The 115,343-nt window shown below is 57.7% G+C and carries 97 protein-coding genes, 1 tRNA gene and 4 pseudogenes (1 of these 102 running past the window's edge); 48 read left to right on the forward strand and 54 right to left on the reverse strand.

Features of this window, described 5'->3' with window-relative positions:
• Positions 1 to 239 precede the first annotated feature (239 nt).
• Together ABLU73_RS15175 and ABLU73_RS15180 are read right to left on the reverse strand one after the other, a co-directional pair.
• A complete protein-coding gene (locus ABLU73_RS15175; protein WP_032455806.1) occupies positions 240 to 1,178 on the reverse strand; it encodes a DMT family transporter in 939 nt (312 codons plus the stop codon).
• 163 nt (positions 1,179 to 1,341) lie between these two features.
• Positions 1,342 to 1,515 (reverse strand): general stress protein, encoded by a 174-nt coding sequence (locus ABLU73_RS15180; protein WP_002898708.1) that lies wholly within the window; start codon positions 1,513 to 1,515, stop codon positions 1,342 to 1,344.
• Positions 1,516 to 1,602: 87 nt separating this feature from the next.
• Between ABLU73_RS15180 and ABLU73_RS15185 the strand changes: the two genes are divergently transcribed.
• The 3 genes from ABLU73_RS15185 (at position 1,603) to ABLU73_RS15195 (ending at position 2,796) form a co-directional block, all read left to right on the forward strand.
• The gene (locus ABLU73_RS15185) at positions 1,603 to 1,824 is read left to right on the forward strand and encodes a hypothetical protein (protein ID WP_004204497.1); all 222 of its coding nucleotides are present in this window, start codon (positions 1,603 to 1,605) and stop codon (positions 1,822 to 1,824) included.
• Positions 1,825 to 1,951: 127 nt separating this feature from the next.
• Positions 1,952 to 2,548: an NAD(P)H:quinone oxidoreductase gene (gene wrbA / locus ABLU73_RS15190; protein WP_002898704.1), complete on the forward strand. Its 597-nt coding sequence runs from the start codon at positions 1,952 to 1,954 to the stop codon at positions 2,546 to 2,548.
• Between the two features lie 20 nt (positions 2,549 to 2,568).
• Entirely contained in the window at positions 2,569 to 2,796 is a 228-nt protein-coding gene (locus ABLU73_RS15195; protein WP_008805934.1) for a YccJ family protein, read from the forward strand.
• A 65-nt stretch (positions 2,797 to 2,861) separates the two neighbouring features.
• Here ABLU73_RS15195 and agp read toward each other — a convergent pair whose 3' ends face one another.
• A complete protein-coding gene (gene agp / locus ABLU73_RS15200; RefSeq protein WP_264923438.1) occupies positions 2,862 to 4,109 on the reverse strand; it encodes a bifunctional glucose-1-phosphatase/inositol phosphatase in 1,248 nt (415 codons plus the stop codon).
• Between the two features lie 152 nt (positions 4,110 to 4,261).
• Here agp and ABLU73_RS15205 point away from each other — a divergent pair, with 152 nt between their 5' ends.
• Together ABLU73_RS15205 and ABLU73_RS15210 are read left to right on the forward strand one after the other, a co-directional pair.
• Positions 4,262 to 4,711, forward strand: a complete 450-nt coding sequence (locus tag ABLU73_RS15205; RefSeq protein ID WP_128335636.1) for a helix-turn-helix domain-containing protein — start codon at positions 4,262 to 4,264, stop codon at positions 4,709 to 4,711.
• Between the two features lie 115 nt (positions 4,712 to 4,826).
• Positions 4,827 to 5,615, forward strand: coding sequence for an SDR family oxidoreductase (locus tag ABLU73_RS15210; protein WP_264923439.1), 789 nt, complete (start codon positions 4,827 to 4,829; stop codon positions 5,613 to 5,615).
• Between the two features lie 19 nt (positions 5,616 to 5,634).
• On the opposite strand, the gene ABLU73_RS15215 is transcribed toward ABLU73_RS15210, so the two are convergent.
• Positions 5,635 to 5,856 (reverse strand): hypothetical protein, encoded by a 222-nt coding sequence (locus tag ABLU73_RS15215; RefSeq protein WP_004201478.1) that lies wholly within the window; start codon positions 5,854 to 5,856, stop codon positions 5,635 to 5,637.
• A 256-nt stretch (positions 5,857 to 6,112) separates the two neighbouring features.
• Between ABLU73_RS15215 and ABLU73_RS15220 the strand changes: the two genes are divergently transcribed.
• Complete coding sequence (locus tag ABLU73_RS15220) at positions 6,113 to 6,235, forward strand: small membrane protein (protein WP_002898600.1); 123 nt, start codon at positions 6,113 to 6,115, stop codon at positions 6,233 to 6,235.
• A gap of 118 nt (positions 6,236 to 6,353) precedes the next feature.
• Here ABLU73_RS15220 and ABLU73_RS15225 read toward each other — a convergent pair whose 3' ends face one another.
• Both ABLU73_RS15225 and ABLU73_RS15230 read right to left on the reverse strand, forming a co-directional pair.
• Positions 6,354 to 7,745 carry an APC family permease gene (locus ABLU73_RS15225; protein ID WP_004201476.1) on the reverse strand — a complete coding sequence of 464 codons (1,392 nt, stop codon included), beginning with the start codon at positions 7,743 to 7,745 and terminating at the stop codon, positions 6,354 to 6,356.
• Positions 7,746 to 8,098: 353 nt separating this feature from the next.
• Positions 8,099 to 9,520 (reverse strand): glutamine synthetase family protein, encoded by a 1,422-nt coding sequence (locus ABLU73_RS15230; RefSeq protein ID WP_002898595.1) that lies wholly within the window; start codon positions 9,518 to 9,520, stop codon positions 8,099 to 8,101.
• Positions 9,521 to 9,745: 225 nt separating this feature from the next.
• On the opposite strand from ABLU73_RS15230, the gene puuD reads away from it, so the two are divergent.
• From puuD to ABLU73_RS15250, 4 genes are all read left to right on the forward strand, one after another.
• Positions 9,746 to 10,498 (forward strand): gamma-glutamyl-gamma-aminobutyrate hydrolase, encoded by a 753-nt coding sequence (puuD, locus tag ABLU73_RS15235; RefSeq protein WP_025999163.1) that lies wholly within the window; start codon positions 9,746 to 9,748, stop codon positions 10,496 to 10,498.
• Between the two features lie 25 nt (positions 10,499 to 10,523).
• Positions 10,524 to 11,081 (forward strand): HTH-type transcriptional regulator PuuR, encoded by a 558-nt coding sequence (gene puuR, locus ABLU73_RS15240; protein ID WP_002898590.1) that lies wholly within the window; start codon positions 10,524 to 10,526, stop codon positions 11,079 to 11,081.
• A gap of 321 nt (positions 11,082 to 11,402) precedes the next feature.
• Positions 11,403 to 12,890 carry an aldehyde dehydrogenase PuuC gene (gene puuC / locus ABLU73_RS15245; RefSeq protein ID WP_048294461.1) on the forward strand — a complete coding sequence of 496 codons (1,488 nt, stop codon included), beginning with the start codon at positions 11,403 to 11,405 and terminating at the stop codon, positions 12,888 to 12,890.
• A gap of 2 nt (positions 12,891 to 12,892) precedes the next feature.
• A complete protein-coding gene (locus ABLU73_RS15250; RefSeq protein WP_017899482.1) occupies positions 12,893 to 14,173 on the forward strand; it encodes an FAD-binding oxidoreductase in 1,281 nt (426 codons plus the stop codon).
• Here the strand turns inward: ABLU73_RS15250 and ABLU73_RS15255 are convergent.
• Positions 14,170 to 15,132 carry a LysR substrate-binding domain-containing protein gene (locus ABLU73_RS15255; protein ID WP_264923440.1) on the reverse strand — a complete coding sequence of 321 codons (963 nt, stop codon included), beginning with the start codon at positions 15,130 to 15,132 and terminating at the stop codon, positions 14,170 to 14,172. The two genes, ABLU73_RS15250 and ABLU73_RS15255, sit on opposite strands and share 4 nt — an antisense overlap.
• An 82-nt stretch (positions 15,133 to 15,214) precedes the next feature.
• Between ABLU73_RS15255 and ABLU73_RS15260 the strand changes: the two genes are divergently transcribed.
• From ABLU73_RS15260 to ABLU73_RS15280, 5 genes are all read left to right on the forward strand, one after another.
• Entirely contained in the window at positions 15,215 to 16,300 is a 1,086-nt protein-coding gene (locus ABLU73_RS15260; RefSeq protein ID WP_012542279.1) for a tartrate dehydrogenase, read from the forward strand.
• A 522-nt stretch (positions 16,301 to 16,822) separates the two neighbouring features.
• Positions 16,823 to 18,430: a BCCT family transporter gene (locus ABLU73_RS15265; protein WP_004201469.1), complete on the forward strand. Its 1,608-nt coding sequence runs from the start codon at positions 16,823 to 16,825 to the stop codon at positions 18,428 to 18,430.
• Positions 18,431 to 18,466: 36 nt separating this feature from the next.
• Positions 18,467 to 19,591, forward strand: a complete 1,125-nt coding sequence (gene yeaW / locus ABLU73_RS15270) for a carnitine monooxygenase, oxygenase subunit YeaW (RefSeq protein ID WP_004201468.1) — start codon at positions 18,467 to 18,469, stop codon at positions 19,589 to 19,591.
• 18 nt (positions 19,592 to 19,609) lie between these two features.
• Entirely contained in the window at positions 19,610 to 21,058 is a 1,449-nt protein-coding gene (locus ABLU73_RS15275; RefSeq protein ID WP_004201467.1) for an NAD-dependent succinate-semialdehyde dehydrogenase, read from the forward strand.
• Positions 21,059 to 21,114: 56 nt separating this feature from the next.
• Positions 21,115 to 22,080 carry a PDR/VanB family oxidoreductase gene (locus ABLU73_RS15280; protein ID WP_114505850.1) on the forward strand — a complete coding sequence of 322 codons (966 nt, stop codon included), beginning with the start codon at positions 21,115 to 21,117 and terminating at the stop codon, positions 22,078 to 22,080.
• A 37-nt stretch (positions 22,081 to 22,117) separates the two neighbouring features.
• Here the strand turns inward: ABLU73_RS15280 and ptsP are convergent, their stop codons facing one another.
• A complete protein-coding gene (gene ptsP / locus ABLU73_RS15285; RefSeq protein WP_264923441.1) occupies positions 22,118 to 24,619 on the reverse strand; it encodes a phosphoenolpyruvate--protein phosphotransferase in 2,502 nt (833 codons plus the stop codon).
• Between the two features lie 309 nt (positions 24,620 to 24,928).
• Here ptsP and ABLU73_RS15290 point away from each other — a divergent pair, with 309 nt between their 5' ends.
• From ABLU73_RS15290 to ABLU73_RS15310, 5 genes and pseudogenes are all read left to right on the forward strand, one after another.
• Positions 24,929 to 26,005 (forward strand): PTS fructose transporter subunit EIIC, encoded by a 1,077-nt coding sequence (locus ABLU73_RS15290; protein WP_023317881.1) that lies wholly within the window; start codon positions 24,929 to 24,931, stop codon positions 26,003 to 26,005.
• A 20-nt stretch (positions 26,006 to 26,025) separates the two neighbouring features.
• Positions 26,026 to 26,346 carry a PTS fructose-like transporter subunit IIB gene (locus tag ABLU73_RS15295; RefSeq protein ID WP_004201463.1) on the forward strand — a complete coding sequence of 107 codons (321 nt, stop codon included), beginning with the start codon at positions 26,026 to 26,028 and terminating at the stop codon, positions 26,344 to 26,346.
• Between the two features lie 50 nt (positions 26,347 to 26,396).
• Positions 26,397 to 28,694, forward strand: a pseudogene (locus ABLU73_RS15300) (formate C-acetyltransferase).
• The gene (locus ABLU73_RS15305; RefSeq protein WP_004201461.1) at positions 28,660 to 29,535 is read left to right on the forward strand and encodes a [formate-C-acetyltransferase]-activating enzyme; all 876 of its coding nucleotides are present in this window, start codon (positions 28,660 to 28,662) and stop codon (positions 29,533 to 29,535) included. Before ABLU73_RS15300 ends, ABLU73_RS15305 begins: the two are co-directional and overlap by 35 nt.
• Before the next feature lie 15 nt (positions 29,536 to 29,550).
• Positions 29,551 to 29,892, forward strand: coding sequence for a PTS fructose-like transporter subunit IIB (locus ABLU73_RS15310; protein ID WP_004201460.1), 342 nt, complete (start codon positions 29,551 to 29,553; stop codon positions 29,890 to 29,892).
• Positions 29,893 to 29,905: 13 nt separating this feature from the next.
• Here ABLU73_RS15310 and ABLU73_RS15315 read toward each other — a convergent pair whose 3' ends face one another.
• Positions 29,906 to 30,673: a phytanoyl-CoA dioxygenase family protein gene (locus tag ABLU73_RS15315; protein WP_017899475.1), complete on the reverse strand. Its 768-nt coding sequence runs from the start codon at positions 30,671 to 30,673 to the stop codon at positions 29,906 to 29,908.
• Positions 30,674 to 30,934: 261 nt separating this feature from the next.
• Between ABLU73_RS15315 and ABLU73_RS15320 the strand changes: the two genes are divergently transcribed.
• Complete coding sequence (locus tag ABLU73_RS15320; protein ID WP_032455802.1) at positions 30,935 to 31,768, forward strand: AraC family transcriptional regulator; 834 nt, start codon at positions 30,935 to 30,937, stop codon at positions 31,766 to 31,768.
• A 17-nt stretch (positions 31,769 to 31,785) separates the two neighbouring features.
• Here ABLU73_RS15320 and ABLU73_RS15325 read toward each other — a convergent pair whose 3' ends face one another.
• From ABLU73_RS15325 to ABLU73_RS15340, 4 genes are all read right to left on the reverse strand, one after another.
• Entirely contained in the window at positions 31,786 to 32,685 is a 900-nt protein-coding gene (locus ABLU73_RS15325; RefSeq protein ID WP_053810582.1) for a GGDEF domain-containing protein, read from the reverse strand.
• Between the two features lie 244 nt (positions 32,686 to 32,929).
• The gene (locus tag ABLU73_RS15330) at positions 32,930 to 33,958 is read right to left on the reverse strand and encodes an ABC transporter ATP-binding protein (protein WP_136023079.1); all 1,029 of its coding nucleotides are present in this window, start codon (positions 33,956 to 33,958) and stop codon (positions 32,930 to 32,932) included.
• A 1-nt stretch (position 33,959) separates the two neighbouring features.
• Positions 33,960 to 35,534, reverse strand: coding sequence for an iron ABC transporter permease (locus ABLU73_RS15335; RefSeq protein WP_023317876.1), 1,575 nt, complete (start codon positions 35,532 to 35,534; stop codon positions 33,960 to 33,962).
• A gap of 21 nt (positions 35,535 to 35,555) precedes the next feature.
• Entirely contained in the window at positions 35,556 to 36,572 is a 1,017-nt protein-coding gene (locus tag ABLU73_RS15340) for an iron ABC transporter substrate-binding protein (protein WP_348850266.1), read from the reverse strand.
• 400 nt (positions 36,573 to 36,972) lie between these two features.
• Between ABLU73_RS15340 and ABLU73_RS15345 the strand changes: the two are divergent.
• Positions 36,973 to 37,587, forward strand: a pseudogene (locus ABLU73_RS15345) (CSS-motif domain-containing protein); the annotation flags it as partial.
• 159 nt (positions 37,588 to 37,746) lie between these two features.
• Positions 37,747 to 38,508: pseudogene (locus ABLU73_RS15350) on the forward strand (cyclic diguanylate phosphodiesterase); the annotation flags it as partial.
• Positions 38,509 to 38,551: 43 nt separating this feature from the next.
• Here ABLU73_RS15350 and ABLU73_RS15355 read toward each other — a convergent pair.
• The 4 genes from ABLU73_RS15355 to ABLU73_RS15370 form a co-directional block, all read right to left on the reverse strand.
• A complete protein-coding gene (locus ABLU73_RS15355; RefSeq protein ID WP_004201450.1) occupies positions 38,552 to 38,893 on the reverse strand; it encodes an STAS domain-containing protein in 342 nt (113 codons plus the stop codon).
• Positions 38,894 to 38,957: 64 nt separating this feature from the next.
• Positions 38,958 to 41,384 carry a glycogen/starch/alpha-glucan phosphorylase gene (locus ABLU73_RS15360; protein WP_043521071.1) on the reverse strand — a complete coding sequence of 809 codons (2,427 nt, stop codon included), beginning with the start codon at positions 41,382 to 41,384 and terminating at the stop codon, positions 38,958 to 38,960.
• Between the two features lie 301 nt (positions 41,385 to 41,685).
• Positions 41,686 to 41,773 (reverse strand) — tRNA-Ser (locus ABLU73_RS15365).
• 119 nt (positions 41,774 to 41,892) lie between these two features.
• Positions 41,893 to 43,545 (reverse strand): ABC transporter substrate-binding protein, encoded by a 1,653-nt coding sequence (locus ABLU73_RS15370; protein ID WP_064183037.1) that lies wholly within the window; start codon positions 43,543 to 43,545, stop codon positions 41,893 to 41,895.
• A 268-nt stretch (positions 43,546 to 43,813) separates the two neighbouring features.
• On the opposite strand from ABLU73_RS15370, the gene yccA reads away from it, so the two are divergent.
• Positions 43,814 to 44,473: an FtsH protease modulator YccA gene (gene yccA / locus ABLU73_RS15375; RefSeq protein WP_002898458.1), complete on the forward strand. Its 660-nt coding sequence runs from the start codon at positions 43,814 to 43,816 to the stop codon at positions 44,471 to 44,473.
• Between the two features lie 87 nt (positions 44,474 to 44,560).
• Positions 44,561 to 44,890, forward strand: coding sequence for a sulfurtransferase TusE (tusE, locus tag ABLU73_RS15380; RefSeq protein WP_004201447.1), 330 nt, complete (start codon positions 44,561 to 44,563; stop codon positions 44,888 to 44,890).
• On the opposite strand, the gene yccX is transcribed toward tusE, so the two are convergent.
• The 3 genes from yccX to ABLU73_RS15395 are packed head-to-tail and all read right to left on the reverse strand — an operon-like array spanning position 44,887 to position 46,577.
• Positions 44,887 to 45,168: an acylphosphatase gene (gene yccX / locus ABLU73_RS15385; RefSeq protein ID WP_004201446.1), complete on the reverse strand. Its 282-nt coding sequence runs from the start codon at positions 45,166 to 45,168 to the stop codon at positions 44,887 to 44,889. The two genes, tusE and yccX, sit on opposite strands and share 4 nt — an antisense overlap.
• 48 nt (positions 45,169 to 45,216) lie before the next feature.
• Positions 45,217 to 46,005: an AraC family transcriptional regulator gene (locus tag ABLU73_RS15390; protein WP_004201445.1), complete on the reverse strand. Its 789-nt coding sequence runs from the start codon at positions 46,003 to 46,005 to the stop codon at positions 45,217 to 45,219.
• A gap of 17 nt (positions 46,006 to 46,022) precedes the next feature.
• A complete protein-coding gene (locus ABLU73_RS15395; RefSeq protein ID WP_017899466.1) occupies positions 46,023 to 46,577 on the reverse strand; it encodes a YbhB/YbcL family Raf kinase inhibitor-like protein in 555 nt (184 codons plus the stop codon).
• 190 nt (positions 46,578 to 46,767) lie between these two features.
• Between ABLU73_RS15395 and rlmI the strand changes: the two genes are divergently transcribed.
• Both rlmI and hspQ read left to right on the forward strand, forming a co-directional pair.
• On the forward strand, positions 46,768 to 47,970 hold the full coding sequence (gene rlmI / locus ABLU73_RS15400; RefSeq protein WP_017899465.1) for a 23S rRNA (cytosine(1962)-C(5))-methyltransferase RlmI: 1,203 nt from the start codon (positions 46,768 to 46,770) through the stop codon (positions 47,968 to 47,970).
• 59 nt (positions 47,971 to 48,029) lie between these two features.
• The gene (gene hspQ, locus ABLU73_RS15405; protein WP_017899464.1) at positions 48,030 to 48,347 is read left to right on the forward strand and encodes a heat shock protein HspQ; all 318 of its coding nucleotides are present in this window, start codon (positions 48,030 to 48,032) and stop codon (positions 48,345 to 48,347) included.
• A gap of 28 nt (positions 48,348 to 48,375) precedes the next feature.
• On the opposite strand, the gene ABLU73_RS15410 is transcribed toward hspQ, so the two are convergent.
• Positions 48,376 to 48,789 carry a CoA-binding protein gene (locus ABLU73_RS15410; protein WP_264923444.1) on the reverse strand — a complete coding sequence of 138 codons (414 nt, stop codon included), beginning with the start codon at positions 48,787 to 48,789 and terminating at the stop codon, positions 48,376 to 48,378.
• Positions 48,790 to 48,943: 154 nt separating this feature from the next.
• Between ABLU73_RS15410 and mgsA the strand changes: the two genes are divergently transcribed.
• On the forward strand, positions 48,944 to 49,402 hold the full coding sequence (gene mgsA / locus ABLU73_RS15415; RefSeq protein WP_004201439.1) for a methylglyoxal synthase: 459 nt from the start codon (positions 48,944 to 48,946) through the stop codon (positions 49,400 to 49,402).
• A gap of 11 nt (positions 49,403 to 49,413) precedes the next feature.
• Here the strand turns inward: mgsA and helD are convergent, their stop codons facing one another.
• Complete coding sequence (gene helD, locus ABLU73_RS15420) at positions 49,414 to 51,468, reverse strand: DNA helicase IV (RefSeq protein ID WP_043521075.1); 2,055 nt, start codon at positions 51,466 to 51,468, stop codon at positions 49,414 to 49,416.
• A 124-nt stretch (positions 51,469 to 51,592) separates the two neighbouring features.
• Between helD and ABLU73_RS15425 the strand changes: the two genes are divergently transcribed.
• Together ABLU73_RS15425 and yccS are read left to right on the forward strand one after the other, a co-directional pair.
• On the forward strand, positions 51,593 to 52,039 hold the full coding sequence (locus ABLU73_RS15425) for a YccF domain-containing protein (RefSeq protein WP_004201437.1): 447 nt from the start codon (positions 51,593 to 51,595) through the stop codon (positions 52,037 to 52,039).
• A 17-nt stretch (positions 52,040 to 52,056) separates the two neighbouring features.
• Positions 52,057 to 54,192 carry a YccS family putative transporter gene (gene yccS / locus ABLU73_RS15430; RefSeq protein WP_004201435.1) on the forward strand — a complete coding sequence of 712 codons (2,136 nt, stop codon included), beginning with the start codon at positions 52,057 to 52,059 and terminating at the stop codon, positions 54,190 to 54,192.
• A 10-nt stretch (positions 54,193 to 54,202) separates the two neighbouring features.
• Here yccS and ABLU73_RS15435 read toward each other — a convergent pair whose 3' ends face one another.
• Together ABLU73_RS15435 and ABLU73_RS15440 are read right to left on the reverse strand one after the other, a co-directional pair.
• Positions 54,203 to 54,799 (reverse strand): TfoX/Sxy family DNA transformation protein, encoded by a 597-nt coding sequence (locus tag ABLU73_RS15435; protein WP_004201433.1) that lies wholly within the window; start codon positions 54,797 to 54,799, stop codon positions 54,203 to 54,205.
• 17 nt (positions 54,800 to 54,816) lie between these two features.
• Entirely contained in the window at positions 54,817 to 55,122 is a 306-nt protein-coding gene (locus ABLU73_RS15440; protein WP_153351982.1) for a hypothetical protein, read from the reverse strand.
• Between the two features lie 25 nt (positions 55,123 to 55,147).
• Here ABLU73_RS15440 and sulA point away from each other — a divergent pair, with 25 nt between their 5' ends.
• On the forward strand, positions 55,148 to 55,657 hold the full coding sequence (sulA, locus tag ABLU73_RS15445) for an SOS-induced cell division inhibitor SulA (RefSeq protein WP_017899460.1): 510 nt from the start codon (positions 55,148 to 55,150) through the stop codon (positions 55,655 to 55,657).
• A 352-nt stretch (positions 55,658 to 56,009) separates the two neighbouring features.
• Positions 56,010 to 57,080 (forward strand): porin OmpA, encoded by a 1,071-nt coding sequence (gene ompA / locus ABLU73_RS15450; protein ID WP_002898408.1) that lies wholly within the window; start codon positions 56,010 to 56,012, stop codon positions 57,078 to 57,080.
• A gap of 202 nt (positions 57,081 to 57,282) precedes the next feature.
• On the opposite strand, the gene matP is transcribed toward ompA, so the two are convergent.
• Complete coding sequence (gene matP / locus ABLU73_RS15455; protein WP_002898404.1) at positions 57,283 to 57,735, reverse strand: macrodomain Ter protein MatP; 453 nt, start codon at positions 57,733 to 57,735, stop codon at positions 57,283 to 57,285.
• A 185-nt stretch (positions 57,736 to 57,920) separates the two neighbouring features.
• Between matP and ABLU73_RS15460 the strand changes: the two genes are divergently transcribed.
• Positions 57,921 to 59,678, forward strand: a complete 1,758-nt coding sequence (locus tag ABLU73_RS15460; RefSeq protein WP_264923445.1) for a Lon protease family protein — start codon at positions 57,921 to 57,923, stop codon at positions 59,676 to 59,678.
• A 69-nt stretch (positions 59,679 to 59,747) separates the two neighbouring features.
• Positions 59,748 to 60,266 (forward strand): bifunctional 3-hydroxydecanoyl-ACP dehydratase/trans-2-decenoyl-ACP isomerase, encoded by a 519-nt coding sequence (gene fabA, locus ABLU73_RS15465; protein ID WP_004201428.1) that lies wholly within the window; start codon positions 59,748 to 59,750, stop codon positions 60,264 to 60,266.
• A gap of 68 nt (positions 60,267 to 60,334) precedes the next feature.
• On the opposite strand, the gene rmf is transcribed toward fabA, so the two are convergent.
• From rmf to rlmKL, 6 genes are all read right to left on the reverse strand, one after another.
• The gene (rmf, locus tag ABLU73_RS15470; RefSeq protein ID WP_002898396.1) at positions 60,335 to 60,502 is read right to left on the reverse strand and encodes a ribosome modulation factor; all 168 of its coding nucleotides are present in this window, start codon (positions 60,500 to 60,502) and stop codon (positions 60,335 to 60,337) included.
• A gap of 252 nt (positions 60,503 to 60,754) precedes the next feature.
• Positions 60,755 to 61,318: a membrane integrity-associated transporter subunit PqiC gene (pqiC, locus tag ABLU73_RS15475; RefSeq protein WP_004201425.1), complete on the reverse strand. Its 564-nt coding sequence runs from the start codon at positions 61,316 to 61,318 to the stop codon at positions 60,755 to 60,757.
• A complete protein-coding gene (gene pqiB / locus ABLU73_RS15480) occupies positions 61,318 to 62,955 on the reverse strand; it encodes an intermembrane transport protein PqiB (RefSeq protein ID WP_004201423.1) in 1,638 nt (545 codons plus the stop codon). The genes pqiC and pqiB overlap by 1 nt, the downstream gene beginning before the upstream one ends.
• Entirely contained in the window at positions 62,945 to 64,213 is a 1,269-nt protein-coding gene (pqiA, locus tag ABLU73_RS15485) for a membrane integrity-associated transporter subunit PqiA (RefSeq protein ID WP_004201422.1), read from the reverse strand. The genes pqiB and pqiA overlap by 11 nt, the downstream gene beginning before the upstream one ends.
• Before the next feature lie 14 nt (positions 64,214 to 64,227).
• A complete protein-coding gene (locus ABLU73_RS15490) occupies positions 64,228 to 66,135 on the reverse strand; it encodes an ABC transporter ATP-binding protein (protein WP_264923446.1) in 1,908 nt (635 codons plus the stop codon).
• A 12-nt stretch (positions 66,136 to 66,147) separates the two neighbouring features.
• Positions 66,148 to 68,253 (reverse strand): bifunctional 23S rRNA (guanine(2069)-N(7))-methyltransferase RlmK/23S rRNA (guanine(2445)-N(2))-methyltransferase RlmL, encoded by a 2,106-nt coding sequence (gene rlmKL / locus ABLU73_RS15495; RefSeq protein ID WP_004201420.1) that lies wholly within the window; start codon positions 68,251 to 68,253, stop codon positions 66,148 to 66,150.
• Positions 68,254 to 68,352: 99 nt separating this feature from the next.
• On the opposite strand from rlmKL, the gene ABLU73_RS15500 reads away from it, so the two are divergent.
• On the forward strand, positions 68,353 to 69,462 hold the full coding sequence (locus ABLU73_RS15500) for a YcbX family protein (protein ID WP_348850269.1): 1,110 nt from the start codon (positions 68,353 to 68,355) through the stop codon (positions 69,460 to 69,462).
• On the opposite strand, the gene zapC is transcribed toward ABLU73_RS15500, so the two are convergent.
• Entirely contained in the window at positions 69,459 to 70,001 is a 543-nt protein-coding gene (gene zapC, locus ABLU73_RS15505; RefSeq protein ID WP_064189321.1) for a cell division protein ZapC, read from the reverse strand. The genes ABLU73_RS15500 and zapC overlap by 4 nt on opposite strands.
• Positions 70,002 to 70,169: 168 nt before the next feature.
• On the reverse strand, positions 70,170 to 71,180 hold the full coding sequence (pyrD, locus tag ABLU73_RS15510) for a quinone-dependent dihydroorotate dehydrogenase (protein WP_004201417.1): 1,011 nt from the start codon (positions 71,178 to 71,180) through the stop codon (positions 70,170 to 70,172).
• A gap of 248 nt (positions 71,181 to 71,428) precedes the next feature.
• Between pyrD and ssuE the strand changes: the two genes are divergently transcribed.
• From ssuE to ssuB, 5 genes and pseudogenes are all read left to right on the forward strand, one after another.
• The gene (gene ssuE / locus ABLU73_RS15515) at positions 71,429 to 72,004 is read left to right on the forward strand and encodes an NADPH-dependent FMN reductase (RefSeq protein WP_004201416.1); all 576 of its coding nucleotides are present in this window, start codon (positions 71,429 to 71,431) and stop codon (positions 72,002 to 72,004) included.
• Positions 71,997 to 72,996: pseudogene (locus tag ABLU73_RS15520) on the forward strand (sulfonate ABC transporter substrate-binding protein). The gene ssuE and the pseudogene ABLU73_RS15520 overlap by 8 nt, the downstream one beginning before the upstream one ends.
• The gene (gene ssuD, locus ABLU73_RS15525) at positions 72,956 to 74,101 is read left to right on the forward strand and encodes an FMNH2-dependent alkanesulfonate monooxygenase (protein ID WP_348850270.1); all 1,146 of its coding nucleotides are present in this window, start codon (positions 72,956 to 72,958) and stop codon (positions 74,099 to 74,101) included. The pseudogene ABLU73_RS15520 and the gene ssuD overlap by 41 nt, the downstream one beginning before the upstream one ends.
• Before the next feature lie 10 nt (positions 74,102 to 74,111).
• Positions 74,112 to 74,903 (forward strand): aliphatic sulfonate ABC transporter permease SsuC, encoded by a 792-nt coding sequence (gene ssuC / locus ABLU73_RS15530; protein WP_004201413.1) that lies wholly within the window; start codon positions 74,112 to 74,114, stop codon positions 74,901 to 74,903.
• Positions 74,900 to 75,673, forward strand: a complete 774-nt coding sequence (gene ssuB / locus ABLU73_RS15535; RefSeq protein ID WP_264923448.1) for an aliphatic sulfonates ABC transporter ATP-binding protein — start codon at positions 74,900 to 74,902, stop codon at positions 75,671 to 75,673. The genes ssuC and ssuB overlap by 4 nt, the downstream gene beginning before the upstream one ends.
• 204 nt (positions 75,674 to 75,877) lie before the next feature.
• Here the strand turns inward: ssuB and pepN are convergent, their stop codons facing one another.
• Positions 75,878 to 78,493, reverse strand: a complete 2,616-nt coding sequence (gene pepN / locus ABLU73_RS15540; protein WP_017899454.1) for an aminopeptidase N — start codon at positions 78,491 to 78,493, stop codon at positions 75,878 to 75,880.
• A gap of 326 nt (positions 78,494 to 78,819) precedes the next feature.
• Here pepN and pncB point away from each other — a divergent pair, with 326 nt between their 5' ends.
• The 4 genes from pncB (at position 78,820) to ABLU73_RS15560 (ending at position 84,640) form a co-directional block, all read left to right on the forward strand.
• Positions 78,820 to 80,022, forward strand: a complete 1,203-nt coding sequence (pncB, locus tag ABLU73_RS15545) for a nicotinate phosphoribosyltransferase (protein WP_264923449.1) — start codon at positions 78,820 to 78,822, stop codon at positions 80,020 to 80,022.
• 165 nt (positions 80,023 to 80,187) lie between these two features.
• Positions 80,188 to 81,588: an asparagine--tRNA ligase gene (gene asnS / locus ABLU73_RS15550; protein WP_017899452.1), complete on the forward strand. Its 1,401-nt coding sequence runs from the start codon at positions 80,188 to 80,190 to the stop codon at positions 81,586 to 81,588.
• Positions 81,589 to 82,179: 591 nt separating this feature from the next.
• Positions 82,180 to 83,262 carry a porin OmpK35 gene (gene ompK35 / locus ABLU73_RS15555; RefSeq protein WP_004201406.1) on the forward strand — a complete coding sequence of 361 codons (1,083 nt, stop codon included), beginning with the start codon at positions 82,180 to 82,182 and terminating at the stop codon, positions 83,260 to 83,262.
• Positions 83,263 to 83,449: 187 nt separating this feature from the next.
• A complete protein-coding gene (locus tag ABLU73_RS15560; protein WP_017899450.1) occupies positions 83,450 to 84,640 on the forward strand; it encodes an amino acid aminotransferase in 1,191 nt (396 codons plus the stop codon).
• A gap of 66 nt (positions 84,641 to 84,706) precedes the next feature.
• Here ABLU73_RS15560 and ABLU73_RS15565 read toward each other — a convergent pair whose 3' ends face one another.
• From ABLU73_RS15565 to cmoM, 7 genes are all read right to left on the reverse strand, one after another.
• Complete coding sequence (locus ABLU73_RS15565) at positions 84,707 to 85,354, reverse strand: MBL fold metallo-hydrolase (RefSeq protein ID WP_023289031.1); 648 nt, start codon at positions 85,352 to 85,354, stop codon at positions 84,707 to 84,709.
• 13 nt (positions 85,355 to 85,367) lie between these two features.
• Entirely contained in the window at positions 85,368 to 85,919 is a 552-nt protein-coding gene (locus tag ABLU73_RS15570; RefSeq protein ID WP_004201403.1) for a YcbK family protein, read from the reverse strand.
• 303 nt (positions 85,920 to 86,222) lie between these two features.
• Positions 86,223 to 88,013, reverse strand: a complete 1,791-nt coding sequence (gene ldtD, locus ABLU73_RS15575; protein ID WP_004201402.1) for a L,D-transpeptidase — start codon at positions 88,011 to 88,013, stop codon at positions 86,223 to 86,225.
• 200 nt (positions 88,014 to 88,213) lie between these two features.
• A complete protein-coding gene (mukB, locus tag ABLU73_RS15580) occupies positions 88,214 to 92,662 on the reverse strand; it encodes a chromosome partition protein MukB (protein WP_023320073.1) in 4,449 nt (1,482 codons plus the stop codon).
• Positions 92,662 to 93,366: a chromosome partition protein MukE gene (gene mukE, locus ABLU73_RS15585; protein ID WP_004150840.1), complete on the reverse strand. Its 705-nt coding sequence runs from the start codon at positions 93,364 to 93,366 to the stop codon at positions 92,662 to 92,664. The genes mukB and mukE overlap by 1 nt, the downstream gene beginning before the upstream one ends.
• Complete coding sequence (gene mukF / locus ABLU73_RS15590; protein ID WP_002898189.1) at positions 93,347 to 94,669, reverse strand: chromosome partition protein MukF; 1,323 nt, start codon at positions 94,667 to 94,669, stop codon at positions 93,347 to 93,349. Before mukF ends, mukE begins: the two co-directional genes overlap by 20 nt.
• A complete protein-coding gene (cmoM, locus tag ABLU73_RS15595) occupies positions 94,666 to 95,466 on the reverse strand; it encodes a tRNA uridine 5-oxyacetic acid(34) methyltransferase CmoM (protein ID WP_017899447.1) in 801 nt (266 codons plus the stop codon). The genes mukF and cmoM overlap by 4 nt, the downstream gene beginning before the upstream one ends.
• Positions 95,467 to 95,587: 121 nt before the next feature.
• Here cmoM and elyC point away from each other — a divergent pair, with 121 nt between their 5' ends.
• Positions 95,588 to 96,367 (forward strand): envelope biogenesis factor ElyC, encoded by a 780-nt coding sequence (gene elyC / locus ABLU73_RS15600; protein WP_004201396.1) that lies wholly within the window; start codon positions 95,588 to 95,590, stop codon positions 96,365 to 96,367.
• On the opposite strand, the gene ABLU73_RS15605 is transcribed toward elyC, so the two are convergent.
• The 13 genes from ABLU73_RS15605 to ABLU73_RS15665 all read right to left on the reverse strand — a co-directional run bounded on the left by ABLU73_RS15605 (position 96,344) and on the right by ABLU73_RS15665 (position 111,308).
• Complete coding sequence (locus ABLU73_RS15605) at positions 96,344 to 97,237, reverse strand: YcbJ family phosphotransferase (protein WP_004201393.1); 894 nt, start codon at positions 97,235 to 97,237, stop codon at positions 96,344 to 96,346. The genes elyC and ABLU73_RS15605 overlap by 24 nt on opposite strands.
• A 137-nt stretch (positions 97,238 to 97,374) precedes the next feature.
• The gene (gene kdsB / locus ABLU73_RS15610) at positions 97,375 to 98,121 is read right to left on the reverse strand and encodes a 3-deoxy-manno-octulosonate cytidylyltransferase (protein ID WP_004201392.1); all 747 of its coding nucleotides are present in this window, start codon (positions 98,119 to 98,121) and stop codon (positions 97,375 to 97,377) included.
• Positions 98,118 to 98,300: a protein YcaR gene (gene ycaR / locus ABLU73_RS15615; protein ID WP_004201390.1), complete on the reverse strand. Its 183-nt coding sequence runs from the start codon at positions 98,298 to 98,300 to the stop codon at positions 98,118 to 98,120. The genes kdsB and ycaR overlap by 4 nt, the downstream gene beginning before the upstream one ends.
• A 63-nt stretch (positions 98,301 to 98,363) precedes the next feature.
• A complete protein-coding gene (locus ABLU73_RS15620) occupies positions 98,364 to 99,593 on the reverse strand; it encodes a winged helix-turn-helix domain-containing protein (protein ID WP_201357297.1) in 1,230 nt (409 codons plus the stop codon).
• Positions 99,594 to 99,647: 54 nt separating this feature from the next.
• Positions 99,648 to 100,628, reverse strand: coding sequence for a tetraacyldisaccharide 4'-kinase (gene lpxK, locus ABLU73_RS15625; RefSeq protein ID WP_064150391.1), 981 nt, complete (start codon positions 100,626 to 100,628; stop codon positions 99,648 to 99,650).
• The gene (gene msbA / locus ABLU73_RS15630; RefSeq protein WP_004201387.1) at positions 100,625 to 102,373 is read right to left on the reverse strand and encodes a lipid A ABC transporter ATP-binding protein/permease MsbA; all 1,749 of its coding nucleotides are present in this window, start codon (positions 102,371 to 102,373) and stop codon (positions 100,625 to 100,627) included. Before msbA ends, lpxK begins: the two co-directional genes overlap by 4 nt.
• A 36-nt stretch (positions 102,374 to 102,409) precedes the next feature.
• Positions 102,410 to 104,674: a ComEC family protein gene (locus ABLU73_RS15635; protein WP_231792706.1), complete on the reverse strand. Its 2,265-nt coding sequence runs from the start codon at positions 104,672 to 104,674 to the stop codon at positions 102,410 to 102,412.
• Positions 104,675 to 104,876: 202 nt separating this feature from the next.
• Positions 104,877 to 105,164, reverse strand: a complete 288-nt coding sequence (ihfB, locus tag ABLU73_RS15640; RefSeq protein ID WP_002898165.1) for an integration host factor subunit beta — start codon at positions 105,162 to 105,164, stop codon at positions 104,877 to 104,879.
• 151 nt (positions 105,165 to 105,315) lie between these two features.
• A complete protein-coding gene (gene rpsA, locus ABLU73_RS15645) occupies positions 105,316 to 106,989 on the reverse strand; it encodes a 30S ribosomal protein S1 (protein ID WP_002898162.1) in 1,674 nt (557 codons plus the stop codon).
• Positions 106,990 to 107,123: 134 nt separating this feature from the next.
• Positions 107,124 to 107,807: a (d)CMP kinase gene (cmk, locus tag ABLU73_RS15650; RefSeq protein ID WP_004201385.1), complete on the reverse strand. Its 684-nt coding sequence runs from the start codon at positions 107,805 to 107,807 to the stop codon at positions 107,124 to 107,126.
• Positions 107,808 to 107,981: 174 nt separating this feature from the next.
• Positions 107,982 to 109,265, reverse strand: coding sequence for a 3-phosphoshikimate 1-carboxyvinyltransferase (gene aroA / locus ABLU73_RS15655; protein ID WP_023320069.1), 1,284 nt, complete (start codon positions 109,263 to 109,265; stop codon positions 107,982 to 107,984).
• A gap of 73 nt (positions 109,266 to 109,338) precedes the next feature.
• Complete coding sequence (gene serC / locus ABLU73_RS15660; RefSeq protein ID WP_004201383.1) at positions 109,339 to 110,427, reverse strand: 3-phosphoserine/phosphohydroxythreonine transaminase; 1,089 nt, start codon at positions 110,425 to 110,427, stop codon at positions 109,339 to 109,341.
• Positions 110,428 to 110,615: 188 nt separating this feature from the next.
• Positions 110,616 to 111,308 carry a DUF421 domain-containing protein gene (locus tag ABLU73_RS15665; protein ID WP_004201382.1) on the reverse strand — a complete coding sequence of 231 codons (693 nt, stop codon included), beginning with the start codon at positions 111,306 to 111,308 and terminating at the stop codon, positions 110,616 to 110,618.
• 115 nt (positions 111,309 to 111,423) lie between these two features.
• Here ABLU73_RS15665 and ycaO point away from each other — a divergent pair, with 115 nt between their 5' ends.
• From ycaO to pflB, 3 genes are all read left to right on the forward strand, one after another.
• Entirely contained in the window at positions 111,424 to 113,184 is a 1,761-nt protein-coding gene (ycaO, locus tag ABLU73_RS15670) for a 30S ribosomal protein S12 methylthiotransferase accessory factor YcaO (protein ID WP_264923450.1), read from the forward strand.
• A 385-nt stretch (positions 113,185 to 113,569) separates the two neighbouring features.
• Positions 113,570 to 114,427 (forward strand): formate transporter FocA, encoded by an 858-nt coding sequence (focA, locus tag ABLU73_RS15675; RefSeq protein WP_264923451.1) that lies wholly within the window; start codon positions 113,570 to 113,572, stop codon positions 114,425 to 114,427.
• 51 nt (positions 114,428 to 114,478) lie between these two features.
• On the forward strand, positions 114,479 to 115,343 hold the start of the coding sequence (gene pflB, locus ABLU73_RS15680) for a formate C-acetyltransferase (RefSeq protein ID WP_004201379.1). The gene runs 1,418 nt beyond the window's last position; only the first 865 of its 2,283 coding nucleotides appear in the window; its start codon is at positions 114,479 to 114,481; the stop codon falls past the right edge of the window.

A 115,343-nucleotide genomic window follows, 5' to 3' on the forward strand; every position in this document is an offset into this window, starting at 1 on the left:
AACGTCTCAGCGATTTTGAGGCCGTCAGCACCGGCAGTTTCAGTCGCGCAAGTGGTTAAATTAATAACAGGTCGTACGAACGTAGGCCGGGTAAGGCGCAGCCGCCACCCGGCGAAATCATGGATACCGTGCCTGATATCTTGCCAGGCGGCGCTGCGCTTGCGCGGGCCTGGAGACGATCAGAGCCGGACGAGCAGGCCAGCCAGGATAAGCGCCGCTGTAGGATCAGAAGCGTAAAATTACGGCTCGCGACGATCGGCCAGGTCCGGGAGCGGCTGCGCATCGTCATTCGTTGACAACTTCGGCGGCGGTTTGCGCTTCCACTTCAGCTCGCTCACCAGCACTCCCGCGAGGATAAAGAAGCAGCCAAGGAGGGCCAGCAGCGGCAGACGCTCGCCGGCCAGCCGGCCAAAAATACCGGCCCATACCGGTTCGCCGGTATAGATCAGCGTGGCCCGCGTCGGCGAGACGCTGCGCTGCGCCCAGTTCATGGTCACCTGAATGATCGCGCTGAAAATGCCCAGCCCCAGCGCCACGCCGAGCAGCGTCGGCGTCAACGGCGGCACCGACTCACCGGCCGGCTTCATGGCAGCGAAAGCCACCAGCGACGCGGTCGCCAGCTGCACCACCGTCACCCGTCGGACATCCACTTTTCCGGCCCAGGCGCTGATAAGGATAATCTCCGCGGCGATCGCCAGCGCACTCGCCAGAGTGATCATCTCCCCCACGCCAAGCGCCAACAGATTGTTTTCCGGCCCGGCCAGCAGGATCAAACCGATAAAGGCCAGCACAATCCCCACGCAGGACATCACCCCCGGCATACGCCCCAGGCACAGCCACTGCAGCAGCGGCACCAGCGGCACATACATCGCCGTGATAAAGGCAGACTTGCTGCTGGAGATCGACTGCAGCCCCCAGGTCTGCAGGCCATACCCCAGCGCAATCGCCACGCCAATCGCCACCCCCGCCTTCACCTCCAGCCACGTCAGGCCGCGCAGGGTGCGGAGCGAGAGCAGGCCCACCGCCAGCGCGGCGGTCGCGAAACGCAGGCCGACAAAAAACAGCGGCCCACTGAGGCTGACCGCATACTGTACGGCAAGGAAAGTCCCTCCCCAGAACATGGTGATCATGATAAGGAGCGCTTCCTGGCGGCTAACGGAGAATTTTAACGAAGACATAAGACAGCCATGACGATAAACGGGCGACCAGTGTGCAATCGGCCCGGCGGGAGCGCAACCTCCGACAACTAAAAAAAACCGCCGGCAGATGCCGGCGGCGAGGGCGATGCGGTTGGGTCGGGGAGATTAACACCGCATCAAAGAGAACAGTGCCAGTCGCGCGTTAACTCTCACGACTTCCATGACTGTTTTTACCCCCTTTTTTGCCAGCCTCTGAGGCGCGCTGAGGGTCATTTTTAAAATTCCCCCCGCTATGCTGGCCACCTTTACGTCCTGCTTCTGATGCTCTTTCACGGTCTTCAGCAAAGTTGCCAGAACCGCCACGATGGTTTGCCATTACTGACCTCCATTAGGTTAGACATCATAGTGCATTACGCGGGAGCGGCGACGCCGCTGTTCTGCCGCGTATCTATAAGGTTAGTGAATGACTGCCGCTGACGATGGCAAATGTCACATTCAGAAACAAAGCCTGGCGAAAAAAATCCCCTCGCGCCGCCTGATGGCGCTAACCTGCTCTGCTGCCGAAGAAAAAATAGTCAGCAAAAAATGTATCCTGATGCTACATCCTCGCCGCACCGGCCAGTATAACGGAGGCATCGCTTCCCGCTTCTCAGCCGCTCAGGCCGCGCTGCGCAAGGAAAAGTAAATAATGTTTTGTCATTTTGTTATAAATCAAATAAATGCCCGTTGGATTTGCACTCTTCGGCAGAGGCTTTATCTTTAAAGGTACCAGCTATTTGGCTGGCTTATAATGCAACCGAGGAGTGATGGAAATGGCTAAAATTCTGGTGCTTTATTATTCCATGTATGGACACATTGAAACCATGGCTCACGCCGTCGCCGATGGGGCGAACCGGGTGGACGGCGTTGAGGTGGTTGTGAAGCGCGTGCCGGAAACCATGCAGGCAGAAGCGTTTGCCAAAGCAGGCGGGAAAACGCAAAACGCGCCTGTCGCCACGCCGCAGGAGCTGGCTGAGTATGACGCCATCATCTTTGGTACCCCGACTCGTTTCGGCAATATGTCCGGACAAATGCGCACCTTCCTCGATCAGACCGGCGGCCTGTGGGCATCCGGCGCGCTGTACGGTAAGATCGCCAGCGTATTCAGCTCAACCGGCACCGGTGGCGGCCAGGAACAAACCATTACCTCCACCTGGACGACGCTGGCCCACCACGGGATGATCATCGTCCCAATCGGCTACGGCGCACAGGAGCTGTTCGACATCTCCCAGGTCCGCGGCGGGACGCCTTATGGCGCCACCACTATTGCCGGCGGCGACGGTTCGCGTCAGCCAAGCGAGGAAGAGTTAGCCATCGCCCGCTATCAGGGTGAACATGTCGCCAAACTGGCCGTTAAACTGCACGGCTAATCTTCCGCAGGAGGAGCACTATGCCAACTCAAGAAGCAAAAGCACATCGCGTCGGCGAATGGGCAAGTTTACGTAACACCTCGCCGGAGATCGCCGAGGCGATTTTCGAAGTTGCCCACTACGATGAAAAACTGGCTGAGCAAATTTGGGAGGAAGGCAGCGACGAAGTGCTGGCACTGGCCTTTGCCAAAACCGATAAAGATGCGCTGTTCTGGGGTGAACAGACGATTGAGCGTAAAAACGTATAGGGTGTTTATCCCTGCTGAGTCTCACCCTAACCTGCTAAAAACCCGGATTGCTCCGGGTTTTTTCATTATTTCGCCGCCTCGTTGATCACCTTTTTAAAGGTCTCCAGCGGGCAGAATCCCTGGTCATCGACCGGGCAGCCGTTAAGCGCCAGCGTGACCCGCTGCGGCGGGGTCTGCAACGTCAACGGGTCGGCATTACGCAGCTGCTCAGTGCTCTGATAGACATACTCAATCTTCATCAGATCGCGGTTGCTGCCGCTGTCGTGCCAGCGCTGAAACAGCAGTTTGCCGCCGATAGGCGTGCGCTCGTACTGGCCAGGAAGTTGATAGGGCTTAAAGTCCAGCGCCGTCATCAGTGAGGCGATATTCGAGTCGTGTCCCACCAGCAGGGTGACTTTCGCCTTGCTGGCTCCCTCACCCACCAGCGCGTTATCGATATATTTAACCAGCGGTTTGGCCACATTTTGCGCCACTGCCGTCGAGGTAAACAGACTATCCTGGTAGCCGTTTTTCAGCTTCGACAGCACCTGCCACTGCTTATCGCTGGTGATCTCCCCCCACGCCACCTGATCTTTCGGGAAGCCTTCATAGTATTGCAGGGTGAAGGCGTCCACCAGCGAGTTGCCCACCTTCAGCGGCCCGGATACCCCCGGCTCCTGCTGATAACCGGCGCTAAAGGTATCTTTACCCTCGCTCAGGGAACAGACCTGCTTCTCTTTGCAGGAGGGCGAGTTGCGGTAATCGATCATTGTCTCCAGCAGCTTGTAGCTCTCGGTCAACTGCATCCCCTGGCGCTCTTTTTCCATCGCCTGCAGCGCTTTCTCGCGAAACGCCGGGGAGTCGTCGGTGATAACCGGGTTGAAGGTCGGGTCCATGGTGCCCATCTGCGGCTGATGATGCACCGCAATGCCGCAGCCCGGGAACGCGCCGGTGATAAAGAACTGCGCAGTGGCGACGGTGCGCTGCAGGCTGTTAGCGTAGGCGTAAACGGCGTTTTCCGGCGGGCACTCCCCGCTGGTCACCAGCTTCTGTTGCGCCAGCCATTCGCGCATATAGTGGCCCATATACACCTCCAGCACGCCTCCCTTGGTGGTCAGCTGGCCGCCCGGCACATCCCACTGCGGCCAGGCTTTGGCGGTGGACTGCTCCAGCACGCTGCCGTTATTGGCCAGCGGCGCGCGAAGGTTGTGACGACTCATGATCAGCACCTGCTGCAGCTGATACCCCTCTGGGGCGGCCGTGTCCTGCGCCTGGGCGCCAGCGGATAACATGACCGCGCCGGCTACGGCGGCGGCGAGTAGACATATTTTCATCCCTTCATCCTTAGTCATTTATTATCATCGGGTTAATTGTGACGGATTTAGGCCATTTTTCCTGGCATTCGCTCGCAAACTTAGACCGGAGCCGAAAATTTCCTCTGCCGACCAAATAGTTTTATAATGAAACAACTAACCTGGAGGCTTTCGTGAAACGTACCCGTCTGGAAAACAGCTGCTGTCCTGTCGCCCGCTCCCTCGACGTTATCGGCGACTGGTGGTCGCTGCTTATCGTCCGTGATGCCCTCCGCGGGGTACGCCGTTTTAGCGAATTCCAGAAAAACCTCGGCATTGCCAAAAATATGCTCGCCGGACGCCTGAAAATGCTGGTGGATGAAGGCATCCTGCATTTGCAGCCGGCCTCCGACGGCAGCGCCTGGCAGGAGTATGTCCTGACGGATAAGGGCCGCGCCCTGCAGACCGTGCTGGTCGCCCTCTCCCAGTGGGCGGACGACTATCTGTTCGCCCCGGACGAACCGGCGACGCGGCTCATTGACCGCCAGCAGCGCCAGCCTCTGCGTAAGCTGGTCCTGCAGGCGGCGGATGGCCGTGAGCTGGCCCCGACGGATATCACCATCGCCGTTCCGCTGAACGACTAAACGCGGCCAGCGGTAGGCAAAAATAAAAAAAGCCCGGCAGAATGGTTGCATTATTAAACCAAGTATCTCATGCTGAATTTGGTTTAATAATGCAACCTTTTAAGAGGCAATACTCATGTCCCAGTCATCGCACACTGCTTTTATCACCGGCGCTTCCTCAGGCATCGGCGCGATCTATGCCGAACGACTTGCCGCCCGCGGCTACGATCTGATCCTCGCCGCCCGTCGTGAAGATCGGCTGCAGGCGCTCGCCGGGCAACTGCAGGCGCGCTACGCCATCCGGGCCAGCATCCTCAAGGCCGACCTGAGCGAGGAGCAAGGCATTGAAGCCGTGGAGCAGCGTCTGCAGCAGGATCCCGCCGTTGACCTGTTCATTAACAACGCCGGAACGGCAAAAATGGCGGGCTTTCTCGCCAGCACGTCGCGCGAGCACCAGGCGATTCATACGCTCAACACCACCGCGCTTCTGCGCCTGAGCTATGCCGCACTGGCCGCTTTCGCTCCCCGGGGCCACGGAACGCTGATCAATATTGCCTCTATTCTTGCGCTGCATACGCTGCCGGGCAGCGCGGTCTACAGCGCCAGCAAAGCCTGGGTGTTGAGCTTTACCCGTGGCCTGCAGGATGAGTTCGCCGACAGCGGCGTGCGTATTCAGGCGGTATTGCCGGCGGCGACCGCCACCGATCTGTGGCCGACCTCCGGCGTGGCGCTCGACGCCCTGCCCACCGGTACGGTAATGACCACCGAGGATCTGGTTGACGCCGCTCTCAGGGGACTCGAGATGGGGGAAAAGGTCACCTTACCGCCGGTGCATGATCTGGGACTGTGGGAGGCTTTCGAGCAGACGCGACTGGCGCTGTTTACCAGCGCGCGAACCGGGCAACCGGCGCCGCGGTATCGCTAACTCGCCCCGGCGGCGGGCATTATTCCGGCAGCGGAACCGCCGCCAGGGTACAGATCGCCTCGTGCTCCCCGCCGCGGCGATCGGTGATCACTACCTTATCGCCCGCTTTTTTGCCTTCACAGGGTTTCAGGACCTGCTCCACGATCCGCTCGCGGCTCGCCTGACGTTCATTTTCAGCCTGACTGGCGAAGGCCGTCAGCGCCAGCGCCACGCCCAGCAGGCTGAGGGTTGTCTTATACATGTCTTACTCTCAGATCATTCTTATTCGCGGTCAGCGTAACCCGTTGCTGGCCGCACTTCTGTAAAATCACTTAACGGAGTGTTACGCCATTTCAGCTGAAAGCCAGGCTGTCACATTCCTGCGGGAAATATTTTATCACAACCCCGACAGCAGATATTCTCGCTATGAGGCGTCATCTTTCAGACATATCCCGATGTTATCTTCACACAGAGCCCTGTATCTTTTTCCCTTTCTAAACAGAATATTAGGTTGGTCTATGTCGGGTCTTATTCTCTTTATCGTCGCGGTGGCGCTGCTGGGCGTCGCCATCTACAGCCTGGTGTCGTACCTCAAAGAGCGGCGCGCCAGTCAGTTACCTGTCCATAAAAAGAAGAAATAATACCTTCCGTTCTCCGCCGTTTTCTGCTGATTTCTTTACCATCCTGTACTGTCCCTTACCGAACCAAAAACAAAGGCAGGCCTGCGGGCCTGCCTTCGTTCGGTTTCAGCGTCAGGTTCTAGGACTCCCAGGCCTGCTCCGCCTTGGCGGCATCGAACTGCGGCGGCGGTTTACGGAAACGTTGGGTCAGATAAGCCAGATACAGCAGACCAAGCGCCGCCCACACCAGGCCGAGCGTCAGGGAAGTGGCCTCGAGGTTGATCCACAGCACCCCTACCGTCAACGCCCCGACCATCGGCAGCAGCAGATAGTGCAGTCGATCCTTCCAGGTTTTGTTGTACCCCTTGCGACGCCAGAAGTGGTTGAACACCGACAGGTTAACGAAGGTGAAGGCCACCAGCGCGCCGAAGTTAATTAACGCGGTGGCGGTCACCAGGTCGAAGAACAGCGCCGACAGCGCGACGATACCCACCATAATCACGTTCAACGCCGGGGTGCGCCATTTCGGATGCACATAGCCGAAAATGCGCTCCGGGAAGACGTTATCGCGACCCATCACGTACAGCAGACGGGAGACGCTGGCATGGGACGCCAGGCCGGACGCCAGGGTGTTAACAAAGGTGGTGCAGAGGAATATTGACTGGAACAGCTTGCCGCCCACGTACAGCGCAATCTCCGGCAGCGCGGCGTCCGGGTCTTTAAAGCGATGAATATCCGGGAAAAACAGCTGCATAAAGAACGACGCGACGATGAAAATAATGCCGCCGTACATCGCGGTGAGAAAAATAGCCTTCGGGATCACCCGCGCGGCGTCAGGCGTCTCTTCCGACAGTGTGGTCACGGCGTCGAAGCCGAGAAACGAGAAGCAGACGATGGTCGCCCCGGTAATAATCGGGATCAGATGCGCATTCTGACTGATAAACGGCTGCAGCGACCAGACGGTCCCTACCCCCTCGCCTTTGTGCAGCCCCTGAACCACCAGAATGACGAATACCACCATAATCGAGATCTGCACCAGCACGAACAGGGTGTTGAAGTTCGCCACCAGATTAACGCTTTTCAGGTTTGCGGCGGTCAGAATGGCGACAAAGGTCACCACCCACACCCATGGCGGCACCTCAGGGAACAGCGCCGAGAGATAGATCTTCGCCAACAGGACGTTGATCATCGGCAGGAACAGATAATCCAGTAGCGAGGACCAGCCGACCATAAAGCCGACGTGCGGACTGATGGATTTTTGCGCGTAGGTGTAGGCGGAGCCGGCTTCCGGGAACTGGCGCACCAGTTTGCCGTAGCTGATGGCGGTGAACAGCACGCCAGCCAGCGCCAGCAAATAAGACGCCGGGACGTGGCCGTTGCTGATACCGGAGACGATGCCGAAGGTATCAAACACCGTCATCGGCGTCAGATAGGCCAGCCCCATCATCACCACTTGCCAGAGTTTGAGGGATTTACGCAGACGCGGTCTGCCCGCCTGAGCGGCGTTATGCGCAGGAAGATTAATAGCCATCGCCCATTCCCCCCTTGCGGATAACAGTTTGCGGACACAACGTTCGCGTGACAAACCTGCTTAGCAAGGGGATAAGGCATAAATAAAAGGGTAAGACGGACCGGTGAGCGGTTGCTGGCTGGCATCCAATGCGGCCTGAGCGGCCTCCCTCTCCCTGCGGATATTTGAACATCTGCATCATCTCATTTCCTCGTCACACACTGTGTCGTTAACTGAAGCCCCGTTGCCGCCTGCGCTCCTTAACGCGACATCCGGGAAATGGCTGGGCTCCCAGCAAAAAGGACGACCAGGCTCCGCTCAGGCCGTATGATGCTACTCATGACTCAACTCATGCGCCCCTTGCGGGGCGACCATCAGGCGTTTTTCAACATCCACTCAATTTCAGTTTCTGTGATAAGACGCTCAAACTGCAGTAATTCATCATGCTTGCAGGCATGGAAAACGTGGCAGAAACGCTCGCCGAGACGCTCACGCAGGTGATCGTTCTGCATAAACTCCCACAGCGCATCGCTCTGGCGGATCGGGAACGGCAGACCCTCTTGTTCCAGGCCGTTACCTTCCACCTCTTCCTGCAAAGGCAGCTGAGGGTTATCCAGCCCGTGCAGAATGCCGGCGAAAATCGCCGCCATCACCAGATACGGGTTGGCGTCCGCCCCCGCCACGCGATACTCCACGCGGTGGTTCTGCCGCTCGCCGCATGGGATCCGCAGCGCCACGGTACGGTTGTTATGCCCCCAGGAAGCCTGCGTCGGGACATACATCCCTGGCTGGAAGCGGCGATACGAGTTCACGTTCGGCGCCAGCAGCGCCATCGAGGCCGGCATCAGATCGATCATCCCGGCCAGCGCGCGTTTAAGCAGCGCGGAGTCTTCCCCGTCGCCGTCCACCAGCACGTTTTCCCCTTTATTGTTCAGCATGCTGATGTGGATATGCATTCCGCTGCCCGCATGCTCTTCATAAGGCTTAGCCATAAAAGTGGCGTGCATCTTATGCTTCTCCGCCATTAAACGCACGAGACGTTTTAACGCCAGCGCATCATCGCAGGCGTCCAGCACGTTATCGGTATGGTGGAGGTTGATTTCAAACTGGCCCGGCGAGGCTTCGGCCACCGCGCCGTCGGCGGGGATCAGCTGCAGTTTCGCCAGCTCGTCGATATCGTTGAGCACGTCGGCAAAGTGGTTCAGGTTATCGACCGAGTAGACCTGGCTTTGGGTGTTGCGATCGTCGGTGCCCGGCGCGCACGGCGGCTGCAGGTAGCCTTCGGCATCGCGTTTGCGGTCCAGTAAATAGAACTCCAGCTCTACCGCTACCACGGGGAACAGCCCGCGCTGGCGCAACTGCTGCCAGAGGCGGTTGAGTACGTTCCGCGGCTCAACGTCAAAGGGAGCGCCATCTTCATCAACCATGGTCAACTGTACCTGGGCTATCGACTGCGGATCGGCCGCTGAAGGCGTTAAGGTGCCGGGCACCGGAATGCAGCTGCGATCCGGCTCGCCCATCTCCTGGCCCAGACCGGCCTCTTCCACGACGTTGCCGAGAATATCCATCGCAAACACCGAAGCCGGGAAATAACAGCCTTTCTCCAGCTTGCTCAGGCCGGCAACCGGGATGCGCTTGCCGCGGAAGCAGCCGTTCAGGTCAGTGAGGAGGACATCAACATATTGGGTATCAGGGTAGGTTTCGAGGTAGCGCTTCACTTCTTTCGCGAACGCGCTGACCCGTCTCTCTTCCGTTTGCTGAACAAAATTCTCAACTTCTACGATATTGGTTTCCATGATTCACCGCCGTTGGTTTGGTTTCGGTCCTGCACTCAGACCGTTAAATATAATGTCCACCCCATCGACTGTGTATGCAAATAAATTGTTTGTCAAATGTTAAATTAAGTTTGCAAAGGGCTATTTCCACTGCTAGATTGAGAAAATATTGAACGATATGGCCGTTAAACCCGCTATAGCGGTCATAATTTAGTCCACTTTGTGAGGGCGATCATGGAAAATATAATGTACAAGCCAGTTATTGGCGTCGTGATGTGTAGAAACAGGCTTAAGGGTCACCAGACCCAAACCTTGCAAGAAAAGTACCTGAATGCAATTGTTAACGCCGGCGGACTGCCGATCGCCCTGCCACATGCGCTGGCAGAGCCGGATCTGCTGAACGCGTTAGTCGATAAACTGGATGGGATATACCTGCCAGGCAGCCCCAGTAACGTGCAGCCGCACCTTTATGGTGAAAACGGCGATGAGCCTGACGCCGACCCCGGGCGTGATCTTCTGAGCATGGCGCTGATTAACGCCGCACTCGAAAGGCGCATCCCCATTTTCGCCATCTGTCGTGGACTGCAGGAACTGGTTGTCGCCACCGGTGGGACTCTGTATCGTCGTCTGTTCGAGCAGCCTGAGCTGCTGGAGCATCGCGAAGATCCTGAACTGCCCGTCGAGCAGCAGTATGCGCCGTCCCATCAGGTTGAGGTTCAGGAAGGAGGATTGCTGTCGCAATTGATACCGGGCTGCAACACGTTTTGGGTAAACTCGCTACATGGGCAAGGGGCAAAAACCCTCAGTCCGCAGCTGCGCGTGGAGGCGCGAGCGCCGGATGGACTGGTGGAAGCGGTCAGCGTGAACGATCACCCTTTCGCGCTGGGCGTACAGTGGCATCCTGAATGGAACAGTAGCGAATACGCCCTGTCGCGTATGTTGTTTGATGGTTTTATCACCGCCTGTCAGGGCCATCATGCTGAAAAGCGGCGGCGCTGACCACTACCGTTAAGGAAATGCAAATATGAGCGATGACGGACTGGCGCCAGGGAAACGTCTGTCAGAGATCCGCCAACAGCTGGGTCTTTCGCAGCGTCGTGCCGCCGAACTGTCTGGGTTAACACATAGTGCCATCAGCACCATAGAGCAGGACAAAGTCAGTCCTGCCATCAGTACGCTGCAAAAGCTGCTGAAAGTCTATGGGCTGTCGCTCTCGGAATTCTTTTCTGAACCCGAAAAGCCGGACGAACCCCAGGTGGTCATTAATCAGGATGACCTTATCGAAATGGGCAGTCAGGGCGTTTCCATGAAGCTGGTTCATAACGGAAATCCGAACCGTACGCTGGCGATGATTTTTGAAACTTACCAGCCTGGAACCACGACCGGGGAGAGGATTAAGCATCAGGGTGAGGAGATAGGCACCATACTGGAGGGTGAGATTGTGCTGACGATTAACGGTCAGTCGTACCACCTGGTGGCTGGACAGAGCTATGCCATTAATACCGGCATCCCGCACAGCTTCAGCAACACCTCGGCAGGCATCTGCCGCATCATCAGTGCCCACACCCCCACCACATTCTGAATATTTAGCCTGAACGAGCTTCAGGCTTTCTTCAGACCTGCGGCGGCGGAAATTTTATTTTCGTCGCCGCGAAAAACTCGCAGTCATAACGTTGGTGCCGGAAGGGAATCTTATTTTCTGCTGGCCCTGAAATAATTAACGCCGTGAATGGCGACTCACCCCTGAATTATTCGGCATGCAGACAACCTGTCGAAATTTAGGGTGATAAAACGGTATTCAACTCCGGGGATACACTATGCCCTGCGCCTGGCGCAGCGCCCCCGTGCAGCCTGAAAACGCCGATGTGATTAATTTGCCGATAATGTTTTTTAAGGAGTCATGATGAATTTTCAGCACCTGGCTTACTGGCAGGAAAAAGCGAAAAGCCTGGCCATTGAAACACGATTATTTATTAACGGCGAATATTGCGCCGCGGTCGATAATACCACCTTTGAAACCATTGACCCTGCCGCGCAGCACACGTTAGCCCATGTCGCTCGCGGCAAAAAAGCCGACGTTGAGCTGGCGGTGAAGGCCGCGCGTCGGGTCTTTGATAACGGCGACTGGTCACAGGCCGCTCCCACGCAGCGTAAAGCGGTTCTCACACGCTTTGCCGACCTGATGGAGGCCCACTGCGAAGAGCTGGCGCTGCTGGAAACGCTGGATACCGGCAAGCCGATTCGCCACAGCCTGCGCGACGATATTCCCGGCGCCGCCCGCGCCATCCGCTGGTATGCCGAAGCGCTGGATAAAGTCTATGGCGAAGTGGCTCCTACCGGCAGCAACGAGCTGGCGATGATCGTCCGCGAACCGATTGGCGTCATCGCCGCGGTGGTGCCGTGGAACTTCCCGCTGCTGCTGGCCTGCTGGAAGCTCGGCCCGGCGCTGGCGGCGGGCAACAGCGTGATCCTTAAGCCCTCGGAAAAATCGCCGCTCACCGCGCTGCGCCTCGCCGGGCTGGCGAAAGAGGCGGGCCTGCCGGACGGCGTGCTGAACGTGGTCAGCGGCTTTGGTCACGAAGCCGGACAGGCGCTGGCCCTGCATCCAGACGTGGAGGTCCTTACCTTTACCGGCTCCACCCGCACCGGCAAGCAGCTGCTGAAAGACGCCGGCGACAGCAATATGAAGCGCGTGTGGCTGGAAGCGGGCGGCAAGAGCGCCAACATCGTCTTCGCCGACTGCCCGGATCTGCAAAAAGCGGTCAGCGCCACCGCCGGCGGCATCTTCTACAACCAGGGGCAGGTGTGCATCGCCGGCACTCGCCTGCTGCTGGAGGAGAGCATCGCCGACGAGTTCCTGGCACGACTGAAAACCGAAGCGCAACACTGGCAGCCGGGCAACCCGCTCGACCCAAACACCACCATGGGCATGCTGATTGACAACACCCATGCCGACAGCGTGCACAGTTTTATTCGCGGCGGCGAAAGCAAAAGCACGCTGTTCCTCGACGGGCGGAAAAATCCGTGGCCTGCCGCCGTCGGCCCGACCATTTTTGTTGACGTCGACCCGGCCTCCACCCTCAGCCGGGAAGAGATCTTCGGCCCGGTGCTGGTGGTGACTCGCTTCAAAAGCGAAGACGAGGCGCTGCGGCTTGCCAACGACAGCGACTACGGCCTCGGCGCTGCGGTATGGACCCGCGATCTCTCACGCGCCCACCGCATGAGCCGCCGCCTGAAGGCCGGTTCGGTCTTCGTCAACAACTATAACGATGGTGATATGACCGTCCCCTTCGGCGGTTACAAACAGAGCGGCAACGGACGCGATAAGTCGCTGCACGCGCTGGAAAAATTCACCGAACTGAAAACCATCTGGATTGCCCTGGAGTCTTAATCATGACCGAACATACCACCAGCTATTACGCCGCCAGCGCCAACAAATATGAACCCTTTCCGACGCTGGACGAATCGATAAGCTGCGACGTCTGCGTCGTCGGCGGCGGCTACACCGGACTCTCGTCTGCCCTGCATCTGGCCGAAATGGGCTACGACGTGGTGGTGCTGGAAGGGGCGCGCATCGGCTTCGGCGCCAGCGGCCGCAATGGCGGTCAGCTGGTTAACTCCTACAGCCGCGATATCGACGTGATTGAAAAAAACTACGGCCCGGATGCCGCTAAAATGCTCGGTAGCATGATGTTCGAAGGCGGCGATATTATTCGCGAACGTATCCAGCGCTACCAGATCCAGTGCGATTATCGCCCGGGCGGCCTGTTCGTGGCGATGAATCACAAACAGCTGGAGACGCTGGAAGAACAGAAAGCCAACTGGGAGCGCTACGGCAACACGCAGCTGGAGCTGCTGGACAGAGAGGCGATTCGTCGCGAAGTGGACAGCGACCGCTACGTCGGCGCCCTGCTCGACCACAGCGGCGGCCATATTCATCCGCTCAACCTCGCCATCGGCGAAGCGGACGCCATTCGCCTGAACGGCGGCCGGGTCTATGAGCAGTCGCCGGTCACCCGCATTCAGCACTCCACTCCGGCAGTGGTCAGCACCCCCCGCGGCCAGGTCACTGCCCGCTATGTGATCGTCGCCGGCAACGCCTATCTCGGCGACAAACTGGAGCCGGAGCTGGCGAAGCGCAGCATGCCTTGCGGCACCCAGGTGGTCACCACCGCTCCGCTGTCGGAGGAGGTCGCTCGCTCGCTGATCCCGAAAAACTACTGTGTGGAAGACTGTAACTATCTGTTGGATTACTACCGCCTCACCGGCGACAACCGCTTGCTGTATGGCGGCGGCGTGGTCTACGGCGCCCGCGACCCGGACGATGTGGAACGGCTGATTATGCCGAAGCTGCTGAAAACCTTCCCGCAGCTGAAAGGGGTGAAAATCGACTACCGCTGGACCGGCAACTTCCTGTTGACCCTCTCAAGGATGCCGCAGTTTGGTCGCCTCGATACCAACATCTACTACATGCAGGGCTACAGCGGGCATGGGGTCACCTGTACCCACCTCGCCGGACGGTTGATTTCGGAACTGCTGCGCGGTGACGCTGAGCGTTTCGACGCCTTTGCCAAACTGCCGCACTACCCGTTCCCGGGCGGCCGCAGCCTGCGCATTCCCTTCACCGCCATGGGCGCCGCCTACTACAGTCTGCGCGACCGCCTGGGGGTTTAATCGCCTCTGCCGACGGCGCTGGCCGTCGGCTCATGCTGCGGATAGTGCTGCTGAAAGTAGTGGCGCAGAAACTCCACAGTGGTGCGAATTTTAGCCGACGTCGCCAGCCGGGAGACATAGACTGCCCAGACGTTGGCAGGCTGAAAGAATTCCGGCAGCACATGCAGCAGATGGCCGCTGGCGATATTCTCCCGGACGTCCCACCATGAACGTAACGCAATTCCTTGCCCGTCCAGACACCACTGATGCACAATTTCACCATGGTTGGACGACAGCGGCCCGGTCACCTTGATCGCATGCTGCCCCTCTTTGCTGTGCAACTGCCAGATGCCAAACGGATGATCGCGTTCTTTAATCACCAGGCAGGGTAAGGCGGCCAGATCGCTCAGCTGTTTCGGCGGTGGATGGCGGGCAAGGAATTGCGGCGAGGCGCAGAGCACGCGGTGGTTGGCCGCCAGCTGGCGGGCAATCAGATTCGGCGCGATATCATCGCCCACGCGAATATCGAGATCCACCCCTTCATTGACTAAATCCACCAGCCGGTCCTGGACATCGAAACGCAGTTCCAGCTGCGGGTACTGAAGGGCCAGCGCCGACAGCGCCGGGGCCACCACCCGGCGGCCAAAGCCGAAGCTACTGATAATACGCAGCGTTCCCTGCGGCACCTGGCGCACGTCGGAAAGCTCGTCCATCATCTCATCGACATCCTGCAAAATGCGCTGCGCCCATTCGTAGATCCGCTCCCCCTCCTCGGTAATGGTGACCCGGCGGGTGGTCCGGTGCAACAACACCACATTCAGGGTTTGCTCCAGCAGCGAAACCCGCTTGCTGATGAACGCCGGTGATACGCCAAGCTCTTCGGCGGCGGCGGCGAACCCGGCCCGGCGAGCGACCAGCATAAAGACGCGTAAATCATTTAGCAGCGGCAGATTATTCATGATCTGTGTTTTATGTTTCACCAGTTAGCGTGATTAATTATGAACCAGTCAATTATAGGATAAGCAGGTGGTCAAACATCATCGCTTAAAAGTGAGAACCGGAATGAAAAAAACCTATCGTATTGCCGCCATCCCGGGTGACGGAATTGGCAAAGAAGTTCTGCCTGAAGGGATTCGCGTGCTGCAAGCCGCCGCACAGCGTTGGGATCTGTCATTGAGCTTCGAGCAGATGGAGTGGGCAAGCTGCGAATATTATGCCCATCACGGCAAGATGATGCCGGACGACTGGCGCGAGCAGCTGCAGGGCTTCGATGCCATCTACTTCGGCGCCGTCGGCTGGCCGGATACCGTTCCCGACCACATTTCGCTGTGGGGGTCGCTGCTGAAGTTCCGCCGTGAGTTTGACCAATACGTCAACCTGCGTCCGGTGCGTCTGTTCCCCGGCGTCCCCTGCCCGCTGGCGGGCAAAAAGGCCGGCGATATCGATTTTTACGTGGTGCGCGAAAATACCGAAGGCGAATATTCCGCCCTCGGCGGGCGCGCCAATGAAGGCACCGAGCATGAAGTGGTGATTCAGGAGTCGGTCTTTACCCGCCGCGGCGTGGACCGGATCCTGCGCTACGCCTTCGAACTGGCGCAAAGCCGCCCACGCAAAACGCTGACCTCCGCAACCAAATCCAACGGTCTGGCGATCAGCATGCCCTACTGGGATGAGCGGGTGGAAGAGATGGCCAAAAACTATCCGGATATTCGCTGGGACAAGCAGCATATCGATATCCTGTGCGCCCGCTTCGTGCTGCAGCCGGAGCGTTTTGACGTGGTCGTCGGCTCCAATCTGTTCGGTGATATTCTCTCCGATCTCGGCCCGGCTTGTACCGGCACCATCGGTATTGCGCCATCGGCGAATCTCAACCCGGAGCGCACCTTCCCGTCGCTGTTCGAACCGGTTCACGGGTCGGCGCCGGATATCTATGGTAAAAATATCGCCAACCCGATCGCCACCATATGGGCCGGGGCGATGATGCTCGATTTCCTCGGCAACGGCGATGAGCGCTATCACGCCGCGCACAACGGCATTCTGGCGGCGATTGAGCAGGTGATTGCCAGCGGGCCGAAAACCCCGGATATGAAAGGCAGCGCGTCAACGCAACAGGTCAGCGACGCTATCTGCAAAGCCATTTTGGCGTAATTACCCAAGCCGCTCCCCGGTCGCGCGGCGCTTACCGGGGCTACAAAAGGCACGATAATGTAAAAACACGGCCCTCAGCCCGTATCCCTGCGGGCTGCCCCGACCTGCCGGGAACGTCTCAGCGATGTTGAGGCCGCCAACACCGGCAGTTTCAGCAACAATGGTGAATAAATTAAAGGCAGGCCGCACGGACCGTAGCCCGGGTAAGGCGCAGCCGCTACCCGGGAAGACCTGCGCCAACTTCCCTCTCTTTTCGCTATGCAGAATCCCCCACGATTGACAAGTGGACCGCATCACAGCGTCAAACTTTATTAATTCCTGAAAAGACAGAACCTGCGCCAATTCACCTTTTATTATTTCCGTTCCGTGTTTTATTGCTTCACGAAACGGCCAATTGTTTAATTCATGTAACGAAGAAATAATCCGATTGTTAATAGCTTTTGCTACGAACCTTGACCCTACAGCGTGATAACAACGACAGGCTAAAGCCACCGACGGGCAATCATGCCCAGGAGATCACCCATGTTGAGCAACGTAAAGAAAAAAGATGTGCCGCTGATTGCCATCAGCCTGGCGGCCATTGTTTTCATCGCCGCTACATTAAGTCTCTTCCCGCAGCAAACCGCGCAGGCGGCTGATTCGATTTTTAACGGCGTGACCCGCCTGCTGGGTTCCACGGTACAGGTACTGGTGCTGCTGGCGCTGGGACTGGTGCTCTATCTGGCGACCAGCAAATACGGCAATATCCGTCTCGGCGAAGGTAAAGTCGAATACAGTACCCTCTCATGGCTGTTTATGTTTATCTGCGCCGGGCTCGGCTCCTCCACGCTGTACTGGGGCGTCGCCGAATGGGCTTATTACTACCAGACCCCGGGCCTGAACATTGCCCCGCAATCGCCGAAAGCGCTGGAATACAGCATCCCTTATTCTTTCTTCCACTGGGGGGTTAGCGCCTGGGCGACCTACACTCTCGCCTCGCTGATCATGGCCTATCACTTCCACGTGCGGAAAAATAAAGGCCTCAGCCTCTCCGGGATCATTTCAGCGATCACCGGAGTGAGTCCGCAGGGCTTCTGGGGCCGTCTGGTCGATCTGATGTTCCTGATCGCTACCGTCGGCGCGTTAACCATTTCGCTGGTGGTCACTGCCGCCACCTTCACCCGCGGCCTGTCAGCGCTGACCGGGCTGCCGGATAACTTCACCGTGCAGGCGTTTGTGATCCTGCTCTCCGGCGGTATTTTCTGCATGAGTTCGTGGATTGGCATCAACAACGGCCTGCAGCGCCTGAGCAAAATGGTCGGCTGGGGGGCATTTCTGCTGCCGTTGGTGGTATTACTGGTTGGCCCAACCGAATTCATCACCAATAACATCATTAACGCTGTCGGCCTGACGACTCAGAACTTCCTGCAGATGAGCCTGTTTACCGATCCCCTCGGCGACGGCGCCTTTACCCGCAACTGGACCGTCTTCTACTGGCTGTGGTGGATCTCCTATACCCCGGGCGTGGCGATGTTCGTCACCCGCGTCTCCCGCGGGCGCAAAATCAAAGAGGTGATATGGGGACTGCTCCTTGGTAGCACCGCCGGCTGCTGGTTCTTCTTTGGGGTGATGGAAAGCTACGCCATGCACCAGTTCGTTAACGGCGTGATTAACGTACCGCAGGTGATGCAGACTCTTGGCGGCGAAACCGCCGTCCAGCAGGTCCTGATGTCGCTGCCGGCAGGTAAGCTGTTCCTCGCCGCCTATCTGTTCGTGATGATTGTTTTCCTCGCCTCGCATATGGATGCGGTGGCCTACACCATGGCGGCGACCAGCACCCGCAACCTGCGCGAAGGCGACGATCCGGATCGCGGCATGCGCCTGTTCTGGTGCGTGGTAATTACCCTCATCCCGCTATCGATTCTGTTTACCGGCGCTTCGCTTGAGACCATGAAAACCACCGTGGTGCTGACCGCCCTACCATTCCTGGCCATTTTACTGATTAAAACCGGCGGCTTCGTGCGCTGGCTAAAACAGGACTACGCCCACGTGCCGGTCAATCAGATAGAAACCCATACGCCCGAGCCAATGATTAAAGCCGAGACGCTACCGGTTGGCACGGTACTCAAAGGCGACGGCCAGTCGCTGTAAAACCTCTTACTGACAATAATCACAAGGTGACCTTACATGAGCAATTTGAGCCCTGACTTTACTCTGCCGATTAACTTTTGCGCCAATCCGCAGGATGCCTGGACCATTCCGGCCCGTTTTTATACCGACAGCCAGGCGTTTGAACACGAGAAAGAGCGCATCTTCGCCAATAGCTGGATTTGCGTCGCCCACGGCAGCGAGGTCGCCCGGCCGAACGACTACATCACCCGGGAGATCATTGGCGAAAATATCGTTATCGTCCGCGGCCGCGACAACATTCTGCGCGCTTTCTATAACGTCTGCCCGCACCGCGGCCACCAGCTGCTGAGCGGTGAAGGTAAAGCCAAAAACGTGATTACCTGCCCCTATCACGCCTGGGCCTTCAAGCTTGACGGCAATCTCGCCCACGCCCGCAACTGCGAAAACGTGGCGAATTTCGATAGCGAAAAGGCGCAGCTGGTGCCGGTTCGCCTGGAAGAGTATGCCGGCTTTGTGTTTATCAATATGAACCCGCAAGCAGAGAGCGTGGAAACGCAGCTGCCGGGCCTGCAGGACAAAGTGTTGGAAGCCTGCCCGGACGTGCATGATCTGAAACTGGCGGCGCGCTTTACCACTCTCACCCCGGCGAACTGGAAAAATATCGTCGATAACTATCTGGAATGTTACCACTGCGGCCCGGCGCACCCGGGCTTCTCGGATTCCGTACAGGTTGACCGTTACTGGCACACCATGCACGGCAAATGGACGCTGCAGTATGGCTTCGCCAAGCCGTCCGAGCAGTCGTTTAAATTCGAAGAAGGTACCGACGCCGCGTTCCACGGTTTCTGGCTGTGGCCGTGCACCATGTTCAACGTGACGCCGATCAAGGGCATGATGACCGTGATCTATGAATTCCCGGTGGATGAAGAGACCACTCTGCAGAATTACGACATCTATTTCACCAACGAAGAGCTGACTGACGATCAGAAAGCGCTGATTGAGTGGTATCGCGACGTGTTCCGCCCGGAAGATTTACGCCTGGTGGAAAGCGTGCAGAAGGGGCTGAAGTCCCGCGGCTATCGCGGCCAGGGGCGCATTATGGCGGATAACAGCGGCAGCGGTATCTCCGAGCACGGTATCGCGCATTTCCACAATCTGGTGGCCCAGGTGTTCCAGCCGTAATCGTTGAAGGAGTTGGCTATGTCCGTGTTTCACTCAGATCTGTTTCGCCAGCAGGCGCTGATTGCCGGAAGCTGGCGCGACGCCGCCGACGGCACGACGCTTGCCGTCAGCAACCCTTCCACCGGCGCGACGCTCGGCCAGATCCCCAATATGGGTCGGGCGGAAGCGCAGCAGGCGGTGGATGCTGCCGCTGCCGCGCTGCCGGCATGGCGCGCGCTTACCGCCGCCCAGCGCGCCGCGTTATTGAAGAACTGGCACCGCCTGATCCTCGAAAACAAGACCGCGCTGGCGCAGATAATGACCGCCGAGCAGGGCAAGCCGCTGGCGGAAGCGGAAGGCGAAATCGCCTATGCCGCCTCATTTATCGAGTGGTTTGCCGAACAAGGGAAACGTGCCAACGGCGAGATAATCCCCTCCCCCGGCGCCGATAAACGCCTGATGGTGATCCGCCAGGGAGTGGGGGTCTGCGCGGCGATCACCCCGTGGAACTTCCCGGCGGCGATGATCACCCGTAAGGCCGGCCCGGCGCTGGCCGCGGGTTGTACGATGGTGATAAAGCCCGCCAACGAAACGCCGTTTACCGCGCTGGCGATGGCGGAACTGGCGAATCAGGCCGGGATCCCGCAGGGCGTTATTAACGTTGTCACCGGACAGTCGCGTGAGATTGGCGCGGTGTTCACCGGCGATGAACGGGTGCGTAAGCTCTCCTTTACCGGCTCGACCGAAGTTGGCCGCGTGCTGATGCGCCAGTGCGCGGAATCCATCAAAAAGCTCTCTTTAGAGCTCGGGGGTAACGCGCCGTTTATCGTCTTTGATGACGCCGATATCGATAAAGCGGTCGAGGGAGCGCTGATCGCCAAGTTCCGCAACGCCGGGCAAACCTGCGTCTGCGTCAATCGCTTCTATATTCATCGCGCCGTCTACGACCAATTCTGCGATAAATTCGTCGCCCGCGTCGCCGCCCTGAAAGTGGGCGATGGCAGCGAGTCCGATGTCCAGATTGGCCCGCTGATCAACGCCGACGCCGGGCGCAAAGTCCAGTCCCTGCTCGACGACGCCCTGAGCCGCGGCGCCACGCTGTTAACCGGCGGTAAAGCGCACCCACTGGGCGGTAATTTTTTCACCCCTACGGTGATCGGCGACGTACAACCGGGGTCACTGCTGCTGCAGGAAGAGATTTTCGGCCCGGTGGCGGCGCTAGTGAAATTTGACGATGAGCAGCAGGTCATCGAGCAGGCGAATAACACCATCTACGGTCTCGCCTCCTATTTTTACAGCAACGATGCCGCCCGTATCTGGCGCGTCTCCGAGCAGCTGGAATACGGCATGGTCGGCATCAATACCGGACTGATTTCCAACGAAGTCGCGCCATTTGGCGGGGTGAAACAGTCGGGTCTTGGCCGCGAAGGCTCGGAACACGGAATCGAAGATTACCTGGAGATGAAGTATCTCTGCCAGGGGTTATAAATGTATTCTCCCGGCGGCGGCTCTGGCCACGCCGGGATTTTTGATGGAGTTCAGCGATGTCTGATTATCAAATGTTTGAGACGATCGTTCGCGATGTTGAACAGATCACCGCCCAGGTGAAGCGTTTTACGCTGGTGTCGTCGACCGGCGCCCCGCTGCCGGGATTCAGCGGCGGTAGCCATATTATCGTCCAGATGCAGGATGGCGAGCAGCGCTACAGCAATGCTTATTCGCTGATGAGCTCGCCGCTGGATACCACCAGCTGGCAGATTGCGGTGCGTCTTGAGTCGCTTTCCAAAGGCGGCTCGCGCTTTATGCACCAGCAGGTGCGCCCGGGCGATACCCTGACGGTGTCCACGCCCAACAACCTGTTCGCCATCGAACCACAGGCGCGAAAACATCTGCTGATCGCCGGCGGTATCGGCATTACGCCATTCTTGTCGCATATTCCGGAACTGGAACAACAGCAGGCCGACTGGCAGCTGCACTACTGTTTCCACGACGCCGACAATAATGCTTTCGTCGATGCGCTCAGCGCCGCGCCGTGGCGCGATCGGGTCAATATTCATGTATCAGCGCTCGGCAGCCGTCTCGACCTGCCGCGCCTGTTCGCCGACCTCGAGCCCGGAACCCACGTGTATACCTGCGGCCCGGCGGCGCTTAACGAGGCGGTGAAAGCCGCCGCCGAACGCCATCAGGTGCCCGCCAGTCAACTGCACTTTGAGCAGTTTATCGTTGAGGATAAAGGCGGAGAGGCGTTTACCCTGGTGCTGGCGCGTTCCGGACGCGAATTTACCGTACCGCAGGACATGACCATTTTGCAGGTTATTGAGAATAACAAAGCGGCGAAGGTGGAATGTCTGTGCCGTGAAGGGGTGTGCGGCACCTGCGAAACGATGATTCTGGAAGGGGAAGCGGACCACCGCGATCAGTATTACAGCGAGGAAGAGAAAGCCAGCCAACAGAGTATGCTGATCTGCTGCTCGCGCGCCAAAGGCGGCCGGTTAGTGCTGGATTTATAGCTCGCTCTCCGGCCAGCGCCGCTGGCCGGAGAGACAATTACAGTTCCAGCTCGCGGCGCAGCAGTTGCGCGATATCTTCGCGGCTCTGCGCGGAGACCAGAGCTTGACGGAACTCCGCATGCATAATGCGTCGCGCCAGCCGCGAGAAGATGCGCATATGCTGGTCGCCCGCCGAGTGCTTGTTTAGCGTCAGCATAATCACAAACTGCGCCTCTTCATCGCCCCACATCACCGGCTGCGCCAGCCGGGCGACGCTGATGGTCGACTGCTCAATATGCTCGGATTTACTGTGCGGTATGGCGAAGCTAAAGCCAAGCCCGGTGGAGAACACCGCCTCACGGGCCCACAGGTCAGCCTCCAGCTTGCGTGGGTAGCGGCAGCGACCGGCCAGCAGCAGGTTATCCGTCATCCCCTTCAGCACTTCTTCCTTACTACGCCAGTCGCTGTTGAGCGTAATGCACTCGGCGCTCACCAGCGGCACCTCCTGCTGGCGCATACGGAACTGGGCCAGCAGATGCTCCACCTCCAGCGAGGTACGGCACTGCATCGCCTGATTCAGCAGCTGACGGCAGGCGCGGCTGTCCAGCTGCGCCAGACGCGCTTTGGTCGCCGGGATCGCCGGCGCGCTCATACTCAGTTCATCCAGGCCGAGGCCGACCAGCAGCGGCAGCACCGAACCTTTGGCCCCCAGCTCGCCGCACAAGCCGATCCATTTCCCCTGCCGGTGCGCCGCCTGCACGGCATAGTCCAGCGCACGCAGGAAGGCCGGGTTGAGACTGTTGTAATGGCGCGTCACTTTCGCGTTATCGCGGTCGACCGCCAGCAGATACTGCGTTAAGTCATTGCTGCCGATGCTAAAGAAGTCCACCTCTTCGCAGCACTGATCGATGATGAACATCACCGACGGCACCTCCAGCATGATGCCCAGCGGGATTTTTTCATCAAACGGGATCTGTTCAACGCGCAGCGACTGTTTGGCCTCCGCCAGCCGCTCTTTCACCCACAGGATCTCTTCCATGGAGGAAATCATCGGGATCATGATCTTCAGCGCGCCGTGCGCCGAGGCGCGTAGAATCGCCCGCAGCTGAGTATGAAACAGCGCCTGGTACTCTTCATAGATGCGCACCGCGCGGTAGCCGAGGAAGGGGTTATTTTCCGCAGGAATGTTGAGATAGGCCACCGGCTTATCACCGCCGATATCCATAGTCCGCACAATAATGCTGCGCCCTGCGGCAGGCTCCAGCGCCTGACAGAAGATGTTGTAAAGCTCATCTTCCGATGGCGCGCCGGGCCGGTCCATATACAGCATCTCTGTGCGGAACAGGCCAACCGACTGCGCGCCATTGTTGAATGCCGCCACCGCCTCTACCGAATGGGCGATGTTCGCCGCGATCTCGACGCGGATACCGTCTTCCGTCTGCCCTGGCTTATCCAGCCATACCTGCTGCTGTTGCTGGATCTGCGCCTGAACCCAGGCCTCCTGCTGATAGTAGCGCGCCACCGCCGGACTCGGATCCACCACCAGCAATCCGGCGGTGCCGTCGATCTGCACCTGGGTACCCTCCCACGGCAACAGTGCGTCGAGGTCAACCCCCACCAGGGTCGGAATATTGAACGAGCGGGCGAGGATCACGGTGTGCGACGTGGTGCCGCCGCCGCGCAGCAGCAGCCCTTTGAGATGCGCTTTATCCAGTTCGAGAAACTGGCTGGGGGTCAGCTCGTCGGCAAGGCAAATGGCGGCCTCCCGCAGCTGGCCCGGGGGGGGAAAGCGGGCTTCGCCATAGATATGCTGCAACAGCTGGAAGCAGACATCGCGCACATCGAGCACCCGCTCCTGTAGATAAGTGTTGCCGGAGTCGCGGAACCGTGCGCAGAAGTGGTCGCTGGTGGCGACAATCGCCTGCGCGCAGCTGAGGCCGGTAAGAATGCCGTCGAGCAGGTGCTGGCGCAGCGAGGCATCCGTCGCCAGCGAACGGTGAGCGTCGAGGATTGCGCTGGCGGTGCCGTCATTGTCCAGCAGCCGCAGCTCAATATCTTTTACCAGCAGGCGCAGGCCATTATCCAGCGCCGCCTGCTCCTGTTCGGGAGCGACGGCGCCCGGCAGTTCCCCCAGCTCATGCAGATCGCGGGATTTCAGGTGTATTAGCCTGCCCCCCGCGCTGCCGGCGCACACCGGGCGGGCATGAAACAGCGTCGGGTTCAGCCGCGAGAGCGACGCAGGCACCGGCTGGATCTCCAGCGCATGCGCAGCGGGCAGCGGCGCGTCGCACCGCGGGAATTCATTTTCGATAAAGGCGCTTAAGGCGGCGAACGCGTCGGCTTCATCTTCGCCATGAATGACCAGCTGGCAGGCGTCGCCCTTCAGGGTATTGCTGCCGATGATCGCCAGCGCGCTCTTGGCATTTCCGCTGGTCTCGCGGCGCAGATTGCGCCACTCAATCGCCGATGAAAAACGGTTACACAGCGTTTCGACCAGACTGGCCGGACGCGCATGCACGCCGTTTGGCAAATCACATGTAAATTCAATGACCAGAGCCATCGTCTTCCTCCTGAGCAATCCATTATTTACCCAAAAGGTAATGAATGAAGGGGCCGGGGACTAGGTGATAAAACTGGCAATTACTGGACTATTGTACACACGATACTTTTTTATGCCCGCCATCACAATTCCATCCATTTAGCGCCCATCCTTCCTGCCATCACTAAGATTTGAGGTGGATCGCAATTCCTTTCTAACCTTACAAATGTCCAGTAAATGCACTTTTTCTCTACTGTTTTATGCGGCGACCTTTTTCTAATGTTGAGCCATCAATACTGTCACGGGCCCTACAGCGCTCAGGAGCAAACAATGAACGAACTGGTGCAAATACTAAAAAATACCCGCCAGCATCTGATGACCGGCGTGTCACACATGATCCCCTTTGTGGTCTCCGGTGGGATCCTGCTGGCGGTGTCCGTCATGTTGTATGGCAAAGGCGCAGTTCCCGATGCCGCCACCGATCCCAACCTGAAGAAGCTGTTTGACATCGGGGTCGCCGGGCTAACGCTGATGGTCCCTTTTCTCGCCGCCTACATCGGGTACTCCATCGCTGACCGCGCCGCGCTGGCGCCCTGCGCCATCGGCGCCTGGGTGGGCAACAGCTTCGGCGCCGGCTTCTTCGGCGCGCTGATCGCCGGCATGATCGGCGGCCTGGTGGTCTACTACCTGAAAAAAATACCGGTCCACAAGGTGCTGCGCTCGGTGATGCCGATTTTCATTATTCCCATCATCGGCACCTTTATTACCGCCGGGATCATGATGTGGGGGCTCGGCGAACCGGTGGGCGCGCTAACCGCTAACCTGACCGGCTGGCTGCAGGGTATGCGTGAAGGCAGCATCGTGGTGCTGGCCATCATTATGGGCCTGATGCTGGCCTTTGATATGGGCGGCCCGGTGAACAAAGTGGCCTACGCCTTCATGTTGATCTGCGTCTCGCAGGGGGTCTACAGCGTGGTGGCTATCGCCGCCGTCGGCATCGCCGTGCCGCCGCTGGGGATGGGGTTGGCGACGCTGATCGGCCGTAAATATTTCACCGCCGAAGAGCGGGAAACCGGCAAAGCGGCGCTGGTGATGGGCTGCGTCGGGGTCACTGAAGGGGCGATTCCCTTTGCCGCTGCCGACCCGCTGCGCGTTATTCCGGCCAATATGATTGGCGCTGCCAGCGGCTGCGTCACCGCGGCGCTGTTGGGGGCCCAGTGTTACGCCGGCTGGGGCGGGCTCATCGTGCTGCCGGTGGTCCAGGGCAAACTTGGCTTTATCGCCGCGCTGTTGGTCGGTGCCTGCGTCAGCGCCGCCTGCGTCATTGTGCTGAAAGCGCTAGCTAAAAAGAAATCGTCTGACGCTAAAGCCGACGACGAATTAGATCTTGATTTCGAAATTAACTAACAGACTGGAAGGAACAGATTATGACCCACATTATCGCTGTCACCGCCTGCCCGTCGGGCGTGGCTCACACCTACATGGCCGCCGAGTCGCTGGAAAGCGCCGCCAAAGCCAAAGGCTGGCAGGTTAAAGTCGAAACCCAGGGCTCAATCGGCATTGAAAACGAACTGACCGCCGAAGAGATCGCCGCCGCCGATATGGTCATCCTGACCAAAGATATCGGTATCAAATTCGAAGAGCGTTTTGCCGGGAAAACTATCGTGCGCGTCAATATCAGCGATGCGGTCAAGCGCGCCGACGCCATCATGAACAAGATAGACAGCCATCTTTCTCAGCGTACCTGAAGCCTTACAAGGGGCGCCCTCGCGCCCTTCGCCACCACATGGAGTTTGTCATGACGAATCGTACTCAACGCCTGAAAGCCAGCCTGTTCGCCCAGCCGCGCGAAATCTCCCTGGAGCGCGCTCTGCTGTATACCGCCAGTCATCAGCAAACGGAGGGCGAACCGGTGATTATTCGCCGGGCGAAGGCCACCGCCTGGATCCTCGATAAGGTAGACATTTCGATTCGTGATGATGAACTGATTGCCGGCAACCGGACCATCAAACCGCGGGCAGGCATTATGTCGCCGGAGATGGATCCCTACTGGCTGCTCAACGAACTCGACGCCTTTCCGACCCGGCCGCAGGACCGCTTCGCGATAAGCGAAGAAGATAAGCAAATATACCGCGAAACGCTGTTCCCCTACTGGGAAAAGCGCTCAATGAAGGATTTTATCAACGGCCAGATGACCGACGAGGTCAAGGCCGCCGTCAGCACCCAGATATTCAGCGTGAACCAGACCGATAAGGGCCAGGGCCATATCATCATCGACTATCCGCGTCTGCTCAATCATGGCCTCGGGGCGCTGGTGGCGGAGCTAAAAGCCCACTGCGAGCAGCAACCCGGGAACCACTTTTATCAGGCGGTGCTGATCCTGCTGGAAGCCTCCCGGCGCCATATTCTGCGCTACGCCGCGCTGGCCGAGGAGATGGCTGGGCACTGTCAGGACCCGCAGCGTCAGCAGGAGCTGTTAACCATCGCCGCTATTTCGCGCCACAACGCGGAGCACCGGCCAACGGACTTCCCCCAGGCCTGCCAGCTGTTCTGGTATATGAACATCATTCTGCAGTACGAATCCAACGCCAGCTCAATTTCACTGGGGCGTTTTGATCAGTATATGCTGCCGTTTTATCAGGCGTCGCTGAATGAGGGTCAGGATCCGGCGTATCTCAGGGAGCTCCTGGAGTCGCTGTGGGTGAAATGCAACGATATCGTGCTGCTGCGCTCCTCGAGCAGCGCGCGCTATTTCGCTGGTTTTCCTACCGGCTACACCGCTCTGCTCGGCGGACTGACGGAAACCGGACGCAGCGCGGTCAACGCGCTGTCGTTTTTATGCCTCGATGCCTATCAGAACGTGCAATTGCCGCAGCCGAATCTTGGCGTGCGGGTCAACGAGCTGATTGACCGCCCGTTCCTGCGTAAAACCGCTGAAACCATCCGCCTGGGCACCGGCATTCCACAGATTTTCAACGACGAGGTGGTGGTCCCCGCCTTCCTCAATCGCGGCGTGTCGCTGGAAGACGCCCGCGACTACGCGGTGGTCGGCTGCGTCGAGTTGTCGATCCCTGGCCGCACCTACGGCCTGCATGATATCGCCATGTTCAACTTGCTGAAGGTTATGGAACTGGTCCTGAAGGAAAATGAAGGGCAACCGGAGGTCAGCTAGGAAGGACTTATCAGTCAGATCCGTGACAAAATTCGTTATTACATCAAGCTGATGGTCGAGGGCAGCAATATCTGCGATATCGGCCATCGCGACTGGGCGCCGGTCCCCCTGCTCTCCTCGTTCATTGAAGATTGCGTCCGGCACGGCAAAGATATCACCGCCGGCGGCGCGCGCTATAACTTTTCCGGCGTCCAGGGCATCGGGATCGCCAACCTGAGCGATTCACTGCACGCCCTGAAGGGGATGGTTTTCGATCAGCAGCGTCTCAGTTTTGACCAACTGATGGCGGTCCTGAAGGCCAACTTCCGCACGCCGGAGGGGGAAAAGATCCGCGCCCGGTTGATTAACCGTTTTGAGAAGTACGGTAACGACATCGACGAAGTCGATAATATTAGCGCCGATCTGCTGCGCTTTTACTGCAAAGAGGTGGAGCAGTACCTGAACCCGCGCGGCGGCCATTTTACTCCCGGCTCCTATACCGTCTCGGCGCATGTGCCGCTGGGCTCGGTAGTGGGGGCTACCCCGGACGGGCGGCTGGCCGGCGAACAACTGGCGGACGGCGGCCTGTCGCCGATGGTCGGTCAGGATGCTCAGGGGCCGACGGCGGTGCTGAAATCGGTCAGCAAGCTGGATAACTATCTGCTGTCGAACGGTACGCTGCTTAACGTCAAATTCACCCCGGCAACGCTGGCCGGCGACGGCGGGCTGAACAAGCTGGCAGACTTTTTACAGGCTTTCTGCAAGCTCAAGCTGCAGCATATTCAGTTTAACGTGGTCAATGCCGACACCCTGCGTGAAGCGCAGCAGCGGCCGCAGGACTTTGCCGGCCTGGTGGTGCGCGTCGCGGGCTACAGCGCCTTCTTTGTTGAGCTGTCGAAGGAGATTCAGGATGACATCATCCGCCGCACCGCGCATCAGCTGTGAGGTGATGGAGACGCGCGCCGATCGGGCGCGTATTTTTAACCTGCAGCGCTACTCGCTCAACGATGGCCAGGGGATCCGCACGGTGGTCTTTTTCAAAGGCTGCCCCCACACCTGCCCGTGGTGCGCCAACCCGGAGTCAATGTCGCCGAAGATCCAGACCCTGCGCCGGCAGAGCAAATGTCTGGGCTGCGCCCGCTGTCTGCAGGACGTCGCCGAGTGTCCCTCCGGGGCATGGGAGCAGATCGGTCGCGACGTGACGCTGGAGAACCTCCTTCAGGAGGTGCTCAAAGATGAAGTCTTCTTCCGCGCCTCCGGCGGCGGTGTCACCCTCTCCGGCGGGGAGGTGCTCATGCAGGCCGGGTTTGCCGCCCGTTTTCTTCAGCGCCTGCGCCAGTGGGGGATCCGCACCGCCATCGAGACCGCCGGCGACGGCGCCTTTGACCGTTTGCTGCCGGTGGCTGAATCCAGCGACGAAGTGCTGTTTGATTTTAAAATCATGGATCCTGAGCTGGCGCGGTCGCTGCTGCGAATGAATCAGCCGCGGGTACTGGACAATTTTCGCCAGCTGGCGACAAGAAACATCAATCTGATCCCGCGGGTGCCGCTGATCCCGGGTTACACCATGAGCGTGGATAATTTTCGCCAGATACTGGCGTTTCTCGCGCCGTTCGCGCTAAAAGAAATGCACCTGTTGCCGTTTCATCAATATGGCGAGCCAAAATACCGTCTGCTGGGCAAACCCTGGACGCTGGCCAGCGTGAAAGCGCCTGGCGAAGCGGACATTCAACCTTATCGGATAATGGCCGAAGCGGCCGGATTCCACGTCACTATCGGCGGTTAACGCCAGGAGGATGTTATGGACTTCAATATTGTCGCCGTCACCGCCTGCGTCAGCGGGGTGGCGCACACCTATATGGCTGCCGAACGACTGGAAAAGGTCGGTCATCATGAAAAATGGCACCTGAAGGTGGAAACCCAGGGCGCGCTCGGCGTTGAAAATCGCATTACCGCAGAAGATATCGCCCGCGCCGAAGTGGTGCTGCTGGTGACGGATATCGAAATTGACGACGCCCAGCGCTTTAGCGGCCTGCGGACGATTAAAACCAGCATCAAGAGCTTCCTGCTGCAGCCGCAGCAGATCGTCGAGGCCGTGAAAAGCATCATGAAAAAGCCGGTCGTCTATGTAGAACTTCCCTGACCGGCGACGAGTCTTACTCTACATCCAGCAGCCACTTTTGCGCTGGCGTCAGGCGGCTTGCCGTTTCCGGCGTCAGCCAGCGCCGCTGGTCCTGCTGCGGCGTATCCGCGCGATCGATATATAACCCATGCAGCACGCGTCGTCGGCTACCCTCACGATTACGGGTACCGCCGTGCCAGGCGTGGGCGTTGTAGATCATCACGCTGCCGGCCGGCGCAGCAAACACAATCTCGTCTGGGTGGGCCTGTTCCGGGTCGTCCAAGACTTCTTCCGGCAACTCCGGCCGCAGGTGGGTTCCAGGGATAATCCGCGGCGCGCCGTTAGCGGCGCTTAAATCGTCTATCGCCCAGATGGTATTCACCAGGTGGACTTTGGGAAAATCCGGGCGCGGCTTTTTCCAGTCGGCGTGCAGCGGCTGGTGACCGCCGTTATACAGCGCCTCACGCGCATTAAGGCTGGAGACTTTAAAATCACCGTTGAAGATATAGCGGCAGGCGGAGAGGATCAGCGGGTGGGACCAGACTTTCTCCCAGATAACCCCCTTATTCACCAGGTTGGCGATCCGCGTCGCAGTCGCTTCCTGATGGTGTTCCATCGCCAGATTGTCGCCTTCACGCTCAACCAGGGTATCAATTAGCCGGCGCATTTCGCTCAGCCACTGGGCGTCAACGACGTTATGCACGACGGTGTAGCCGAGGGTGTCGAGTTCATGTTTCATTTGCGCACTAAGCGCCTGACTGGCGCCTAACGCATCGAGAAAACTAGCCGATGGTGAGTTCATTTTGCGTTCCTTTTTAACGTTCCGATAACACAAACAAACTCTACTGGTCCATCCGCGGCATGACAGGAGGCGAGCGCTACGAAAAACTGGACATACGTACGCGAGCCACCGAAGTGTGATGGGCATCAACAATCTCCTCTCCGGCGATGCATGCGCGGCGCCTGGCAGGGAATTCGCTGCGCAAATTGACGAAACAAACGCTGTCTGGGGATAAAAAATAGATTACCATCAACAGGATAATGCGCATGCTGAGGGCAAAGAATGATTGAAGATCTGCCAGATATTCTGCATCGGTTAATCAGTCAAAAAGATCATTTACAGGTGAGATTTCCTGAGCCGGATATCTCCGTCCCTGCCCTCGCCCTCAACGTGCCGTTTCCGCGTCTGGAAATAGTGCTGGAGGGCCAGCTCAGTGAACAGGGGCTGCCACTGGCCGCCTCGACGTTAACCACTTTACAGGTGCTGTACGTGCAGGCGGGAAAATGGACGCTGCCGCAGTGGACCGGCCCGGCCACCACCCTGAGTATTCTGTTTGGTCGACAGAAGCTGGGGTTCAGTATTCAGCGCTGGGACGGGAAAAGCCTGCACACGGAAAAGCAAAGCGTTGCCCGCCTTGGACCGCGCGTGGGCTCTTACCTGTTGCTGAGCCTGAACGAAGTCAGCCTGCAGCCCGATCCGCTGACCGCGCGGTTGGTGGTCGCCGCGCTGCTGAGTCACTGTCGCGAACAGCTGGTTGGGCTGGAAATGCGCGTCAGTCGCAGCCGGGATCTGTTTCTCGCCGTTCAGGACTACCTCGAGGAAAATCTTAGCCTGCCGCTGACGCGGGAATCGGTGGCCAGACGTTTTCACATCACGCCCAACTATCTTTCGCATATTTTTCAGAAATCAGGCTCGGTGGGATTTAACGAATATCTGACCCGGGTGCGTCTGGAAAAGGCAAAACAGCTGCTGCGCGGCTACGACCTGAAGGTGAAAGAGATCGCCCATAACTGCGGCTTTGTCGACAGCAACTATTTTTGCCGGGTCTTCAAACGCTACACCGAGCGTTCGCCGTCAGAGTATCGGCGACACTGCCGCAGCACGCAGCAGACCTAACCTGCCGTGTCGGAATATTACGCCCACTCCACGCGCCCACGCCCGTTGTGCTTGGCCTTGTACAGTGCCTCGTCGACTTTGCGGATAAACGTCTCCTGCGCTTCACCCGGCCGCCAGGTTCCCACGCCAATGCTGATCGACAGCGGCGCCTGATGATTGATCAGGATGGTGCGGGCATTGTCGAGGATCGACTGCGCCAGGGCGTGCAGCTCAGGCTCCGACAGGCCATCGACGATAATGGCAAACTCTTCCCCACCAATACGCGCCGGCAGGACCTGCTCGCTGGTCAGTTTCGCCAGCTGTTTCCCCAGGGAAAATAACACTTCATCCCCCACCAGGTGGCCCCAGGTATCATTGATTTTCTTGAAAAAATCGATATCCAGAATCATGAGCCCCAGCGCATGCCCGGACTTTTCGCGAATGGTATCGATGAAAAAACGGCGATTGGGCAACTGGGTGAGCTCATCCTTCAGTGATTGCGAGCGCGCGTCAACGTACAACAGGTTGATGCGCTCAATAATTTTGTAGACGCCCACCACGGTCAGCAGCATCCCGGAGAGGCGCAGCAGATCTTCGCAGTAATAACCCATCCAGCGCGGCTGAACCACTATCTCATCCATCACATCGAACGTGCCGCCAGCAATCCACAGCAGCAGCCCATAGCGCACCCAGTTGACGGCGATATGGCTAATCCGCACCTTTGCTGAGCTCCACAGCATAAACACCAGAAACAGCAGCGCCAGCAAATCGATATAGAGCCCGGGGTTGGCCAGGATCTCACGCCACGTGCCGATCGGCGGCGACACCAGCGCACAGCCGACAGCGACGGCGACGATGACCAGCAGCGCAGGCAGCAACGTACCCCGCGCCAAAGCGGACGGAATGGAGCGATTCGCAGGAGTATGGCATTCAGGCATAACGATGTCTCACGGTAACAACAGGGCCGATCGCGGGACAGGATAGCAGTTAAGCGCAGCGGGACGAATGAAAAAGCGACGCGCCGACAAAACGGCGGTGAGGTAGACTGACCCCGCGGAATTGTTCCAACGTACTACCACTCCATGGCGACGAGGTCAGTGGCGCGGATACTATCGGCTAAATCCGCCAGTTGATTAGCTTTCCGTGCGGCGCCACCGATATCCGGCGGCGCCTGCTCAGAGATTAGCCGCTGAACACGCGCGCCTTGCCGCTGACCGTCAGTCGCACCGTCGCGCCTGGCTGCCACGCCGGCTGGCTTACGGTTCGCAGAACAATCGGCCGATCGTGCCCGGACATCGACAGCGTCAGCGTGGAGAGCTGGCCGGAGAAATCAACATCGCGGATGGTGGCGGTACTTTCCTGTGGTCCGCTCACGCTGACGCTCAGCTGCTCCGGACGCAACATCACCTTACCTTCACCAGCAGGATGCGCTGCGTCTGTCGCCAGGTCGCCCAGCGCGCAGCTGGCCCGCCCGGGGCTCAGCCGTGCGGGGAGGATCAGGGCATCGCCGAGAAACAACGCTGTCTCTTCGTCCACCGGCTGCGAGTAAACCGTCAGCGGGGTACCCACCTGGGCGAAACGTCCCTGGCGCATCACCGCCACCTGTGTGGCGAACGACAGCGCTTCGGTCTGGTCATGAGTCACCAGAATCGAGGCGATGCCGGTCTCCGCCAGCAGATCGGCGGTCGCTTTGCGTGTGCTGGCGCGCAGTCCGGTGTCCAGGGCAGAAAAGGGCTCATCGAGCAGCATCAGCGCCGGCTGCTGGGCCAGGGCGCGAGCCAGGGCCACACGCTGCTGCTGGCCGCCGGAGATCTCATGCGGCCAGTGGCGCGCCAGGCTATGGTCAAGGGCGACCATCTCCATCAGTGCGCCCACCCGGCGACGTTTTTCCTCGCGGCTGGCGTCCAGCCCCCAGGCGATATTGTCCGCGACATTGAGGTGAGGAAATAGCGCCCCCTCCTGCGGAACGTAGCCGATCCGTCGCTGGTGGGCAGGAACAAACACGCCCTCGGCAAACAGAGGCGCGTCGTGCATCACGATGCGTCCGCTGTCGGGCGTTTCGAAACCGGCAAGGATGCGCAGCAGCGTGGTTTTTCCCGAACCCGATGGACCCACAATTGCCGTCCGGCTACCCGGAGCCACCTGAAGATGAATATTATCGAGGACCTGCGCATCGGCGAAGGATTTCGAAACAGAAGACAATTCCAGCATGTTACAACCCTGCCATTTTTTTCGACTGCATATAGAGAACCGCCGTCAGCGGCAGCGAAATGATGATCATCAACAGCGCGTAGGGCGCCGCCGCCACATAGTCGATCTCGCTGGTTAACGCCCAGAAGCCGGTCGACAACGTGCGGGTGCCTAATGGCGAGAGCAGCAGCGTGGCGGTAAGCTCATTGCTGACGCCAAGGAACACCAGCGCGGCGCCGGCGGCCGCCCCCGGGGCGGCAAGTCGCATGGTGATACTCCACAGGGCGCGGGCCGGGCTGCGTCCGAGACTGCGGGCGACGTTTTCCAGCTCCACCGGCGCCTGGGCGATACCGGCGCGCAGGTTAATCAGCGCCCGCGGCATAAACATTAACAAATAGGCCAGAAACAGCGTCACTTCGGTCTGGTACACCGGACGGGCATAGTGGATGGTGACGGTGACCAGCGCCAGCGCGGTCACAATGCCGGGCAGCGAGCTGGTGATGTAATTACACCCCTCCAGCAGGCGGAACAGCGGACGCGGATAGCGCACGCCGAGCCAGGCGATGGGGATCGCGCAGACCGTCGTCAGCAGCGCCCCGCCCGCCCCCAGCAACAGAGTCTGGCGCAGGGAATGCCACAGATCGGCATGTAGCCAGTTATCGATACCGCCCAGCCACAGCCAGCGCCCCAGGACCAGCAACGGCACCCCCATCGCCAGCAGCACCAGCAGCAGAAGCAGCAGCTGCGCGCCGAAGGCGGCCCCTTTCCCCAGCACCAGGCGCTTCTGCTCGCGCGCCGCCCCGGCGCCGATACGCGCATAGCGCGCTTTACCACGCGAAGCGCTCTCCAGCAGCAGGATCGCCAGACAGCACAGAGCCAGCACGCCCGCCAGCATATTGGCGGCCGGACCGCTGAAGGTCGACTGGAACTGATCGTAAATGGCGGTAGTGAAAGTATCGAAGCGGATCATCACATACAGACCATATTCCGCCAGCAGATGCAGGGCCACCAGCAGCGCACCGCCGCAGACGGCCAGCCGCAGCTGCGGAAGCACCACCCGGAAAAACACTTTCCACGGCGGCGTGCCCAGCGACGCGGCGACATCCTCAAGGGTGGGATCGAGTCGGCGCAGCACGGCCGCCACCGGCATATAGATAAACGGATAGTAGGCCAGCACCGAGAGAAACACCCCAGCGCCCAGGCCATGCAGCGAGGGCACAGCGCTGATCCAGGCGTAGCTCTGGACAAAGGCCGGAATGGCCAGCGGGGCTACCGCCAGCGCCGACCACAGCTGCCGCCCGGCAAGCGCGGTACGTTCCGTCAGCCAGGCCAGCGTCACGCCAAGCACAATGCTGATGGGGACAGTCAGCACCGTCAGCCACAGGGTATTGCTGAGCAGTTCGCCTACCCGCGGGCGAAAGACCAGCGCTTTGATTGTCGGCCAGCCGGTATCGAATCCGACCGCCACCACAAACCCTAACGGCAACAGCGCCAGCAATGAAAACAGGAGCGCTAAGGCAACCATCGGAAATGCAGGACGCCTGCGCTCAGGCAGGCGTCCTGTTTTCTTTCCGAGCGACAGACTCAGAACAGACATAGCAACATCACTTCCTCAGGATCAGAGCAGGCCAGCCTGCGTCATCAGTTCAATGACCTTTTTACTGTTCAGCGAGGAAGGTTCCACCTTCGGGGCATCCAGATCTTTCAGCGGGGTCAGTTTCGGGTTAGAGGCCGCGTCTACCCCCACCGCATATTCGAAGGCGTTATTGGTGCGCAGCGCATCCTGTCCCTGCTTACCGGTGATCCATTTAATAAAGGCCTGCGCCTGTGCTTTATGTTTGCTGGAGGCCAGCACGCCGCCGCCGGAAATGCTGACGAAGGCCCCCGGATCCTGGTGTTTGAAGTAATACAGTTGGGTGTTTTTGCTGTTCTCGCCGGTTTTTGACTGGTCAACGAAGCGATAGTAATGATAGATCACTCCGCCGTCGATCTGCCCGGCGTTGACCGCTTTCATCACCGTGCTGTTGCCTTTATAGGCGACAAAGTTGGTTTTCATCGCCTTCAGCCAGTCGAGGGTCGCCTGCTCACCCTTCAGCGCCAGCATCGCGCTGACGATAGCCTGGAAATCAGCCCCCGATGGCGAAGCCGCCCAGCGGCCCTTCCACTCCGGTTTTGCCAGATCCATCAGCGAGTGCGGCAGCTGCGCCTCGCTGATTTTTGCCGGGTTATAGACGAACACGGTGCTACGCGCGGCGATGCCAATCCAGCGACCGTGCTGAGGGCGATATTGTGCCGGAACCTGCTGCAGGGTGGCCGCATCCAGCGGGGCAAAAAGTTTGGCGTTATCAACCAGCACCATCGACGGTGAGTTCTCGGTCAGAAACACATCAGCTGGCGACGCGGCGCCTTCCTGAACCAGCTGATTACCCAGCTCGCTGTCATCGCCATTGCGCAGCGTGACTTTAATACCAGTCTCTTTCGTAAATCCATCCACCCACGACTTCACCAGATTTTCGTGTTGGGCGTTGTAGACCACAATCCCGTCCTGACCGTCAGCCGCCATCCCCTGCGACGCCAGAAACAGAGAAGCGGCAACCAGCGCTGCCGTACAGAGGGGCGATAAGCGAGATTTCATGAACGCATCCTTAATGAAACAGGGAAATTAATGGTAAATAGCCTGAGCGGAGAGGATTAAATCACAGCAAAAAAAGAATGATAATGAAAACAATTATCATAAACTTAAAAAAGCAAAAAATAGCGCAAGCACGCCACTACGGACTGGAAAATGCTAATAACCAGCCGGCCCAGAAAAATCTATTAAGAAAACATTAATTTTTTATTTTTATTACCGGCAGAAGAGGTACGTAGCGTCAACGCGATATAACCGGCCTTTGTCGGCAGGTATTGTGATAGCGATCATATTTTTATGATGCACCGTCATCGCGGAAGTTATCTCCCTTCTACGATCATAGAAAAGCCTTTACTGCCAGAGAGATGGTTCACTTTATGCACAAACACCATTGCATGCCCAACAAATGAAAGAGATAAAGCGACGAAACGCATGGATTGCCTTTTCCCTGGCGCTGGTGGTATTTCTGGCTGGCGTGTTCGTAATAAACTGGCAACTGTGGCATTCCGATCAGGCCTCGCATGTCGCCACCGCCCGTCAGGCGGCAAAGAAAATCGCCGTTATTCTGGATGAGGCCCGCGCAGCAACGATGACGGCGATGAACGTTAGCCGCGGCGGTTGCTCCGTGCAGGGCCAGTTTCAGCTCGGGACCGAGGCCGCCCTGCAGCCGCATCTGCGCACAATTGTGCTGGTAAAACAGGGCCAGGTGTGGTGCTCGTCGCTGCCGGGCAATCGGGTACTGATGCTCCATCCTGAGTCTTTACCCGATGAGCCACTGCAGCTGATGCCCGCCAGAATGATGGTGAATAAGCGGCCAGTGCTGATCTATCACACTCGTTCGGCGCAGGTAAGAGTCATTGTCAGCATCAGCGATATCCATTTGCGCGATGCCTTGTATAGCGATGAGGATAACGGCGGGCTGGCGCTTTTGGTTCACAATCAAATGATTGCCAGATATGGCGATGTGAAGCCACTCAACGCTGGTCCGAACCATGATATTTTTAGCTCACCAGACTATCCATTTCACATTGCCTATCCTGAGTCGCCTTTTTTTAGCCCCAGCCGCTTATTTCATAATGGGTCCGGGCTGCTGATTTTTATTTTCTCTGTTTCGTTGCTGTTTTATTTTCTGTTGCGCAAATACCTCAATGTCTATACCTCAGAAGAGGAGAGGCTGCGCTACGCCATCGCTCAGGGCGCTATCGTTCCCTACTATCAACCGCTGGTGAACGGGAAAACCGGAGAGATCTATGGCGTGGAAATCCTTGCCCGCTGGCCAAACACCACGGCGCAGTGGCGTTCGCCCGGTGAATTTATTCCGCTGGCCGAGCGTACCGGCTTGATTATCCCACTCACTTGTAGCCTGATGGCGCAGGTCGCCGCCCAGATGAGGCCGATCTTCAGTAAGCTGCCGGACGGGTTTCATATCGGCGTCAATATCAGCGCATCACATATCAACGCCCCGTCGTTTATCGATGACTGCCTGCACTTTCAGCGCGGCTTTGAGGGCACAGCGGTGAAGCTGATGCTGGAGATCACCGAACAGGAGCCGCTGTTGCTCAACGAGGCGGTTGTCGACAAGCTCAACGCATTACACTCCCGCGGGTTTTCCATCGCGCTGGACGACTTTGGCACCGGCTATTCCGGGCTTTCCTATCTGCATGAGCTGGTTTTCGACTATATCAAAATCGATCAGAGTTTTGTCGGCCGGGTGACTGACGAGGCGCCGTCAAGCAAACTGCTGGACTGCGTGATAGAGATGGCGCGGACGCTGTCACTGCGCATCATTGCCGAGGGCGTCGAAACTCAGGCTCAGCTTGAGTATCTCAATCGCCAGAATATTCATCTACTGCAGGGCTACTTTTTCTGGAAGCCGATGCCCTACGTCGCGCTGGTGATGCTTCTGCTGAGCAAACCAAAGGCGCGGATTATCGAAGAATGAACGGGCGATCGATAATCCGCGGCCTTCCAGGCCTGCCTGAGCGTCATTTCGCAGTCAACAGGTTCAGTGCATCCTGACGAGTCTCTTTAATCGAAAAGACGCGATCCATGCGGGTGAGCTTGAACAGGTTTTGGATTGTCCCATTGACTGAGCAGAGCACCAGCTCTCCCTGCCCACTGACGCTCTTGAGAATGGATACCAGGGCGCCCAGGCAGCTACTGTCGATGAAATCGACGTGGCTCAGGTCCAGCACCAGGTTTTTCGTCTGACCGTCAAGAGCCTCAAGAACCTGCTGCTTAAACGCTGATGCGACGGAAGCATCCAGCCGGCGAACCAGGGGGACAATGACCTTGACGCCCTGCTCAGTATGTAATTCAACGTTCATGTTCATCCTCAATGTTGGCTGATAACCGTCGACGCGTCCCTGCTCTGTTCGGCATGTGTTCTCTTTAGCACCTGATACCCCAAATATCCCTGGCGTAGCCGCGGATGGTTCGGTCGCTGGAAAATTCCCCCATCCGGCAAATATTGAGCAAGGCCCGGCGGTGCCACTGAGCCGGCTGTTCAAAATCGGCCATTGCCTGCCGTTGCACCAGACAATAACTGTCGAAATCCAGCAGATGGCAGTAATGATCGGCCCCTGTCAGCATCTGATGCAGCGGCACAAACAGCTCGCGATCGGCTGAAAACAGCCCGGACACCAGGCTATCGACAATACGCGCGATAGCCGGGTTGTCATGATAGAACCCATGATGCCGCCCAAGGCGTCGGCTCTCTTCAATCTCTTCCGCCACCGCGCCAAACAGATAAAAATTCTCGCTCCCCACCGCCTCGCGGATTTCGATGTTCGCCCCATCATAGGTGCCAATAGTTAACGCCCCGTTCATGGCAAACTTCATATTGCTGGTGCCGGACGCCTCGGTGCCGGCGGTGGAAATTTGCTCAGAGAGATCCGTGGCGGGAATGATTTTTTCCGCCAGCGAGACTTTATAATCTTCGAGGAATACCACTTTAAGCTGCCCGGCAACCTGCGGGTCACTGTTAATTTTTCGGGCAACGGTATTAATCAACTGAATAATCAGCTTTGCCATCCGATAGCCTGGCGCCGCTTTACCCGCAAACAGATGCACCTTTGGCGCGATAGTACGCCCGTTCTCTTTGATATCCAGATACAGCGCGATCACGTGCAGAATATTGAGCAACTGGCGCTTGTATTCATGAATACGTTTGACCTGACAGTCAAACATCGCCAGCGGATCCAGCGCGATGCCGTAGCGTTGAGCCACCAGCTCGCTGAGTGCGGTTTTATTGGCAAATTTTATGGCCCGGATACGCTCAATCACGGCTGGCTCGCTGGCCAGATCCTCCAGGCGGGAAAGCAGGGGTAAATCAGTTGGCCACCCTTCCCCCAGTTGTTGCTGTAAAAATTCTGCCAGGCCCGGGTTAGCCTGCTGCACCCAACGACGCGGCGTGACACCGTTGGTCTGATTAATGAATTTCTCCGGGGTCATAAAATAGAAGTCGGGCACCAACTGTTTTTTGACCAGTTCCGAATGCAGCCACGCTACTCCGTTGACGCGGTGGCTACCGACAATGGCCAGATTAGCCATGCGAATTTGCTTATCGTGATGCTCGTCAATTAAAGACAGTGAAGATAACAGATGAGGTTTATCCGGCCAGCGCCGGGCCACCTCTTCAAGGAAACGATGGTTAATCTCAAAGATAATCTGCAAATGACGCGGCAGTAGTTTCTCAAACAACGACACCGGCCAGGTCTCCAGCGCTTCCGGCATCAGCGTATGATTGGTATAGGCGCAGGTATTTTGCGTTATCTCCCACGCCTGCTCCCATGGCAGTCGGTATTCATCGACCAGGATCCGCATCAGCTCCACCACCGCTAATGCCGGATGGGTGTCATTAAGCTGTATAGCCACATGCTGCGCTAGCAAAGTAATGTCGTCATTAACCTCGGCATAGTCACGAAAAATATCCCGTAGCGTACAGGCCACCAAAAAATACTCCTGCGTCAGACGCAGCTCTTTTCCGGTCAGGACCTCATCGGAAGGATAGAGTATTTTTGAAATATTCTCCGAGGCGATTTTCTCACTTACTGCCTTAATATAATCCCCGCGATTAAAAATATGGATATTAAAGGAGTCAGAGGCCACCGCGCTGTAAAGGCGCAGCGTGTTAGTTGATGTATCCCGGTAGCCGGAAACAAAATAATCATGGGGAATACCGATGATGGTTTTCCAACCGAGCCACATCGGATTGTAGTTGCCATCAATATCTTCGCTGTGCTCAATATATCCCCCCAGCGGGATCAGAATTTGCTGAGCGTGATGCTCCACCAGCCATGGGGAATGCATGGAGTGCCAGTCATCAGGATGCTCGACCTGCTGATCGTTTTGAAAGGACTGGCGAAAAAGCCCATATTCGTATTTGATGCCATGCCCGGATGCAGCAATATCAAGGGTGGCCATCGAGTCGATAAAGCAAGCGGCTAAACGGCCTAACCCGCCGTTACCCAGCGCGGCGTCAGGCTCCTCGTCAAGGATCAGTTCAAGATCAAACCCCAGGTCATTGACCACCAGGCGCATCTCGTCCAGTAAATTCATATTCACCAGGTTATTACGCAGCGACTGGCCGAGTAAAAATTCCATCGACAGGTAGTAAACGCGCTTTTTTCGCTCTTCGCGCTGCCGCGCCTGGCTCGTCAGAAAATGGTCCTGCTGAAAATGACGAATGGCTAGCGCCACCGCGTTAAAAATATCGCCATTTGTCGCTTTATTTAAGCTAACACACAGCGTGTATTTTAATTTCTGTTCAACCAACGCCCGTAATGCTTTGATATCTTGCGGGTTAATGACAGGCATGCTGACCTCACTGGTCTCTGTTTCTGCGAAAGCACCATGGCAGGTAAATCATCGTTTTCCAAGTATAGACGAAGATATTTTGCACCAGGTTTTTTATTCCTGAGCACCATTTCCGTTTATAATGTGAGACTGAATAATTAAAATAACAACAATTTGAAATGGATTAATCGTCACATTTTCACCAGCGATAACGCTGCAGGCAGGGTGGGTTTGCGCAGTCGTGACGTGAAGATGACGCGCCGTCAGAACGGCCAGGGGAAAAGTAAAAAGGGGTTACCTTTCGGTAACCCCTTCTTTTATATGGCGGAAGCGCAGAGATTCGAACTCTGGAACCCTTTCGGGTCGCCGGTTTTCAAGACCGGTGCCTTCAACCGCTCGGCCACACTTCCGGTGTGAGGCGCACTATAAACACCTCGGCGGATGCTGTAAAGCACCATTTTGTTCAACTGCCTTAAAAACAAACAATTTTGTGTTATTCGTCTGAATTTCAGGCAGTTCGCGCAGAAAATCAGCGCCCGTCGCCGCTAGCGGATGGGTGTTTTTTAATGTACATGTCTTTGGTGTAGTAATACCCCAGCTTATCCGGCGTGAAGCCTCCCACCCAGGGTTTCACTAAATGGGTACGCACATAGTGATAGACCGGAATGGCGGGAACATCCTGCGCCAGCAGATCTTCCGCCTGTTGATAGTATTTGCCCCGGCTCGCCACGTCGGAGGCTTTCGCCGCATTGCGCAGCGCCTCATCGTAAGTCGGGTTGCTGTACTGACTGGTGTTCTCGCTATCCCCGGTACGGAAAGTGTTGAGGAAGGTGGCGGCATCGTCGTAGTCGGCGGTCCAGGCATAGCGGACAGCGTCAAAGTTATGCGTATGCATGGTATCCAGCATCGTCTTCCACTCCTGGTTCTGCAGCTTCACCTCGACGCCGAGGTTTTTCTTCCACATAGAGCTGGCGGCGATGGCGATACGCTGGTGCGACTCATAGGTGTTATACAGCAGGGTAAAGACCAATGGGTGACTGTCATCATACCCCGCCTGCGCCAGCAGTTTTTTCGCCTCGGCAATCCGCTTCTCGCGCGGCCAGCTGGCGTAATCCGGGTTGTGCAGCGTCACACCGCCGATATCCGGCTGGCTGATCACCCAGGCCGGGCGCTGCCCCTGGCCAAGTACTTTTCCGGCAATGATATCTTTATCAAGCGCCATATTCAGCGCGCGACGCACGCGGGCGTCGTTAAACGGCGGCCGGGTAGTATTGAATTCGTAGTAATAGGTCGCCAGCTGCGGCGAAACGTCCAGCTGGTCGCCCATGGTTTTCTGCAACTGCGCAAACTGATTGATCGGCACCGTATAAACAATATCGATCTCCCCCGCTTTGTAGCGGTTGACATCGGCAGCCTCCGAAGAGATGGGCAGGTAAGTCACTTTATTAATAACGGTGTGCGCATTATCCCAGTACTTCGCATTACGTTCAGCCACCAACCGCTCATTCACCACCCATTGGGTCAGCTTATACGGGCCGCTGGTGACGATATGCTCTGGTCGCGTCCATTTATCGGCAAAACGCTCCACCAGCACTTTGTCGATCGGTACCAGCGAAGGGTGCGCCAGCATCGCCAGGAAGGCGGCATTCGGCTGATTCAGAGTGACCTGCAGCGTGGTGTCGTTCAGCGCTTTCACCCCCAGCGTCTCCGGTCCCTTTTGCCCCAGGGCAATTTCACGGGCGTTGGCGATATGCATATTGCCGGGATAGCTCGCATAGGGGGAGGCGGTGGTTGGCGAGACCAGCCGTTGCCAACTCCAGACGATATCCTGCGCCGTGATGGCCGTGCCGTCGGACCAGGTCAGACCAGGGCGTAAATGGAAGGTCCATAACAGGTTGTCCTTGTTTTCCCAGCGTTCCGCCAGCCGGGGCTGGATCGCCCCCGCAGGCGTCACGCTGACCAGCCCTTCAAAGAGATCGCTAATGATGTTGAATTCAATGTCGCTCTCGACTTTATGCGGATCGAGTGAGGCAGGTTCACTGCCGTTATTTCTGACCAGTTCCTGCTTTTCTGCCAGCTGAGTCCCCGGCGGCACCTGCGCCGCCTGCGCCCCGCCGAACATTGCTATCATACTTACGGCCAGGAGCGTTCGCGTGATGTGATTGTTTTTATGTAATGTCATTTCCCTTTGCCTTTAACGTACGGAGTTATTCCCCCTTCCACACTTAGTCGCAGAATTTCAATAAAGCAATATTTTTCAGCAACCTATAAGATTTCGATCGGCTCACCGAAGCGAAACGCGAAAACATATCGCTTTTTCCAATCCATGTAGAATTTTATGCTAGTCAAACGCGGCAAAAACTAAGTAAAGATGGGTAAAAGCATTAGGGCTTCACGCTTGTTTTTCTTATTCTTTATCCCTAATTACATCTGTCATAAGAGAGTGACTCATGGATCGCATAATTACATCATCGCGTGACCGTTCCTCGCTGCTCAGCACGCACAAGGTTCTGCGTAACACTTACTTCCTGCTCAGCCTGACGCTGGCGTTTTCCGCCATCACCGCTACCGCCAGCACGGTGCTGATGCTGCCTTCCCCGGGGCTGATTTTGACCCTCGTGGGGATGTACGGTCTGATGTTCCTGACCTATAAAACGGCGAATAAGCCCACCGGGATTATTTCCGCTTTCGCCTTCACCGGGTTCCTCGGCTATATCCTTGGGCCGATGCTGAACGCGTACCTTTCTGCCGGCATGGGTGATTTAATCGGCCTGGCGCTGGGCGGTACGGCGCTGGTCTTCTTCTGCTGCTCGGCCTACGTGCTGACGACGCGCAAAGATATGTCTTTCCTCGGCGGGATGCTGATGGCCGGCGTGGTAGTGGTGCTGATTGGTATGGTCGCTAACCTGTTCCTGCAGCTGCCGGCGCTGCACCTGGCGATTAGCGCGGTGTTCATCCTGATCTCTTCGGGCGCCATCCTGTTCGAGACCAGCAACATCATCCGCGGTGGTGAAACCAACTACATTCGCGCCACGGTCAGCCTGTATGTCTCGCTGTACAACATCTTTGTCAGCCTGCTGAGCATCCTGGGCTTCGCCAGCCGGGACTAACCGCTCCCTTGCTACCAGAGGCCTCGCTTATGCGGGGCCTTTTTTTTTGCTACACTGCGGCCAGTTTCAGGCGGTATGTGAAAAATTATGTTTATTTTTGAAGGCAACGAAATTGAGACGGATAGCGAAGGCTATCTGAAGGATACTACCCAGTGGAGCGAGGCGATGGCCGACGTTATCGCCGCGCAGGAAGGGATAACGCTCGCCGTTGAACACTGGGAAGTGGTGCGCTTTGTGCGCGAGTTTTACCTTGAATTCAACACATCACCGGCGATCCGCATGCTGGTCAAGGCGATGGCCAACAAGTTTGGTGAAGAGAAAGGCAACAGCCGCTATCTCTATCGCCTGTTCCCGAAAGGCCCCGCCAAACAGGCGACCAAAATCGCCGGGCTGCCGAAGCCGGTGAAGTGCATCTAATAGAGGATCGCGAATTTGTCCCAGCTGCGGGTGGGTTGATGGGGTTCAGTCAACACCCGGTCAACCCGCGCGCTGCGCGGCCCGCCGGCTTTCAGCCAGGCGATGAGTTTCTCCACCTGCTCCGCCTCGCCGCAGGCAAGGACTTCTACGCCGCCGTCGTCCAGATTACGGGCATAGCCGGTCAACCCCAGCTGCAGCGCTTCCCGCTGCGTGGAATAGCGAAACCCTACGCCCTGAACGGAACCGTATACCCATGCCATGGTGCAGATACTGGCCATTAACCTCTCCTTTTGACTTACCCTTTACGCTGAGGATAGCAAATTCGCTCAGCGTACGTGCTTTGGTAGTAAACCATAGTGCTGGCGAAAGCGCGCGGTAAAGCGCGATCCCGACTGATATCCGCTGTTCTGCGCGATTTCGCCTATTGGCCGCGAGGTGGTCTGCAGCTGTCCCAGGGCGTGGGCCATCCGCACCTCCTCGACGATCTGGCGAAAACTCTGCGATTCCTGCTGCAGACGACGGCGCAGCGTGGACTCTCCGAGAAAGAGCATTTTCGCCACCCGCGACACGCTCCATGCCTGCGCCGGCGATAGCATGACCAGCTGCCGAACCTGCGCCGACAGATCCTGCTGGCGCTCGACGAGCAGCGGGCCGGCATACCCCGCCTCGTGGAGCGCCAGCAGCAGGCCCATGGTCTGGTGCTGCTGCAAAGCAGTGGATAATCCTTCCCGCACCGCCTGCAGAACGCTTTGCCACATAAAAGCCAGCTCACTGGTCACCGGGGCGCAGAGCGAAGTCAGACGCCCCGGTGGTTTTTCGCTGAGATAGCGGGTCTTAAACGCCGTCAGCAGCTCAGGCGTCAGCGACAGCAGATCGGAGCAAAAGAGGCCGTTGTCCGGCTGGTTAATCACTTCCAGCTCAACGTCAGCCGGCAACACAATCAGCTGTTGCGGTGTCGCCAGCACACGGCTCTCCCCTTGCACAATCACTTTGCTGCCGCGTTTCACCCGACAGAGCGCCGGGGAAAACAGACGCACGCGGTGCAGCCTGCACAGCCGTCGGGTGGTAATCTCCGCGGCGGTCAGGGCGTTATGCTGAAAATGGATACTCTCCATCAGACCGACCTTTTGTTTTAGCGCCCGGCCGTCGCCGTCAATTGCGCGCTGGCGAGAGCATGGCTGTGTAACAGATACCCGACCAGCGCCCCGCTGGCCTCGGCATTCACCGGCAGCGTGGGGACATCCAGCGCCCACACCGTAAAACGGTAGCGGTGCGGTTTATCTCCCGCCGGCGGGCAGGCGCCGCCGAAGCCGGCATAGCCAAAATCATTGCGCCCCTGCACCGCTCCGTCCGGCAGTGTAGCGCTGTTTTTATCTCCCGCACCAGCGGGTAACGAAAAGACGCTGCTGGCGATATTGACCACCGTCCAGTGCCACCAGCCGCTGCCGGTAGGCGCATCAGGATCCCGGACGGTGACCGCGAAGCTGCGCGTCCCCGCTGGGGCATTTTTCCATGCCAGCTGCGGAGAGACATTGCCTCCGGTACAGCCGAAACCGGCAAACCAGTGCTGCTGGGCCAGCGCTTGCCCGTCATGCATATCATCGCTGCTTACGCTAAACGGCGCTGCCATCGCGCCACTGCTCACTGCCGCGACCATCGCCACGGTCATCCGCATTCCTGTTTTCATCGTCTTCTCCTCCTGGGGGTGAGAAGACAGGGTATGACAGTCCATGCACGGTGAATGTGCCGATGCGCCTGCGTTTTGTGCCGAAACGCTCACCTGCGCCTGCCGGAGGAAAGATGCTTGCGTGCGCCAGGTGTGCTAATCTACGCGCCATTTTTCGGTGCCGACATTCCCGTTGCTTAAAGGTAGCTCCATGACAGATTCCCTATTCCCCCGCTTAGTGTTAGCCAAAGGACGCGAGAAATCCCTGCTGCGTCGCCATCCGTGGATTTTCTCCGGCGGCGTCGCCCGTATGGAAGGTAAAGCCCGCAGCGGTGAAACCATCGATATCGTTGACCATCAGGGAAAATGGCTGGCCCGCGGCGCTTACTCGCCCTCGTCACAGATCCGTGCCCGCGTGTGGACATTCGACCGCAACGAAGCCATCGATAACGCCTTCTTTGAACGCCGCCTGCAGCAAGCGCAAACCTGGCGTGCCTGGCTGGCCGAGCGCGATGGCCTCGACAGCTACCGTCTGATCGCCGGCGAGTCTGATGGGCTGCCGGGCGTGACGATCGACCGCTTTGGCAACTTTTTCGTGCTGCAGCTCCTCAGCGCAGGCGCCGAATACCAGCGCGCCGCCATTATCAGCGCCCTGCAGACCCTGTTCCCGGACTGCGCCATTTACGACCGCAGCGATGTCGCGGTGCGTAAAAAAGAGGGTCTGGAGCTGGCCCAGGGGCCGGTGGTGGGAGAACTGCCGCCAGCGCTGCTGCCGATTACCGAGCACGGTATGAAGCTGTTGGTTGATATTCAGGGCGGGCACAAAACCGGCTACTACCTCGACCAGCGCGACAGTCGCCTGGCGACCCGTCGCTACGTGGCGGACAAACGGGTGTTGAACTGCTTCTCCTACACCGGCGGCTTTGCGGTGTCGGCGCTGATGGGCGGCTGCCGCAAGGTCACCAGCGTGGATACCTCGCAGGAGGCGCTCGACGTTGCGCGCCAGAACGTGGAGCTCAACGGACTGGATCTGTCCAAAGCGGAGTTTGTGCGCGACGACGTGTTCAAACTGCTGCGTAAGTACCGGGATCAGGGAGAGAAATTCGACGTCATCGTGATGGATCCGCCGAAGTTCGTGGAAAACAAAAGCCAGCTGATGGGCGCATGCCGCGGCTATAAAGACATCAATATGCTGGCGATCCAGCTGCTGAACCCCGGCGGCGTGCTGCTGACCTTCTCCTGTTCCGGCCTGATGACCACCGATTTATTTCAGAAAATCATCGCAGATGCCGCAATTGATGCCGGGCGTGATGTACAATTTATAGAACAGTTCCGTCAGGCTGCCGACCACCCGGTGATCGCAACCTACCCGGAAGGGCTGTATCTGAAGGGGTTTGCCTGTCGCGTCATGTAACTTGAAAAACGAAACATGAGCCTCATATAGGGAGTATTCATGTTTCCCAGGAGGTGCCTATGATAGCCAGCAAATTCGGTATCGGCCAACAGGTCCGCCATACGCTCTTGGGCTACCTGGGCGTCATCGTCGATGTCGATCCCGAGTACTCGCTCGCGGAGCCGGAAGAGGATGAAATTGCCGCTAATGACGAACTGCGTGCGGCGCCCTGGTACCATGTAGTGATGGAAGATGATGACGGTCAGCCGATCCACACCTATCTGGCTGAAGCGCAACTGAGCAGCGAACTCCGCGACGAACACCCGGAGCAGCCGTCCCTCGACGAGCTGGCCAAAACGATTCGCCAGCAGCTGCAGGCTCCGCGCCTTCGCAACTAAACAAAACCCCGCCTGGCGGGGTTTTTTGTTATTTTGCTAATCCCAGTCTCGGCAGCTCTATGGCCGGGCAGCGATCCATCACCACGTTTAACCCGGCTTCTCTGGCCAGCACTGCGGCCTGCTCATTGATCACCCCCAGCTGCAGCCACAGCGTTTTCGCGCCGATAGCAATCGCCTCCTGCGCCACGCCCCATGCCGCTTCTGAATTACGGAAGACATCAACCATGTCGACATTTTCCGGAACATCGGCAAGCGTTCCATATCCCTGCTGCCCCAGCAGCGTCTTGCCCGCCACCTTCGGCGAAACCGGGATAACGTGATACCCCTGATCCAGCAGATACTTCATGACCCGGTAGCTCGGACGGTCAGGTTTGTCGCTGGCTCCGACCAGCGCAATCGTCCGTGTCGAGGTCAGGATGTCAGCAATATCATTCTCTTTCATGGTTTCCTCCTGCTATTTCACCTAAGTGTATGCTAATCCGCAGCAGGGGGCCATCCAGGCTAACCCACAGATCCAGCAAAATTTTCATCCGCGATGCTTGCAGCGACAGCCACATTCAGTAATCTGTCAACAGGTCAAAATGTGGAATGAAAATATGGAACTGACAACACGTACCCTGCCCGCGCAAAAACATATCGCGCTGGTGGCTCACGATCACTGCAAAGATATGCTGATGAAATGGGTTGCTCGCCATCAGGCGCTGCTGGCGCAACATGTTTTGTACGCCACCGGCACTACCGGCAACCTGGTCTCCCGGGCTACCGGGCTGGAGGTCAATGCCATGCTGAGCGGCCCGATGGGCGGCGACCAGCAGGTGGGCGCCCTCATTTCAGAAGGCAAAATCGACGTACTGATCTTCTTCTGGGATCCGCTGAACGCGGTTCCTCACGACCCGGATGTCAAAGCCTTGCTGCGCCTGGCTACGGTCTGGAACATTCCGGTCGCCACTAACGTCTCCACCGCTGACTTTATTATCCAGTCGCCGCACTTCGCTCAACCGCTCGATATTCTGATCCCGGATTATCCACGCTATCTTGCCGAGCGCCTGAAATAATCGAGCCGCGATTACGGCTTCCTGGCCACAGGCACATCCAGCGCCTGCAGGATCTCAACAAACGGCGACGGTTGCGCCTTGTTAAATAACAGCCACACCCGGTGACGGGCGCGGGTTATGGCCACGTACAGCAGTCGACGCTCCTCCGCATCCGGAAAATCTTCCGGCTGCGGCAGGAGCGCCTCCTCGATGATCGACTCGCGCGCCGGGGCCGGAAACGCATCCACGCCCTCCTGCAGTCCCAGCACAATGACATAGTCGGCCTGCTGACCTTTGCTGGCATGAATGGTCATAAAATCAAGCTGCAGGTGCGGCCAGCGCGTCGCCGCTTTATCGAGCGCCTCGGGCTTAAGATGGTGATAGCGGGCAAGCAGCAGGATCCGCTGCTCGGGCTTAACGTAACCGCTCAATTTATCCAGAAGATCGTCCAGCTTATCGTCGGCTAACAGCGTGACGGCCTTTTTATCTCCCGCGGTCAGGCTGTTCAGCGGTTTGCTTAACTGATGCGGATTCTGCTGGATAAAACCATTGGCTATTTCGCCGATACGCCCGTTAAAACGATAGGTGGTATCCAGCGCACAGCAGTCCCCTTCGCCAAAGTAATGGTTGAACGCGGTGGTCAGGGAGAGCTGCGCCCCGCTGAACCGATAAATCGCCTGCCAGTCATCGCCAACGGCAAAGAGCGTAGTTTGGCTATTTTGCCGGCGTAGCGCGGCCAGCAGCGAGGCTCGCTGCGGCGAAATATCCTGAAATTCATCCACCAGGATGTGTTTCCACGGGCTGACAAAGCGGCCTTTATCGAGAATATTGACCGCCTGATGGATCAGGCCGGAAAAATCGACCGCATTCTCCGCCTTCAGCGCCGCCTTCCACTCTTTCAGTAGCGGCGACATCAGCTTCACCCGTTTACTGAACAGATCGCGTACCGTTTCCGGCGCGCCGGCGATCATCTCCGTCTGGGAGCCGCCGTGCATGCGCATCAGGCTGATCCAGCGGTCAAGCCGGCTGGCCATCCGCCGCTGCACTTTTTTATCCTGCCAGAAGTCCCCCTCCGGCAGTTGCCAGCCCATCTCCTCTTCCAGCCACAGACGCCAGCCTTTCGCCTGCGCTTTTTTCTCCTGGCACTGCTTTTGCCAGCTTTTCAGCAGCAATGCGTGACGGGCCGCAGTATCACTTTCCAGCTTACTGATGGTGGGCACTTTTTTGCTGCCCTGCTGGATAATATGCAGCGCCAGCGAGTGGAAGGTGCGAGCGGTAATATCGTCTGAAGCCAGACGCTCGCGGATCCGCTCATCCATCTCCTGCGCCGCCTGGCGGCCGAACGCCAGCAGCAGTATTTGCTCTGCCGCCGCTTCTCCCCGCGCCAGCAGCCAGCCCGCTCGCGCCACCAGCACCGAAGTTTTACCACTGCCCGCTCCCGCCAGCACCAGCAGGGAGCGCTCGCCGTTCACCACCGCCCGCGCCTGCGACGGGTTGAGCGGGGAGGATTCCACGCCGTCAAAAAAGCCGCGATACTGCTCCAGCATCGCCTCGGTAAAGGCCTGGTTATGGGCCTGACGCGCCGCTTCAATATCCCCTAACCAGCGCTGACACTCCCGCCACAGTTCCCGGCAGTTATCAAAGGCGTCAAGCCGGCTGGTGGGCATCGGCAGCCCGGTTAACGCATGGCGAATATTATCCTGAACGTTCGCTACCTGCTGACGCGTCAGCCACTTACCTTCTGCCCGGGTGCGTTCGATGGCTGCCAGCTGCTGCTTCAGCACCCCGGCGGCGATATCGCTCATTTCCGTGCTCCACTGCTGCCAGAGCGTATGTAAATGGTGATAAAAGCGCTGCGTTTCGCTCCATTCGGTACCGTGCAAACGCACGACTTTATCGTCCGGCAGCACAAACTCCAGTTCGCCCCAGACCAGACCGCGCTTACAATGCACTGACAATAACTGATTGAAAGGGATAAGATACTCATGACGATCGCCGGAAACCTTTACCCCGGCGTTCAGTAACTGCACCCTGTCATAAGGATGCTGAGCCATGCGTTTGCCCAATGTTGTCGCTTTAAGTTCCATATAATGTCGATTTTCAATCAGGGTGGATTGTTTTTCAGTTTAACCGCCCCGGACCAGGTGCTCCAGCGCAAAAAAACGTTACAATTGTCAGGTCTTCTTATCCACAGGGCAAAACCGAGGGTTTATGCGTACCATTCTGAATATTCTGAACTTTATTCTTGGCGGTTTCGCCACCACTTTAGGCTGGCTGCTCGCCACCCTGGTCAGCATTATGCTGATCGTCACGCTGCCGCTGACTCGTTCCTGCTGGGAAATCACTCGCCTTTCGTTATTCCCCTACGGTAACGAGGCGATTCATGTTGATGAGCTCGAGCCTGGTCGACAAAACAGTCTGCTGAACGCCGGCGGCACCATCCTGAACATTTTGTGGTTTATTTTTTTCGGCTGGTGGTTGTGCCTGATGCATATTTTCAGCGGCATCGCCCAGTGCCTGACTATCATAGGCATCCCGGTGGGGATCGCTAATTTTAAAATCGCCGCCATCGCCCTCTGGCCAGTGGGGCGCCGGGTCGTCTCTGTGGAAACCGCGCGCGCCGCGCGTGAAGCCAATGCGCGTCGTCGCTTTCAGTAACCGAACGGAACACGGACATGATTAGCCCCCTGCTACGCCGCTACACCTGGAACAGCGCCTGGCTTTATAACGTACGCATTTTTATCGCGCTCTGCGGCACGACGCTGTTTCCCTGGTGGATCGGCGAAGTCAAACTGACCATACCCCTCACCCTCGGCGTCGTGGCCGCGGCGCTGACCGACCTTGACGACCGTCTGGCGGGCCGTCTGCGCAACCTCGCCATTACTCTGGTTTGCTTTTTCATCGCCTCCGCCTCTGTGGAGCTGCTGTTTCCGTGGCCGCCGCTGTTTGCCCTTGGTCTGACCGTGTCTACGATCGGCTTTATTTTGCTCGGCGGCCTCGGCCAGCGCTATGCGACCATTGCCTTCGGCGCCCTGCTTATCGCCATCTACACCATGCTTGGCGTTACGCTGTACGATCACTGGTATCTGCAGCCGTTGTTCCTGCTGGCGGGTGCCGTGTGGTACAACCTGCTGACGCTGTCCGGCCACCTGATCTTTCCGATTCGTCCACTTCAGGACAACCTGGCGCGTAGCTATGAGCAACTGGCCCGCTATCTGGAGCTCAAATCACGGCTGTTTGATCCAGACCTTGAGGATGAGAGCCAGGCGCCGCTGTACGATCTGGCCCTCGCCAACGGCCAGCTGGTGGCGACCCTTAACCAAACTAAGGTTTCACTGTTGACCCGTCTACGAGGCGACCGTGGGCAGCGCGGTACTCGTCGCACGCTGCAGTATTACTTTGTGGCCCAGGATATTCATGAACGCGCCAGCTCATCGCATATCCAATATCAGACCCTGCGCGATCAATTCCGCTACAGCGATGTGATGTTCCGTTTCCAGCGCATGCTGTCGATGCAGGCGCAGGCCTGTCAGAAACTCTCGCGGGCGATTCTGCTGCGCGAACCCTATCAGCATGATGCCCATTTCGAACGGGCGTTTATGCATCTCGATGCAGCACTCGAGCGCGTGCGCGCCGGCGGCGCATCCGACGAGCAGCTTAACGCCCTCGGCTATTTACTCAATAACCTGCGCGCCATTGATGCGCAGCTGGCCACGATTGAATCGGTGCAAACCACCGCGCCCGCCGGGAGTAATACCGAGACGCTGCTGGCCGACGACAGGCTCGGCGGGCTGAACGATATCTGGCTGCGCCTGCAGCGCAATATGTCGCCAGAGTCAGCCCTCTTTCGCCACGCGGTGCGTATGTCGCTGGTGCTTTGCGCCGGCTACGCTTTTATCCAGTTTACCGGGCTTCAGCATGGCTACTGGATCCTGCTGACCAGCTTGTTCGTCTGTCAGCCGAACTATAACGCCACCCGCCATCGCCTGGCGTTGCGGATCATCGGCACCCTGGTCGGGGTGGCGATCGGCCTGCCGGTCCTCCTGCTGGTACCGTCGGTTGAAGGACAGCTGCTGCTGATCGTTCTCACCGGCGTGCTGTTCTTTGCCTTCCGTAACGTGCAGTACGCCCATGCCACGATGTTTATTACGCTGCTGGTGCTGCTGTGCTTTAACCTGCTTGGCGAAGGTTTTGAAGTCGCCCTGCCGCGCATCATTGATACGCTGATCGGCTGCGCCATCGCCTGGGCGGCAGTGAGCTTCATCTGGCCGGACTGGAAATTCCGCAACCTGCCACGGGTGTTGGATCGCGCGATGAACGCGAACTGCCGTTATCTGGATGCCATCCTGGAGCAGTACCACCAGGGCCGCGACAACCGGCTGGCCTACCGTGTCGCACGCCGTGACGCCTACAACCGCGATGCTGAGCTGGCTTCCGTCGTCTCGAACTTGTCGACGGAACCACGGGCGGATGCCGCACAGCGCGAGACCGCCTTTCGCCTGCTGTGTCTCAATCATACCTTCACCAGCTACATCTCCGCCCTCGGCGCGCATCGGGAAAAACTGTCCACGCCGGACATCCTCGCCCTGCTGGATGATGCGGTCTGCTATGTGGATGACGCCTTACATCATACCCCAGCGGATGAACAGCGAGTGCAGAAGGCGTTGGCCAGCCTGCAAGACCGGATCCACCATCTGGAGCCGCGCGCGGACAGTAAAGAGCCCCTTGTGTTACAACAGATTGGCCTGCTGCTGGCGCTGTTGCCTGAAATCTGCCGCCTGCAGCAGCGGGTACACGCTCAAACGGAATAACCGTTGTCCACTAGCGGGCAGCCGCCCATTCCAGAAGCTCCTGACGCCGTGGCGTCGGGAGCGCGGCGGCATGGACGCCAACGATAGCCCCCTCCAGCGCCAGCAAGACGTTGTGTGATAGGGAAGCATTGTTCTCACGCAGCTTTAGCCAGGCCTGGCGGGCGCCCACCTCCCGTAGCGCTAACACATCTGGTATGCCCGAGTGAATCAGCTGCAATTCCATATGAAAGCTGATATTAGGTAAATCTTTCAGGCGTCCCGACGACCGGCGGCGACATTTTTCACGCTGGGCGCTCTGCCACGACATCAGCGATAAGCGGAAAAGCTGTTTCTCATCGCGCCACAAGGCATCGTCAATTTGATAATACTTTAGCGGCACGATGCGCCCATGTCGGCGCAGCATCAATAAAGGATTATGGTGTTCTACCCGATAGGCAGCGCTCTGCTCGCAGGCTTTCAGATAAATATTTCCCTCTGCCACCATCGCAAACACGGTATCTTCGATAGCCAGGCTGTAGCCGCCAAACAGGGGGCGAGAGTGAAGTTGACCCAGCGGTGAGACGCAGGCCTGAAATTGCGGGAGCCGCGGACATACAAGTTTTTTCATGATCATTCCTTTGTGAATCATGTAATTAAACTTAAGTTGTTAACGGATCCGCTAAGAGAAAACATAAGGGACTTCCCTGACAGCAGCAAGATGATTTTTGCCTGCTTTTCCACCAGAGTGCGGTTTTGCGAGACGCTTTCAGAAAATTGCAGCTGTTGCTGCAACTGGAAGACAGGAGAGAAAGGATTAGCTGGCGTTAAGGATGGTGTTGAGGTCAGCCGCAAAGCCGGACAGTCAGGGTGGCTGAAAGCGATTAAATTTCCATCAGCAAAATGACAAATTGCGGTTGATCTTTTCCCCTGGCGGATATACTGTATATGCATACAGTAACTACAGGCGGGATAGACTATGTTTACTTCAGCTCACGCAAACCGTTCAGCACAGGCTTCTGCTCCGGCAGGCCACTACGCTCATCGTTCTGGCGAACAGGCCGCCAATGGGCTGATCAGTGAAATTGTCTATCGTGAAGATCAACCCATGATGACACAGTTGTTGTTGCTACCTTTATTACAGCAGCTGGGTCAACAGTCTCGCTGGCAGCTGTGGCTTACGCCGCAACAAAAGCTAAGCCGCGAGTGGGTTCAGTCTGCCGGTCTGCCGCTGTCTAAAGTCATGCAAATTAGCCAGCTCTCTCCTTGCCATACCGTAGACTCTATGATCCGTGCCCTGCGCACCGGTAATTATAGTGTGGTTATCTGCTGGCTGGCGGAGGAGTTAACCGCTGACGAACATGAGCGTCTGGTCAATGCCGCCCAAGAAGGCTGCGCAATGGGGTTCATCATGCGCCCGGTCCGAAATCAGGGCACGCTCGGCAGACAACTCAGCGGGCTAAAAATTCACTCAAATTTGTATCATTGAGTGAAATTAGGATTATTCCTGGAATTTTTTTTACCGGTGGTAAAGGCGTTGTGTTTTTTAGGGTCTTTTTCGCGGAATGCCTGCCACACGGGGATTTGTGCCTTTTTTTCGTGTACGAAAATCAACCATATTTGTTAAATATTGTGTACACAACCCTTTTTTTTCATATGCCTGACAGAGTTCACACTTGTAAGTTTTGAACTAAGTTGTAGACTTTACATCGCCAGGGGTGATCGGCTTACGCTGCATGTATCAGCATAGTTAACAACAAGTCACGCCCCCGGTGAAGGATTTAACCGTGAGGTCTTTTGTAACTTCATGGCGAATTTTGGATGATAATGAGGCGCAAAAAATGAAAAAGACAGCTATCGCGATTGCAGTGGCACTGGCTGGCTTCGCTACCGTAGCGCAGGCCGCTCCGAAAGATAACACCTGGTATGCAGGTGGTAAACTGGGTTGGTCCCAGTATCACGACACCGGTTTCTACGGTAACGGTTTCCAGAACAACAATGGTCCGACCCGTAACGATCAGCTTGGTGCTGGTGCGTTCGGTGGTTACCAGGTTAACCCGTACCTCGGTTTCGAAATGGGTTATGACTGGCTGGGCCGTATGGCATATAAAGGCAGCGTTGATAACGGTGCTTTCAAAGCTCAGGGCGTTCAGCTGACCGCTAAACTGGGTTACCCGATCACTGACGATCTGGATATCTACACCCGTCTGGGCGGCATGGTTTGGCGCGCTGACTCCAAAGGCAACTACGCTTCCACCGGCGTTTCCCGTAGCGAACACGACACTGGCGTTTCCCCAGTATTTGCTGGCGGCGTAGAGTGGGCTGTTACTCGTGACATCGCTACCCGTCTGGAATACCAGTGGGTTAACAACATCGGCGACGCTGGCACTGTTGGTACCCGTCCTGATAACGGCATGCTGAGCCTGGGTGTTTCCTACCGTTTCGGTCAGGAAGATGCTGCACCGGTTGTAGCTCCGGCTCCGGCTCCGGCTCCGGAAGTGGCTACCAAGCACTTCACCCTGAAGTCTGACGTACTGTTCAACTTCAACAAAGCGACCCTGAAACCGGAAGGTCAGCAGGCTCTGGATCAGCTGTACACCCAGCTGAGCAACATGGATCCGAAAGACGGTTCCGCTGTTGTTCTGGGCTACACCGACCGCATCGGTTCCGAAGCTTACAACCAGCAGCTGTCTGAGAAACGTGCTCAGTCCGTTGTTGACTACCTGGTTGCTAAAGGCATCCCGGCTGGCAAAATCTCCGCTCGTGGCATGGGTGAATCCAACCCGGTTACTGGCAACACCTGTGACAACGTGAAAGCTCGCGCTGCCCTGATCGATTGCCTGGCTCCGGATCGTCGTGTAGAGATCGAAGTTAAAGGCTACAAAGAAGTTGTAACTCAGCCTGCGGCTTAAGTTATCACTGATGAAAAAACCCGCTTCGGCGGGTTTTTTTATGCCTTCTCGCTCGCTTTAGCGGCTGAAGCTGATAGCTGATAGCTGATAGCTGATAGCTGATAGCTGATAGCTGATAGCTGAAGACCGTGAGCGATGGATTGTGCATTGTCGACCGTGCGCTGCGACCTGCGCCTTAGCAACCGCTGAGCGGGCATGCCGGTTACTCTTTACCCAGCAGTACCTGCAGATCGTGCTTCAGGCTCGACATTTTACTGGCATATTTCTCTTTATGCTCAGCATCCTCAATCAGCTGGACAATGGTTTCGGACAAGGTTTTCCCCCGCCGCTGCGCCAGACCGGCAAGGCGCTGCCAGACGACAAACTCAAGGTCGATTGACTTCTTACGCGTATGCTGATGCTCGGCGTTAAAATGGCGTTTCCGTCGCGCGCGGATAGTCTGCTTCATGCGGTTCATCAGCGCCGGATTCATATGCTGCTCAATCCAGGCATGCACCAGCACAGGTTCATTCTCGAGCGTCAGCAAGTCATCTACCGCAGCTTGCGCAGCGCTGGCCTCAATGTAGCGGGTAATCAGCTCACCTTCCCGGTGCTTCTTTACCAGATATTTCCATTTCCAGCCGCTTTCAAGATTTTCCAGTTGTTGATATTTCATTGCGATCTCAATGTGACCGTGTAACTCATTTCAGGATATCAGTTTTTTCCTGATGTGCTGAATATAAATCATTATTCGTGATGTGGATGGCAGGGTAATCATCGGGGTACTCATAATCCTCCGTGTGCTCTGACGCGGCATCAGGTATAATTACGCGCTTTACATCTAACTAAAAAACAGCGACTTTGACCATTACGAAACTGACCCGAACCGACCTTGCGCCTGATCTGGAACCTTACCAGGCGCTGTTTGCTCAAGCGGAACTCTCTCATCCGGCCCCCTCCCTCTCGGGCGATCTGCAGCCGCGTTTGTTCTATGCGCTTGAGCAGCTGCTGTGCACCCCGGCAGTCTCCTCCTTCATGCTGGTGAAAGCCCCTGAGGAGCCGGAATATCTGCAATGGCTGGCGGCTGAAACTCGTACGCTGCACGAACCTGCCGCACCGCTTCACGGAGTCCGCTATGAGGTTAACGGCGCTCACGTGACGCTCGCGCCGGCGCAACGCGCTGAAGATAATTTTGCCAGTACCGCTCCGGTCGTGGCGGCCGATTGGCTGGAGGCGGAACAGCTGTTTGGCTGCGTACGCCAGTTTAACGGTGAAATCACACTTCAGCCTGGCCTGGTCCATCAGGCCAACGGCGGCGTGCTGGTGCTTTCACTACGCACACTACTGGCACAACCGCTACTGTGGGTGCGCCTGAAAAATATGGTGACCCGTAAACGCTTTGACTGGCTCTCCATCGATGAATCACGGCCGCTGCCGGTCAGCATCCCTTCCATGCCGCTGAGCCTGAAAGTCATGCTGGTGGGCGAACGCGAATCTCTGGCCGATTTCCAGGAAATGGAGCCAGAGCTCTCTGCCCAGGCCATCTATAGTGAGTATGAAGACACCCTGCAGTTTGCAGACGCCGATACGCTGAAGGCCTGGTGCCAGTGGGTATGGCAGAATGCACAGCAGCTGGAACTACCGGGCCCGGCGAGCGATGCCTGGCCACTGCTGATCGATGAAGGAACGCGCTACACCGGCGACCAGGAGACCCTGCCGCTCAGCCCGCTATGGATAGCCCGCCAGCTGCGTGAGTCTGCCGCCTTCTGCGAAGGCGAAGAGATTACCGGCGAAGCGATGCAGACGATGCTGGCGCGTCGTGAGTGGCGTGAGGGCTACCTGGCGGAGCGTATGCAGGAGGAAATCCTGCAGGAACAGATCCTGATTGAAACCGAAGGCGAATGCGTCGGGCAGATTAACGCCCTCTCGGTCATTGAATTCCCCGGTCATCCACGCGCCTTCGGCGAACCTTCGCGCATCAGCTGCGTCGTGCACATTGGCGACGGCGAGTTTATCGACGTCGAGCGTAAAGCCGAGCTGGGCGGCAACATTCATGCGAAAGGCATGATGATCATGCAGGCTTTTCTGATGTCCGAGCTGGAGCTGGAGCAACAACTCCCCTTCTCCGCTTCGCTGACCTTTGAGCAGTCCTACAGTGAAGTGGATGGCGACAGCGCCTCCATGGCTGAACTCTGCGCCTTAATCAGCGCTCTGGCCAACGTGCCGATTAATCAAAGCATCGCGATCACCGGCTCTGTCGACCAGTTTGGTCGTGTGCAGCCGGTCGGCGGTCTGAACGAGAAAATTGAAGGCTTCTTCACTATCTGCCAGCAGCGCGGTTTAACCGGCAAACAGGGAGTGATTATCCCTGCCGCCAACGTTCGCCATCTTAGCCTCAGCCACGAGCTACGTCAGGCCGTTGCCGACAACCAGTTTGCTATCTGGGCAATAGACGATATTACCGAAGCGCTGCCGATGTTGACCCAGCTGATGTGGGACGGTGAAGGACAGACGCTGCGACAAACCATTCAGGAGCGGATAGCGCAGGCAACCCAGCAGGAGACTCGCCATCGTTTTCCGTGGCCGCTACGCTGGTTTGGTGGGACAAGTTCTAACTGATCGGACTTGTTCAGCTTACACGTGTTAGCTATCCTGCGTCCCGAACTTAAAATAAGGCTTACTGAAAACATGGTAGATAAACGCGAATCCTATACAAAAGAAGATCTTCTTGCCTCTGGTCGTGGTGAACTGTTCGGCGCGAAAGGCCCGCAGTTGCCGGCGCCAAACATGCTGATGATGGACCGCGTCATCAAAATGACCGAAACCGGTGGTAACTACGACAAAGGTTATGTTGAGGCCGAACTCGACATCAACCCGGACCTGTGGTTCTTCGGTTGCCACTTTATCGGCGATCCGGTGATGCCGGGCTGCCTGGGCCTGGATGCCATGTGGCAGCTGGTGGGTTTCTATCTCGGCTGGCTCGGCGGCGAAGGCAAAGGCCGCGCGCTGGGCGTTGGCGAAGTGAAATTCACGGGTCAGGTTCTGCCGACCGCGAAAAAAGTGACCTACCGCATCCACTTCAAGCGCATCGTTAACCGTCGTCTGATTATGGGCCTTGCGGATGGTGAAGTGCTGGTTGACGATCGCCTGATCTACACCGCAAGCGATCTGAAAGTGGGTCTGTTCCAGGATACTTCCGCTTTCTGATAACGTTCAGCAGCGATTAAAAGGCGAAGCCCCCGCTATGCGGAGGCTTCTTTTTTAAAGAGACAGTGTCAGGCCGTTAGTACCCTGTCCTCCATGGCTTCTCGCCAGCCTCCCAGCCACCATGAGCGTTGATTCAGGCTCTGGTATGGACACATTTCTTTCGATCTTCCTGCGATACCCGCCTGATATCCGCGTTGATGTGCCCGTTCCAGGCGATCTCGTTTTTGTCTCTTCATGCCTCGTTTCCCTCATTCTTTGATCTGGTGGAAAAGAAAACAGTGGTCGCAAATTATGCAGCCACGGGTTACGAATACCGCGAAATGAAGGCAACGTCAATGCGCAAAATTCACGCCATTGTCATATTTGTGACCTATATAAGAGTTCATTTTTTGTTCACCTGACACACCGGCCGGTAACGAACTGACCTGACAAAAAAAAGCCGTGCGGCTCAGACGAACCGCACGGCAGATCAGCGTGATGAATTTTACTTATGGCAGACGGTTAAGCTCGCTGGCAATGGCCGCCGCCTCCTGGCTCCACGCCTGCGCCAGGGTCTTGACCATCGCGTCATAACCATCCTGATCCTGCTTAAGCACGATGTTGAACGGGCGCTTGATCAGCTGTCCCTGATGCTTCAGCAGCCACTCACCGCTGACGATAACCCGCCCGTCGTAGCGTCCGTGAAAGCCATTGACCGCGACGTTGAGCGTATCCTGCTCGCTACCCAGCGGCTGGGATGACACCACCCAGCCCGGCAGCTGTTGGCTCAGGTTCGCCACCAGCGTGGTGCGCAGCTGCTGGTCCAGTGGGCTGGCCCACAGATTATTATTGGCGATCACATACTGCACGTCGGTGGTCTGATAGACCACCCCGTTACCCGCCAGGTAATCCGGGATGCTGACCTGCTCAACCCACAGCAGACGCGCCCCCTGGCTGGCGGCGCTCTGTGCGCCGCCCTGCGCCACCGGCAGCTGGTAATACGTTTTGCTTTCGCCGCCGCTACTGCACGCCGTCAGCACGCATACGGCTGCCGCCAGTAACCATTTTTTCATTATTTCGCTCCCTTCGGCTGTGGGTCTTTTTTATCCTTCGCCTCAAATACCAGCGCATTGCTCTTATCATTGAGCGTTTTCAGGACCGGCTGCAATTCACGCAGCACCTGATCCAGACGCTGCATATCGGCCACCATCTTATTGTAGGCCGCGGAGCCCGGCTGGAAGCCCTGCATGCTGCGGTTCAGCTCGCGCAGCGTCGTCTGCATATCCGCAGGCAACTGCTGCATCGACTGGCTGGAGGTGATCTTATTCAGACTATCCAGCGTGGTCTGCACGTGCTGCATGGTCTTCTCGCTCTGCGCCAGGGTGCTGGTCGCCTGCTCCAGCAACGGATTGAGCGGCAGGTTATTAATCTTATCCAGCGCATCCATCAGACGCTGCTGGATCTGCGCCAGACCACCGCTGATGGTCGGGATAATCGGATAGCCGTTAAACTCCTGAATTTTCCCGCGCGGCGGCGCCTTCGGATAGAAGTCGAGATCGATATACAGCGCGCCGGTCACCAGGTTACCGGTTTTCAGCGAGCCGCGCAGTCCGCGGTTGATCAGATCGTCAATGTGGGCACGAATATTCGGATCGCCGCCCAGCTGGTTAATCAGACGTTGCGGTTCCACCCGCACTTCCACCGGAATGCGATAATCGTCGTTCAAACGCTGCTTCAGACCGGGAATGAAGAACGGCACTTTGCCGACGGTTCCCAGACGGATGCCGCGGAACTCCACCGGCGCGCCCGGCTGCAGGCCGCGAACCGAGTCTTTGAAGAACATCACATAGTCAATATGTTCGGTAAAGACCGAATCCTGGATGCTCTTCTGATCGTCAAATAAATGGTATTCCGTTTTATTTGCCACCGGCTCGCCGAGATCCAATCCTTCAGGAATATCGAAGCTCACGCCGCCGCCAAACAGCGTCGACAGCGAACCCATCTCGACGCGCATCCCCGCCGAAGTCAAATCTACAGCGATGCCGCTGTCCTTCCAGAAGCGGACATTGGTGGTCACCAGGCGGTCATTGGGCGCATTGATAAACAACTGATAAGTGATACGACGTTTCTGGGTGTCGAAGGTGCTGGTTTCCACCGACCCCACGCGATAGCCGCGGAACAGCACCGGATCGCCCGGCGACAGCTGCCCCGCCTTGCTGCTTTCCAGCAGAATACGGATCCCCTTGGCATCCGGCGAGGCCAGCGGCGGAGAATCCAGTAGCGGATACTGCGCTGGCACCGAACCTTTCGTCCCCGGCTGCAGTTCAATATAGGCCCCGGACAACAATGTCCCAAGACCGCTGATCCCCTCGCGCCCTACCTGCGGTTTCACCACCCAGAAGACGGAATCGTTGTGCAGTAATTTCTGCATCCCTGAGTTGAGGCGGGCTTTGATTTCCACGTGGGTTAAATCGTCGGTCAGCGTCGCGCTCTCCACTACCCCAACGTCCACGCTGCGGCTCTTGATGCGGGTTTTTCCCCCTTCAATCCCTTCCGCGTTGGTGGTGATCAGCGTGACCTCAGGGCCCTGATGGCTGTAATGATAGAACAGGATCCACGCCCCGATCAGCGCAGTGACGATAGGAAAGATCCACACCGGTGACCAGTTCTTCACCTTCTGCACTTTCGCTTCTCCGCTCTTATTTTCCATGTTGTTGTATTTCCTCATGGCTTGAATCTGGCTCACGATCCCACAGTAAACGGGGATCAAACGTCATGGCTGAAAACATGGTCATCACCACCACCAGCGCAAACATCACCGCGCCGATAGCGGGATAGATATTCATCAACCCTCCCATGCGCACCAGCGCAGAGAGTACGGCGATGACAAAAACATCAATCATTGACCAGCGGCCAACAAATTCCACCACTTCATAGATCAGATGCATGCGTTCCGAATCGCGCTCACCGTTGCCATTGGCGTTCCAGCACAGCCAGGCAATGGCGATCATCTTCAGCGTCGGCACCATAATACTGGCGATAAAGATCACCAGCGCCACCGGATAAGAACCTTCGCTCCACAGTAAAACGACCCCAGCCATAATGGTCGACGGCATTTTATCGCCCAACAGATCGGTGATCATGATCGGCATAATATTGGCAGGAAGATAAAGGATAAATGAGGTCACCAGCAGCGCCAGCGTCCACTGCAGGCTGTTTTTACGCCGCGCCGTTCCTTTACTGTGACAGCGCGGGCAGATCGTCAGATCGGCCGGCAACACCGCCGTGCAGCACGCGCAGGAGCGCAGCCCCTGGCGGATACCGGCCACACCGACCTTCAGCGGTTGGGTAATGGCCGGCATGGGGGCGATATCATCCCACAGCCAGCGGCGGTCGACGCACTGAAAAGTACGTAACTGCAGCAGGCAAAACATACACCACGGCACAAAACTCAGACCGATGCCGATATCGCCGTAGGCCATCAGCTTGACGAAGCTCACCAGCACGCCGGCAAGAAAGATCTCCGCCATGCCCCAGGTTTTCAGGTGGAACAGAATACGCGCAAGGAACGCCTTGAGACCGGCGGGCATTCTGACCCGATTGACCAGCAGCAGAATGGTGACCAGGCAAAACGCCGGTACCAGCTGCACAAAGAGTAAAAAGAAAGTGCCGAGGCTGGCGTAATCCTCGGTAAATAACACATTGGGAATTTCCAGTAGCTCTATTTCGCTGCTGATCCCGCCCACTTTCATATAGATGAACGGAAACAGGTTGGCCAACAGCAGCATAAACAGCGCAACCAGCGCATACGCCGTGGGACGCTGGCGAGGCGCGTCCCACGTGGTGGTTAATGTTGTACCACAGCGCGGACAAGCGGCTTTCTGGCGATGCTCAAGCTGCGGCAAAGCCACCAGCAAATCACATTGGGGACATAAAATATGTCGCGCAGCATGATGATGATCGCACATGACAACTCCTCGGCTCAGGCGCCGTTCTTTAATCCTTCGAGATATTCCCAGCGTTCAAAGGCCTCTTCCAGCGCCTGTTCCGCTTCGGCCAGCTTTGCCAGCACCTGCTGCGTGCGATCGTGCGGTTGTCCAAAGAAGTCGGGATCGGCCACCTGCTCCTGCAGCGTCTGCAGTTCGGCCTCGAGGGCTTCCAGCTTCTGCGGCAGCTGTTCCAGCTCGCGCTGCAGGTTATAGCTTAGTTTGTTCCCGCCGCGTTTGACAGTTTCTGCTTTTGGCTGAGCGACTTCCAACGTTTTTTTCGCTGCCGGCTGCTTCTGCGCCAACGACTGGGCCTGCTGTCCGCGGGCGTCGTGATAGCCGCCGATATACTGGCCGATGCGACCGCCGCCTTCGAAGATCCAGCATTCGGTTACGGTGTTATCCACGAACTGACGATCGTGGCTCACCAGCATCACGGTGCCCTGATAGCCATCGATCAGCTCTTCCAGCAGCTCCAGCGTTTCGACATCCAGGTCGTTTGTCGGTTCATCGAGAATCAACAAGTTGCTGGGTTTCAAAAACAGCCGCGCCAGCAGCAGGCGGTTACGTTCCCCGCCAGAGAGCGCCCGCACCGGAGTCATCGCCCGTTTCGGATGGAACAGGAAGTCCTGCAGATAGCCCAGCACATGGCGCGGCTTACCGTTAACCATCACCTCCTGCTTACCTTCCGCAAGGTTATCCATCACCGTCCGGTCCGGATCCAGCTCTGCGCGGTGCTGGTCGAAGTAGGCAACTTCCAGTTTGGTACCAACGTGGATCCGCCCGCTGTCGGCCTGCAGCTGGCCAAGCATCAGCTTCAGCAGCGTGGTTTTCCCACAGCCGTTGGGGCCAATCAGGGCAATCTTGTCGCCGCGCTGGATCTGCGCGGAGAAATCTTTCACCAGCACTTTGCCATCAACCTGATAGTTGACGTTCTCCATTTCGAAAACGATTTTGCCGGAGCGCGAAGCCTCTTCAACCTGCATCCTGGCGCTGCCCATCACTTCCCGGCGCTCGCCGCGCTCACGACGCATCGCCTTCAGGGCGCGAACGCGGCCTTCGTTACGCGTGCGGCGCGCTTTGATCCCCTGACGGATCCACACCTCTTCCTGAGCGAGCTTGCGGTCGAATTCCGCATTCTGCAGTTCTTCAACCCGCAGGGCTTCTTCTTTATCCAGCAGATACTGATCGTAATCGCCCGGGTAGGTCACCAGCTTGCCGCGATCGAGGTCGACGATGCGCGTCGCCATATTGCGGATAAAGGAGCGGTCGTGCGAAATAAAGATAATGGTGCCTTTAAAGGTTTTCAGGAACCCTTCCAGCCAGTCGATGGTTTCGATATCCAGGTGGTTGGTAGGTTCATCGAGCAGCAGCACGCGCGGCCCGCTGACCAGCGCGCGGCCCAGCGCCGCTTTACGCAGCCAGCCGCCGGACAGGGAGGCCAGCTGCGCATTGGCGTCAAGGCCAAGCTGCTCAATCACTTCGTTAATGCGGCTGTCCAGCTGCCACAGCCCCAGGTTATCGAGCTGCTCCTGCAGGCGCGCCAGTTCATTTAAATTTTTGTCGCTCGGATCGGTCATGACCTGATGTGATACGTCATGGTAGGCCTTCAGGTAGGCCGCCTGCTCGGCGATGCCTTCCGCGACAAAATCGTACACCGTACCGGCGACATTACGCGGCGGATCCTGCTGCAGACGCGCCACAATCAGATCCTGTTCATAAATAATGCGCCCGTCATCCAGCCCCTGCTCGCGGTTGAGGATCTTCATCAGGGTCGATTTACCGGCGCCGTTGCGTCCGACGAGGCAGACGCGTTCGTTATCTTCGATATGCAGCTCGGCATTATCCAGCAGCGGCGCATCGCTGAAGGAAAGCCAGGCGCCATGCATACTAATCAGTGACATTCTTTATTCCTTTCAGGCTGCGGTAATCAGCCAGCAGTTGTGGATCTGACGGTTGCGGGCAAAATCCTGCGACAGCGTTTTTTGCGAAATCTCTTGCGCCTTCAGGCCAAGCGCCGCCAGCCCGTCATGATCCATACGGAAACCGCGTTTGTTATTCGAGAACATAATGGTGCCGCCTTTACGCAGCAGACGTTTCAGATCGGTCATCAGGCGAATGTGATCGCGCTGGACGTCGAAAGCATCTTCCATTCGTTTGGAGTTGGAGAAGGTCGGCGGATCGATAAAGATCAGATCGAACTGCTCGGTGCTCTCCCGCAGCCAGCCCAGGACGTCCGCCTGCATCAGGCGATGCGCGCGGCCGGTCAGGCCATTGAGACGCAGGTTGCGTTCCGCCCACTCCAGATAGGTGCGCGACATATCCACCGTGGTGGTGGAGCGAGCGCCGCCGAGGCCGGCGTGGACGCTGGCGCTGCCGGTATAGGAGAACAGATTGAGGAAATCCTTGCCTTTGCTCATCTGGCCAAGCATACGGCGGGCGATCCGGTGGTCGAGGAACAGACCGGTATCCAGGTAGTCGGTGAGGTTGACCCACAGACGCGCGTTGTACTCCTGCACCTCGATAAAGTCGCCTTTCTCCGCCATCTTCTGATACTGATTTTTCCCCTTTTGCCGCTCGCGGGTCTTCAGCACCAGCTTATTCGGCGCGATTCCTAACACCGCGATAGTCGCGGCGATAATATCGAACAGGCGCTGGCGCGCTTTATGCGCGTCGACAGTTTTCGGCGGGGCATACTCCTGGACCACCACCCAGTCGGCGTAGCGATCGATGGCCACGTTGTATTCCGGCAGGTCAGCATCGTACAGGCGATAGCATTCAATGCCTTCCTGACGGGCCCATTTTTCAAACTTCTTCAGGTTCTTACGCAGACGGTTAGCAAAATCTTCCGCCAGCATCGCCGGCTTGCCGCCTTCGCTCTCCGCCAGGTGATAATTCTTCTGCACGCAGTCCAGCGGGCCGTTCTTGGCTTTAAACTGTTTGTCGGCGCGCAGCTGCAGGCAGCTTAACAGCTCCGGCGAGGCGCTGAACACCGACAGGTTCCAGCCGCCAAACTGACTTTTCATGATCCGGCCCAGCAAGCTGTGCAGGGCGATCAGCGCCGGCTCGCTTTCCAGACGCTCGCCGTACGGCGGGTTGCTGATCACGGTGCCGTACGGGCCTTTCGGCAGCGGATTATTCAACTGGGCGACGTCTTTGACTTCAAAATCGATCAGCTCGCCGATGCCGGCCCGACGGGCGTTGCGGCGGGCGCGGTCAATGACGCGTGCGTCGACATCGGATCCATAGAAGCGTGAACCATATGCCGCCAGCCCCTGACGGGCGCGGGTTTGCGCTTCCGCTTTGACCTCTTTCCAGATGACGTCGTCGTGCTGCGCCCAGCCGCCAAAGCCCCAGTGGCCGCGGTGCAGGCCCGGCGCGCGGTCGGTCGCCAGCATCGCCGCCTCAATCAGCAGGGTACCGGAGCCGCACATCGGATCGAGCAGCGGGGTGCCCGGCACCCAGCCGGAGCGCATCACGATCGCCGCCGCGAGGTTTTCTTTGATCGGCGCCATACCGGTGCCATCGCGGTAGCCGCGCAGGTGCAGACCTTCGCCGCTCAGATCCAGCGAGATGTGCGCCGTCTCTTTGTTCAGCCAGACGTTGATCCGCAGATCGGGCGACTCACGATCGACGTTCGGGCGCGGCAGATTCTTACGGGTGAAGCTGTCGACAATAGCGTCTTTGACCTTCAGCGCGCCGTACTGGCTGTTGCGGATCTCCTCATTGAGGCCGCTAAAATGCACCGCGAAGGTGGCGCCAGGGTTGAACATCTCCGTCCACGGAATGGCCTGTACGCCGAGGTACAGATCCAGATCGCTGTATACGCGACACTCGCCCAACGGCAGCATGATGCGCGAAGCCAGCCGGCTCCACATCAGGCTCTGATACAGCAGGCGCGTATCCCCCTGAAAATGGACCCCGCCCTGGACTACCTGGCAGTCCGTCGCGCCAAGCCCTTCCAGTTCAGTTTTTAACAGCTCTTCCAGCCCACGAGCCGTACTGGCAAACAGAGAATTCATATCGTCACTTTTACTTAAAGAAAATTGGTGCGCATTATAGCCAATATGTGCCCTATGTCATAAAGTTATAGGCTTATTTTTGGAACCCGGAGGCAGCGTATGGTAACGCTCTCGCGTCTTTTTATTCATCCCGTTAAATCCATGCGCGGCATGGGCCTGACCCACGCCTTTGCCGATATCAGCGGCCTGGCCTTCGATCGCCTGTTTATGGTCACCGAAACCGACGGCACCTTTATTACCGCCCGTCAGTTTCCGCAAATGGTGAAATTTATTCCGGCGCCGCTGCATGATGGCCTTCACCTGACCGCACCGGACGGCAGCAGCGCCGTGGTGCGTTTTAACGATTTCGCCCCTCAGGCCGAACCGACAGAAGTCTGGGGCAACCATTTTACCGCCCTTATCGCGCCCGCAGCGGTTAATCAGTGGCTCAGCGGCTTTTTCAATCGCGATGTCCAGCTTCGCTGGCTGGGGCCACAGTTAACCCGCCGGGTGAAGCGCCACGATGCGGTACCGCTCTCCTTCGCCGACGGCTACCCTTACCTGCTGGCTAACGAAGCCTCCCTGCGCGATCTGCAGCAGCGCTGCCCGGCCAGCGTAAGCATAGAACAGTTTCGCCCTAATCTCGTGGTCATCGGCACGGCGGCCTGGGATGAAGACAGCTGGAAAGTGATCCGCGTCGGCGAGGTGGTATTTGACGTCGCCAAACCGTGCAGCCGCTGCATTTTTACCACCGTCAGTCCGGAGCGCGGGCAGAAGCATCCCAGCGGAGAGCCGCTGGAAACTTTAAAGCGCTTCCGTACCGCGCAGGATAATGGCGATGTCGACTTTGGTCAGAACCTGATTGCCCGTAACAGCGGCGTGATCCGGGTGGGGGATGAAGTGGAAATCCTCGCCCGCGGCCCGGCGAAAGCCTACGGCGCCGGCGAAAGCGACGATACCTCGGCTCCCGAGGCGCAGCAGCAGGCCACGGTTGCCATTGAATGGCAGGGTCAACAATTTACCGGCAATAACCAGCAGGTGCTGCTGGAACAACTGGAGCAACAGGGCATTCGCGTACCCTACTCGTGTCGGGCGGGGATCTGCGGCAGTTGCCGCATCCGTCTTGAAGAGGGGGAAGTGAGTCCGTTAAAGAAAAACGCGGTCGCCGGAGATGGCACCATTCTTGCCTGCAGCTGCGTGCCGAAAACGGCGCTGCGCCTGGCGCCTTAAACCGCCTGCCCCAGGCTGCAGCTGACCGCGCTCTGCGCCGGCTGCAGCCTGTCGTTCATGATTTTAATGACATCGCCCAGCTGCATAACCCGGCCGGCAAGCGTAAGACCCGGCTGAGCCAACAGACAGAGCGCGGCATTATCGCCCGGCTCCACCACCAGTAAATTCACCTGCTCGCCGGTATCGCTCAGCCAGACGCAGGCCGCGTCGCCGCCGCTCGGCTGCCAGTGATGGGTATGGGCGATAAAGTGCCAGCTTTTCGGCATCTGCGGTTTGAGAAAACGGATGGCGGTGAGCGCGTTAAGGACTAATTCCGCACGCTGCTCTTTCGATAGCTCGAGATCGCGACATTTTTCTTCAAAAGAGAAATAGAGCGCGGCGTCATCAACGCAGAATCCCGATGGGGCAAAGGCGTCCGGCGTCAGCATGCGCCGGGCGAAGCGCGAGCGAAATAACATGCCATTGGCCAGATCGAGCATCATGCGGTCGTGCTCTTCATCGTAATACCAACGCCAGTTATCGTCAGGTTTAATCCGCATTTTTCCCCCTGTCCCCTTTCATACGCCTCTGCAAAGCTGTTGCGACTTACCGCAGAATATTTTCTAAAATTAAGAAAAGTCTAAAATGTTTAAATAAGCAACAGTGAGGGAATATAAAACAACCAGGGCCGGAAATAAAGCCCTGGGGGGATTCAAAGGGGGAAAAGATTAGATGTGGGTAACAATTTCTTTAATCAGCGGCGGACCTTTAAAAATAAATCCGGAATAAATCTGCACCAGCGATGCCCCAGCGGCCATCTTTTCCCGCGCGGCAATCACGGAATCAATGCCGCCCACGCCAATGATAGGCAAACGGCCATTCAACTCTGCGGAGAGCATGCGAATAATTTCGGTACTCTTTAATTGTAATGGACGACCGCTAAGCCCGCCGGTCTCATCGCAATGTTTCATTCCCTGGACCAGAGAACGATCGAGAGTAGTATTGGTGGCAATCACCCCATCAATATTATGACGCACGAGGCTATCGGCAACCTGGATCAATTCCTCAGGCAAAAGATCCGGCGCGATCTTCACGGCGACCGGAACATATTTTTGATGCTTCTGCTGCAGCTCAAGCTGCTTATTTTTAATACCGGAGAGTAAATCGTCGAGCGCTTCGCCGTATTGCAGCGTGCGCAGCCCCGGGGTGTTCGGCGAGGAGATATTAATGGCGATATAGCCAGCGTAAGGATAGACTTTTTCCATACAAATCAGGTAATCATCTTTCCCGTGCTCAACCGGCGTATCTTTATTTTTACCGATATTGATGCCCAGCACGCCGTCAAAATGCGCCTTTTTCACGTTCTCGACCAGGTTATCGACGCCATGGTTATTAAAGCCCATGCGGTTGATCAACCCCTCAGCATCCACCAGACGGAAGATCCTTGGCTTATCGTTGCCCGGCTGCGGACGCGGCGTCACGGTGCCGATCTCAATGGAGCCAAAACCCATCGCGCCCAGCGCGTCAATGCATTCCCCGTTTTTATCCAGCCCGGCCGCCAGACCCAGCGGGTTTTTAAAGGTCAGCCCCATGCAGGTGACAGGCCTGGCCGGCACCTTCTGGCGAACCAGGATTTCCAGCGGCGTCCCGGTGACACGGCGTAATTGTTGAAAAGTAACTTCATGAGCGCGCTCAGGATCGAGCTGAAAAAGGGCTTTACGAACGAAGGGGTAGTACATGAACTCTCCTGGATTCCCGGTGTGCAAACCGGGGGCGTATTATGTGCGATCTGTTGCGGAAAGGGAATTGACCTGCGACAAAAAATCCCCCATCAGCGCAAACGATTACCTCCCCGCGCGCCGTTATGCGCTTTTCGGCTATCTAACGGTGGATAAATCATTTAGGGAAATAATGGCCCTCTGTCACACTCACTATAAATGTTATCAATTATAGATAAATGCAAACATTTAGTTATAAGGAGAGAGAGATGCGCGTCATTACGCTTGCGGGCAGCCCGCGTTACCCTTCCCGTTCCAGCGCCCTGCTGGAATATGCCAGAGAGACGCTCACCGCCGCCGATATCGAAGTCTGCCACTGGCATCTGCAGAACTTTGCCCCGGAAGACCTTCTCTACGCTCGCTTTGACAACCCGGCGCTGCAGACGCTCAATGAGCAGCTTGCCGGGGCTGACGGCTTGATCATCGCCACGCCGGTGTATAAAGCCTCGTTTTCCGGCGCCCTGAAAACGCTGCTCGACCTGCTTCCTGAGCGGGCGCTGGAGGGCAAAATCGTACTGCCGCTGGCCACCGGCGGCACCATCGCCCACATGCTGGCGGTGGACTACGCCCTGAAGCCGGTGCTGAATGCCCTCAAGGCTCAGGAGATCCTCCACGGCGTCTTCGCCGACGACAGCCAGGTGACCGATTACCAGCACAAGCCGCAGTTTACCCCGAACCTGCAGCGGCGCCTCGATGAAGCCCTCGAGACCTTCTGGCAGGCGCTGCACCGCCCCAGCAGCCGCGCGCCGTCATTAACGTCTCTGCGTGGGGTGGAACATGCTTAATCCTCTCCGCGCTCTGACCCTCGGCGGACTGCTGCTCTTTTCCACCCTGGGCCACGCCGCCCCGGCGGCGCCTGACGCCCTGCGCATCGGTTATCAGAAAGGCAGCGTCAGCATGGTGCTGGCGAAAAGCCATCAGCTGCTGGAGCAGCGCTACCCAAAGACCCATATCTCGTGGATAGAATTCCCGGCCGGTCCGCAGATGCTGGAGGCGCTGAACGTTGGCAGCATCGATATCGGCAGCACTGGCGACATTCCGCCTATCTTTGCGCAGGCGGCGGGCGCCGATCTGGTGTATATCGGTTCGGAACCGCCCAAGCCCAAAGCGGAAGTGATTCTGGTGGCGCAGGGCAGCCCGATTCATAACGTTGCTGAGCTGAAAGGAAAAAAGGTCGCTTTTCAGAAAGGCTCCAGCTCCCACAATCTGCTACTGCGCGCCCTGCAGCTGGCAGGTTTGAAGTTTAGCGACATTCAGCCGGTCTATCTCGCCCCCGCCGATGCGCGCGCCGCCTTCCAGCAGGGCAATGTCGACGCCTGGGCGATCTGGGATCCGTATTACTCCGCCGCGCTGCTGCAGGGCGGCGCCCGCGTGCTAACCGACGGAACAGACCTGAAACAGACAGGATCCTTCTATCTCGCTTCCCGCCCTTACGCTGAACGCAATGGCGCCTTTATTGAGGGTGTACTCGATACCTTTACGCAGGCCGATGCCCTGACCCATAGCCAGCGCGCGCAAAGCATTACGCTGCTGGCGAAAACGATGGGGTTACCGGAGGCGGTGATCGCCAGCTACCTGGACCATCGTCCCCCCACCTCGGTTACCCCGGTGAGCGCCGAAACCGCCGCTCGCCAGCAGCAGACGGCCGACCTGTTCTATGAGAACAAGCTGGTGCCGAAAAAAGTTGATATCCGGGCCCGCATCTGGCAGCCCGCCGCCGCACAAGGAGCGAAATCATGAGTCTGAATATGTTCTGGTTTTTACCGACCCATGGTGATGGTCGTTATCTGGGTACCGAAGAGGGAGCCCGTCCGGTCGATTATGGCTATCTGCAGCAAATCGCGCAGACGGCGGATCGGCTGGGGTTCACCGGCGTGCTGATCCCGACCGGGCGCTCATGTGAAGATGCCTGGCTGGTTGCGGCCTTGATGATCCCGGTAACGCAGCGGCTGAAATTTCTTGTCGCCCTCAGGCCAAGCGTGGTGTCGCCGACGGTGGCCGCGCGCCAGGCGGCGACCCTGGACCGACTGTCAAACGGCCGGGCGCTGTTCAATCTGGTCACCGGCAGCGATCCCGCCGAGCTGGCTGGCGACGGTGTCTTCCTCGACCACACCGAGCGCTATGAGGCCTCGGCTGAATTTACCCACATCTGGCGCAAGCTGATGGAAGGGGAAACTGTCACCTTTAACGGTAAGCATCAGCGCGTTCGCGACGCTAAACTGCTGTTTCCGCCGCTCCAGCAGCCGCGTCCGCCGCTCTATTTCGGCGGCTCGTCTGAGGTGGCGCAGGATCTGGCCGCTGAGCAGGTCGATCTCTATCTTACCTGGGGGGAACCACCGGCCCAGGTGGCAGAGAAAATTGCTCAGGTGCGGGAGAAAGCCGCCCGGCACGGTCGCCGGGTGCGTTTCGGCATCCGCCTGCATGTGATCGTGCGGGAAACCAATGAGGAAGCCTGGCAGGCAGCGGACAGCCTTATCTCTCATCTTGATGATGAGACTATCGCCCGCGCCCAGGCAGCCTTCGCCAGAACCGACTCCGTCGGCCAGCAGCGGATGGCGGCCCTGCACAATGGCCGACGCGATAAGCTGGAAATCAGCCCCAACCTGTGGGCTGGCGTCGGTTTAACGCGCGGCGGCGCCGGGACCGCGCTGGTGGGCGATGCCGCCACCGTGGCCGAACGGATCAATGAGTACGCCGCGCTGGGTATCGATAGCTTTATCTTCTCCGGTTATCCGCATCTGGAAGAGGCGTATCGGGTCGGCGAACTGCTGTTCCCGCTGCTCGACGTCGCGGTGCCGTCTGTCCCGCAGCCGCAAAGCCTGCGCCTGCAGGGAGAAGCCGTCGCTAACGAGTTTATCCCGCGTAAAGTGGCGCAGAGCTGAGGAGGTCGTGATGGCAAAATCAACCCATCCCCTGTTATTACGCCTCGCCCCCTGGCTGCTGCCGGTGGGAACGGTCATTGTCTGGCAGCTGGCCTCGTCCGTCGGCTGGCTGTCGACGCGGGTGCTACCCTCGCCGGAGGGCGTATTGAAAGCGTTCTGGACCCTCTCGGCCAGCGGTGAGCTGTGGCAGCATCTGGCCATTAGCTCGTGGCGGGCGCTGGTCGGCTTCGCCATCGGCGGCTCCATTGGGCTGGTGCTCGGCTTGATCAGCGGTCTGTCACGCTGGGGCGAGCGCCTGCTGGACACGTCGATCCAGATGCTGCGCAATGTGCCGCATCTGGCGCTGATCCCGCTGGTGATCTTGTGGTTCGGCATCGATGAGACCGCCAAGATCTTCCTCGTATCGCTGGGCACCCTGTTCCCGATCTATATCAACACCTGGCACGGGATCCGCAATATCGACCGCGGACTGGTGGAGATGGCGCGCAGCTATGGTTTATCCGGCTTTGCTCTTTTCCGTCACGTGATTTTACCCGGCGCCCTACCCTCGATTATGGTCGGCGTGCGTTTCGCCCTCGGTCTGATGTGGCTGACGCTTATTGTCGCCGAAACCATCTCGGCGAACGCCGGTATCGGCTACCTGGCGATGAATGCGCGTGAATTTCTGCAAACCGACGTGGTGGTGGTCGCCATCATTCTTTACGCCATTCTTGGCAAACTGGCCGACGTCAGCGCCCAGCTGCTGGAGCGGCTCTGGCTGCGCTGGAACCCGGCGTATCATCTTCAGGAGGCGAACGCATGAACACTGCCCGTCTAAACCCAGGTATCCCGCTGCTGCTGAACGGGGTGACTAAACGCTATGGCGACAACACCATTCTTAACGAGCTGGATCTGCATATCCCCAGCGGCCAGTTTGTGGCGGTGGTGGGCCGCAGCGGCGGCGGCAAAAGTACCCTGCTGCGCCTGCTGGCGGGCCTGGAAAACCCGAACGCTGGCGAGCTGCTGGCGGGCGCAACGCCGCTGGCGGCGATCCAGGACGACACCCGGATGATGTTTCAGGATGCGCGCCTGCTGCCGTGGAAAACGGTGATTGATAACGTGGGGCTGGGGTTAAAAGGCGCCTGGCGCGAAGCCGCCCTGCAGGCACTGGCCAGCGTCGGACTCGAGAGTCGCGCGCAGGAGTGGCCGGCGGCGCTGTCGGGCGGGCAAAAGCAGCGCGTTGCGCTGGCCCGCGCCCTGATCCATCGCCCGCGCCTGCTATTGCTGGACGAGCCGCTGGGGGCGCTGGACGCCCTCACCCGTCTGGAGATGCAGGAGCTGATCGTCTCCCTGTGGCAGGAGCATGGCTTTACGGTCCTGCTGGTGACCCACGACGTCAGCGAAGCGGTGGCGATGGCCGACCGGGTGCTGTTAATTGAAGAGAAGAAGATCGGTCTCGATTTGAACGTGGATATTCCGCGACCGCGGCGCACCGGTTCGGCGAAGCTGGCCGAGCTGGAGGCGGAGGTACTGGATCGGGTGATGAAGCGCGGCGACAGCGAGCGTGCGCCGCGTTTATTAAGTCATGGCTGACCGGAGTAACGGTCTGCTGTCAGAACGGGGGCATATCGTCATCCGACATGTCCCCGGCTCGCGCTTTGCTCAGCCGGGCGACCAACGACAAATCTGCCGCGTATTCCAGACCGGGTAAGCATCGCGCCACACGACAACATCACTGCGGCACCAGGTAACCCGGACAGGGCGCAATGTGCGCCGCAATCCGGGTTTACGCCACGGTTACGCCAGCGCCTTACTGATTTTCTCGTACAGATCGCCTGAGAGATCCTTCAGACCCTTCAGCTGCTCCAGCGCGGCGCGCATCAGCGCCTGGCGTTTCTCATCGTAACGCTTCAGGCGAATCAACGGCTCAATCAGTCGCGATGCGACCTGCGGGTTGCGCTGGTTAAGCTCGGTCAGCATCTCCACCAGGAACTGGTAGCCGCTGCCGTCTTCCGCATGGAACGCCGCCGGGTTGCTGCTTGCGAAAGCGCCGATGAGCGACCGCACGCGGTTCGGGTTGCTCATGCTGAACGAACGATGGTTCAGCAGACCGCGTACCGTTTCGACCACATTGGCCGCCGGGCTGGTGGACTGCAGGATAAACCACTTGTCCATCACCAGGCCGTCCTGATGCCATTTGTCGTCATACTCCTGCATCAGCGCATCGCGGCACGGCAGCTCAGCGGCAACCGCCGCCGACAGCGCGGCCAGCGCGTCGGTCATGTTATCCGCCTGGTGATACTGCGCCGCCACCAGCTTATCGCCCAGCGTCGGTTCTGCGAACGCCAGATAGCGCAGGCAGGTATTGCGCAGGGCGCGCTTACCGATATCGGCATGCTCCACCCGGTAGCTGTCGAGCTTATTGGCGTTATATACCGCGAGGAATTCGTCCGCCAGCTCGTTCGCCAGGGTGCGGGTGAGCGCCTCGCGCACGGTGGCGATGGCGATAGGATCGATAATGGCGAACATCTCGGCGATTTCGTTGGCCGACGGCAGGGTTAAGATCTCGGCGGCCAGCGCCGGGTCAATCTTCTCGTCGAGCAGAATCGCGCGGAAGGCGTCCGCCACGTGCACCGGCAGCGACAGCGGCTGTCCCTGCTGATGACGGTTAACGTTCAGCTTGATGTAGGTCGCCAGCAGGCTCTGCGCCGCATCCCATCGCGAGAAATCATTCCGCGCATGGCGCATCAGGAAGGTGAGCTGCTGATCGCTCCACTTGTATTCCAGTTTCACCGGTGCTGAAAACTCGCACAGCAGGGCCGGTACCGGCTGGAAATAGACATTATCAAAGACGAAGGTCTGCTCAGCCTGAGTCACATTAAGCACCGGGTGCAGCGGATGGCCGCCCTTCTGCAGGGGGATCACCTTACCTTCGTTATCGTACAGCTCGATGGCAAACGGAATATGCAGCGGTTGTTTCTCAGCCTGCTCGGCGGTCGGCGGCGTGCGCTGGCTGATGGTGAGCGTATACTGCTCGGTTTCCGGGTTATAGTCGTCATGGACGGTGACGATCGGCGTACCGGACTGGCTGTACCAGCGGCGGAAGTGCGACAGATCGACGTTCGAGGCATCTTCCATCGCCTGGACGAAATCGTCGCAGGTGGCGGCGCTGCCGTCATGACGTTCAAAATAGAGCTGCATCCCTTTCTGGAAGTTTTCTTCACCCAGCAGAGTGTGCAGCATGCGGATCACTTCGGCCCCCTTTTCGTAGACCGTCAGGGTGTAGAAGTTGTTCATCTCGATAACCATATCCGGGCGGATCGGGTGCGCCATCGGGCTGGCGTCTTCGGCAAACTGCAGCCCGCGCATAGTGCGCACGTTGTTGATGCGGTTCACCGCCCGCGAGCCGAGGTCGGAGCTGAACTCCTGATCGCGGAACACGGTCAGCCCCTCTTTCAGGCTTAGCTGGAACCAGTCGCGGCAGGTAACGCGGTTGCCGGTCCAGTTATGGAAATACTCATGACCAATTACCCGCTCAATATCAAGGTAGTCTTTATCGGTGGCGGTATCGGTCCGCGCCAGGACATATTTGGAGTTAAAGACGTTCAGCCCTTTGTTTTCCATCGCGCCCATATTGAAGAAGTCGACGGCGACAATCATATAGATGTCGAGGTCATACTCGAGGCCAAAGCGCTCCTCATCCCATTTCATGGAGTTTTTCAGCGAGGTCATCGCCCACGGCGCGCGGTCGAGATTGCCGCGATCGACGTACAGCTCCAGCGCCACTTCACGCCCGGAGCGGGTGGTAAAAGTGTCGCGCAGGACGTCGAAATCACCGGCCACCAGCGCAAACAGGTAGCACGGTTTCGGGAATGGATCCTGCCACTGTACCCAGTGACGACCGTTCTCCAGTTCCCCTTCCGCCATACGGTTGCCGTTGGAGAGCAGGAACGGATATTTGGCTTTATCGGCGATAATTTTGGTGGTAAAGCGCGCCAGCACGTCCGGACGGTCCAGATACCAGGTGATGTGGCGGAAACCTTCCGCTTCACACTGGGTGCACAGCGCTTCGCCTGACTGATACAGGCCTTCCAGCGCGGTGTTCGCCGCCGGGCTGATCTCATTGACGATGGTCAGGGTGAAATGCTCCGGCAGGCCGCCGATCACCAGCTGATTGTTTTCTTCTTTATAGTCGCTCCACGGCTGTCCGTTCACCTGCAGCGAAATCAGGGTCAGATCTTCGCCGTCCAGGCGCAATGGCACATCAGACGCTGCCGCGTGGCGGGAGACCTTGCTCTCGGCCGTAACAACGGTTTTTGCGGCATCCAGGTCAAAGGTCAAATCGATATCGCTAATCAGATACTCCGGCGCACGATAGTCGTGGCGGTATTTGGCTTGGGGCTGTTGTGTCATAAAAAACCTTTCGCATCTTCGGTAAAGTGTCGTCCCAGTCTATTCCCGTTGTGTCAATCGCGCTATGCAGAATCTTCATCTTTTCAACGTGAAACACGGAAATCGCTACATTTTGTTAACACTCGCGGCACGAAATGCCCTCGACCCGACGCAAAGCTTGTGGTGTGATCCATGTTCAATATATTAAACTAGGCCTCGCAAATGACCGTCAGCGTCGCCATTGCTCGCCATCGCGGGACAGAGCCGGGTAATAAAGGTATACTCCGCCTCCTTTTTCCGCGTTGGTTTCGATGGAACGCTCCAGTGAGAGGATGCTACTGCGCACCATGACACAATTCACTTCTCCTGTACTGCACTCGCTGCTTGATACGGATGCCTACAAGCTGCACATGCAGCAGGCTGTCTTCCACCGCTACGGCGATGTACATGTGGCGGCGGAGTTTCGCTGCCGCGGAGACGACCTGCTCGGCATCTATGCCGACGCGATCCGCGAGCAGGTGGAGTCCATGCGCTACCTGAGGCTGCGGGATGATGAATATCGCTGGCTGTCCACCCTTCCTTTTTTTCGCCAGGATTACCTCGACTGGCTGCGCGATTTTCGCTATGACCCACGCCAGGTCACGGTCACCAATGACAACGGCAAGCTGAACATTCGCCTTACCGGCCCATGGCGGGAAGCCATCATGTGGGAAGTCCCGCTGCTGGCGGTGATAAGCGAGCTGGTACATCGCTACCGTTCACCCGAGACGGGCGTGGAACAAGCGCTAAACGCGCTGGAACATAAGCTAGGCGACTTCGCCACCATGACCGCTGGCCTCGACATGAGCGCCTTCCGTCTGATGGATTTCGGCACCCGCCGTCGTTTTTCACGCGAGGTGCAGGAAGCTATTGTGCAACGCCTGCAGCAGGAGCCATGGTTTGTTGGCACCAGCAACTACGATCTGGCGCGCCGTCTCAACTTAACCCCGATGGGCACCCAAGCCCATGAGTGGTTCCAGGCTCATCAGCAGATCAGCCCGAACCTGGCCAGCAGCCAGCGGGCGGCCCTCGCCGCCTGGCTGGAAGAGTATCCTGACCAACTGGGCATCGCGCTGACCGACTGCATCACCATGGATGCGTTCCTGCGCGATTTCGGTCCGGAGTTCGCCACCCGCTATCAGGGTTTGCGCCACGACTCCGGCGACCCGGTGGAATGGGGTGAAAAAGCCATCGCCCATTATCAGAAGCTGGGCATCGATCCGCTGAGCAAAGTGCTGGTCTTCTCCGATAATCTCGATCTGGCGAAAGCCGTCGACCTGTATCGCCACTTCGCCTCGCGGGTGAAGCTGAGCTTTGGGATCGGCACCCGTTTAACCTGCGATCTGCCGCAGGTTAAACCGCTCAATATCGTGATTAAGCTGGTGGAATGTAACGGCAAGCCGGTGGCGAAACTCTCCGACAGCCCGGGGAAAACCATCTGCCACGATAAGGCCTTCGTCCGCGCCCTGCGCGAGGCGTTCGACCTGCCGCCGATTAAAAAAGCGAGCTAATTTTCTTAAGGAGCCTTTCAGGCTCCTTTTTCTTTATTATTTATTGCCGAATTATCCGCTTATGATGCGAAATCTACTTGTCTGATGGAAGATGACAGGTAACATAGATATCCCCCCGCTGTAGGGGGAAGAGACTTTTTTATTGGACTATATAGAGAGATTATTATGAGCGTTGTGCCTGTAGCCGACGTACTCCAGGGCCGCGTTGCCGTTGACAGCGAAGTCACGGTCCGCGGATGGGTGCGTACCCGCCGAGATTCAAAAGCTGGCTTTTCATTCCTCGCCGTCTATGACGGTTCCTGCTTTGATCCTGTACAGGCCGTTATTAATAATTCTCTGCCCAATTACAATCAGGAAGTGCTGCGTCTGACCACCGGTTGCTCGGTGATTGTCACCGGTAAAGTCGTGGCTTCCCAGGGCCAGGGTCAGAGCTTTGAGATCCAGGCGACCAACGTGGAAGTGACCGGCTGGGTGGAAGACCCGGACACTTACCCGATGGCGGCCAAGCGCCACAGCATCGAGTATCTGCGTGAAGTGGCCCACCTGCGTCCGCGCACCAACCTGATCGGCGCGGTTGCCCGCGTGCGTCACACCCTGGCGCAGGCGCTGCATCGCTTCTTTGATGAGCAGGGCTTCTTCTGGGTCTCCACCCCGCTGATCACCGCCTCCGATACCGAAGGCGCCGGCGAAATGTTCCGCGTGTCGACGCTGGATCTGGAAAACCTGCCGCGTAACGATCAGGGCAAAGTCGATTTCGACAAAGACTTCTTCGGTAAAGAGTCGTTCCTGACCGTTTCCGGCCAGCTGAATGGCGAGACCTATGCCTGCGCGCTGTCGAAGATTTACACCTTCGGCCCGACCTTCCGCGCGGAAAACTCCAACACCAGCCGCCACCTGGCGGAGTTCTGGATGCTGGAGCCGGAAGTGGCCTTCGCCAATCTGAACGATGTTGCCGGCCTGGCGGAAGCGATGCTCAAGTACGTCTTTAAAGCGGTACTGGAAGAGCGCGCGGACGACATGCAGTTCTTCGCCGAGCGCGTTGATAAAGACGCTATCGACCGTCTGCAGCGCTTTATCACCGCTGATTTTGCGCAGGTGGATTATACCGACGCCGTCACCATTCTGGAAAACTGCGGCAAGCAATTCGAGAACCCGGTGTACTGGGGCGTGGATCTCTCCTCCGAGCACGAACGTTACCTGGCTGAAGAACACTTCAAAGCGCCGGTGGTGGTGAAAAACTACCCGAAAGATATTAAGGCGTTCTACATGCGCCTTAACGAAGACGGTAAAACCGTCGCGGCAATGGACGTCCTGGCGCCGGGTATTGGCGAGATCATCGGTGGTTCCCAACGTGAAGAGCGCCTCGACGTGCTTGACGCGCGTATGGCCGAGATGGGCCTGAATAAAGAAGACTACTGGTGGTATCGCGATCTGCGCCGCTATGGCACCGTTCCACACTCCGGCTTTGGCCTGGGCTTCGAGCGTCTGATCGCCTACGTGACCGGCGTGCAGAACGTCCGCGATGTCATTCCGTTCCCGCGGACCCCGCGCAACGCGACATTCTAAATTTTTCTGACATAAACCTGAAAGGCCAGCGCAAGCTGGCCTTTTTTTATGTCAATTACTGTTATCAAAATTCAACAAACTTAAACATCAAGGCCTCGAATTCACATTTATGTTACGCACTGTTTCGGTGCATCCTGGTGATACAGATCGCACTTTTTGTTCATAACAGAGCAAAGCCCCTGATTAATTTGCTCATTTTTTAACCATACGCCGCACATCTTGCCAAGACAAAGGCTGAATAAAAAGAAGGCGAATTCAACACATAAAATGAGCAAATTTACCTTTATCCAAATTAATCATAAATATTTCATATAGATAGATATGGAAGGGCGATTTACCTCACCATGTGGAACGGAATTTTGATTAAGTTCACAAAGTTCCCAAAAATACATATTTAGTTACATGTTTTTTCGTTTTGTTACTCATATGAGATATTAGTAGCATTTTCCGGCTAGCGAAACGTTGTCGCGGATGGAAAGATGCCTTCAGACACCAAACTCTCATCAATGGTTCTGTAAGTTTTTATTGACAGAACTTATTGACGGCAGTGGCACGTGTTCATATAAAAAATATTAATGAGGGTAATAAATAATGATGAAGCGCAATATTCTGGCAGTGGTGATCCCTGCCCTGCTGGTAGCCGGTGCAGCTAACGCTGCAGAAATCTATAACAAAAACGGCAACAAACTGGACTTCTATGGAAAAATGGTCGGCGAGCACGTCTGGACCACCAATGGCGACACCAGCAGCGACGATACCACCTACGCCCGTATCGGCCTGAAAGGCGAAACTCAGATCAACGATCAGCTGACCGGCTACGGTCAGTGGGAATACAACATGGACGCCTCCAACGTTGAAGGTTCCCAGCCGACCAAAACCCGTCTGGCGTTCGCAGGTCTGAAAGCGGGCGAGTATGGTTCATTCGACTACGGCCGTAACTACGGCGCAATCTACGACGTCGAAGCAGCAACCGATATGCTGGTTGAATGGGGCGGCGACGGCTGGAACTACACCGACAACTACATGACCGGCCGTACCAACGGCGTGGCAACCTACCGTAACTCTGACTTCTTCGGTCTGGTTGACGGCCTGAGCTTCGCGCTGCAGTACCAGGGTAAAAACGACCACGACCGTTCGATTCACAAGCAGAATGGCGACGGCTTCAGCACCGCGGCGACCTACGCGTTCGACAACGGTATTGCGCTGTCTGCTGGCTACTCCGGTTCCAACCGTAGCGTAGATCAGAAAGCTGACGGCAATGGCGACAAAGCCGAAGCCTGGGCAACCTCTGCAAAATATGACGCCAACAACGTTTACGCGGCCGTCATGTACTCCCAGACTTACAACATGACCCCGGAAAACCAGGGTAACTACTTCGCTGGCAAAACCCAGAACTTCGAAGCCGTTGTACAGTATCAGTTCGACTTCGGCCTGCGTCCGTCCATCGGCTACGTACAGACCAAAGGCAAAGACCTGCAGGCGCGCGGCGGCTTCTCCGGCGGCGATGCGGATCTGGTTAAATACGTCGAAGTGGGTACCTGGTACTACTTCAACAAGAACATGAACGTCTATGCGGCGTACAAGTTCAACCAACTGGACGACAACGCTTATACGCGTGAAGCTGGCGTAGCGACCGACGACCAGGCGGCCGTGGGTATCGTTTACCAGTTCTAATTTGCAGTACACCCCTTCGTGATATGCCTTCAGAGCAGGACTTCGGTCCTGCTTTTCTCTATTCGTGAGGCAAAGATCGTATCTTTCGAAAACCTTCGCGCTTTTTGTCGCAAACGGTTGGCAATTCGTTGTTCTCCCGTTAACCTGATAGCGGATTTCCCTTCAGTAATCACAATGGAACCTCGTCATGTTTGAGAACATTACCGCCGCCCCAGCCGACCCGATTTTAGGTCTGGCCGATCTGTTTCGTGCCGATGACCGCCCTGAAAAGATTAACCTCGGAATTGGTGTTTACAAGGATGAAACTGGTAAAACCCCCGTTCTGACCAGCGTCAAAAAAGCAGAGCAGTACCTGCTGGAAAATGAAACGACTAAAAACTATCTGGGCATCGATGGTATTCCTGAATTTGGTCGCTGCACCCAGGAGCTGCTGTTCGGTAAAGGCAATGCGATTATCGCCGATAAACGCGCCCGCACCGCGCAGACCCCGGGCGGTACCGGTGCACTGCGCGTCGCCGCAGACTTCCTCGCCAAAAACACCGACGTGAAACGCGTGTGGGTAAGCAACCCAAGCTGGCCAAACCATAAGAGTGTGTTTACCTCCGCCGGGCTGGAAGTGCGTGAATATGCCTACTACGACGCGGCTAACCACGCGCTGGACTTTGATGGTCTGCTTGCCAGCCTGAACGAAGCCCAGGCGGGCGACGTGGTACTGTTCCACGGCTGCTGCCACAACCCGACCGGTATCGATCCCACGCTCGATCAGTGGCAGACGCTGGCGCAGCTGTCGGTCGAGAAAGGCTGGCTGCCGCTGTTCGATTTCGCCTATCAGGGCTTCGCCCGCGGCCTGGAAGAAGATGCTGAAGGGTTGCGCGCCTTTGCTGCTCTGCATAAAGAGCTGCTGGTCGCCAGCTCCTACTCGAAAAACTTTGGCCTGTACAACGAGCGCGTCGGCGCCTGCACTCTGGTCGCCGCCGATCAGGAGACTGTAGACCGCGCATTCAGCCAGATGAAGTCGGTGATCCGCGCTAACTACTCCAACCCGCCTGCGCACGGCGCGTCCGTGGTCGCGACCATTCTGAGCAACGATGCGCTGCGGGCGATCTGGGAGCAGGAGCTGACCGATATGCGCCAGCGCATTCAGCGCATGCGACTGCTGTTCGTCAATACCCTGCAGGAAAAAGGCGCGAGCCGCGACTTCAGCTTTATCAGCAAACAGAACGGTATGTTCTCGTTCAGCGGCCTGACGAAAGAGCAGGTGCTGCGTCTGCGTGAAGAGTTCGCCATCTATGCGGTCGCGTCCGGCCGTATCAACGTGGCCGGCATGACGCCTGACAACATGGCGCCGCTGTGCGAAGCCATCGTCGCCGTGCTGTAAGCAATATTATTCGATATCAAGAAAAAGGCCGCGAATGCGGCCTTTTTTATGTTCGCGTCAGGTCGGTTACCAGACCGGCATCTCATCCTGCAGGAACGGGTTGTTGCGGCGTTCCTCACCCAGCGTCGACAGCGGACCATGGCCGGGAATAAAGGTCACGTCATCGCCCAACGGCAACAGCTTATCCTTAATGGCCGCGATCAGCTGCCCATGGTCGCCGCGTGGAAAATCACTGCGCCCCACCCCGCCTTTGAAAATCACATCTCCGGAAATGAGCAGTCGGGAAGCGTCATCAAAGAAGACCACGTGACCCGGCGTATGGCCCGGGCAGTGCAGTACCCGCAGCGCCACATTCCCCACATTAACCACATCGCCTTCATTGAGCCAGCGATCCGGACGCAGCGGCTGGCAATCCTCCAGGCCGAACATCCGGCTTTGCGCCGGTAATCCTTCCAGCCAGAACTCATCTTCTTTTTCCGGACCAATAACCGGTACGCCATAATGCTGCGCCAGTTCCGCAGCGGCGCCGACGTGATCGAGATGACCATGCGTCAGCAGGATCTGCATCAGCGTGACGCCAGCCTCCGCCACCACCGCTTTGATACGTTCAGCATCGCCGCCAGGATCGACCAGCGCAGCCAGCCGGGTTTGTTCGCACCAGATAAGAGAACAGTTCTGCGCGAACGCGGTAACCGGAATAATACGATAGTTCATGACGCTCCTTTCGTTACCAGTGCCTTACGGGACCGGTATCAATATGCACAAAGTTACTACGTGGGTAATATCCTACACCACCTGCGCGCATAGATAACGCCGCTTTGCGAATATTGCTTAACGAAATACCTTCAATATGGAAATCCATTGCCTGCCCCTTGGTGTGATAGCTGTGTTTTGCTACACCACGGCTTCGTGCGCGAAGCTCATCATTGGTATCGAGGGAACGATAGCCAGAGATAAGCTGGACAGGTTTGTTGGTGCCAAGTAGTCCCTGCAACCGATAAAGATGATCGAACAGATTTGGATCGATGGACTTAATTTTATTCGCGCGGTAATCACGGAAAAAATGGTTAAGTCTTGCTAATTCATCCTGAATATAGCCTCTGCCATCGAAAAACTCCGCCTTGAGTGATTCACCAGTATGCAGGTTATTCAGCGTCAAAATACGCGGACGGGGGGTCGAGAGGGTGGCAAATGCCGGCGCAGGGAGAATGGCGGCAGCACCCAGCGCAGCACCACCCAACGCCAGCAATCTGCGGCGATTAGCGTCAAATTTGTCCATGATAATCAGGTCTACAGTCAATGAATCGTTATATACTTTTTCCGCCTTGCGCGATGCAGAACCTCAGCACGCCATCGCTCGCCACAGCCTTGATGCAGCCCGGCAAAAGAGAGCGTTCGCGCTGACCGCGCTACGCATTGAGCGGAATGATATGTATATGCACTTCTGGCGCACGAAAGGCACCTTACCGGGCATTATTGCCAACGTCAAGGCAGCCTCACCCCAGGAAAATCGGGCGCTGCAGAGGAGCAGCGCCCTTTTTTACCCAGTGCTAGGACAACAAAATCCATTGAACTACTTCATTTACCTGATTAATTGTTCAGCTTTCGTCAGAATTTGTGCGCTGGATCGCGCAGTGATATCGTAATTGTAAATATCTGTTCGATATTGTGTACGTCCATCAGCGTCCACAAACGCCGTTAAGTAATATAAATTCACCGGTATATTTTGCCGAATATTGACATAGCGCGTGTCCCCTTGCTTCAGGGCATCAGAAATACGCGAGTCATTCCAGCCCGCATCCTGCAGCAGCATATTGGCCAGCTCCGAAGCCTTATTCACCCTCACACAGCCGGAACTGAGCGCACGAACATCCTTCTGGAACAGATTATGGTTCGGCGTATCGTGCAGGTAGATGGCATCGGAGCTCGGCATATTGAACTTGTAGCGTCCGAGCGAGTTACGCGCCCCGGGCGCCTGCTGGAAGCGGAACGGTAAGTTGTTCTCGGTGATGGTCGACCAGTCAACCCGATAAGGATCGATGGTCTCTTTACTGTTCCAGCCGCGCATCACGGTGTAGCCATGCTGCTCCAGATAGCCTGGATTGTTACGCACCTTCGGCAGGATATCTTTGCGCGCCAGGGTTGGCGGCACGTTCCACGGCGGATTGACCACCACGTTATTCAGCGCGCTGCTCATCATTGGCGTTTTGCGGTCTGGACGCCCCACAATCACCCGCGAGGCCAGCACCTGGCTGCCGTCCTGGTAATAGACCAGCGAGAACGCCGGAATATTGACCATAATGCCGGTGGATAGTTTGCCCGGCAGTAAGCGTAAACGCTGAATGTTCAGGGCCAGCACCCCTGCGCGCTGCGCGGAAGAGACGTTGAGCCAGTCGCGAGTCGACTGGCCGATGACGCCATCCGCCCCCAGCCCCTGCATCGCCTGGAAGCGCTTAACCCCCTCCACCAGCTGGCGATCGTACACGCCGCGCGCCGCGGGTTTGCTCTTTTTCTTCGCCGACGGGCTCACCACATCGCCAGGCAGAACGATATTGGCGGTATTGTCCAGCATCCCGGTACGCTGGAGGATCTCGCGCAGGGCACCGATATCATTGCTCCATTCGCCGGGGCGCAGCGAGCCGCTGCCGGTCATCTGCGGCCACGGGCGAGAATCAGCCACCAGCGCCAGCAGCGACTGATGCATGGCTTCATACTGCGGATGATGCGGCGCCAGGCCGGCGATAAACGCCGGCAGGGAGCCATTGTCCAGCGCCAGCTGCCACTGGTTAATCACCGACAGCGGCGGGGTCGCCATCTTGTACGGCGTTGAACTGTACAACCAGCGGGTCCCCTGGGTGGGGATGCCGCTGATAAAGTGCAGATAGCCCATCATGGCGTCCGACAGCACCACATCGCGCGCCATGCCGCTGACGGCGGGATCGGTCAGCAGACTGACCCAGGTGGTAAACTGCGGCTGAAAACCGGCGATGGCGATCTCCGCCAGCTGCTGCTGGAACGCCTGCACCGCCTCGCGGTTTTCCCACATCGGTTTCATATCCCTGGCGGCGTACAGCGACACCAGCGGATTCATAAAGACGGGTTTATACCCTGCCGGCAACAGCGCCTCGATCTGGGCGCGACTGTTTGCCGCCGTCGCCATCGACAGCGGCTGCTCACCGGCCAGCTTCGCGACCGCCGGCGATTGCCCATCGCTTTGCGCCAGCGCGACAGAGACCTCAGCGGGCGTCGCGGAACTGTCGCCGGGTACGACTTCAGGCTCTTCGGCCTGGACATTGAACAGCGGAGCAAATGCCAGTGCCAGGCTCAGGCTGAGCGCTGACAATGGACGACCATACCGTTTCTTTAGCAACATCCCTTGCCCCCTGTTGTCACACATTGCAGCCCAGAAAATTGGGGCTCTTTTTCAGTATATAAAGACGAAAAGGCTTTTGCCTTACCTAATGTAAAGAAGTTTAAAGATTATACCACCCTGGCATGCCGGGCTGGATAGAAAAAAAGGGCAACTTAACGTTGCCCTCTTCACCGCTTAACCGCCAGAATGTAGCCGCAGCCTCAGGAGGCGTCGGCCGTTCCCGGCAGCGCTTCCGGCAGCGGCGCGGCAAACCCGCGCAGCCCCACCACGTGGACGTGTTCGTGATTATTGAACACTTTACGCACCAGTTTATAGGTGGTGCCTTTCTCCGGACTGATGTTCTCCGGCGCCGCGATAATCAGCTGCATCTCCAGACGTTCGCACAGCTCGAACAGCGTGGCGATGGAGCGGGCATCGAGACGCGCCGCTTCATCGAGGAACAGCAGACGGCAAGGCGAGATATCCTTGCCGCGCAGCCGGCGGGATTCATCTTCCCAGCTCTGGACGACCATCACCAGAATCGACATCCCGGTACCGATCGCTTCCCCGGTGGACAGCGCGCCGGACTCCGCGCGCAGCCAGCCGTCGGAGCCGCGGTTAACTTCCACTTCCATCTCCAGATAGTTGCGGTAGTCGAGCAGCTCTTCACCGATGGTTTGCGGCGTGCGCTGCCCCATGTCGATCTGCGGATTCAGGCGCTGATAGAGCTTAGCCAGCGCTTCCGAGAAGGTCAGGCGGTTGCTGTTGAAGAGATCCTGATGCTGTTCATGCTGCTCGGAGAGCACATCGAGCAGCATCGAATGGGTCTCACGCACATTGACGTTCAGACGCACGCTGTTGACCTGGCCGAAGGAGACGCTCTGCAATCCCTGATTGAGCATCCGGATACGATTCTGCTCACGCTGAATGGTTTTGCGAATAATGTTGGCCACGCTGCGGGAGCTGATGGCCAGCTTCTGTTCGCGGTTTGTTAGCTCTTCGGTCAGGCGGCTGAGCTCAATCTCCATCTGCTCGATCGCTTCCACCGGATCATCGGTGCGGATAATATCCTGGCGGATACGCTCGCGCAGATGCTGGTAGACGGCAACGAAGAACTGAATTTTGCGCTCCGGACGCTTCGGATCTTCCGAGATACGCAGCACGTCGCGCAGATGTTCGTTATCAGCGACAGCCAGACGCAGCGCACCGAGCGCCTTATCCGACATGGAGCGCAGCTCGTCGGCGGAAAGATAGGCCAGCTCGCGGCGGTGCAGACGACGCTCGACGCCGTTGTCTTTCACCAGGCGCATCACCGCGCACCAGCCCGCCTTGGCGGTCACCACCTGCTCGCGCATTTCGCAATAATCGCGCTCTAACTTGCGCAGTTTGCGGGTCAGGTTGTCCATTTCCGCTTCGCAGAAGGTCAACGCTTTCTCCAGCTGATTGCGACGGGAGCGGTTATTGCTCAGTTGCATGTGCAGCTCATCGCGACGCGCACGGGCCCGCTCTTCCGCGCCGGCATCGGCGCGTACGCCAATGTCCTGCAGCTCTTTATACAGATCGTTAAGCAGCTCTTTCTTGGTGTCATACGAGCTCTTCAGCGAGGCCAGCACCTGATTGTACTGGCTAAGCTGCGCCGCATGGGCACGCATCGCGTCGCGCGCGCGGCTGCGTTCGGTTTCCGCCTGCTCCAGACGCTGGCGCAGCTTCTCGTTGAGATCGCTGTTGCCGCTGAGCATTTCCGCCGAATCGGAGTAGCTGAAGTGGGCCCGGCGCTGGACGACTTCCGCCAGGGCAAAAGCCTGCTGGCGCGCATCGCGCTGGGTCTGCTGCGCATAGGCGTAATCTTCTTTCAGCTGCTCAAACTGCTCCGGATCGCTCTGCAGCACCGAAACAATAGGCTCCAGCTTCGCCAACTGATTGCCGTGCTGCTGAATAAAGCGCGCGGCCTCCTGCGCTTCATCCAGACGTTCCTGGATCTCGTCCACGCGGTCGGCCAGCGTATCATCCGCCAGCAGATTCAGGCGCGGCAGCAGGCGGTTAAGCGCCGACACGCCCTCTTTCGCCTGCTCATACTGCACGCGGTTCTGTTGGTTATCGCTTTCATGGGCGCTCAGCGCGCGCTCCAGCTCGCCGCGGCGGCTGTTGAGTTTGCGGATCTCTTCTTCCGGATCGTCCTCGAAGGCCACCGCCAGATGGCTGCCGATGAAGCGGCTAAAAGCCTGATGCAAACGCTGTGTTTTCTGCACGTCAAACGACAGGGTCGCAAAACGCTCGGACAGCGATTCACGCTCGGCATGCAGGGTTTCAATGCGGTTTTCACGCGCGGCGCGGCCAAACAGCGGCAGCGACGGAAAGCGCGAATAACGCCACTGGCGGTCGGCAATCTTCACCACCACCGCTTTTTCCAGCTCGTCCACGCTGAATACGCTATCGTCAAAGGACTGCGGATCGCCTTCGATCAGATAGAGATCTTCCGGACAATCCTCCAGCCCTTCAAGCTGCTCGGCAACCTGCGACAGATCCGGCACCACGATGGCATGGCGCGACGGACCGTACAGCGCGGAGAAGTACGGCGCATCGTCAAGGCTGACATCATCGTAGATCTCGGACAGCAGAACGCCGCCGAACCGTTCCGCCAGCGCGTTGAGGCGCGGATCTTCCGAACCGCCCGGCTGGCTGAGACGCTCGATTTCTTCGTCGATGGCGCGCTTGCGGGCGCCGACCTCGTCACGTTCAACGATAGCTTCGCGCTCGCGCTCCAGCAGCTGCTGCAGGTATTCGGTAACCTCCTGGCCGGACTCAAACTGCTCGCCGCTCTGCTCGCACAGCTGGTTAAGGCTATTCTGCGCCGCCAGCCAGACCGGCGCCCGGCGCATCAGCGTCTGAGTGCGCGACTGCAGCTGCTCCAGCTCCTGGCGCAGGGTCATGCGCTGTTCCTGAGCGTTAGAAACGCTGTCGGCCAGCGAAGCGATGCGCGCTTCCAGCTCCTGATGCAGCGTTTCCAGATCGTCGATATCGTAGCGTTTGCCCTGGCGTTTGCAGAACTCAGCCAGCTGGCGCTCGGCGTCCTGCTGCTCGCGCAGGCGCTGCTCCAGCTCGTTGAGGCGGCTGCGCAGCCCCTGCGCCTGCTCGGCCTGGTGGCGCTGGTTCACGCCGTCGCGCAGCAATTCGCGCGCCACGTCCCAGGCTTCATTGCGCGCCAGCGGGCCGTTAATCGCCGCCACCAGCTGGTAGGCCTGTTCAAACTGGCTGTGCGCGGTTTGCGCCACGCTCATTTTCTGTTCCAGCGACAGCATTTTCTCCGTCGCTTCCTGCTCTTTCGCCTGGAAGGTTTCCAGCCACTCGTCGGCGCTCTCCGGCGTCAGGTCCGGCAGATGGCACAGCGCCTTCGCGCGCTCCAGCGCCTGCAGCGCCTGGTGATACTGAATGGCTCGGGTCTGCTGCACGTCAAGCGCCTGCTGATAGTCGGCGAGCTGGTTTTTCAGCTCATCCACTTCCAGCTCGGCGGCCTCGGCGCGGGCTTCGTTCTCTTCCTGGCGATCGATGGCTTCCGCCACCACTTCGTTCTGCTCTTCCAGACGGATCTGCAGCTCGTCAAGATCCGCTTCGTAGCGCTCGATTTTTTCCTGCTGACGCAGCGCGGTCTGCACCAGGTTCAGGTGATCGCTGGCGGCCTGGTAATCCGCTTCCAGATCGCCTTCTGCGCCGTTATGCTCCTGCAGCTCGCGCGCCATGTCGACGTGCTTATACTGCTCCGCCGCCAGTTGCGAACGCGAGGTAAAGAGATCGCGACGATACTCCAGCGCCTTATCAAGATGAATACGCCGCTCGTTGGCGTGACGCATATAGTCCGCCGCCACGTAGTTGGTGGCTTCGCTAATCAGATGTTTGAACAGATCGCGATCGGACTGGGTGACGCGGATCGCCTCGAGAGTCATGCGGTTTTCCCGCAGCGCCGCTTCCATATCCTGGAATGCCTTACGCACGCCGCTGTTTTCCGGCAACAGGTAGTCGCGCAGCGAGCGGGTAATGGTGCTGGAGATCCCGCCGTACAGCGAGGCCTCGATCAGGCGATAATATTTACTTCGATCGGAGGCGGAACGCAGACGGCGCGCCACCACGCCCAGATCGAACATCAGCGAATGATACTCGGTGATCGAGTTGAACTGCTTAAACTGGACCCCTTCCATCGCCTCGAGCTTGTCTTTCAGCTCATTGAGACTGACTACGCGCGCCTGGCGATCGTTCAGCGTTTCGGTTAACAGCTGGGTCGGCAGGATAGAGGTGGGCAGCCCCTGAATGGCGAAAGGCTTGATATCGACTTTGCGATCGCGCCCGGCAACCTGCTGCAGGCGCACGCCGACCACCACGCGCTGATGGCGGGAGTTGATAACGTCGAGCACTGAGTAACAGACGCCGGCGCGCAGCTTACCGTGCAGGCCTTTATCGCGTGAGCCGCTGGTGGCCCCCGCTTCGGTGGTGTTACGGAAGTGCAGCAGGGTTAAATCGGGGATCAGCGCCGTGACGAAGGCCGCCATGGTCGTCGACTTACCGGCGCCGTTCCCCCCGGAGAGGGTAGTGACCAGTTCATCAAGATCAAAGGTCCGGGCAAAGAAGCCGTTCCAGTTAACCAGCGTCAGCGAGCGAAACTTACCGCGTTCAATCATTACTCTTCCTCCCCGCTATCCGGCTGGTTCTCTTCATTCTCATCATTGAGCTGCAGGTGATTTTCCAGGGCCATCGCTTCCCCGTCGCGGATCAGGCGGCGCTGCGCCTCGCGCGGGTCGTCGCCGGCGCGTACATCGGCGCCAAAGCGGAATACCGATTCGGTAATGCGGAACTTACTGCTGTCGTGGCCCATAAACCACACCATCCCCAGACGGCGCAGGCGGTTTAGCGACGCGCGCATTTTTTCCTGCAGCTTCTGACGGTCCAGATCCGAACCGGTGGAACGGTTGTTGACCAGCTTCAGCAGCCTGGATTCATCCGCCAGGGTCAGCAGCTCGTCATACAGCTCCTGCTGGGTGAAAATTCCTTCGTTTGCCAGGCGCTCCGGGCTGAGATAGAGATAGCAAAGAATTTTGCCCACCATCATATCCAGTTCGGACAGCACCGAGCGTGAAATCAGGGTTGTGGAACGCGGGCGCAGGTAGAAAAACCCCTCCGGCGCGCGGATCAGCTCGACGTTATAGCGAGCGTAAAACTCTTCCAGATAATCCTGGAAGTCCATCAAAAATGCGTGATTATCCAGCTCGTCGAGGCCGATATGTCGGCCCGCGCGCAAGGCGCTGTCCAGCGCCGGAAATAACGGATTGGCTAACGCCTGCGCCAACTTAACCGGCATCACTTGTTCAATATTTGTCAATGACATGCGCCTGTACCTTGGCTCCGTAATCATTAATCGGCTGCCATTTGGCTGGCAGTCCGGTGAAATCTGCTTGGGCGACGCCCAGCTGTACCGCCTGATCCACGACGATCCGCGCCACGTCGAAGTGACGCCCGCGCGGATACTGCGCCAGGAACTCCCGCGCCACCAGGCCGAGATCCAGCGGTATTCCTTTCTCTTTATAGACCGCCAGCTGCGCTTCGATCAGCGCCGCCAGCTGCTCGCGAATTTCGTTAAACTCTTCAAATTCGAGGTCCGCCGGCAGCTCGCCGGTGACCTCTTCATCGCGCAGGGCCATCTCCTCGTCGCGCATATCCAGCAGACGGTCGGCGTTGGCGTAAGTCAGCGCCCACGGCTCATCAAAATAGGTCTGTACCGACTGGCGCAGACGCTGGGCGAAGACGCGGTTCTTATCCATATCGATAGCGGTACGGATAAACTTGTGCACGTGGCGGTCATAGCCGATCCACAGGTCAATCGCCTGTTGGCCCCAGCTGACGATGCGGTCGAGCTTGCTTTGCAGGTCGAACACCAGCCGGTCGACAAAATGGAGATCGTCGCGCGCCATGGTCGAATCCTGAATGCGCAGCAGATTCGCCTGCAGCTTATCCCCCGCCGCATCCAGCGTATCCTGCAGTTCACGCAGGGTGCCAGAGGTTTCCGACAGCAACAGTTCACAGCTGGAAATCGCCGCGCGCCAGTCTTTGTTCAACAGCTGCGCGATATCGTCTTTCACCAGCTGCTGCTGCTCATCCATGATGCGCTGCGTCAGGTCGATGCTGTCGAAAATTTCCGCTACCGAATACTTCAGCGGGGCAAAAACGTTGCGATGCCAGTGAAACTCATCGCCGCCCTCTTCCGCAGCATCCGCCGCGCGCTTCAGCTCGCCGGCGACGATCGACAACTGCATCGAGAGACGCAGCGTCGAAAATTCGCGCTGCCGGATATAATAATCGGTGATCCCGATCCCCAACGGCGTCAGACGATAGATTGCATTGCCTTCGGTAATTTCGCTGGTAAAGCGGTTCAGCAGACGCTGGCGCACCAAATCGTTGATGGCGTTATTGGCGCGCTGGCTGATGGTTTCGCTGGTCTGCTCAAACGCATCACTCACGTGGCGGAACGCATCCACCAGTTCTCCCTCGCTCATTTCCCCTTCCAGCCGTTCGCCATTCAGGGTGGCGATCGCCAGCAGGAAAGAGAGTCTGTCGACCGGCAGCGAGATAGAAAAATCATTTTTCCTGGCCCAGGCAACCAGTTCGGGGACTGTCTGGGAAAATTCACTCATACTTTATCCTTGCATCTGCGGCTATGAGCCTGGCTCTTAAGCGCGGTGACATGAATATAACGGCCCAGGCTGAGGTACGGCTCCTGACGACAGTAGCGCGTCTCCAGCTCCAGCAGCGCCGCATAGCTGTCATGCTGTTGGCGTTTTTCACGCAGATAATCATGAAACACCCGCACGCCGGTTTTGCTGACAATCTGCCAGCCAATCTCTTCCAGCCAGTGATAAACCTGCTGCGGCTCACGCGGATAGTCCGGCGACAGCGTGCGTTTTTTCTTTTTTGGCATGCCCAGTTGTACGTAATCGAAATTACCGGCAACCATATTGTGCATCAGCAGGCCGTTAGCATTGTAGAACATCAACGACAAGCCGCCGCCAGGACGCAGCGTCGACCACAGGGTACGCAGCACCGCCTGGGGCTCCGCCACCCACTCCAGCACCGCATGAAACAGTACCAGATCGACCGGGCTTTCCAAGTGCTGCGCAATATCCTGAGCCGCGCATTGTACAAAATGCATGTTGTCGATCACACCTTTATCGACAGCAGCCTGGCGGGCGCGGGCCACCATTTCAGCGGAGAGATCGCACAGCGTCACGTGATGGCCCAGTTGCGCCACTTTAATGGCCGTTTGCCCTTCGCCGCCGCCGGCATCCAGTACCCTCAGCGGCCCCGGCCCCAGCTGCGCCAGCAGCGGCTCCAGATCCTGCCAGAGGATCGCCTGGCGCAGCTGGCCTTTTGTGGTGCCGTAAATATTGCGCGAAAACTTTTCAGCAATGTCATCGAAATTGCGATCCTGCACGGGCGACTCCACAAGCCAACACAAAACCGCTATTTTGTCATACCCACGCCGAGAATGAAGCGATCTGTTATAAGATCCGAACATAACTTTGGTTATATGGTTAAAAAAGGAACCATCTGGCATGCTTTTCACGCTAAAAAAGATCGTCGGCGGTCTGCTGCTACCGCTTCCTGCCCTGCTGTTGCTGATCGGTATCGGGATCGCCCTGTTATGGTTCAGCCGCTTTCAACGTACCGGGAAGTTTTGCGTGAGCCTCGGCTGGCTGCTGCTGACGCTGCTGAGCCTGCAGCCCGTGGCAGACAGCCTGCTTAAACCGATAGAAGATCGCTATCCCACCTGGCGCGGCGAGCAGCCGGTGAGCTACGTGGTGGTGCTGGGCGGCGGCTATACCTGGAACCCGGAGTGGGCGCCTAGCTCTAACCTTATCAGCAACAGCCTGCCGCGCCTGACGGAGGGCATTCGCCTGTGGCAGGAGAATCCGGGATCGAAAATGATCTTTACCGGCGCGGCGGCAAAAACCAACCCCGTCAGCACGGCGGAGGCCGGGGCGAGAGTGGCGGAGAGCCTCGGCGTACCGCGCAGCGATATCATCGTGCTCGATAAGCCGAAAGATACGGAAGAGGAAGCGCTGGCGGTGAAGGGCGCCATCGGCGACGCCCCCTTCCTGCTGGTCACCTCGGCGTCGCATCTTCCGCGGGCGATGATCTTCTTTCGCCATGCCGGTCTGGATCCGCTGCCCGCGCCGGCTAATCAGATGGCGGTCACATCACCGCTCAATCCGTGGGAGCGGGTCATTCCTTCACCGGTGTGGCTGATGCACAGCGACCGGGTCGGCTATGAAACGCTTGGTCGCGTCTGGCAATGGCTGAAAGGCAGCTCAGGCGAGCCAGGGCAGGAGTGATTTTGCGGCGAGGTCGAAACGGGCGCGGTCAAAGCGCCCGGTATTGACCAGGCTATCCACCTCATCCCACAGCAGATAAAGCCAGCGCCGCCAGACAAAGGCCTCGGAGACCGGCGCCTGCTGCAGGTAACGCCATAGCAGCTGCTCGGCCTGGCCCCCCTCCGCGAGACGGAACAGTTCGTACTCCCGCGGCGCCCACAGCATCATCCCCGGACCAACCATCGCCAGCAGCTGATCGCTGCGCGGATCTTTCAGCATGCTGCGCAGGGTGAAATTGCCGTGCACCAGTACGGCATTATCATTGAAATCGCGGAACAGCTCCGGCAGACACTCGCGGGAGCGGAACAAAACCCGCTTATCCTGCATGGTCAGACCGGTGTCCTGATACAGGTTCAGGGTGCTCCACAACATCGCCACCCGCTGCCGGTACCAGTTCGGCCACAGATTGTCCTGGGTATTATCGACCATCCCCACGCAGCCGCCGCTGTCCTGACGATGCCAGGCCAGCAGCGCCTCGACGATCTGCTCCTGCAGCTGCTCCCAGCGCGCCGGGGTGCGGGTGGGCGCCTCCACCGGGACGCCGCGCAGGCGCTCAAGCAGCAGCACGTCCGGCCCGGGATGCTCTTCATGCGTCATCACGCCATAGACCACCGGCATGCGCACCGTACCGCTGCGCGCCAGAGTGGAGATCTTCCAGGCCAGCTGCCGCGCCACGCCGGGGGTGGTGAAACTTCGCGCCAGCAGCGGCATCGGATTTCCCTGCGCGTCATACAGGGACCACAGCGCCGTAGCGGCTTTTTCACTGACACACTCCACCCGGCTCAGCTTTTCGCCAAGCAGGTGACTCAGTTCGGTTCGCAACTGTTCCATTGTCGATTACCCCTATGAACACTACTGATTTCATAATGAGCGCCCGCACCAGGGTTGTCATCGGATAAGATCAAAAATGGGCAAAAAAAGCATAAAACCGGTGGGAATATCCCCTCCTGCAAGGAGGGGACAGAGGACTAACGCAGTTCAGCGCGGACGCGCGCCAGATCTTCAGGGGTATCGACGCCGGTGCCGGGCACTTCGGCCGCCACGGCGACATGGATCTTCTCGCCATACCACAGCACCCGCAGCTGCTCGAGCATTTCTATCTGCTCCAGCGGGCTTGGCGCCCAGCTGACATAGCGGCGAATAAAGCCGGCGCGATAGCCATAGATGCCGATGTGGCGCAGCAGAGAATCACCAATGGCGTCGCGGGAGTGGGCAAAGCGATCGCGATCCCAGGGAATGGTGGCGCGGGAGAAATAGAGCGCATAGCCCTGCGCATCCATCACCACTTTGACCGCATTTGGATTAAACGCCTCTTCCGCATCGTGGATCGGTACCGCCAGCGTCGCCATTCCGCTGGTGCTGGCAGCCAGATTCTCCGCCACCTGGCGGACGATAGCCGGGGGGATCATCGGCTCATCGCCCTGGATATTGACGATGATGGTGTCATCGCTGAACGCGCACTTCTCCACCACCTCCGCCAGCCGTTCGGTGCCGGATTGATGGTCGGCGCGGGTCATGCAGACCTCGCCGCCGGCGGCTTCAACCGCCCGGGCGACCTCTTCGTGATCGGTGGCGACAATAATGCGATCCGCGCCGGATTCGCGGGCGCGCTCCAGCACATGGACAATCATCGGCTTGCCGTTAATGTCCTGCAGTGGTTTTCCCGGCAGGCGCGTGGAGGCGAAACGCGCAGGAATAATGACCACGAAACTCATGAGTGACTCTCTTCTACCGCCAGCGGACGCGCTTCTGTCTCCAGCAGCACAGGGATACCGTCGCGCAGTGGAAACGCCAGACTATCAAGTTTGCAAATAAGTTCTTGCTTATCCTGACTGTAATACAGCTTACCGTTACAGACCGGGCAGGCGATGATTTCAAGTAAACGGTGATCCATGTTTCCTCCTGATGGACCGGATAGATTTCTCAGCAGCATAACACAGGAAGGTCGGCGCCGGGATCAATCGGCATCGATTTCCCATCCTCGCTCCTGGCCGACAAACAGCCCTTCCGGCAGGCGTCGACACAGGATCCGGTCTGCCGATTGCCAGCGTGCGAAGTCGTTGATCGCCCGGCGCAGCCCCTGCTCCAGACCACGGGTGATCTTCACCTCATCCTCCAGCCACAGGGCGAAGATCTCCAGCTCCCGGCTTTTGCGATGTATTTTACTGTCCATCCGCCCGACCAGTTTCCCCTGGTGCAGCAGAGGCAGTACGAAGTAGCCATACTGACGCTTCGGCGCCGGGGTATAGCACTCCAGGCGATAGCTGAAGTTGAACAGTTGCTCAGCGCGCTTCCGATCCCAGACCACCGGGTCGAAGGGCGAGAGCACGGCGCTATGGCTGGCGGTAAGTTTACCGCCGGGCGCTGACTCCAGCTGCGCCAGCGCGTCGCGATGCAGCCACATCTCGCCAAGCGCTTCCACGTCGACTGGCACAACCAGGCCCTCTTCCTGCCAGGCCGCCAGCAAACCCGGTAGCGCCGGCTGACGTAAACGATAGTAATCCGCCAGCCACTGGGGGCGAAAGATGCCGAGGCTGCGGGCGCTGTTGCGCAGCATGATGGCCTCTGCAGCGTCGCGGGACAGCGCATCGCGCTCGTCGTCCCAGTGCGGCATCACCCGCCGGGTTAAATCATACACGCGGTGAAAGTTGCGCCGCTCCACCACCATCACTTCACCGGCGGTAAACAGCCCTTCCAGGTGGCGCTTATGCGGTTTCCACTCCCACCAGCCGCTGGCGCCTTTGCGTGGGTGGGCAAAATCCGCCGAGCGAACCGGTCCGTTTTGTCCGATATGCGCCACCAGCTCTGCAATACTTCCGGCATGCTCCTCCATCCACGCGCGATGATATTTCCAGCCCATCTTGTCGGGGTTCAACATTCGGTGGCGCACAAGGGCGAAATCGCTGCGCGGCAGAAAACAGGCTTCATGCGCCCAGTATTCCATCAGCTCGCCGCTGCGCAATGACTCATCCAGCCAGTGCTGCGGATAGCTGCCGAGGCGGCTGAACAACACCAGGTAGGGGCTGCGGGCCACCACGTTGATGGTATCGATTTGCAGCAGCGACATTTGCTGGATGGTGGAAAGGATGTCATTCGGGCGAGCGCGACGCCGGGGCTTTTTTAATAACCCCTGCGCCACGAGATGGAGGTGGCGCGCCTCATTAAGCGATAGTTGCAATACCGACATGCAGCTTCTCCGTCAGGAATTCCAGCACAGCGGCGAGCAAAGCCGGCGCGTCGGTTAACGTTGCGCCAACGTCGCTAAGTCCGCAAGCAACCGCTGTGCGCGTTCATCGGCCATTATGGCGTCGACCGGTAAATACCACCAGTTCGCAGCGGCGAAATCGCGACATTTCACGGCGTCTTTCTCGGTCATCAGCAGCGTCTGCCCGGCGGTTACCAGAGCGGCGACATCGGCCTGGCTCAGCGCCTGATGGTCCGCCAGCGCCACGGTTTTGACCGGCTGGACGCCACAGCTTTCGAGGGTGGCGAAAAAGCGCGGCGGATGGCCGATGCCGGCCATTGCCACTACGTTAGTGAAGGTAGAGACATCGCGACGTTCGCCGGTGAGCAGGTTGACTGCCATTCCGGGACGCAGCTGCATCGGGATCTCTCCCGGACGCGACACGCCGCCGTTGACGATAATCGCATCAACGCTTTGCAAGCGCGATGCCCGCTCACGCATCGGCCCGGCAGGCAGCCACCAGCCGTTGCCAAAGCGGCGCACGCCGTCGATGACGACAATTTCCCGGTCCCGCGCCAGCTTATAGTGCTGCAACCCATCGTCGGTGACGATAATCTGCAGCTCGTGCGCGCTGAGCAGCGCTTTCACCGCGTCGCTGCGGAGCGGAGAGACCGCCACCGGCGCGCCGGTGCGCTGATGGATGAGCACCGGTTCATCGCCTGCCTGCGCCGTACTGGTCCGGTCAGTTAATACCAGCGGGTAGCGTTCGGCTTTACCGCCGTAGCCGCGAGAGACCACCCCAACGCGAATGCCGCGCTGCTGCAGTTGCTCCACCAGCCAGATCACCACCGGCGTTTTACCGTTGCCGCCGGCGGTCAGGTTACCGACCACCACCACCGGCACCGGCGCGCGCCAGGCTTTTTTCCACCCCAGCTGATAGCTGAGGCGAATCAACGCGCTCACCAGGCCATACAGCCAGGAGAGCGGCAGCAGCAGGCGCCACAGCGGCGACTCACCGGACCAGATGCGCGCGATCATTCGCCGAATTGCATCTTATGCAGCTGGGCGTATACGCCTTTATGCTCCAGCAGGTCGTGGTGCGTTCCGCGCTCCACGATCCGCCCGTCTTCAACCACCACAATCTCATCAGCCTGCTCAATGGTTGACAAACGGTGGGCAATAACCAGCGAGGTGCGGTTTTTCTGCAGCTCATCCAGCGCCGCCTGAATCGCACGCTCGGACTCGGTATCCAGCGCCGAGGTGGCTTCATCGAGGATCAGGATCGGGCTGTTACGCAGTAGCGCACGGGCAATAGCAATACGCTGGCGCTGGCCGCCGGACAGCATCACGCCATTTTCGCCGATGATGGTATCCAGGCCATTGTCCATCTTGTTGATGAAGTCCATGGCGTAGGCCATTCGCGCAGCCTCTTCAATCTGCTCGCGGCTGTACTCTTCAGTACGGGCATAGGCGATGTTATTGGCGACGGTATCATTGAACAGGTGCACGTTCTGTGAAACCAGCGCTACCTGGTCGCGCAGCGAGCTCAGCTTGTACTCGCGCAAGTCATGGCCATCCAGCAGGATCTGCCCATCGTCGACATCGTAGAAGCGCGTGATAAGGCTGGCGATGGTCGATTTACCCGAACCGGAGCGTCCCACCAGCGCCACAGTTTTCCCTTCCGGGATATCGAGATTGATATTGCGCAGCGCGGCCACTTCGCGACCCGGATAGGTAAAGGTGACGTTCTCGAACTTGAGATTGCCTTTCGCCCGCTCAATGACGCGGGTACCTTCGTCTTTCTCCTGCTCGGAATCGAGGATCGCAAACAGCGTCTGGCATGCCGCCATCCCGCGCTGGAACTGGGCATTGACGTTGGTCAGAGACTTCAGCGGACGCATCAGCGCAATCATGGAGGAGAAGACCACGGTAATGGTCCCAGCGGTCAGGGTGTCCATCACGCTCGGGAAGCTGGCGGCATACAGGACAAAGGCCAGCGCCAGGGAGGCGATAAGCTGAATGATCGGGTCGGAGATAGACGAGGCGGAAACCATTTTCATCCCCTGCAGGCGCATTTTATTGCTGACCTTATCAAAACGTTTGGTTTCCACTTCCTGGCCGCCAAACATCAGCACCTCTTTGTGCCCTTTCAGCATCTGCTCAGCGCTGGTGGTGACCTGCCCCATCGTGTTCTGCATATTCTTACTGATATTGCGAAAACGCTTGGAGACCACGCGGATTGCTACCGACACGATTGGCGCCAGTACAATTAGGATCAACGACAGCTGCCAGCTGTAATAGAACATCATCACGAACAGGCCGATAATCGATGCCCCTTCGCGGACCACGGTGATCAGCGCGCTGGAAGAGGAGGAAGCGACCTGTTCAGAATCATAGGTGATACGTGACAGCAGCGTCCCGGTAGACTGCTTGTCAAAGAAAGCCACCGGCATGCCCATCATGTGGCCGAACAGGCGACGACGCATGGTCATTACCACTTTGCCGGAAACCCAGGAGATACAATAGCTCGAGATGTAGCTGGTGATCCCACGCAGCACCATCAGCCCGATAACCACCAGCGGCATCCATAGCAGCACTGAGCGATCCGTTTTACCAAAACCATCATCCAATAACGGTTTAAGAAGCGATAACATGAAGGTGTCACTGCCCGCGTTAAGCACTAACGCCACCGCCGCTACGATTAGCCCGGCTTTAAACGGTGCAATAATCGGCCAAAGTCGGCGGAAGGTCTGCCACGTGGAGAGATCTTTATCGTTCTGCATTCAATAAACCAGCTTGTGTTGAAATAGCCGCATATTCTACCCGTTATCGGCGGGCGCGCCAAACCACTGATGATACCAACGAGGTAAAACTTGATCCCGTAAGCTATGGATTTGCCACCCTTCTGCAGAAAAAACCACCGTTATCTGCCCCTGCTGCGGCGTGGCGAACCAGCGATACCCCCGCTGGCGATAGCGCTGAACGACCTTGTGCGAGGGCATCCGCCACGCATTGTAGCGCGAAGCGGAAACCAGCGCGGCCGCGCCATCCACCCACCGGACCAGCAGTTCGCTGGAGGAGGTGTTGCTGCCGTGATGGGGAACCTGGATAAGTGTAGACGCCAGATGCTGCCAGTAGCGGCTGATCATCGCCTGCTCCGCCTGACGTTCGATATCGCCGGTCAGCAGGATGCTGGAGCGACCGTCATCGATTCGCACCACGCAGGAGTGATTGTTTCCCTTTGCCGCGCTGCCCGGCAGCGGCCACAGCGCCTGGAAAGTGAGTCCCTGCCACTGCCAGCGTTCGCCGCGATGGCACGGCAGATGATGCGCCCAGCCTAAAGGGCTGCGCACCCACGCCTGCGGCCAAGCCTGCAGCACAGATTCGAGGCCGCCGCGATGGTCAAGATGCTCGTGGCTCAGCATAATCCCCTGCAGCTGCAGATGGTGCCAGCGCAGCCAAGGGATAATCACCTGTCGACCGCTGTCGCCCTGCGGCCATGCCGGCCCGGTATCGTACAATAACGCCTTGCCGTGACGTTCGATCACCATCGCCAGCCCCTGCCCGACATCCAGCATCGTCACCCGCCATTGGTCCGCGGGCGGTTGCCGGCTGAATGGCCGCGCCAGCAAAAACAGCACACTCAGACACAGCGCTGGAGTATACCGCCAGCTCTGAAAACGCCAGCCCATCACCAGCAGCCACGGCAGGCTACTGATCCAGAGCCAACGGGCATCCAGCGTCAGCCAGCCGTCCGGTAAACGTCGTAACCCCCAGAACAACACCGCCAGCACGCGATCGGCTGCCAGCCAGATCAGCGACGCCACCACCTCCGGTCCAGTGAGATGCAGGAGCATTCCGGCGAGAATGAGCGGCACCGCCAGCAGGGTCACTAACGGTACCGCCAGCAAATTAGCGGCCATCGACGTCAGGCTTATGCCATGGAAGAGCAGCAGTTGCAGCGGCATCAGCAGCAGCGTCACGCCAGCCTGCAAATGCATGAGGGCGAACAGCGCTTTCCAAGGCCAGCGCCAGCGACTATCAGGCAGCGGTAACCACTGGAACCAGAAGATCAGCCCCGCCACGGCGAAGGCGGATAGCCACAGGCTTTGCGACAACACCGCCAGCGGATCGGCAACAAGAATCGCCCCCAGACAGCAGAGCCACACCTGCCACGCCGTCCAGCGTTGACCCGACAAACGTAAAGCACAACAGACTGCAAGCCCTACGCAAGTGCGCAGGGCCGGTGGCTGCATACCGGTCAGCCAGGCATAGCCGACGGCGCCCGCCAGCCCGGCCAGCAGCGGTAGCCGCCAGCCGATCCAGCGCCCCGGGAAAAGGGACTGTAAACCGCGCAGCAGGAGCACAATCAGGGAAGCCGCAAGGGCAATATGCAAACCGGAGATAGCCATCAGGTGGGAGGTGCCTGTGTTCTGCATCAGGACTTTGACCTCCGCCGGCAGCGCCAGCCGCTCCCCCATCCCCAGGCCCAGCATCACCGGATGCCAGGGATAAGTCTGCAATCGCCGGGTCAGCGACGCCAGGTAGCGGGCGCGCAGACTGCAGCGGGTATCCAACGCGGAAGCGGCGACGATCCCCCCGCTCAGCGGCCGATGCTGGGCCAGCGCATAGCGCTGGCTGTCGAAGCCTCCGTCATTGAGCTGCCCATGCACCGGCCGCAGGCGCAGCGTCATCATCCAGCGCTGCCCCGCACAGACGGGGGCTGGTGCAAGTTCCCCGTATAACGTCACGCCAACCGGGGGGAACAGGAAGCGGTCCGCCAGGCGCACAATCTGTCCGCGGTGCAGAGTCTGGCCATCCGTCTCGTGGAGGAACACTTCCGCCTGCCGGGCGGCGCCGGTGAGGTGCTGCGTTGGCCACAGCGCCTGATATGCGCTCAATACTCCCCAGACCATCAGCAGAAGCGTCATCGCCACAACGGCGATGACCGTCCCGCGCAGACGGGTCAGCAACAGCGCCAGTACGCCGGCGAACGCCAGAATGCCCGGGCCCGGCAACGCGGGTAGCCAGAGTAGCGGCAGTATCGCGATGATGGCGCATCCGGCAAGCCATGGTAGACGCATAAACACCTCCCTGTGAGCGGGCAGTGTTACGCAAAGCGAAGCTGACGTCCTCGGGCAGAATTCAGGCGCGCGTGCAGCATTCAAGACAATCGTCACGCTTGCAGTAAGGTGCTTTTTTTTTGCGAAGCGGGACGTAAATGGCGGGCACAAAAAAAGCACCCGAAGGTGCTTTTATCGTCAGGCCGGTTGCACGTCGTGCAACTCACCCTTCATAAATATTGGCGCGGTCACGTAATTCTTTCCCGGGCTTAAAGTGCGGAACGTACTTACCTTCCAGTTCGACTTTATCACCAGTTTTCGGGTTACGTCCGGTGCGAGGTGCACGATAGTGCAGAGAGAAGCTGCCGAAACCGCGGATTTCAATGCGCTCACCTTGAGCAAGCGTTGAGGCCATATGTTCCAGCATTTCTTTAACAGCATCTTCCACCGCTTTCGCCGGAATGTGAGATTGCTGGCTGGCAAGTCTTTCAATCAATTCTGACTTGGTCATTATTCCTCCGGTTTCCTTCAAGGCAAAAATTAGCTAACAGCTTAAACAAGGGCGGCCGTAGCCGCCCTTTGTGCTTGATTACAGGACGAATCCTGCAATCTGTCAAGTAAACTCGTCACTATTCAGGTTGTTATTACCTGAATGACAAAGATTACTCGCCTTTCGCTGCTTTGAACGCTTCAGCCATGGCGTTGTTGGAGAAGTTCGCGTCTTCCTGCTTGTTCACGGTAGCGATAGCGTCTTTTTCTTCCGCTTCGTCTTTCGCACGTACAGACAGGCTCACTACGCGGTTCTTACGATCCACGCCAGTGAATTTCGCTTCAACTTCGTCGCCAACGCTCAGAACCAGAGTTGCGTCTTCAACGCGGTCACGGGATGCTTCAGAAGCACGCAGGTAACCTTCTACGCCGTCAGCCAGTTCTACGGTTGCGCCTTTAGCGTCAACTGCAGTGACTTTACCAACAACGATAGCGCCTTTCTTGTTCAGAGCAACGTAGTTGTTGAACGGATCTTCCGCCAGCTGTTTAACGCCCAGGGAGATACGCTCACGCTCTGCGTCAACCTGCAGAACAACTGCTGCGATTTCGTCGCCTTTTTTGTATTCACGAACTGCTTCTTCGCCTGCAACGTTCCAGGAGATGTCAGACAGGTGAACCAGGCCATCGATGCCGCCGTCCAGGCCGATGAAGATACCGAAGTCAGTGATAGACTTGATTTTACCTTCAACACGGTCGCCCTTGTTGTGGGTTTCCGCGAACTGCTGCCATGGGTTAGATTTGCACTGCTTCAGACCCAGGGAGATACGACGACGTTCTTCGTCGATATCCAGAACCATCACTTCCACTACGTCGCCAACGTTAACAACTTTGGACGGGTGGATGTTTTTGTTGGTCCAATCCATTTCGGAAACGTGAACCAGGCCTTCAACGCCTTCTTCGATTTCAACGAAGCAGCCGTAGTCGGTCAGGTTAGTCACGCGACCGGTCAGTTTGGTACCTTCCGGATAACGTTTAGCGATAGCTACCCACGGATCTTCGCCCAGCTGTTTCAGGCCCAGGGATACACGGGTACGCTCGCGGTCGAACTTCAGCACTTTAACAGTGATTTCGTCGCCAACGTTTACGATTTCGCTCGGATGCTTAACGCGTTTCCAGGCCATATCGGTGATGTGCAGCAGGCCGTCAACGCCGCCCAGATCAACGAATGCACCGTAGTCAGTGAGGTTCTTAACGATACCTTTGACTTCCATGCCTTCCTGCAGGTTTTCCAGCAGCTGATCGCGCTCTGCGCTGTTTTCGGATTCGATAACGGCACGACGAGAAACAACAACGTTGTTACGCTTCTGGTCCAGCTTGATGACTTTGAACTCAAGCTCTTTGCCTTCCAGGTGCAGCGTGTCGCGCACCGGACGAACGTCTACCAGGGAACCCGGCAGGAACGCACGAATACCGTTCAGCTCAACAGTGAAGCCACCTTTAACTTTGCCGTTGATAACACCGGTAACAGTTTCAGCGTCTTCGTAAGCTTTTTCCAGCGTGATCCAAGCTTCGTGACGTTTAGCTTTCTCACGGGACAGCAGAGTTTCACCGAAGCCGTCTTCTACTGCATCCAGAGCAACGTCAACTTCGTCACCAACCTGGATTTCCAGCTCGCCCTGGGCGTTTTTGAACTGCTCAGCCGGGATGGCGGACTCAGATTTCAGACCGGCGTCAACCAGTACTACGTCTTTGTCGATAGCAACAACAACACCACGAACGATGGAACCCGGGCGGGTTTCGATTTCTTTTAAGGATTCTTCAAACAGTTGAGCAAAAGATTCAGTCATGTTTAATCTTCAGGTTAATATTAACGTCCACCTGGCTCCGTGCCGGATGGGGTTGTTTCACATACCCGCTGACCATCCATTGCCGCGGGGGTACTGCTATAATTCGGAGGCTTCGGCGCGTTACCGGTTAAGGCTTACGCAACGGCCAATTTTTCGCGCGCATATTGTAGCGCTTTTTCAATCACTTGCTCAATGTTTAGTTCGGTTGAATCGAGAACTAATGCATCGGCAGCCGGGACAAGCGGCGCCACGGCGCGATTTCTATCGCGATCGTCACGCTCTTTTATCTCGGACAAAAGACGTTCAAAGTTAACATCAAAGCCCTTTTCCTGCAACTGCCGCATGCGGCGATGCGCTCGCTCATCGGCCGAGGCATCGAGGAAAATTTTCACCGGCGCGTCCGGGAAAACCACCGTGCCCATATCTCGCCCGTCGGCGATAAGCCCCGGCAGTTCACGAAAGGCGCGCTGGCGGCGCAGCAGCGCTTCGCGAACGCGAGGGAAAGCCGCCACCTTGGAGGCGGCGTTCGCGACCTCCTGGGTGCGAATTTCGCCGCTGACATCTTCCCCTTCCAGCACCACTTCCAGGTTGCCGTCAGTAGAAATAAAGCGCACGTCAAGATGGGCAGCCAGGGGCACCAGCGCCTCTTCGGACTCCACGTCAACATGATGATGCAGCGCCGCCAGCGCCAGAACGCGGTAGATCGCGCCTGAATCTAACAGATGCCAGCCCAGCGCTTCCGCCATTGCCTTGCACAACGTACCTTTACCCGCACCGCCAGGCCCATCAATGGTGATTACCGGAATATTCGCCGTCATCTTTTTCTCCTTCAGCAAGGCGCATGGAATATAAACGCCGCGCATTATACGCATCAATACGCCGGAAAGTGAGCATTGCTTGTAAATTACGGACTACAGGAAATGAAAAGCAGAAGTTTTGCGCAATTATAGCGGGCTGACAGGACATCAGCCCGCGGGATGACAAAGTTTTACTCAGGCGAGGGTACTGATCCGCGCCAGTTGCTCAAAATAGTCGGGGAACGTTTTCGCCGTACATTTGGGATCAAGGATAGTCACCGGCGTATCAGACAGCGCCACCAGCGAGAAGCACATCGCCATCCGGTGGTCGTTATAGGTGCCGATTTCAGCAAACTTCAGCGTCGCCGGCGGGGTGATGCGAATATAATCTTCACCCTCTTCCACCTCGGCGCCTACTTTACGCAGTTCTGTCGCCATGGCGAACAGACGGTCCGTCTCCTTGACCCGCCAGTTGTAGATATTGCGCAGCGTGGTAGTGCCTTGCGCGAACAGCGCGGCGGTGGCGATGGTCATCGCGGCGTCCGGAATATGGTTCATATCCATATCGATAGCCTTGAGCTCGCCACGGGTGCAGGCGATGAAATCGTCGCCCCAGGTGACGGTGGCGCCCATTTTTTCCAGTACGTCGGCGAAACGAATGTCGCCCTGTACGCTGCCGCGGCCAATACCGGTGACCTTCACCGTGCCGCCCTTAATGGCGCCAGCGGCGAGGAAATACGAGGCCGATGAAGCATCTCCTTCCACCAGGTAATCCCCCGGTGACTGATACTGTTGCTTGCCGCGCACTACAAAGCGCTGATAAGATTGGTTGTCCACCTCAACCCCGAAGGTTTTCATCAGGTGCAGGGTGATGTCGATATAGGGTTTCGACACCAGATCGCCCTTAATGGCGATTACGGTATCCTGCGGCGCCAGCGGCGCGGCCATCAGCAGCGCTGTCAGGAACTGGCTGGAGACGCTGCCGTCAACGTCGACGTTGCCCCCCTGGAACCCCCCGCGCAGGCGCAGCGGCGGATAATTTTCCTGCTCCAGATAGTCGATCTGAGCGCCGCCCTGACGCAGGGCATCTACCAGATGGCCAATCGGGCGCTCTTTCATTCGCGGCTCGCCGGTCAGCACGATATCGTTGCTGCCAAGGCACAGAGCTGCCGCCAGCGGGCGCATCGCGGTACCGGCGTTGCCGAGGAACAGCTCCAGCGCCGCTGCGGCATGCAGCGGGCCGCCGTTGCCGGTCACTTCACAGCGGGTACGGTCAGCAGACAGGGTGTATTGAACCCCCAGCGCACTCAGGGCATTCAGCATATGGCGCACATCGTCGCTGTCCAGCAGGTTGGTCAGCACCGTCGTGCCGCGGGCCAGGGCGGCCAGCAGCAGCGCGCGGTTGGAGACGCTTTTCGAACCAGGCAGGTTCACGGTGCCCTCTACGCGTGCGATGGGTTGTAACGTCAGGGATTCCATCAAACTTCACTCTCAAACAAACAGAATAAAAACCCCGCAGACAGGCCGCGGGGAGGAAGAAAGAAACGGGCGATTAACCGTGGCGGCGTTCGAAGTCCAGCATAAAGTCGGTTAACGCCTTCACGCCGTCCAGCGGCATCGCGTTGTAGATGGAGGCACGCATGCCGCCCACCACCCGGTGGCCCTTCAGCGCGTGCAGCCCGGCGGCAAACGACTCTTCAAGGAACAGTTTATCCAGCGCGCTGTCCGCCAGCTGGAACGGCACGTTCATGCGGGAGCGGTTGGCTTGCGCCACATCGTTACGATAGAAGCCGCTGTTATCGATCACGCCATACAGCAGTTCGGCTTTCTGCTGGTTGATCTTGTCCATCGCGGCGACGCCGCCCTGCTGTTTCAGCCACTTAAACACCAGACCGGCCAGATACCAGGCGAACGTCGGCGGCGTGTTAAACATCGAGTCATTCTCGCTTAACACGGTGTAGTCGAGGATTGACGGGCAGGCCACGCTGGCTTTACCCAGCAGATCTTCACGCACGATAACCAGCGTCAACCCTGCCGGGCCGATATTCTTCTGCGCGCCAGCGTAGATCACGCCGTAGCGGTTGACGTCAATTTCGCGAGACAAAATAGTGGAGGAGAAATCGGCGGTCACGATGACGTCGTCGCCGAAGTTCGGCGTATCGTCAATCGCGATACCGTCAATGGTTTCGTTCGGGCAGTAGTGCAGATACGCCGCGCCCGGCGTCAGCTGCCACTCGCTCATTGGCTTGACCGCGCGCTTGCCGTCGACGGTGATTTTCGCGTCGATGACGTTAGGCGTGCAGTATTTCTTCGCCTCTTTGACCGCGCTGGCCGCCCAGTAGCCGGCGTCCACATAGTCAGCGACGTTTTTATCGCCGAGGATGTTCAGCGGGATCCCGGCGAACTGGCCGCGGCCGCCGCCATGGCAGAACAACACTTTATAGTTGGAAGGGATGTTCAGCAGAGAACGGAAGTCCTGTTCTGCCTCTTCTGCCACCTGGATGAATTCCTTACCACGGTGACTGATTTCCATGACCGACGTACCCAGACCGTGCCAGTCGCACAGTTCCTGCTGAGCCAGTTTGAGTACTTCCGCCGGCAGCATTGCCGGGCCCGAACTGAAGTTATAGACCTGAGCCATTTCCCCTCACCACGTTGCTATGTTGTTTTGCCCGCGAACCGCCGCGGGCATAAGTTATTCCTGTGGCTATCGGTTTTATCATTCAGTGACACGGTCCGCAATGGCTAAAACTCGCCGACGGCAAAACGCGGCGGCCGTCACACAACAGAATCTATCGGCTTGACGTAATAAAACCGACATATTTGCTGTCAGGTGAGCCGTTTCGCCCGGCTGGCCTTCGACCATTCTGCATTTGCACAGCGGGGACATATTCGCTTTTCTCCCGCCTGCATCGCCATCACGATGCTGCAGCGTACGCAGGCGTAGATCCCTTCCTGAGGAATAGTGGTATAGCGCGTGGTGCAGTGCGTCGGGAGGATCGACAACCCGGCCCTCACCTCGTCATCGGGATAATAAAACACGCTGATCTGGCCGTTGGTTTCAAGGATCGCCAGCCGCACCTGGCCGAGCTGCTCGACGCTGTTGACCCGCAGCTCCATAAAAAATTCGAATTCGGTCATATTTTCCGCATGCAGTTTCTCCCAGGCCAGCTGCCCCTCCTCCACCACCACGATAGGTTTCCCCTCCAGCAGATCCTCCAGCTTTTCGCTATGTCCCATCAGCCACATGATGCCGCGATAAAGCAGCGCCAGCGTGACGAAGACCACCAGCACCGGCAACAGCGGGACATCGTCATAAAACGCCACGTCCCCCGCCGCCGAACCGAGGGTCAAAATAATCAGCACCTCAAACAGCGACATCTGCCGCACGCCGCGCCGTCCGGTAATTTTGAGGAAAATAAAGACCAGAACGAAGGTGTAGAGGCTGCGCAACGCCACCTCGCCGAGAAATTCCACCGGCACTTTATCGAGCGCCATCCGCTGCCAGTCAAAGGCTTTCATTATCATCTCCCTGAGCATTAAAAGATGTCTCTAAGCATAGCCAGATGATGGAGATAGCACCTGTCAGATAAAAGCCGTATCATTGCGCGCTTTCCGTACGACAAAAGTGATCGCCATGACCCAAACGTTTATTCCCGGCAAAGATGCCGCCCTGGAAGATTCCATCGCTCGCTTCCAGCAAAAATTGCTCGACCTCGGATTTGATATCGAAGAGGCCTCGTGGCTGAACCCAGTGCCGCACGTGTGGTCCGTTCACATTCGCGATAAGGAATGCGCGCTGTGCTTTACTAATGGTAAAGGCGCCACCAAAAAGGCAGCCCTCGCCTCCGCGCTGGGCGAATATTTCGAGCGCCTGTCCACCAACTATTTTTTCGCTGACTTCTGGTTAGGCGACACTATCGCTAATGGCCCGTTCGTTCACTACCCGAACGAAAAGTGGTTCCCGCTGACCGAAGACGACGAGGTCCCGGAAGGCCTGCTGGATGCTCGTCTGCGCGCGTTCTACGATCCTGACGATCAGCTGACGGCCAGCATGCTGGTGGATCTGCAATCCGGTAATGATGAGCGCGGAGTGTGCGGCCTGCCCTTTACCCGCCAGTCCGACGGCGAAACGGTCTATATTCCTATGAATATCGTCGGCAATCTGTATGTCTCCAACGGCATGTCCGCCGGCAACACCCGTAATGAAGCTCGCGTGCAGGGCCTGTCCGAAGTCTTTGAGCGCCACATCAAAAACCGCATTATCGCCGAAAGCATCAGCCTGCCGGAGATCCCGGCGGAGGTCATGGCGCGCTATCCGGGCGTCGTGGAGTCGATCGCCAAACTGGAAGCCGAAGGTTTCCCGATCTTTGCCTATGATGGCTCGCTGGGCGGCAAGTATCCGGTTATCTGCGTCGTGCTGTTTAACCCGGCAAACGGCACCTGCTTCGCCTCTTTCGGCGCCCACCCGGACTTCGGCGTGGCGCTGGAGCGTACGGTCACCGAACTGCTGCAGGGCCGTAGCCTGAAAGATCTCGACGTCTTCACGCCGCCGACCTTCGACGATGAAGAGGTCGCCGAGCACGCTAACCTTGAAACCCACTTTATCGACTCCAGCGGACTGATTTCCTGGGATATGTTCAAGCAGGATGCCGACTATCCGTTCGTTGACTGGAGCTTCTCCGGCACCACAGAAAAAGAGTTCGCCACCCTGATGGCCATCTTCAAGGCCGAAGATAAAGAAGTGTATATCGCCGATTACGAGCACCTGGGCGTTTACGCCTGCCGTATCATCGTCCCGGGGATGTCGGATATTTACCCAGCGGAAGATCTGTGGCTGGCGAACAACAGCATGGGCGCTCATCTGCGCGACACCATTCTGTCCCTGCCGGGCAGCGAGTGGGAAAAAGAAGATTACCTGGCGCTGATCGAGCAGATGGACGATGAGGGTCTGGATGATTTCACCCGCGTTCGCGAACTGCTGGGCCTCGCCACCGGCAAAGACAACGGCTGGTATACCCTGCGCGTCGGTGAGCTGAAAGCCATGCTGGCCCTGGCCGGCGGCGATCTGGAGCAGGCGCTGATCTGGACCGAGTGGACCATGGAATTCAACGCTTCGGTCTTCAGCGCCGAACGTGCTAACTACTATCGCTGCCTGCAGACCCTGCTGCTGCTGAGCCAGGAAGAGGAGCGTCAGCCGCTGCAATACCTGAACGCCTTCATCCGTATGTACGGCGCCGAGGCGGTCGAAGCCGCCAGCGCGGCGCTGAGCGGGGAAGCGCCGTTCTATGGCCTCCAGGCTGTCGACAGCGATCTGCAGGCCTTCCCGGCCCATCAGTCGCTACTGAAGGCTTATGAAAAACTGCAGCGGGCGAAGGCAGCGTTCTGGGCAAAATAAGCCCTAAGCGCGCCATCGTGGTTGCCAACAACGGAGCCCAATGTGGCTCCGTTGATTTCACCTGACGAGGTGGCCACTATAGTTTGTAGTTGTAAAGTTAATTAATAGTAAATAACGCGCATATAACATTTACCATTCGTTAATTTTAAATAAAATACTCCATATTAATTAACTCAAGAAATGGCGTGAAAACGAAAAAATTCAACATAATTTATAAATTTTAAAATTTATTTTCCTCATAATATTCAACCACTTAATTCAATAAATCACAAAAACCACACACTAAAAAGGCATATAGTTCCGGTGAGATATGATCTATATCAATTTCCCTTCTATAATGCTTTGTTAGTATCTCACCGCCAACTTATATAAAGAGAGAGTTAGTGTGAAAGCTGACAACCCTTTTGATCTTTTGCTCCCTGCCGCGATGGCGAAAGTCGCCGAAGAAGCAGGTGTCTATAAAGCAACGAAGCATCCGATGAAGACCTTTTATCTGGCGATCACCGCTGGCGTTTTCATCTCCATCGCTTTCGTATTCTATATCACCGCGACCACCGGCACTGCCGCAATGCCTTATGGGATTGCCAAGTTTATCGGTGGGGTCTGTTTTTCCCTGGGTCTGATTCTGTGCGTTATCTGCGGCGCTGACCTCTTTACCTCTACGGTATTGATCGTGGTGGCGAAAGCCAGCGGTCGAATTACCTGGGGGCAACTGGCAAAAAACTGGCTCAACGTCTATTTTGGTAACCTGGTGGGCGCACTGCTGTTTGTGCTGCTGATGTGGTTATCAGGCGAATATATGACTGCCAACGGCGGTTGGGGGCTTAATGTCCTGCAGACCGCTGACCACAAAATGCACCATACTTTTGTGGAGGCCGTGAGCCTGGGTATCCTCGCTAACCTGATGGTTTGTCTCGCCGTATGGATGAGCTATTCCGGTCGTAGCCTGATGGATAAAGCGATGATCATGGTCCTGCCGGTAGCGATGTTCGTTGCCAGCGGCTTTGAGCACAGCATCGCCAACATGTTTATGATCCCGATGGGTATCGTAATCCGCAACTTTGCAAGCCCGGAATTCTGGACCGCAATCGGTTCGACTCCGGAAAGTTTCTCTCACTTGACCGTTATGAACTTCATCACTGATAACCTGATTCCGGTAACTATCGGGAACATTATCGGCGGGGGTCTGCTGGTCGGGTTGACATACTGGGTCATTTACCTGCGTGGCAACGACCATCACTAAGGGTTGTTTCAGGCAGTAAATAAAAAATCCACTTAAGAAGGTAGGTGTTACATGTCCGAGCTTAATGAAAAGTTAGCCACAGCCTGGGAAGGTTTTGCGAAAGGTGACTGGCAGAATGAAGTCAACGTCCGTGACTTTATTCAGAAAAACTACACCCCATATGAAGGCGACGAATCCTTCCTGGCTGGCGCGACTGAAGCGACCACCAAGCTGTGGGACACCGTAATGGAAGGTGTAAAACAGGAAAACCGCACTCACGCGCCTGTTGATTTTGACACTGCCCTGGCTTCCACCATCACCTCTCACGACGCAGGCTATATCGAGAAAGGTCTGGAAAAAATCGTTGGTCTGCAGACCGAAGCGCCGCTGAAACGTGCGATCATCCCGTTTGGTGGTATTAAAATGGTTGAAGGTTCCTGCAAAGCGTACAATCGCGAACTGGACCCGATGCTGAAAAAAATCTTCACCGAGTACCGTAAAACTCACAACCAGGGCGTTTTCGACGTCTATACTCCGGACATCCTGCGCTGCCGTAAATCCGGCGTACTGACCGGTCTGCCGGATGCTTACGGCCGTGGTCGTATCATCGGTGACTACCGTCGCGTTGCGCTGTACGGTATCGACTTCCTGATGAAAGACAAATTCGCCCAGTTCAACTCTCTGCAAGCGAAACTGGAAAGCGGCGAAGATCTGGAAGCGACCATCCGTCTGCGTGAAGAAATTGCTGAACAGCACCGTGCGCTGGGCCAGATCAAAGAGATGGCGGCTAAATATGGCTACGACATCTCCGGTCCGGCAACCACCGCTCAGGAAGCTATCCAGTGGACCTACTTCGGTTACCTGGCTGCCGTGAAATCTCAGAACGGCGCGGCAATGTCCTTCGGTCGTACCTCCAGCTTCCTGGATATCTACATCG

It is taken from the genome of Klebsiella sp. GG_Kp175 (assembly GCF_040062325.1).
GTDB lineage: Bacteria > Pseudomonadota > Gammaproteobacteria > Enterobacterales > Enterobacteriaceae > Klebsiella > Klebsiella quasipneumoniae.

What these genes read in the sequence shown, in the direction of transcription:
- puuR (WP_002898590.1), top strand. Translation starts at nt 10,524, where the DNA reads ATGAGCGATGACGGACTGGCGCCAGGGAAACGTCTGTCAGAGATCCGC.
- pqiC (WP_004201425.1), bottom strand. Translation starts at nt 61,318, where the DNA reads ATGAAAAAATGGTTACTGGCGGCAGCCGTATGCGTGCTGACGGCGTGC.
- pepN (WP_017899454.1), bottom strand. Translation starts at nt 78,493, where the DNA reads ATGACACAACAGCCCCAAGCCAAATACCGCCACGACTATCGTGCGCCG.
- ABLU73_RS15320 (WP_032455802.1), top strand. Translation starts at nt 30,935, where the DNA reads ATGATTGAAGATCTGCCAGATATTCTGCATCGGTTAATCAGTCAAAAA.
- hspQ (WP_017899464.1), top strand. Translation starts at nt 48,030, where the DNA reads ATGATAGCCAGCAAATTCGGTATCGGCCAACAGGTCCGCCATACGCTC.
- ssuD (WP_348850270.1), top strand. Translation starts at nt 72,956, where the DNA reads ATGAGTCTGAATATGTTCTGGTTTTTACCGACCCATGGTGATGGTCGT.
- pqiB (WP_004201423.1), bottom strand. Translation starts at nt 62,955, where the DNA reads ATGGAAAATAAGAGCGGAGAAGCGAAAGTGCAGAAGGTGAAGAACTGG.
- mgsA (WP_004201439.1), top strand. Translation starts at nt 48,944, where the DNA reads ATGGAACTGACAACACGTACCCTGCCCGCGCAAAAACATATCGCGCTG.
- puuC (WP_048294461.1), top strand. Translation starts at nt 11,403, where the DNA reads ATGAATTTTCAGCACCTGGCTTACTGGCAGGAAAAAGCGAAAAGCCTG.
- lpxK (WP_064150391.1), bottom strand. Translation starts at nt 100,628, where the DNA reads ATGATCGCGCGCATCTGGTCCGGTGAGTCGCCGCTGTGGCGCCTGCTG.
- elyC (WP_004201396.1), top strand. Translation starts at nt 95,588, where the DNA reads ATGCTTTTCACGCTAAAAAAGATCGTCGGCGGTCTGCTGCTACCGCTT.
- ABLU73_RS15295 (WP_004201463.1), top strand. Translation starts at nt 26,026, where the DNA reads ATGACCCACATTATCGCTGTCACCGCCTGCCCGTCGGGCGTGGCTCAC.
- matP (WP_002898404.1), bottom strand. Translation starts at nt 57,735, where the DNA reads ATGAAATATCAACAACTGGAAAATCTTGAAAGCGGCTGGAAATGGAAA.
- cmk (WP_004201385.1), bottom strand. Translation starts at nt 107,807, where the DNA reads ATGACGGCGAATATTCCGGTAATCACCATTGATGGGCCTGGCGGTGCG.
- ABLU73_RS15665 (WP_004201382.1), bottom strand. Translation starts at nt 111,308, where the DNA reads ATGAAAGCCTTTGACTGGCAGCGGATGGCGCTCGATAAAGTGCCGGTG.
- ABLU73_RS15440 (WP_153351982.1), bottom strand. Translation starts at nt 55,122, where the DNA reads ATGCATATACAGTATATCCGCCAGGGGAAAAGATCAACCGCAATTTGT.
- yccA (WP_002898458.1), top strand. Translation starts at nt 43,814, where the DNA reads ATGGATCGCATAATTACATCATCGCGTGACCGTTCCTCGCTGCTCAGC.
- tusE (WP_004201447.1), top strand. Translation starts at nt 44,561, where the DNA reads ATGTTTATTTTTGAAGGCAACGAAATTGAGACGGATAGCGAAGGCTAT.
- ABLU73_RS15565 (WP_023289031.1), bottom strand. Translation starts at nt 85,354, where the DNA reads ATGAACTATCGTATTATTCCGGTTACCGCGTTCGCGCAGAACTGTTCT.
- ABLU73_RS15230 (WP_002898595.1), bottom strand. Translation starts at nt 9,520, where the DNA reads ATGGAAACCAATATCGTAGAAGTTGAGAATTTTGTTCAGCAAACGGAA.
- ABLU73_RS15280 (WP_114505850.1), top strand. Translation starts at nt 21,115, where the DNA reads ATGTCTGATTATCAAATGTTTGAGACGATCGTTCGCGATGTTGAACAG.
- ABLU73_RS15175 (WP_032455806.1), bottom strand. Translation starts at nt 1,178, where the DNA reads ATGTCTTCGTTAAAATTCTCCGTTAGCCGCCAGGAAGCGCTCCTTATC.
- ABLU73_RS15435 (WP_004201433.1), bottom strand. Translation starts at nt 54,799, where the DNA reads ATGAAAAAACTTGTATGTCCGCGGCTCCCGCAATTTCAGGCCTGCGTC.
- helD (WP_043521075.1), bottom strand. Translation starts at nt 51,468, where the DNA reads ATGGAACTTAAAGCGACAACATTGGGCAAACGCATGGCTCAGCATCCT.
- ABLU73_RS15265 (WP_004201469.1), top strand. Translation starts at nt 16,823, where the DNA reads ATGTTGAGCAACGTAAAGAAAAAAGATGTGCCGCTGATTGCCATCAGC.
- kdsB (WP_004201392.1), bottom strand. Translation starts at nt 98,121, where the DNA reads ATGAGTTTCGTGGTCATTATTCCTGCGCGTTTCGCCTCCACGCGCCTG.
- asnS (WP_017899452.1), top strand. Translation starts at nt 80,188, where the DNA reads ATGAGCGTTGTGCCTGTAGCCGACGTACTCCAGGGCCGCGTTGCCGTT.
- msbA (WP_004201387.1), bottom strand. Translation starts at nt 102,373, where the DNA reads ATGCAGAACGATAAAGATCTCTCCACGTGGCAGACCTTCCGCCGACTT.
- pncB (WP_264923449.1), top strand. Translation starts at nt 78,820, where the DNA reads ATGACACAATTCACTTCTCCTGTACTGCACTCGCTGCTTGATACGGAT.
- agp (WP_264923438.1), bottom strand. Translation starts at nt 4,109, where the DNA reads ATGAAAATATGTCTACTCGCCGCCGCCGTAGCCGGCGCGGTCATGTTA.
- ABLU73_RS15560 (WP_017899450.1), top strand. Translation starts at nt 83,450, where the DNA reads ATGTTTGAGAACATTACCGCCGCCCCAGCCGACCCGATTTTAGGTCTG.
- rpsA (WP_002898162.1), bottom strand. Translation starts at nt 106,989, where the DNA reads ATGACTGAATCTTTTGCTCAACTGTTTGAAGAATCCTTAAAAGAAATC.
- ldtD (WP_004201402.1), bottom strand. Translation starts at nt 88,013, where the DNA reads ATGTTGCTAAAGAAACGGTATGGTCGTCCATTGTCAGCGCTCAGCCTG.
- mukF (WP_002898189.1), bottom strand. Translation starts at nt 94,669, where the DNA reads ATGAGTGAATTTTCCCAGACAGTCCCCGAACTGGTTGCCTGGGCCAGG.
- ycaR (WP_004201390.1), bottom strand. Translation starts at nt 98,300, where the DNA reads ATGGATCACCGTTTACTTGAAATCATCGCCTGCCCGGTCTGTAACGGT.
- ABLU73_RS15335 (WP_023317876.1), bottom strand. Translation starts at nt 35,534, where the DNA reads ATGTCTGTTCTGAGTCTGTCGCTCGGAAAGAAAACAGGACGCCTGCCT.
- ptsP (WP_264923441.1), bottom strand. Translation starts at nt 24,619, where the DNA reads ATGGCTCTGGTCATTGAATTTACATGTGATTTGCCAAACGGCGTGCAT.
- aroA (WP_023320069.1), bottom strand. Translation starts at nt 109,265, where the DNA reads ATGGAATCCCTGACGTTACAACCCATCGCACGCGTAGAGGGCACCGTG.
- ABLU73_RS15315 (WP_017899475.1), bottom strand. Translation starts at nt 30,673, where the DNA reads ATGAACTCACCATCGGCTAGTTTTCTCGATGCGTTAGGCGCCAGTCAG.
- ycaO (WP_264923450.1), top strand. Translation starts at nt 111,424, where the DNA reads ATGACCCAAACGTTTATTCCCGGCAAAGATGCCGCCCTGGAAGATTCC.
- puuD (WP_025999163.1), top strand. Translation starts at nt 9,746, where the DNA reads ATGTACAAGCCAGTTATTGGCGTCGTGATGTGTAGAAACAGGCTTAAG.
- rlmI (WP_017899465.1), top strand. Translation starts at nt 46,768, where the DNA reads ATGACAGATTCCCTATTCCCCCGCTTAGTGTTAGCCAAAGGACGCGAG.
- ABLU73_RS15340 (WP_348850266.1), bottom strand. Translation starts at nt 36,572, where the DNA reads ATGAAATCTCGCTTATCGCCCCTCTGTACGGCAGCGCTGGTTGCCGCT.
- mukE (WP_004150840.1), bottom strand. Translation starts at nt 93,366, where the DNA reads ATGTCATTGACAAATATTGAACAAGTGATGCCGGTTAAGTTGGCGCAG.
- ABLU73_RS15635 (WP_231792706.1), bottom strand. Translation starts at nt 104,674, where the DNA reads ATGCGTCTACCATGGCTTGCCGGATGCGCCATCATCGCGATACTGCCG.
- ABLU73_RS15290 (WP_023317881.1), top strand. Translation starts at nt 24,929, where the DNA reads ATGAACGAACTGGTGCAAATACTAAAAAATACCCGCCAGCATCTGATG.
- ABLU73_RS15355 (WP_004201450.1), bottom strand. Translation starts at nt 38,893, where the DNA reads ATGAACGTTGAATTACATACTGAGCAGGGCGTCAAGGTCATTGTCCCC.
- ABLU73_RS15500 (WP_348850269.1), top strand. Translation starts at nt 68,353, where the DNA reads ATGGTAACGCTCTCGCGTCTTTTTATTCATCCCGTTAAATCCATGCGC.
- fabA (WP_004201428.1), top strand. Translation starts at nt 59,748, where the DNA reads ATGGTAGATAAACGCGAATCCTATACAAAAGAAGATCTTCTTGCCTCT.
- ABLU73_RS15370 (WP_064183037.1), bottom strand. Translation starts at nt 43,545, where the DNA reads ATGACATTACATAAAAACAATCACATCACGCGAACGCTCCTGGCCGTA.
- ihfB (WP_002898165.1), bottom strand. Translation starts at nt 105,164, where the DNA reads ATGACCAAGTCAGAATTGATTGAAAGACTTGCCAGCCAGCAATCTCAC.
- ABLU73_RS15185 (WP_004204497.1), top strand. Translation starts at nt 1,603, where the DNA reads ATGACTGCCGCTGACGATGGCAAATGTCACATTCAGAAACAAAGCCTG.
- ABLU73_RS15215 (WP_004201478.1), bottom strand. Translation starts at nt 5,856, where the DNA reads ATGTATAAGACAACCCTCAGCCTGCTGGGCGTGGCGCTGGCGCTGACG.
- ABLU73_RS15325 (WP_053810582.1), bottom strand. Translation starts at nt 32,685, where the DNA reads ATGCCTGAATGCCATACTCCTGCGAATCGCTCCATTCCGTCCGCTTTG.
- ABLU73_RS15195 (WP_008805934.1), top strand. Translation starts at nt 2,569, where the DNA reads ATGCCAACTCAAGAAGCAAAAGCACATCGCGTCGGCGAATGGGCAAGT.
- ABLU73_RS15410 (WP_264923444.1), bottom strand. Translation starts at nt 48,789, where the DNA reads ATGAAAGAGAATGATATTGCTGACATCCTGACCTCGACACGGACGATT.
- ABLU73_RS15620 (WP_201357297.1), bottom strand. Translation starts at nt 99,593, where the DNA reads ATGTCGGTATTGCAACTATCGCTTAATGAGGCGCGCCACCTCCATCTC.
- ABLU73_RS15425 (WP_004201437.1), top strand. Translation starts at nt 51,593, where the DNA reads ATGCGTACCATTCTGAATATTCTGAACTTTATTCTTGGCGGTTTCGCC.
- ompK35 (WP_004201406.1), top strand. Translation starts at nt 82,180, where the DNA reads ATGATGAAGCGCAATATTCTGGCAGTGGTGATCCCTGCCCTGCTGGTA.
- sulA (WP_017899460.1), top strand. Translation starts at nt 55,148, where the DNA reads ATGTTTACTTCAGCTCACGCAAACCGTTCAGCACAGGCTTCTGCTCCG.
- ABLU73_RS15225 (WP_004201476.1), bottom strand. Translation starts at nt 7,745, where the DNA reads ATGGCTATTAATCTTCCTGCGCATAACGCCGCTCAGGCGGGCAGACCG.
- ssuB (WP_264923448.1), top strand. Translation starts at nt 74,900, where the DNA reads ATGAACACTGCCCGTCTAAACCCAGGTATCCCGCTGCTGCTGAACGGG.
- ompA (WP_002898408.1), top strand. Translation starts at nt 56,010, where the DNA reads ATGAAAAAGACAGCTATCGCGATTGCAGTGGCACTGGCTGGCTTCGCT.
- ABLU73_RS15220 (WP_002898600.1), top strand. Translation starts at nt 6,113, where the DNA reads ATGTCGGGTCTTATTCTCTTTATCGTCGCGGTGGCGCTGCTGGGCGTC.
- rlmKL (WP_004201420.1), bottom strand. Translation starts at nt 68,253, where the DNA reads ATGAATTCTCTGTTTGCCAGTACGGCTCGTGGGCTGGAAGAGCTGTTA.
- yccX (WP_004201446.1), bottom strand. Translation starts at nt 45,168, where the DNA reads ATGGCCAGTATCTGCACCATGGCATGGGTATACGGTTCCGTTCAGGGC.
- ABLU73_RS15180 (WP_002898708.1), bottom strand. Translation starts at nt 1,515, where the DNA reads ATGGCAAACCATCGTGGCGGTTCTGGCAACTTTGCTGAAGACCGTGAA.
- ABLU73_RS15260 (WP_012542279.1), top strand. Translation starts at nt 15,215, where the DNA reads ATGAAAAAAACCTATCGTATTGCCGCCATCCCGGGTGACGGAATTGGC.
- ABLU73_RS15210 (WP_264923439.1), top strand. Translation starts at nt 4,827, where the DNA reads ATGTCCCAGTCATCGCACACTGCTTTTATCACCGGCGCTTCCTCAGGC.
- serC (WP_004201383.1), bottom strand. Translation starts at nt 110,427, where the DNA reads ATGGCTCAGGTCTATAACTTCAGTTCGGGCCCGGCAATGCTGCCGGCG.
- ABLU73_RS15490 (WP_264923446.1), bottom strand. Translation starts at nt 66,135, where the DNA reads ATGTCACTGATTAGTATGCATGGCGCCTGGCTTTCCTTCAGCGATGCG.
- yccS (WP_004201435.1), top strand. Translation starts at nt 52,057, where the DNA reads ATGATTAGCCCCCTGCTACGCCGCTACACCTGGAACAGCGCCTGGCTT.
- ssuC (WP_004201413.1), top strand. Translation starts at nt 74,112, where the DNA reads ATGGCAAAATCAACCCATCCCCTGTTATTACGCCTCGCCCCCTGGCTG.
- ABLU73_RS15305 (WP_004201461.1), top strand. Translation starts at nt 28,660, where the DNA reads ATGACATCATCCGCCGCACCGCGCATCAGCTGTGAGGTGATGGAGACG.
- ABLU73_RS15310 (WP_004201460.1), top strand. Translation starts at nt 29,551, where the DNA reads ATGGACTTCAATATTGTCGCCGTCACCGCCTGCGTCAGCGGGGTGGCG.
- ABLU73_RS15395 (WP_017899466.1), bottom strand. Translation starts at nt 46,577, where the DNA reads ATGAAAACAGGAATGCGGATGACCGTGGCGATGGTCGCGGCAGTGAGC.
- ABLU73_RS15390 (WP_004201445.1), bottom strand. Translation starts at nt 46,005, where the DNA reads ATGGAGAGTATCCATTTTCAGCATAACGCCCTGACCGCCGCGGAGATT.
- ABLU73_RS15605 (WP_004201393.1), bottom strand. Translation starts at nt 97,237, where the DNA reads ATGGAACAGTTGCGAACCGAACTGAGTCACCTGCTTGGCGAAAAGCTG.
- yeaW (WP_004201468.1), top strand. Translation starts at nt 18,467, where the DNA reads ATGAGCAATTTGAGCCCTGACTTTACTCTGCCGATTAACTTTTGCGCC.
- ABLU73_RS15275 (WP_004201467.1), top strand. Translation starts at nt 19,610, where the DNA reads ATGTCCGTGTTTCACTCAGATCTGTTTCGCCAGCAGGCGCTGATTGCC.
- ssuE (WP_004201416.1), top strand. Translation starts at nt 71,429, where the DNA reads ATGCGCGTCATTACGCTTGCGGGCAGCCCGCGTTACCCTTCCCGTTCC.
- ABLU73_RS15360 (WP_043521071.1), bottom strand. Translation starts at nt 41,384, where the DNA reads ATGCCTGTCATTAACCCGCAAGATATCAAAGCATTACGGGCGTTGGTT.
- wrbA (WP_002898704.1), top strand. Translation starts at nt 1,952, where the DNA reads ATGGCTAAAATTCTGGTGCTTTATTATTCCATGTATGGACACATTGAA.
- pyrD (WP_004201417.1), bottom strand. Translation starts at nt 71,180, where the DNA reads ATGTACTACCCCTTCGTTCGTAAAGCCCTTTTTCAGCTCGATCCTGAG.
- rmf (WP_002898396.1), bottom strand. Translation starts at nt 60,502, where the DNA reads ATGAAGAGACAAAAACGAGATCGCCTGGAACGGGCACATCAACGCGGA.
- ABLU73_RS15570 (WP_004201403.1), bottom strand. Translation starts at nt 85,919, where the DNA reads ATGGACAAATTTGACGCTAATCGCCGCAGATTGCTGGCGTTGGGTGGT.
- pqiA (WP_004201422.1), bottom strand. Translation starts at nt 64,213, where the DNA reads ATGTGCGATCATCATCATGCTGCGCGACATATTTTATGTCCCCAATGT.
- ABLU73_RS15250 (WP_017899482.1), top strand. Translation starts at nt 12,893, where the DNA reads ATGACCGAACATACCACCAGCTATTACGCCGCCAGCGCCAACAAATAT.
- mukB (WP_023320073.1), bottom strand. Translation starts at nt 92,662, where the DNA reads ATGATTGAACGCGGTAAGTTTCGCTCGCTGACGCTGGTTAACTGGAAC.
- ABLU73_RS15330 (WP_136023079.1), bottom strand. Translation starts at nt 33,958, where the DNA reads ATGCTGGAATTGTCTTCTGTTTCGAAATCCTTCGCCGATGCGCAGGTC.
- zapC (WP_064189321.1), bottom strand. Translation starts at nt 70,001, where the DNA reads ATGCGGATTAAACCTGACGATAACTGGCGTTGGTATTACGATGAAGAG.